The organism is Glutamicibacter uratoxydans (assembly GCF_006539925.1).
GTDB lineage: Bacteria > Actinomycetota > Actinomycetes > Actinomycetales > Micrococcaceae > Glutamicibacter > Glutamicibacter uratoxydans.
In genome coordinates, this window is sequence record NZ_BJNY01000009.1 from 1 (window position 1) to 111,114 (window position 111,114).

Here is a 111,114-nt window from a genome sequence, read left to right on the forward strand (position 1 = left end):
GTGTCCGCCGAAAAAATCCCGGAAACTCGACAGAGTTTCCGGGATTTTTCCATTCTCTGGGGGACGTTTCCGGCCCGGCACATTTTTTGGGGCCCACTACGGTGCTTCGCGGAACAAGAAAAGAAGGAACCCCGCAGCCTCTTTCGAAACTGCGGGGTTTGCAACGGCCGGTACCCAGTCCCCCAACTTGATACCGAAGACGAGAATCATCCCCATAATGATTGATGATCGGTCTACCGATTAATGCACCTTTGACGCTACATCTGAAAAGTTGATTCTTCAATATGTAACCTCACCTTGTCTACAAATTAGGTAGATAGTTTCAGGAAACCAAGTACCACCCAGGCTCTTGCGACACAGAATACGAAGGCTTCGAGAAAAAGCATTTCTCGAAGCCTTGCCTATTGGTTTATTTCACGCCTCGTTCAAAGTCATGGGCAATCTCCTTGACCTGAGTTTCAGCTTGCTTGATCTTCTCAGCGGCTTTGGCGTTCAAGATCTCGTTCTGCAGCTCATCGTCGCCAATGGGTCCGCTCAGCGGCGATTCCTGGTCCTTCTTCTCTTTGGACATCTCGGCCAGCTCCTTCCACGACCGCCCGGCTCAGATTGGTTCCTACACCGTAGGCGCAGTTAATCACGCAATCAATCATCCGCCGCAAACACCCATGAAGCTTTCAGATCCCGAGACGGAGGCCTAGTCGTTGCGGTTCACGAAAGAGCGGAGCATATTCTGCACGATATCCTCGGGCAGCGAGGTGTGGCGGACGATAATCGCCGACATTCCCTCCAAGTCGTTATCCGCGATGGCTTCAAAGAGCGCCTCGCGTTCGTCTTCGGGAAGATCGGCGGCGTCAAAACGGACCGGGCCGTCAGGTCCCTGGCCTTCGAAACGGAAATCGGCGACATTGCCGCTGGCGCTCTCGCCGGCCATCGGCGACGCTGCAATCATCCGTTCCAGGTCTTCCACCGGCAGCTCGGTGTAGCTGTGCAGGATCTGCGCAGCACCGGCGAAATTGGAATCGCGCAGCATGGAGAACAGCTGGTCGTATTCATTCGGGGGCAGCTGTTCGCTGGAGAATTCGCGCTGTTCACCGTCGATTTCAAAGGCCATCTTGAAGTGCGTGGCGCTTGGCTCTGATTCCGAGCCGAACTGGTCATGCCACTCGGAAGGGATAACCCACGAGTCCTCGGGCAGATCGGTGCTGTCCTTTTCTTCCTTGGACGCCTGCTCTTCCTGCTTGCCTGCGGCAGGCTCGTCCTGGGCGCTCTGCGCTTCGAGCTTGTCGCGCAGCGCCTGGATGTCTTCCTCGGAAACCGGAAGTTCCTTGACCGGTGCGGTCTGCGGGTATTTGTCCAAGCTGCGGATGGCGATCACACAGTCCTTGATGGGATCCCCGGTGACAGCCCTGAAATTCTGCACTGCCGCCATGACATCGCCCTTGGCAAGGTTGCGGTAAATCGCGTTGCGGGAAGCATCATCAAGCTTCGCGTTGGCCGCTTGGGCAGCCTCGCGGGTGACCGCCAGCGCAATCTGGGCAGAGTTCTTCTTGCGAAGCGCCTGCAACCCGAAATAACCCAGGGCAATCACTGCGATGACAACGACGAGCCAGATGATGAATTCCATACCTCCAGCGTACTTTGTTTAACTGAACATTCACCCAGCGATGCCCAAAGTGAAAGGCAAAACACCGGGTGCTCCGGCAATTCTCAAGGCACGGCCCGCCATGGCCAGCGACCAGCGTGAATCAGCGAGATCGTCGACCAGCATGATCGGCCCCGGAGCGTCGGCAAGAAGCTGCTCCAGCTGCGCTGGAATCTCGAAGAGATCCGCCACAGCGGCGACCCGGAAGGCCGAGTTTCCACCCGGCCCCTGCTGCGGCGGCATCCCCCGGTATTCAAGCTGCCCCAGGTAGCGCAGGCGTCCCACACTGGCCAGGCCCTGGGCCAGGGATGTCACCAGCTGCGGGCGGCGCGATGACGGCATGGCCACCACACCGACGGGGCGTTGCTCCCAATTCCATTCGGCCAGCACCTTCACGCAGGCGTCGAACATCGCCTTGTCGATCGGATTGTCCGCGGGATCAGCGAAAAGCTGGCGCAGCCGGTTGCCCCAGCCCAAATCCGTCAGGCGGGCCAGCGCGCGGCCGATGGACACCTGCTCATCCACCGGGATCTTGCCCTTGAGCGTATGCCCGAGCTTGTCCAGCCCCGAGGGGTAGAGCTTGCGCGGCTCGATGGGAACGCCCGCACGGACCAGAGCCGCCTGGGCGTTGTCCTTGGATTCCTGAGCGATGTGGTCGTCGAACCAGGCGCCGGCGCAGTTGTCGCAGCGCCCGCAGGGGGCTGACTTCGGGTCGTCCAAGGCCTTGGTCAAGAACTCCATGCGGCAGCCGCGGGTGTTCTCATAGTCGATCATCAGCCGCTGCTCATGCACGCGGCTTGCCGCCACCCGCTTGTAGCGCTCTGCGTCGTAGCTCCACGGCATGTCGGTGCGCATCCAGCCGCCGGCGACGCGTTCCACAGCGCCGTCCACGGCAAGCACCTTGAGCAGCAGCTCCAGCGGCGAGCGCCGCAGGTTGACGGCGCTTTCCAGGGCAGGGACGCTCATGGCCCCGTCGGCGGCTCCAAGCGCTTCCAAGACAGCGGTGGCGCGGACCTGGTCCGGCATGGAGCTGGTGGCGAAGTACTCCCAGATCTCCGCATCGTCGGGGCCCGGCAGCAGCAGCACGTCAGCGTTAATGCTGCCGCGGCCGGCGCGGCCCACCTGTTGGTAGTAGGCTACCGGGGAGCTCGGCGCGCCGATGTGGATAACGAAGCCCAGATCTGGCTTGTCGAAGCCCATGCCCAGGGCGCTGGTGGCGATCAGGGCCTTGACTTCGTTGTTCTTCAAGGCAGCTTCGAGGCGTTCGCGCTCTTCCAGGTCGGTGCGCCCGGTATAGGCCGCGACCTGGTGGCCTGCCTCGCGCAGCAGCCGGGCGATGTCCTCTGCCGCGGAGACCGTCAGCGTGTAGATGATGCCCGAGCCTTTGAAGTCCTCGATGTGGCTGAGCAGCCAGGCCAGCTGCATGCGCGGGGACGGCAGGCGCAGCACTCCCAGGCGCAGCGAGTCGCGGGCCAGCGTGCCGCGCAGGGTAAAGACCTCCTGGGTGCCTCCGGCCAGCTGTTCGGCCACATCTTGGACCACGCGGGAGTTGGCGGTGGCGGTGGTGGCGAGCACCGGCAGGTTCTGCGGCAGCTTGGCGATCAGGTCGCGGATGCGGCGGTAGTCGGGGCGGAAGTCGTGGCCCCAGTCGGAGATGCAGTGGGCTTCGTCGATCACCAGCAGACCCAGCCGGTTCAGCAACATGGGCAGCTGCTGTTCGCGGAAGGACGGGTTGTTCAGCCGCTCTGGGGACACCAGCAGCACGTCGATCTCATCGCGCTGCAGCTTGTCCAGTATTTCGCGCCATTCAAGGACGTTGGCCGAGTTGATGGCGGCTGCCCGCACGCCCGCGCGTTCCGCGGCCGCCACCTGGTCGCGCATCAGCGCCAGCAGCGGGGAGACGATCAGGGTGGGGCCGTAGCCCTGTTCGCGCAGCAGCAGCGAGGCGATGAAATACACCGCCGACTTGCCCCAGCCGGTGCGCTGCACCACCAGGGCGCGGCGGCGTTCGGCCACCAGGGCGCTGATCGCCTCGAACTGTCCGTCGTGGAACTGCGCTGCGGGGTTCTGCACCAAGGCGCGCAGCTTGTCCTGGGCGAGGGCCAGCAGTTCCGAGTGCATTGATCCGTCCATGCTCCCAGTATTTCAGCTGCCACCCACGAATTGCCGCCGCCTGGGCCCAAATGTGGACTCTGCGCGCAAATGTAAGGTATTTCCTACGTCGCGCAGGGGCCAGAACCCGGGCCCTTGGGCCTCCAGCCGGTAGGCTAATTGGTGTGAGCGAAGAAATTGATCTGAACCAGAGCTTCAAGGCCTACGACGTGCGCGGCATCGTCGGCGAGTCCTTGACCGCCGAAGCCGTGGAGGCCATCGGCGCCGCCTTTGTCGACGTGCTGTCCCTGGGCGGCGAAACCGTGCTGGTCGGCGGTGACATGCGCCCCTCCTCTGCCGAGTTCTCCGCGGCATTCGCGCGCGGCGCCACCTACCGCGGCGCCAACGTGGTGATGCTCGGCCAGATCTCCACCGACGAGCTGTACTTTGCCTCGGGCAAGCTGCAGGCGGCCGGCGTGGTGTTCACCGCCAGCCACAACCCTGCCCAGTACAACGGCATCAAGATGTCCAAGGCCGGGGCGCTGCCGATTTCCTCGGCCACCGGACTCTTCGACATCCGCGACCTGGCCCAGCAGTACCTGGACGAGGGCCTGCCGGTCTCCGGCGACACCCCGCAGGGATCTATCACCGAACGCGATGTGCTGGCGGACTACGCCGCCTACCTGCGCGAGCTGGTGGACCTGGCGAACATCCGCCCGCTGAAGATCGTGGTGGACGCCGGCAACGGCATGGGCGGGCTGACCACCCCTGCGGTGCTGGGCGACGCGGTGCTCGCGGGCCTGCCGCTGGACATTGTCCCGCTGTACTTCGAGCTGGACGGCACCTTCCCGAACCACCCGGCCAACCCGCTGGAGCCGGAAAACTTGAAGGACCTGCAGGCAGCCGTGCTGGAGCACGGCGCAGACCTGGGCCTAGCCTTCGACGGCGACGCGGACCGCTGCTTTGTGATCGACGAGCGCGGCCTGCCCCTGTCCCCATCGGCGATCACCGCACTGGTCGCGGTGCGCGAGATCGCCCGCGTGAAGGCCGAGGGTGAGGATTCCCCGGTGATCATCCACAACCTGATCACCTCCAAGGCGGTGCCGGAATTCGTCACCCGCGCCGGCGGAACCCCGGTGATGACCCGCGTGGGCCACTCCTTCATCAAGGCGGAGATGGCGACCCAGGGCGCAGTCTTCGGCGGCGAACACTCCGCGCACTACTACTTCCGCGACTTCTACAATGCCGACACCGGCATGCTTGCCGCGATGCACGTGCTCGCGGCCCTGGGCGGCCAGGACCTTCCGCTCTCGCAGCTGGGCGCCGAGTACGAGCCATACGTCGCCACCGGAGAGATCAACTCGGAGGTTGCTGACAAGGCTGGGGCCACCGCCCGCGTGCTGGAACACTTTGAGGGGCAGGACGTCGCAATCCTTACCATGGACGGCACCACGATCAGCGCGAACGACGGCAGCTGGTGGATCAACCTGCGCCCGTCGAACACCGAGCCATTCCTCCGCTTCAACGGCGAGGGCGCCACTGCCCAGATCATTGAACCAATCCGCGACGCTGTGCTGGCGATCGTGCGAGCCCAGCAGCCAACGGCCTAAGGAGCCATCATGAACTTTGAGACTCTCGATGAAGGCGTCAAGGACGCACTGAACAAGGTCCTGGGCACCGCCCTGGGCGTTGCCCGCGAACAGCTTGAGGAACAGGGCGTCTTCCTGCCCTTCGCCATCGGCCTGGAGCCGGCAGAAGGCAGCGATGAGGCGGAGCTGCGCCTGATCGCCGTGCCGCCGACGGACAACCCGGAGGATCCGGACGCGGACATCGACACCGAGGCCATGGTCGCCGATTTGATGCAGGTGCTCAACCAGCAGGGCGCCCATTTCCAGGCCATCGCCATCGCCTCGGACGTGCTTCTGCAGGAGAATGACAAGGACGCGATCCACGTCGTGGCAGAGCACAAGGTCGGCGCCGCGCTGGCCATCGTGCAGCCTTACCAGATGCCTGCCGAGCCGGGCGGCGAATGGCTGTTTGAGGATCCCGAAGCAGAATCCGCCGAAGCCCTCTGGGCCCCGGAGCAGGCCTAGCCCTCTCGCCTCCACCCGTAGACCGACGCCCTGTGCCACATTGAACGCACAGGGCGTCGTCGTACACTGGGCAGTATGAAACTCAGCGCCTTTGCCGATGTCTGCCTGCGGACCGTCATGGTGCTTGGCGCGCCCAATGCCGGCCAGCTGACCAGCAGGGAGATCGCCGAACTGGTTTCTGTGCCCTATAACCACGTGGCCAAGGCGGTGCTCGAGCTGCGCACCCTGGGATTGATCGACGTGGCGCGCGGGCGCAACGGCGGAGCCACCATCACCCAGGTGGGCTTGGACAGCTCGGTGGGCGAGCTGCTGCGCACCCTTGACCATCGCCAGGACGTGGTCGACTGCACCGACCATGACGCCAACGGCAACTGCCCGCTGGCCGGAGGCTGCCGCCTGCGCACCGCGCTGAGCGCGGCCCGCGAAGCCTTCTACCGTGCCCTGGATCCCCTGACGGTGCAGGAGATCTGCGAACAGTCTCCTGCAGTCACCCTGCTCCCCTTCCCCACGGTGCGCCGCAGCGCGTAATCTGCGTTACATGTAGACACCCTAGTCAAACGCGACTTTCAAAGTTCTTCAAAATTAACTTGCAATCCTTTTCTACGTAGCGTAGAACTTAAGTCATAAATCTTGCATCTCAGATGCAAGATAAAACTTCGCCTCTTCAAGGAGAACCCCACATGCTGTCCACACAGTCTCGCCCGGTCATCGAAGCAACCCTGCCGATCATCGCTGAACGCATCTCCAGCATCACCCCGAAGTTCTACCAGCGCCTTTTCACCGCGCACCCAGAACTTCTGGACGGCACCTTCTCCCGGTCCAACCAGAAGAACGGCACCCAGCAGCAGGCGCTGGCAGGTTCGATCGCAGTCTTCGCGACGCACCTGATCACCAACCCCGAGACCACCCCAGAGACCATGTTGGCCCGCATCGCCCACAAGCACACCTCGCTGGGCGTCGTCGAAGAGCAGTACCCGATCGTGTACGAACATCTCTTCGCCGCCATCGCCGAAGACCTGGGCGATGCACTGACCCCTGAAATCGCCGATGCCTGGACCGAGGTCTACTGGCTCATGGCCCATGCGCTGATCAAGATCGAAAAGGGCCTGTACTCACAGCAGGCCAACGCCACCGCCTACAGCCCCTGGAAGCTGGTCGAGCGCACCGAAACCGGTACCGATTCGGTGACCTTCAGCTTCGAGCCGGCCGACGACACCGCTGTCACCGTCGCGGCTCCGGGCCAGTTCGTCTCGGTCCGCATGCCAATGGCCGACGGCGTGCGCCAGGTCCGCCAGTTCACCCTGAGCAACGACATCGAGTCCACCACCCGCCGCACAGTCACCGTGAAGCTGGACGTGGACGGCGAGTTCACCCCGGTGCTGCACAACTCGCTGAAGGTCGGCGACGTCGTGGAGCTGTCCAACCCCTACGGCGACCTGGTGATCGACGAGGACGGCTCGCCGCTGGTCATCGCCACCGCAGGCATCGGCTGCACCCCGAGCGCCGCCGCGCTGCAGGTGCTGGCCGCTAAGAACTCCACCCGCAAGATCACCGTGCTGCACGCAGACCAGGAATTCTCCGCCTGGCCGCTGCGCGAGCAGATGCTTGCTTCCATCGATGCGCTGCCGCAGGCAAGCATCAGCACCTGGTTCGAGCGCGGCGAACTGCCAGAAGGCCTGGACGCCAAGGCCGGCTACATGGACCTGACCGACTCGCTGACCGAAGACAGCCAGGTCTACCTGTGCGGCCCGCTGCCGTTCATGCACGCTGTACGCTCCCAGGCGCTGGCCGCCGGCATTCCTGCCGACCGCATCCACTACGAGGTCTTCGGACCCGACGTATGGCTGGCCGCCTAATTCTCGCAGCGGCCCTGTAGGGGAAGAGGCCCGCAACCGGTTCATGGGGATCCGGTTGCGGGCCTCTTTCCTGCGCTGTGCGGCAGGCGCGCCGCCGCTACTCTGGGCGTTCGGCGGCGCCTGGCTGCTCTGGCTTTTCCGGAGCAGCAGAATCTTCTGCGCTGGGGCGCTTGTCCACGGGCGGCTTCTTGGACAGCGTGGCCTTCAAATCCAGCTTGTTCAGATCCAGCCTGCGCGGATCCAGCCGGTCCACCAGCCGCGCGGACTTGGGCTTGGCGGGATCCTGCGGGTCGACCTCTTCCAGGGTGCTTGCGTGGTCCTTGGCCGATGAATAGGTGGATGCTCCGTGCGGCTTGGGCGCCGCCGGGCGGGCCAGGATCTGGTGCAGCCCGCCGCTGGTGATCCACCGGCGCAGCACCGCGTTGAACAGCAAAGGATTTTCGATGTTCCACTGGTGGTGCATGCCCGGCACCAGGCGCAGCTTGGCCTGCGGCAGCGCCGCGGACAGCTGGGCAAATGACTTTGCCACGACCTTCGGCTCCTTGGCGCCGGCCAGGACCAGGATCGGGCCGGTGTAGCTGGACAGGTTGGCGGGCAGCGCCCCGGGGCCGATCTCATCCATGATCGCCCGCATGTTCTCCGCCTTGAGCTTGACCCCGTGCTCTGCGAAGAGCTCCCGCTCGTTCTCGACCATGCCGTAGGCCCCCGCCTGGAAGCGCCAGTACCATTCGCTGCCGATCAGCTTCAGCTGCATGCGCTGCATCGCCTTGGCAGTGGAGCTCAGCGAAGCGATCGGGGTGCCGGTGATCATGACCGATTCCACCAGCTCCGGGTGGCGGGCGGCCACATGCAGGGCGATGACGCCGCCCAGCGAGATGCCCACCAGGTGCACACCCCCGGAGGGGACTTCGTCGGCGATCAGCGCCGCCACGTCATCCGCCGCCGAGTCCAGGCCTTCCCACTGCTCCTCAAAGCGGGCGCCGAAGGCCGGAAGGTGCAGGGTCAGGATGTTGAAGTCGGCGAAGGCGAGCACCTGCGGGTCCCAGCTCCAGTTGCCCACGTTGCCGCCGTGCAGGAAGACCAGCGTCTGGGCCTTCTCGCGCGCCGCGTCGTCGCCGCGGGCGGGATGCACCTCGGGGTAGTCGGTGGCTTCCCGGGCCAGCTCCTCCTTGCCGGAAGCCTTCGGGTTCTGCTCTGGACTCATGGCAAATGCTCCAATACTGCGTCGAGCCATTCAAGTTCGGCCGCCTGCTGCCTGATCGCGTGGTCAAGGGTGGCAGCCATCAGGAAGCTGCGCCGATCCGCCGCGGCCCGCATGTCGATGCCTTCGCGCTGGGAGAGGTAGTCGTCCAAGACGTACTGGGTGTTCTTGCGGCGCTGCAGCAGTAGGCGTTCAATGTCTTCGCGCTCGAGCTCTGCGGCGAAGAAGACCTGCCCCATGAACGGGTCCCGTTCGGGAGACTGGGCGGCCCCGCCGGCCAGCCACTGGGCCAGCACTTCGCGCCCGGCCTCGGTGATGTGGTGCTCCTGCCGGTCCGGGTAGTTCGATTGCGCAACGGTGCGCACCGTCGCGTAGCCCTTGTCTACCAATTGCGCCAAGGTGCGGTAGATCTGCGCCTTGTCCGCGTTCCAGAAGTGGTTGATAGATGAGTCAAAGTGCTTCTTGAGTTCATAGCCCGTCATCGGCGACAGGCTTAACAATCCAAGAATCAATCGTGCCAAAACCATGGTTTCATCTTTTCACAGTTAGTTGATTTTGCACCCAACTGGCCATGGCCGGATCAAACTGTGCCCCGATTGTGATGTTGTTTCCCCGCGGTGCCAGCGGTCCGCTGGCCGGAGCCGACGCCGCTTGAAGCTCAAAGCAAACCTAGAATTGTCCTATGCCCCATATCTCCGAGCGTCCCCAGCTGACGCGACCGCTCTTTGCCCTGCTGGTGCTGCTGGGCACCACCGGCCCGCTGGCCGTGGACATGTATCTGCCGTCGTTCCCCGCAATGACCAAGGAATTCTCCTCCTCCGCCACCGGGATCCAGCTGACCCTGACAGCTTTTCTGCTGGGCCTCGCAGCGGGGCAGATCTTCTGGGGTGCGCTCTCCGACCGGCGGGGCCGTTCGGTTCCGCTGCGCTGGGGCACCGCGGTATTTGTGCTGGCTTCCATCGTCGCCGCGCTGGCGCCGACGCTGACCACCTTGATCATTGCCCGCGCCCTCCAGGGCCTGGGCGGTGCTGCCGGCGTGGTCATTTCCAAGGCGATTGTCGCCGATACGACCACCGGCGGACAGACCGCCCGGATCTTCTCGCTGATCATGACATTTACCGGCGTGGCACCGGCGGTGGCTCCGCTGCTCGGATCGGTGCTGGCCCAGATGGGCGGCTTCCGGGCAGTCATGTGGTTCATCGCCTTCTCCGGCGTGCTCATGGCCGCTGGAGTCTTCTGGGTCTACAAGGAGACCCTTCCCGCGGCGCGGCGTTCCTCGGGCAGCTTCATCTCTCCGCTGCTCCAAGCGCTGCGCAGGCCAAGGTTCGTCGGCTACATGTTCCAGTCAGGCTTCTCCTTCGGCGCGATGATGGCCTACGTTTCAGCTTCGCCGTTCCTCTACCAGAACGTCATGGGCCTCTCCCCTCAGGGCTTTGCCCTGTGCTTTGCAGTCAACTCGCTGGGATTGATTCTTGCTGGTTTCGTCTCCTCGAAGCTGGCGCTGAAGGTGCCGCTGCGCAAAACGATCATCGTTGCGCTGAGCGTCTTGCTTGGATCCGCGCTGGTCTTCGCGATACTGGTGCAGCTTGGTGTGCGCAGCATGGTGCTGGCGGTGCTGGTCTTCTTCATGGTCACCTCGCTGGGCTTCACGATGGGCAACACCACTGCCCTGGCGCTGGCTGAGGTTCGCAAGGTTTCCGGATCCGGATCGGCCCTGCTTGGCTGCTTCCAGTTCTTCATCGGCGCGCTGGCCACCCCGCTGGTGGGGTTGAGCGGCGAGGATTCCCCGGTGGCGTTCTCGCTGACGGCGCTGGCCAGTGCGGTGGTCGCCGTCGGCGCCTTGGTGTACACGGCAGAGCGCTTCCATAACAAGGCCGCCGCCTAAGCACAGCCAAGCAAAACGCTTAAACAAAGATCCTCGGGTCCTGCCCCTTCACGTGGAAGGGGCAGGACCCGAGGATCTTTTGCTAGAGGACTTAGGCGCTCAGGCGGGCCTTGAGGCCATCGAGCTCGGCACGCAGCGAAGCCGGCAGAGCCTCGCCGAACTTGGCGTACCACTCTTCGATGCTCTCGACCTCGGTCAGCCATTCGTCGGTGTTCACTGCAACAGCGGTTTCAACGTCTGCTGGGGTGAAGCCTTCCAGGCCGGTCAGATCCAGTGCCTCGCCGGTTGGAACGTAGCCGATGGCGGTTTCCTTGGCGTCTGCGGTGCCTTCGATGCGCTCGATAGCCCACTTCAGAACACGCGAGTTGTCGCCGAAGCCTGGCCAGGCGAAGCCGCCTTCTGGGGTGCGGCGGAACCAGTTGACCAGGAAGATCTTTGGCATCTGCTCTGGGTTGAGCTTGCCGGAGATCTGGTCCCAGTGGTTCAGGTAGTCGCCTGCGTTGTAGCCGATGAATGGCAGCATGGCCATTGGGTCGCGGCGCACCTGGCCGGTGGCGCCGGCGGCTGCAGCGGTGGTCTCGGAGGACAGGGTCGAGCCCATGAAGATGCCGTTGGTCCAGCTGCGGGCCTCAGTCACCAGCGGAATGGTGGTCTTGCGGCGGCCGCCGAAGAGGATGGCGTCGATCTTCACGCCGTTTGGCGAGTAGTAGTCCTGCGACAGCATGTCGACCTGGTCGATCGGGGTGCAGAAGCGGGAGTTCGGGTGTGCGGCGTTGGTGCCGGACTCTGGGGTCCAGTCGTTGCCCAGCCAGTCGGTCAGGTGTGCTGGGGCCTCGTCGGTCATGCCTTCCCACCACACGCCGCCTTCGTCGGTCAGCGCAACGTTGGTGAAGATGGAGTTGCCCTTGGTGATGGCGCGCATGGCGTTCGGGTTGGTCGACCAGCCGGTGCCTGGAGCGACGCCGAACAGGCCGTACTCTGGGTTCACGCCGCGCAGCTCGCCGTCCTTGCCGATGCGCATCCAGTTGATGTCATCGCCCAGGGTCTCGGCCTTCCAACCTTCGATGGTTGGGTCCAACAGTGCCAGGTTGGTCTTGCCGCAGGCCGATGGGAATGCTGCTGCAACGTGGTAGGACTTGTTCTGTGGGCTGGTCAGCTTCAGGATCAGCATGTGCTCTGCGAGCCATCCCTCGTCGCGGGCCATTGCCGAAGCGATGCGCAGGGAGTAGCACTTCTTGCCCAGCAGTGCGTTTCCGCCGTAGCCCGAACCGTAGGACATGATGGCGCGCTCTTCTGGGAAGTGAACGATCCACTTGTCTTCGTTGCATGGCCAGACAACGTCTTCCTGGCCTGGCTCCAGCGGTGCGCCAACGGAGTGCAGGGCTGGAACGAAGAATGCGTCCTCTGCTTCCATCTTGCGCAGTACTTCATTGCCGATCTTGGCCATGATGCGCATGGAAGCGACAACGTAGGCGGAGTCGGTGATCTCAACGCCGTAGGCTGGCTGTTCTGCATCTAGTGGACCCATGACGAATGGAATCACGTACATGGTGCGGCCGCGCATCGAACCGTCGAACAGGCCGTTCAGACGGGCCTTCATCTTTTCCGGGTCTTCCCAGTTATTGGTGAAGCCGGCATCCTTCTCATCCTTGGAGCAGATGAAGGTGCGTTCCTCAACGCGTGCAACGTCCTTTGGATCGGAGAATGCTGCGTAGGAATTAGGGAAATTTGGATCGGTCAGCTTGACCAGGGTGCCAGCTTCAACCAGCTCGGCACACAGGCGGTCGTTTTCTTCAGCTGATCCGTCAACCCAATAAACACGATCCGGCTTCGTCAGTGCGGCAACTTCCCCGACCCAGGCTGTCAACTTCACATGCGAAGTAGGCGCTGCGTCGATTACGTTCTGATCCGAGCTCGTGCTCATTATCCATTCCCTCCATTGGGCTGAACTTGCAATAAATCAAGGCTATGGGGTGTACCCCGCTTGCACCCTGTGACTCAAACCTCAAGCCAAAAACGAGCCGAAGATGAAATTGAAAAGATCCCCGGAATTCCGGGGGTTTGCCTTTTGAACACCATAAGTTAATGTGACGAAGGTCACGTATACCGGTACCCTTTCATACTTCTGTCACAACCCGAACACACCTCGACTTCAAGACTCAGCCAACCTCTATTCCGGCCGCCAGTACAACCACCTGGCACGATGACGCACACCCTTGCGCGAAGCACAGCCGCCAGCCTGGCCCCGCAAGCAACGCCATCCAGCATCGCAAGCATATAAAGGGAATATCCTGACTCAGCATGATCACCCGTCCAACTCAGGTCTTTCGAAGACCCCGGCAGAAGCAAGGGACGACTACGCAGAAGTGACCGACCCTTTCATGCACAAAGAGGCCGAGTTGCGAGCGCCTGAGAACGAATCGGCCACTCGATTTGCAAGATCCAAAAAGCACCCGTATAGTTATTCGAGGTTCGAGCAAACGAACCGCAACAAATGAATAAGCGCCCATAGCTCAGCTGGATAGAGCGTCTGTCTACGGAACAGAAGGCCAGGGGTTCGAATCCCTTTGGGCGCACCAAAGAAAATCCCACTCGAAAGAGTGGGATTTTTCGTTTATCCCGAAAGGCGTCGACATGGAACCACTCGAACTTCGCCCCAATATTGAGCTTCGACTGCTCCAGCCATCCGATGCAGGCAGGCTGGCCGAGGCTTACCTAGGTAATAAGGAACATCTTCGCCAGTGGGAGCCGATCAGGCCCGACGAATTCTTCACCCAGCAATGGCAGGAGCAGGATCTGAGAACGCGGAGCGAACTGAACGCCCAAGGACTCGCCTATCCCCTGGCACTTTTCAACCACGAGTCAATCATCGGCAGATTCACGCTCACCGGCATTACCCGCGGCCCGTTCCAGAACGCCAGCCTGGGCTAGTGGATGAACGCTGATTTCTGCGGGCGCGGACTTGCCACCGCAGCCGTTCAGGGAATCTGCCAGATGGCCGGAAGCCAGTGGGGGCTGCATCGCATCGAAGCATCGACCCTGCTCCGCAACACCGGCTCCCAGCGCGTCTTGCTCAACTCGGGCTTTGAGCTTATTGGCACCGCCCCGCGCTATTTGAAAATCGCAGGCAGCTGGCAGGACCACAACTTGTATCAGCGCATCCTGGACGACTAGCCAAAGTAGATATCGGCCGAAATCCAGCGCTTCACAACAAAGCAAATGTGAACCCGAGCACTTTTGGCCGTTTCGGTTTTTCTCGACGCAGAATCTCGTGTATTGTTATTCAAGTCGTCAAGGCGACAAACAAATGAATAAGCGCCCATAGCTCAGCTGGATAGAGCGTCTGTCTACGGAACAGAAGGTCAGGGGTTCGAATCCCTTTGGGCGCACCAATGTGAAGAGTCGAGACATCGTTGACAGATGAGTCGAGACATACTTTACAAAATTTGATCGGAATCCCTCGGCCAACGGCCGGGGGATTTCTGTTTATCTGGCCAGTAGTTTCGATCCGGATCAATTACGTGCCTGCTGAGGACTTCTGAGGTATCCAGATCCAGCACGGTGACTTCGATGGTGTCGATGAGCATCATCACTTTCTTTCTGCGATGGACCTTGCGTACCCCCTAAATGGCGCAGTTTTCCTTCATGTCTCAGGGTTACTTTGCCGTCCTTATCGATCCGATCGTAGCGGATGCGAAACTCGCGATTACGGGTCACCTCAATGAGGTCGGGACGTGCTTTGAGGGTGCGGTGGTACCACTGTTCTGGCGTGTCTCGATTCAGTGCCCGGTGCGGCCGCTGGGTGTTGTACACGTGCCGAAATTCGTCCAAGATCGCTTGCAGCTCTTCGATCGATTCCGCTGGCGGGCGGGCATTGACCCATAAATGCTCGGCCTGGTGGAAGCGTTCGATTTTTCCTTGGGTTTGCGGGTGATAAGGGCTACCGTTTTCTGGCGGATCCCGAGGGTGATGAGTAGTTTTTCGAACTTGTTCAGTCCTTTGAGCAGGCGGGTGGTGTAGACCAGTCCGTTGTCAGTCAGGGTGCTTTGTGGTGGACCATAGCGGTTGATGCACCAGGTGAAGCTGTCGATCACGATTTGCGTGGTGATTTCGTCGTGGACCGAAGCGTGCAGCAGGTAGCGTGAGTGGTCATCGATCCAATGCAGGATTTCGACTTTGCGCCCGGTGGCGAGGGTGGCTTCGGTGAAGTCTGATTGCCATGTTTCATTGGGTTGATCTGCTTGGAAGCGGTGAAGGCTGCTCTTGGGACGTTTTTTGGGTTGGGGTGTGATCAGGCCGTGCGCGTGCAGGATGCGGCGGATGGTGGAGTCTGAGGGCACGGGGCCCGCCATATTGCGCAGGTGGTACTGGATGGTCAGTGGGCCAGCGTCGAGCTCTGCTGCGGTGAGTTTGGTGCGGAGTTCAAGGATGAGCTCGACAGTTTTCTGGTCGGTAGCTCGTGGGTTGCTCAGTGGTCGGCGTGATTGGGGTTCCAGGGCTTGATCGCCGCCGGCGTCGTAGGCTTTGAGGAGTTGGTAGATGCGTTGGCGTGAGATTTTGTATTGGTGTGACGCGTTGGTGACGCTCATCCCGGCGTCGCGGATTTGGTGGACGATGACATGATTCTTGGACATGTATCAGTGTCAAGGATGACGCAGCTCATAGGTCAATGGGTGAGTGTCTAGGATGTCTGGACTCATGTGTCTAATATGTCGTGAATCTACACACCTTTGGGCGCACCAAAGAAAATCCCACTCGAAAGAGTGGGATTTTTTGCTTTAACAATCCAACAGCCGACAACAGGTTCCGGCTGGCAGCCGCCGGCCGGAACCTGTTTCTGCGATCCGCTACTTCTTGTCGAGCTGGAATCCGACGAGCACCGGATCATGGTCCGAGGAACGGTACTGGTCGGCATTGAACAGCTGGGTCACGTTGTAGTTGTACCGGCTGTATTCATAGGCGATGGATTCGGTCGCATTGATGTTCCAGATATCTTGTCCGGTAGCCTTCTTGGCCAGCGGCTGCGAAGCGAAAACATGGTCAAGCGAGCCGGTCAACCCCTTGAAGAGGTAGCTTCGCGAATCAGCCTGTGCACCCAGATCCGCATACCCGGCTTCCAGCAATACCTGGATAGGATCTTCCGCCGCATAGGAGTTGAAGTCGCCGGCAAGCACCACCTTGTCGGTATTGGCGGTCTTCTTCATGCCATCGGCAAACTGCACCAGCGCCTGGGCCTGCTGGACGCGGGCCTGGTTCCATGCGCCCTGGCCGTCACCCTTGTCGGCATTCGCCGAGCCGTCCTTCGGGTCCGAGCCCTTGGACTTGAAGTGGTTTGCCACAACGAGGAATCGAGTCTTCTGGTTGCCTCCCACGCGCTGGAACGCCTGTGCCAGGGGATCGCGGGCATTGTCGAAGGCCGGATCGTCAAGGATCACCGATTCATTAATCAGCTTGACCGCATCGGCGCGGTAGATCATCGCGGTGCGGATGACATCTTCATCTGCCGGAACGGCGCTCGGGCTTGGAACGTAGCTCCACTGCTTGCCGCCGGCGGCCGCGTTCAGCTCGTCAACCAGATGGGACAGCGCCGCGTCGCGGTCCTCGCCGAAGCGCGAAGAATTTTCGATTTCCTCCAAGACCACCACATCGGCTGCAAACTTGTTCAGCGCGCTGACGATCTTGGACTGCTGGCGTTCGAAGCTTGCGGCGTTCGCCGCGCCGCGGGCATCGCATCCGCCGCGGACGGTGACTGGGTTGCCTTGGCGGTCGTCGTAGTAGCTGCAGCCCTCAAGGTCTTCACCGGTGGTGGTGAAGTAGTTCAGGACATTGAAGCTGCCCACGCTCACGTTGCCGCCGACGTCTTGAGGCTTGTCATTGTCGATGCGCTCGAAGCTGGCGGGGATCTGGGCATCGTCGGCGCCGGTGATCTGGCCGGTTGGCTGCAGGCGCCACAGGTCGTAGCGGTAGTCCATGATGACCGGCGACGTGAACGACGCCTGCGCTCCGACGCTGACGCGGTGCTGCCCGTCGATATAGGGCAGCGGGGTCGAGGTGTTGGACTTGGTGCTGAAGTTCAGGGTGGCGCCGTCGTCAAGCACGATGGCGCGGCGCTCGTTCTCCGCAGCCAGCGCGGCGGCTTGGGCGCTGCCGGCCTTGAAAACGTCGGTCGGCTGGCGCAGCGTGCGTTCGCCCTCGATGATCTGGCTGGTTCCCTGGGCCAGGGTAATCTCGCCGTACTGGTTCAGCGAGTAGTTGTCCGCCACCGTGAATGACCCTTGAGGGTCGATGAGCATTGATTCGAAGCGTTCGCGCTGCTCATCGGTGTCAGGCAGCGTGATGGCCAGCGGCTTCACCGCTTCGGCAGGCTCGGCTAGCTCCTGGACCGAGGAAGCGCTGATCTGCGTCAGTCCGTAGTATTCCGAGACGGTGCCTGCCACCTGGAGATGCTGGCCCACGGCAACATCAGCCACCTGCTTGGGCGCGTAGATGAAGACGGCAGAGCTTCCCTGGTCGGAAATCTCTCCGCCGCTGCCTGCGGTCTGCAGGTAGAAGCCGCGCAGGCCGCCTTCTGCATAGGCCGCGGTGACGACGCCTTGGACCGTGACCTTCTTGCCCGCCAGGGGCGAGGTGTCCGAGGTGCCCTGGACTGCTTCGATGGCAGTGATGCCGGTGTCTGCCGCCTGTACTGGCGCCAAGCCGGACAGGCTCAATCCCGCCGCCAGTACGGCGGCGGCAAGAATGGACGTGCTACGTTTTTGCATGGATCTTCCTACGTCGGTGGGTGATGTACCGAATTCACCAGATGAAGTTGAACTCGCGGTGAACGCTGTGAAACTGCCTGGGTGGCCAGCTCATTAATGATCCAAGTCGATTAAGCGCTTTACGTCTATAGCGTGACGAAAAAGATATCTTGACTAATTGAACTGACCGGTCAGTTCAATTAGTCTGTAAAAGTGCTTGTTGCAGATTCCATCTCATTCCAGGGCCGCCATAGCGAACTGGTTCCCCCTACTTCCCTTTCCGTCGCGCCCGGAGAAATGCTGCTGATTGTCGGCGAACCGCAGATCGGCCGCACCGCGATGGCCTTGATGCTTTCAGGGCGCATGAAGCCGAAGTCGGGCACCGTCACCTGGAACGGGCATAGCAGCATGGGCAGGCTGCGCAAGGTCAGCGCAGTGGTGGATTCCCCGAATATCAACGAGCCCGAAGCCCACTTGAAGATCCGCGACATTGTCAGCGAAGATCTTTCGCTGATCCCTTCTCCTCCCTGGCGCAAGCCGAACCCCAAGAAGTGGATGCAGGACCACGGCTTCAGCGACATCGCGCACGAATGGACCGACGCCGTCGAGCCGGTGCGCATGACCGAAATGCTCACCCAGCTGGCGGCTGAAAACCGGCAGACCAAGCTGCTGGTCGTCGATTCGCCGGACCGGCACCAAGAAGACGACGAAGGATGGCTGCGCAACCTCGAGCGCTTCGCCCTTGACGAACGCCAGTTCGCCGTCATCGCGCTGGTTGGCCGCCCGCCAGCGGAATGGGAAGGCCCCATCATGTATTTGGGCGAGCAGGCGCAAGCCACGGAGCTGGACGAACAGCAGCCTGAAGAGGAACCGCAGACCACCAGCCAGCCGGCGCTGCCGCTGGCCGAGGAAACTGCCCAGGCACCGGCCCAAGAATCCGCTGCGGATATCGGCAATCAGGATGCTGAGCAGCCGGCGGCAGCCGAGCCGCTGGAAGAACAGCTGGACGCCGATCCCCAGGAGCCAGCCGTACAGGCCCCGGCAGCACAGGCACCTGCCGCATCGGCTGACGAAGCACCGGAAAGCGAAGCGCCCGCGGCGCCCGAAGCAAAGCCCGGTCCTGTTCCCGCGGCCTCCCCCGGAGCCGAAACTCAAACCTCACCCGAAGCTCAAGCCGACGCCGGCCTCCAGGCCGAGCCAGCCGCTGATGAAACTGCCGGCAAGGACGCTGGCACGCAGGCAGCAAGCACAGAAACCGCCGATCGAAGCGAACCGAAGGACTGAAGATGACGACCTTGCGTCTGGCTCTTTCAGAGCTCAAGCGCATGAGCCGCGGCACCCTGCCAAAGCTCGCGCTCATTGCCATTACCCTGGTGCCGCTGCTCTACGGCGCCCTGTACCTCTACGCCAACTGGGATCCCCAGTCCAACCTGAACAACGTCACCGCCGCAGTGGTCAACCTCGATGAAGGCGCCACCGTGGACAAGGAATTCAAGCAGGTCGGCAACGATGTGGTCGACTCCCTGGAGGAGGACGGCACCTTCGGCTGGGCCCACCTGGACACCAAGGCGGAGGCGGAAGATGCCGTGGCCAGCGGCAAGTACGCCTTCGCCCTGATCCTGCCCAAGGACTTCACCGCCGCGCTGACCTCGCCGGCGGAGCTCAAGGACGCCAAGCAGGCGAATATGGAGCTGCTGACCAATGACGCGAACAACTTCATGGTGGGCAATTTCGCCAAGACCCTGAGCAACGAGGTCCGCACCTCGGTGGCCAAGGAAGTGGGCACCGAAACAGCTTCCGGCATGATCGCCGGATTCGTCGAGATCCACGGCTCCATGGGCAAGGCCGCCGACGGCGCAGAACAGCTCTACGACGGCACCATCTCGCTGGGCGACGGCGTAGTCAGCCTGGCCGACGGCACCACCAAGCTGGTGGACGGCAGCGCTGACCTCTCCGACGGCGCTGGCCAGCTCAAGACCGGCACCTCGGAGCTCTCCAAGGGCCTGAATTCCCTGGTGGACGGCCAGAAGCAGCTCTCCAGCGGCGCAGACCAGCTGGCCAAGGGATCCAAAGACCTCTCAAAGGGCGCCGGGGACCTGTCCAAGGGTCTGAACACCCTTGAATCCAAGACCGCCACCCTGCCCAAGTCGGTCTCCCAGCTCAACGACGGCGCCAAGAGCGCCAAGGCCGCGGCGGACAAGCTGGCCGCCGGTTCCAAGCAGGTGGCCGACGGCAACGTGAAGCTCTCCAACACGGCAGACGACGCGATCGGCGTGATCGACAACCTGCAGGCAGATGCCGAGTCCCGCATGGACGAGGTCAAGACCGCCATGGATGAGAACCTGGACCAGCTCGTCGCCCAGGGAGTGCTGACCAAGGAGCAGGCCTCCGCCATCCGCAAGGACGTGAACAGCGCCGTCAAGAACTCCAGCGTCTCCAAGAGCGTGCAGGCCGAGGCAAAGAAGATCCGCAATGAACTGGGCACCGTCCAGTCAAGCCTGAACCAGCTGGCCGACGGCTCGGTGCAGGTAGCCGACGGCAACAAGCAGCTGGCAGCCGGCCTGGGAACCCTCTCCCAGGGCACCGGGCAGCTGAACGCTGCGGTGCCAGCGCTGCGCGAAGGCATCGTTGCGGCCGCAGACGGCGGCGGCAAGCTGGCCGACGGCTCCAAGACCCTGGCCTCCGGCGCTTCGACGCTGGCCGAGGGCCAGAAGGCCGCCCTGGACGGCGCCAAGCAGGCGGCCGCCGGCGCCAAGAAGCTTGACACCGGCGCTGGCGCACTGGTGGACGGCTCCGGCCAGCTGCACGACGGGCTGACCCAGCTGTCGGACGGCGTGGGCGAACTGTCCAAGGGCGCCGACAAGCTGCAGGACGGCTCCGGCGAGCTGTCCACCGGCCTGAAGGAGGGCGTGGACGAGGTCCCGTCGCCGGATAAGAAGACCAGCGAAAAGCTCTCCGACGTGATCGGCGACCCGGTGGCAGTCAACCAGGTCAAGCAGGCCGAGGCGCACGCCTACGGCGAAGGCCTTGCACCGTTCTTCATGACCCTGGCGACCTTCATCGGCATCCTGATCCTCACCCAGGTGATGCGCCCGATTACCAACCGCGCCCTGGCCTCCAACGGCGTGAACTGGAAGATCGCGATCGGCGGCTGGCTGCCCTTCGCCTTCCTGGCGATGATCCAGACCAGCCTGCTGTTCGCGGTGGTGCACTTCGGCCTGGGCCTGACCACCGCGCACCCATGGCTGACCTGGGGGCTGTTCCTGCTCGCGGCATTGTGCTTCAGCGCGCTGATCCAGGGCATCTACGCCCTGCTGGGCACCGCCGGCAAGTTCGTGGTGCTAGTGCTGATGGTGCTGCAGCTGGTCACCGCCGGCGGCACCTTCCCCTGGGAGACGCTGCCGCAGCCGCTGCACATCCTGCACCAGATCCTGCCGATGAGCTCCGTGGTGGATGCCATGCGCCACCTGATGTACGGGGCCGAGCTGTCGGTGCTCTCCAGCACCGGAGCCGTGCTGATCGGCTACACGCTGCTGGGTCTGCTCTTCAGCTTCCTGGCGGTGCGCAAGCACAAGGTCTGGAACCTCAAGTCCCTGCAGCCGGAGCTGGGAGAATGACAACGAATCCCAGCACCCGACCGCGGGTGCGCGCCACAGCCTCCAAGGAGCGCCTCTTCGAAGCCTCCATGCACCTGCTCGGATCCCGCTCCCCGGATGCGGTGTCGGTGGATGAGATCGCCGCCGCGGCCGGGGTGTCCAAGGGCACCGTGTACTACAACTTCGGGTCCAAGGAAGAGCTGGTCAGCCAGATCCTGTCCTTCGGCGCCCAGAAGCTGCTGAACGAGCTGGGCACTGCGGCGAAGGACGCCGACGCCTATGTGGCGCTCAAGCGCATGTGCGAAGTCGCCATGGACTTCGTGGCCACCTACCCGTCCTTCGCCCAGCTCTGGCTGCAGAACCAGCTCTGGGCCCAGCAGGACGAGCCGGGCCAGTTCCTCTCCCTGCACGCGCAGATCACCGACCTGATCATCCAGGTCTTCGACCGGCTGGTGGTGCTCGACGAGGCGGAGAAGCTGCCGCTGGCCGCCGCGCTCTTCGGGGCAGCCATGTTCACCTCGCGGCTGCGCACCGCGGGGCGCACGGCGCTGGGCCGCGACCAGACGGTGCTCGCGGTGATGAGCGCCGTGGACGGGATGCTGGCAACTCACCGCAGGGTCGGCTCCGCCTCCAGCTGAGCGTTGAACTCCCAGCTGGCGGTGGGCTCAAGACCCGGCAGCGCGCCGCGCGGGAAGCAGATGACGCCCGGGTAGTCCCGCAGCCTGCGCAGCAGCCGCTCATAGCGCCCTGCCGGGAGCTTGGCCGTCGTGCGGTCCACCACCAGTAGCGCCGGAGTGCCCAGTAGCGCCCTGGCTGTCAGCAGCGCAGCGCGCTGGCCGAAGTCCAGCGGCTCTCCCCCGCGGCGCAGCTGGGTCCGTCCGCCCTGCGGCAGCGACTCCAGATCCAGCCCGCACTGTGCCGCCAGCTTGGCCGCCGTGCGCTGCGAGGTAGAAGGGTGCCGGTAGCGCAGGGCGCGCAGCACCGGCCCGCGCTCCACCGCCATTGCTTCAAGCACCGCGCCGATCTTTGCGCGCCGCTCGGTTTCCGGCAGCGTGGAAGCCGGCACGCCATCGATCCTCAGCCGGCCGGCGCCGCCAGCCCCCGCGCACCCTGTGGCAAGCTGCGCCGCCAAGTCGGCTACTTCGCGCTCGGGGCCCACCAGTTCAACCCTGGACCCTGCAGTCCAGCAGGCCTGCGGCCAGAGCCCCGAGCCTCCAGGCAGCTGCTCCACCTGCACCCCATGGGCACCGGCGGCAGCCTCCTGCGACCCAGAAGCTGAGGCAGTTGCCTGCTCCTCGCTCCAGATCCGGCTCTGCTGCAGCAGCGGGGCAAGAATCCTGGCCCCTGCCTTGAAGTTCTGCCGGTACTCCACCGCCTTGCCCCATTCGCCAAGGGCCGCGGTGCAGATGCCCATCAGCGTCAAGGCTGTAGCGATCTGCGGGGCCGGAAGCTGCTGGTGCGCCGCGGCGGCGATCACCAGCACCGTGCCCAGCAGCGGCACCGCCAGTGCACAGGCGCGCAGGGCCGCCGCATAGCGGGCACGGGCAATGGCAGCTTGGATCATCGCCTCGGATTTCTGCTCGATCCTGCGCACCTCGCGCCCCACGCCACCTCCGGCCCGGATGGAGCCGGCGGCCAGCACGGTGTCTGCCAGGTGTCCTGCCAGTGCGCCGCGCTGCCTGCGCAGGCTGCGCGCGGTGCGGAAGGTGCCGGCGGCCAGCACCGCCAGCGCCGCCGCTTCAACCATCATGCTCAGCACCATCGCCCCGGCCAGCAGGGGGTTCAGCAGCCACAGCCCCAGGCCGCAGGCAAGCAGCAGCGGGGCCGCTGCCAGCAGCGGCACCAGCCCCTGGGTTACCCAGTTGCGGATCGAGGACAGGTCGTTGCTCGAGCGCGCCGCGGTGATGCCCACCGACGGGGCGCGTTCGCTGAGCAGCGCATGGGTCATCAACCCCACGCGCAGCTGCGCCACATAGTGCTGGCCCAGCTTCTCCGCCAGCACCCGCTCAGCGTACTTCGTGGCGAAGAAGCATCCGATCAGGGCCAGCAGCACCCACAGCAAGCCTGTGGCCAGCCCGGAGGCAAGCCTGCCCACCAGCCAGCCGATGGCCACCGAACACAGCCCGGCGGCCATGCCCAGCCCGATCAAGCCCAGCAGCATACCGCGGCGCCCATGGCCCGCCAGCTTTGGCAGGCTGGGCTGCGCCGGCTCAGTTGCCGCACCCATGCCTGGGCCCTAGGCCTGCGGCAGCAGGCTCAGCGCGGTGTCCGCCTCACACAGGTCATAGGTGCTGATGACCTGGGTGCGAAGCTGGCCTCGGGCCTCGCGCAGGGACAGCGGGGAGGCGGTCAGAATGCCGCTGACTGCTGCAAGATCCAGTCCCGCGTTCAGCAGGATCTGTTCACCTGCCACGGCGCCCAGCGCGTCCTGGGCGCTGAACAGCACCCTGTCGACGTACTGGTTGAAGATCGGATCGTTGAGCAGCCGTCCAGTTTCTCCCTGGAACAGGCCGTCGGCAATCTCGATGACCACTACCTGGGCGCCAGTGGCGCTCTGCTCCTGGATCATCGACACCAGCATCTGCCGGATGGTCTCGTACTCCAGGCGGTAGGTCGTGGGATATCCAAAGTCGGTAAAGTCTCGGACGCTGACGGCTCCAGCGTCTTCGAAGAGGTCCGGGTCGTTGCCTGCGCCGGTTCCGGTGGCCTTTCCGGCCGCGACGTCAAGGCCGGCGTTGGTCAGGCCATTGACAAGGCAGGCCAGGGTGGTGGTCTTTCCGGAGTTCATGGACGTGCCCAGCACCGCAATCACCGGCGGGCGCACCGAGCCCTGGGCCGCGGTCGCCTGGGCGGAAAGCTTCTCGATGGACAGCGGCGCATAGTCGCCCAGGTTCACCACCTGGTTGTTCCGCATCAGCAGCCCCAGCGGCGCAATCTGCGTGGCCTGGTCGATGGAGTCGTGCTGCTCTTCCACCGAACTGGCCAGACCGCCTCCGGCCGCCAGCTGGCAGGGGCCGAGGTCCTGCGGCACATGGGCCAGGAATTGGTCCGGCGCGTAGCGGTTGCCGTAGGCCACCATGATCTTCTGTCCCGGGAACATCCGCTGGCGCCGGGAATGCACCGACTGCAGCTTGGTGTGCTTGCCGAGTTCGACGACTCGGGCGATCACCACATCGCCTGCCTGCGGCACCATTCCAGGGGCTTTGACGATGCTGAATTCTTGCGGTGCTTCGCGCAGGGCAGCGTCAACGAAACGGGTGGTGTATGCGGTGCGCAGCCGCGAGACTGCCTTGGCGTCTAGGCGCTGAAAGAATGCTTCTTCATCAAACTGGGTGCGCGGAAATTCATTGGTGATGACTGCCATTGGTCATTTTCCTTAGGTGTGTGTCCTTGATGGACTAAACAGGATCTGCACGAATTCTGCCGGGCCTCGGCTCACCCCAGTCTCTCTTGACCGGCAGAAGACAGCAGCTGGCTTCCGGCACCCCAATGACTCTTGCCGGAAACTTTTGTCGGTTGACAATCACATAATAAGGCCTGAATCAGGGCCTTGGTACAACGAAATGCGTTATGTTGCAGTCCCTTGAGTCAAGATGCGAATACGGATGCGCCGTTTCGAGCACCGTGGTGCCCAGGGTGGGATAGTTCATCGCCAGCTCATAGACCGATTCTTCGTCCGACTGCGCGCTGGCAAGGCGCAGCGCCAGCTCCTGCAGCACCGGCTGGTGGCCGATGACCAGCAGCGTGCTGACCGTATCCGGCACCTCATTGATGATCGAACACAGTGCGGAGGTTCCTGCCGAATACATCCGGGAGTCGATGTAGGGAGTTGGCCCCTTCTCGCCCAGCTCGGACAGCACCCAGGCACAGGTTGAACGGGTGCGCAGCGCGTCGGAGCAGATGATGTAGTCCGGGATCAGGTTGTTTTCCACCAGCCAGGCCCCGGCTGCCGGCGCCTCGCGATTACCGCGGGCGGCCAGCGGCCGCTCATGATCGGCGACTCCCAGCGGGTAGTCGGCCTTTGCGTGGCGCATCAGGATCAGGCGGCGGGACTGGATCGGATTCATATCTCCAGCTTAAAGCAGTATCGGCAGCCAAACCCAAAGGTTTGGCTGCCGATACTGCAGCGCTGCGGTGATGCAGCTGAAGTTAGATCGAGTATTCCGGTGCGGCCCAGACGACTACTTCTGGGTGCTCGTAGAAGCGGTAGCCCTGGCCGCGCACGGTGCGCACGGTGTTGGCAAGGCGGCCCAGCTTGGAGCGCAGGCGGCGGATGTGCACGTCGATGGTGCGCTCGTTCGGCACTTCATCGGCATTGCGCCACAGGTTCTCCAGCAGTTCTTCACGGCCTACGGTGCGGGTGCCGTTCTCCACGAGGAAGTTCAGCAGCTCGAACTCCTTGAAGGTCAGGTTCAGGGTTTCGCCATCCAGGTAGACCTCGCGGCGCGACAGGTCAATCAGCACGCCGGAAGGGCGCGGGGTGTTTGGACGAGCCTCAGCGCGGGGGCGGCGCGACAGGGTTGGGTCGCCCAAAGCCTGGCGGACAACGTCAATAGGCTCGCCCTGGGCGCTGGTTGGAGCCAGCGCTACAGCCGCATGGGTCTGGGCCTGCGGCGACAGGGTAGCCAGGAATGCGCGCACCTGGGTAGCCAGCTTGCCGAGCGACGTGCCCTGCGCCTGGGCGGCGGTTTCGTCAAGACCTACATACAGCACGAAGCCGCGTGCCGAGGCGTCTGCGCTCTGCGCGCCTGCGGACTGGACGGGGGCAGCAGTCGGCTGATGCATGGATTCACGAGATTCATGAACGTTGGAAACCGCGCGCAGTGGGCGATAGCCCGCTGGGGCATAGTTGCCAGTAGCAGCACGCTGTGCTGCAGCTGCTCGGTTCTGAGCGTTGCGAATTGAAACGTGGACGTATCCGGATCCTGCCGACATAATGTTTTCCTCTAAATTTTGTGCGAAGGCCAAGTGATTTGGCGCTGATGCTTCGGGTTTTTCTTGCGCTGCTGGAGGCCTTCATCCACCGGCAGCAGTTGGGTTTCCCGTCAACGGCTAAAGGTCAATCAAATTTCCAAAGTTGAAAAATTCGACGCGTCACCGTTGACGCCGAGCATTCGACGACAGCCTGAAGGAACCATCAGCGTCCAATCGCCGGGGTGCCTTTTACTGCTCTGCGCCTTACTCACACATCTAGTTTCCTCGTAACATTGACAACTTGCAAGTAACAATGGGGGTCTATGTCCACAATGCGAGACAATAATGTCCAAACGTGACGCCCGACACTTTAGTCAATTCTCTACTATCTAAACGCTTAACTACTCAATATGCTCAGGCTCGATCGCGAAAAATATACATTCTGCCTAGAGGGTGCACTGATGTGAATATTCATACACCCAATACCAGTGCTCATAGTTCAAACATTCGCCATACCCAGCCCTTGACCAAATTAACCACTATCTGTTTGCAAATTTCCCGCATAAAATCGACATACGGACATAGCGTCTGCACAGGTAAAACATAAAGTCAGCCCAAGGCAATAGGAGAAGCTGTTAAACATGAACGATTCTCGATTTTCCCCAGCACAGCTGCCGCGCCTGACCCACCCTGACGGCACACCAATCAAGGTGCTCGTGGTTGACGACGAGCCATCGCTGGCAGAGCTAGTTGCCATGGGAACCCGCATGCTCGGGTGGGAAGCAACCATGGCTCACGACGGCCCCGAAGCAGTGGCAACTGCCCGCGCTTTGACTCCTGACGTACTCGTTCTGGACTGGATGCTTCCAGGCTTTGACGGCCCAGAAGTGCTGCGCAAAGTCCGCACCCATCTGCCCGAAGTTCCCGTCCTCTTCCTCACGGCAAAGGATGCTGTCGAAGACCGCATCGAAGGACTCGGAGCGGGCGCCGACGACTATGTCGCCAAGCCGTTCAGCCTTGAGGAGGTGCTGATTCGCCTGCACCGTCTGGTCGAACGCTCGGGCGCTACTACCGCCGATACCGCTGAACTTGTTGTCGGCGATTTGGTGCTGAATCTAGACTCCCATGACGTTTCGCGTGCCGGCCGCGAAATCCAGCTCACCGCCACCGAATTCGATTTGCTCTCCTACCTGATGAACAATGCACGCCGAGTCGTCTCCAAGTCGCAGATCCTGGACAATGTGTGGCACTACGACTTCGACGGGCAGGCGAATATCGTCGAGCTGTACATCTCCTACCTGCGCAAGAAGATCGACGTTGATGCAGAACCGATGATTCATACCGTGCGCGGTGTGGGATATGTGCTGAAGCCTGCTGCATGAGCATGTTCTCCTCAACCCCGAAGGTGAGCTCGCCGCATGCGCTGCAGCGCACGCTGATGATCATCTTGCTTACCTCGGTCACCGCAGTTTCAGTGCTGCTCGGGGTCCTCTACAACGCCGGCATGCGCCAGACGCTGATGGACCAGGTCGGCGAGCAGCTCAAGCTGACGACCGAACGCGCGCTGAATTATTCGGCAGACATCAGCAATGGGAAAATCCAGGCTCCCGGCCAGTCGGCAGGCACACTGACCGCACGCTTCGACCGCCTGGTGTTCTTCGGCGGTGTGCTGGACAAGAAGACTGGCGAGTTCAAGCAGCTGGGCCAGCAGGACGCCATCCCGATGGTGCAGCTGCCGGTCAGCGATGTGAGCACCCCGGGCAACTTCCACCCGCGCCGAGCCAAGCTGACCGTGGGCGACTACTATCTGGTCGCGGTCAAGGATTCAGGGTCCAACTCCGTGCTGGTCGTCGGCCTGCCGTTGGCGGATACCGACATGGCGCTGCGCGAAATGGCGTGGTTGACCCTGTTCATTGCAATGATCCTGATTGTCGGTGCAGGCCTGGCCGGCTCATGGCTGATCAGCAGGTCGCTGGCTCCGCTCAAGCGCGTGGCTATCGTTGCCACCTCGGTGGCCGATGCGGATCTTGATTCGGGCAAGGTGGAGCTGACCCAGCGGGTCAACGACAGCGATGCCACTCCGGGTACGGAAGTCGGCAATGTGGGCTATGCGCTGAACGCAATGATCGACAACGTCTCCACAGCATTGACCGTGCGCGAAAAGTCCCAAGCGCAGATGCGCCAATTCGTTGCCGATGCATCCCACGAGCTGCGCACGCCGCTGTCCTCGATCCGCGGCTACACCGAACTGATTGCCGCCACCGAGCATTTCTCCCCGGACGGCCAGCGTTCGGTGGAGCGGGTGCTTCAGCAGAGCAGCCGCATGAGCTCGCTGGTCGAGAACCTGCTGCTGCTGGCGCGCTTGGACGAGGCGAACTCCTTCCGCCGCGCCAAGCTGGATCTGGGACTGCTGACCGCCGACATCACCGAGGACTTCCGTGTCACAGCTGATGACCACATCTGGGAATTCGACTGCGAGGATCCGCAGACCTTCGTCAATGCCGATGCGTCCTCGCTGCGCCGGGTCATCACCAACCTGCTGGCCAACGCGCGCAAGCATACCACTCCGGGCAATACCGTCACCATGACAGTCAGCCAGGATCTGGACACCGACGAGGCAGTGCTGCGCGTGCACGACACCGGCGAAGGCATTGACCCCGAGTTCCTGCCGAAGGTCTTCGAACGGTTTACCAGAGCGGACAAGGCACGCTCCGGCTCTGATGGGACGACGGGGCTTGGCCTGCCGATTGCCAAGAGCATCGTCGAGGCCCACGGCGGTTCAATCAGCGTCGAGTCGTCGCCCGGCAACACCACTTTCGAAGTCAGGCTGCCGCTCTACGACGAGGCGCAGGCCGGGCAGGACACCGGCACTGCTGCATCGACCCAGCACACCACCGGGGCCTAGCCTCTGCCGGCTTCTGTTCAAAGCACGCACAAGGGCGGACAGTTCATGCGAACTGTCCGCCCTTGTGCGTGCTTCTTCGAAAAGCCCTGCGGGCCGATTAGGAAATCGGAGGCGGGGTCACACCGTACAGGCGGTCGCCTGCGTCGCCAAGGCCAGGAATGATGTAGGCCTTTTCGTTCAGCTTCTCGTCCAGCGAGGCAAGAACTACATGGACCTCGTCATTGTCGCCATGGGCCTTCTGCAGGCGCTCAACGCCCTCAGGCGCGGCGATCAGGCAGATGCAGGTCACCGATTCTGCCCCGCGGTCGAAGATGAACTTAATGGCCTCGGCCAGGGTGCCGCCGGTGGCCAGCATCGGATCAAGGATGAAGACCTGGCGGCCGGTCAGGTCATTCGGCACGCGGTCTGCGTAGGTGATGATGTCCAGGGTCTCTTCATTGCGGGCCATGCCCAGGAAGCCGACTTCAGCGGTCGGAACCAGGCGGGTCATGCCTTCGAGCATGCCAAGGCCAGCGCGCAGGATCGGGACGACCAGCGGGGTCGGCTTGGCGATGCTGGTGCCCATGGTGGTGGCTACCGGGGTGACGACCTCAACCTGTTCGGTCCGCACCTCTCGAGTTGCCTCGTAGGCCAGCAGGGTGACCAGCTCATCGGTCAGCTGGCGGAAGATCGAGGACGGGGTGTTCTTGTCTCGAAGAACCGAAACCTTATGTGCCACCAACGGGTGGTCGACTACCTGTACGCGCATGTCTAGAAATCTATCAGCACAGGCTTTGAATAGACGAGGGAATCCGCGCAATTTCCGGGCCTAGGCACTGATTAAGTGCCCAAGAAAACACCAAAGAGGCTGAACACGTAAGGTTAGAGAACTATGAACCGCGAACACGAAGCCTGGATGGACCTCGCCCTTGCCGAAGCCAGGGCGGCCCTCACAACAGATGACGTACCCATCGGGGCAGTGATCATCTCCCCCACCGGCGACGTTCTGTCCACCGGGCGCAACGAGCGCGAAGCCGTCAAAGACCCTACCGGCCATGCCGAAGTCATCGCCATCCGCAACGCTGTGACGGCGCTCGCCGCCCAGGGCCAGGACGACAGCTGGCGTTTGGAAGACTGCACGTTGGTAGTCACCTTGGAGCCATGCGCCATGTGTGCCGGAGCCATCGTGCTCTCGCGCATTCCGCGCTTGGTATTCGGCGCTTGGGATGAAAAGGCCGGGGCCTGCGGCTCGGTCTTCGACATTGTCCGCGAACCGCGGTTGAACCACTGGGTGGAAGTCTATCCGAGGGTCAAAGAACAGGAATGTGCGGAGATCTTGCAGGACTTCTTCCGTTCCAAACGCTGAGCAAAATGTGTTTCGAACCACTTAGCTTGAATTAACCGGTTCTCGTTTTGGTTTTCACCTGTGGTTCGTTATAGAGTTATCAGGTCTGGTGACGTGTCCGAGCGGCCGAAGGTGCAACACTCGAAATGTTGTGTACGGTAACCCCGTACCGTGGGTTCAAATCCCACCGTCACCGCGTAGAGCAACCCCGAGAATCATTGAATTCTCGGGGTTTTTCTTTACCCCGCAGGGTCCGCGTTGGCTGAGAAGCTTATTTTGATGGCGAGATTTTGGAGGCCTAGGAATCGATTCCTTGGCCATCATGAGACAAGGCAGGGGGAGAATAGATGAGCAAATCAACGACAAGCAGGTTGGTCACTGCGCCAACTTTTAGAAGACTAAGAGGCAGCTTCCTCTGCGAGGCTCGCTCTTGCTGAACCCATTGATAACCCCGCGCCACCGCAAGGTGGCACGAGACGAGTAAATCAATTGGTTCGTAAAAGCCACCTAGTCGAAAGTGTCAATAACTTCCCAAACTTCGAAAATGTACTCGATTTTGAGCGATTAAATCGCCTACACCTAGTCTTGCACAAGCTAGTCGGTTGGATTCATGGAAAACTTTAAGTTTTAATCAAGGGAATACCCAAGGAGATAGATTTGAAGAAGCCACTTTCCATACTCGCAATTGCCGCGCTGTCCCTTTCAGTTGCAGCTTGCAGCCCTAGCGAGAACACCAATCCAACCCCCGCGGTAGTTCCATCCCATGCATCCACAACATCTGGTTCTCCAACCGCTTCAACTACGGAATCGGCAAAACCATTAAGTGAATCAACTGCAACCAGCGCTGCGACCAAGGACATTCCTCCCACAGCCACACTAGCTTCAACACCTACACCGAAGGCTGCCGTCGTACCGACCCCGCAAAAAACGGCCAAACCGGCACCAAAGCAAACGGTCAAACCATCCCCAAAACCATCCGCCAAGCCAAAACCCAAGGCGAGTGCTAAACCAGTACCGAAGGTTGCACCCAAGGCAACAGCAAAGCCAAAACCGAAGCCAACAGCCAAGACAAATCCTGCACCGTCAAGAAAATCCACTCTAGGCACCGTTCGAGGTGGTGCTTTCTGTTCCGGCGCTGGTTCTAAAGGCGTATCGAGTGCAGGAAATACTTTGACCTGCAAAACTGCCAAAGATGGACGCCTACGCTGGATGCGATAACCAGCCGTTCGGATAGGTGAATTGTCCGCTAGGATTGTTGGCGGCGCCAACATTTCGATTCAAAATCGCGCTTAGATCGAGACAAAGTCGCGGAAGATTCCGGGCAAACATAGTGAAATCATTCCGTTATAGCCTCGTAATTTTTCGCCCTGGGAGTTTTTTAAACCCTACCGTCATCGCTAGGGAAAGCGACGGAATCTTAAAGTTTCTCCGCCGTCGGACGCTGGCTGGATGGGGCTTCTATTCTTTGCTCGGCTTCGCCGCAAGACAACTAATGCGGACAGCCACAGCGAACGAGCAAAGCAAAATCTGAGCTTGCGGACAATCGATCCCACATCACCCTACCGTCGATGAAAACAGGCGGCCGTTGCGCTTTAAGCAGCGGCCGCCTGTTCAATATGGATGAAGCGCTAGTCAGCGCATGGAATGTGGTTCGACTTCGAGTCGTACAGCTTGCCGTCCTGCACGTAGTCGCCTTCCTGCAGCTCGCCGAGCATCGCCGAGGAAATCCGCCGGTTGCTGGCCTCGGCCATCACCGATTGCGGTCGGTTTCCCTTGATCTTCAGGTGGTTGAACAGCAGGTTCAGCACGATGGCCATGATGGCCGAGGAGCTGATGCCAGAGTGGAAAATCGTGACGAACCAGCTGGGGAACTGGTCGTAGATGTTCGGAGCAACGATCGGGAACATCCCGAAGCCCAGCGCCGCGGCCACGATCACAAGGTTCATATTGCCCTCGTACTTCACTGTGGACAGGGTGCGGATGCCTGAAGCGGCCACGGTGCCGAAAAGCACGATGCCTGCGCCGCCGAGAACCGGGGTGGGGATCGCAGCCACGAAGCGTCCGAGCACCGGCAGCAGCCCGAGGATGACCAGGATTCCGCCGCCGGCCGTCACGACGAAGCGGCTCTTCACGCCGGTGATCGCCACCAAGCCCACGTTCTGCGCGAAAGCGCTCTGTGTGAAGGAGTTGAAGATCGGGGAGATGGCACTGGAGATCATGTCCGCGCGCAGGCCGTCGCCGACCCGCCGGGCATCAGTCTTGGTGCCAACGATCTCGCCGACCGCAATAATATCTGCCGAGGTCTCGGTCAGCGTCACCAGGATGACGATGACCATCGACAGGATTGCGGCTACCTGGAACTCCGGCATGCCAAAGGCGAAAGGCTGCGGGACGGCGAACACGGGGCCGTCCAGTACCTTGCTGAAGTCGGCCATTCCGGTAGCCGCTGCGATAATCGTTCCGACCACCATGGCCAGCAGGATCGACAGCCGGGACACCGCTGCCACGCCGACCTTGCTGAAGAGCACCACCAGCACCAGTGTGGCTCCTGCCAATGCCAGGTTCTGCACCGATCCATAGTCTTCGGACTTGGCGTTGCCTCCCATGGTCCAGCCGGCTGCGACCGGCATCAAGGTCAGGCCGATGGTGGTAATCACCGTTCCTGCCACCACCGGCGGGAAGAAGCGGATGATCCGCGAGAAGACCGGGGTGATCAGCAAGCCGATGATCGACGAGGCGATCACCGCGCCGAAGACGGTGGCGATGGAACCGCCGCCTTCAAGAATGGAAATCATGGTGGCAACACCGGCGAAGGAAACGCCCTGCACCAGAGGCAGCTGGGATCCAAAGAACGGAATGCCCACCGTCTGCAGCACGGTGGCAAGGCCGCCGACGAACAGGCAGGAAGCGATCAGCACGCCGATTTCGGCTTCGCCGAGGCCCGCTGCGGTGCCGATGATCAGCGGCGGGGCAATGATGCCGCCATACATCGTGAGCACATGCTGCAAGCCGAAGCCGATGTTCTGCGCCATGGGCAGGCGCTCATCCTCCGGCCGCTGGCCGCGCTTCTGCTGCGCAGCGGTGCTAATGCGTGAACTAGACATGATTTTCTTTCCTCCCTAGCTATGCGTACTGGCGGACCGGAGCATCAAGGTCAACCAGCGCCTTTGCATGTTTGGTATGGCGGTGGATCAGCTCTGGAAGATCCAAGCCTGGAATAGCTCCGTCGACAACACGCCACTGGCCCGCAACCATCACGCGGTCGGCCTTGTCTGCACCGCACAGCAGCAGTGCGGCAATCGGATCGTGGCTTCCCGAGAAGCGCAGCTCATCGGTGGTGAAGAAGGCGAGATCAGCCTGCATGCCCACCTCGATCTTTCCGATGTCGCTGCGGCCCAGCACCTTGGCCGAGCCTGCAGTAGCCCAGTTCAGCGCGCGCTGCACCGGCACATCAGCTCCATAGCGGAGGCGCTGCAGGTACAGTGCCTGGCGGACTTCAAGGATCATGTTCGATCCGTCGTTGGATGCCGAGCCGTCGACACCTAAGCCAACGGGGACGCCGGCAGCTTCAAGCTCCAGCACCCGGGCGATACCCGAGGCCAAGCGCATGTTGGACGTTGCGCAGTGGGCCACCGCAGTTCCCGCAGCGCCCAGTTGCTGGATTTCATCGGCGTTGAAGTGGATGCCGTGGCCCAGCCAGGTCTGCGGTCCCAGCCAGCCGACGCTGTCCAAATAGTCCAGCGGCCGCAGGCCGAAGCGTTCAAGGCAGAATTCTTCTTCATCCAGCGTCTCGGCCAGATGGGTATGCAGCCGTACGCCGTACTTTTCTGCCAGCTTCGCGCTTTCGCGCATGGCATCCGTCGTCACAGAAAACGGGGAACACGGCGCCAACGCAATTTGAATCGTGGCCCCTTCCTCGCTCTGGTGGTACTTCTCGATCAGGCGCTGGCTGTCGGCCAGGACCACATCGAGGTCCTGCACCGTGGACTGCGGAGGAAGCCCGCCGTCCTTCTCCCCTAGGGTCATCGAGCCCCGGGTGAGTGTGGCGCGCATGCCGAAGTCGCGCACCGCGGCCACCTCGATATCGATTGACTCGTCCATGCCTTCGGGGAACAGGTAGTGGTGATCGGCCGCCGTGGTGCAGCCCGACAGCAGGAGCTCCGCCAAAGCCACACGCACTGCTGCATCTAAGGCATCTGGAGTCAGCCGCGCCCACACCTTGTAGAGATTCTGCAGCCACGGGAACAGCGGCGCATTGGCTGCCGGCCCCCATGCGCGGGTGAGCGTTTGGTAGAAGTGGTGGTGGGTGTTGACCAGGCCCGGGGTGATCACATGCTTGCTGGCGTCGAATACCTGGGTGTACGCGGTGGTCGGCACAGCCCCTGTAGGGACGAGTTCAACAATCTTGTTGCCTTGAACGACAATGCCATTGGCGGCGTCGGTGGAGCTGAGGATTCCTTGCGGATTCTTGATCCACAGGGCAGTAATGTTCGGCACGGCCGACATTCCTTTCGTTGACAAAAATGAAATGCCAGCTCAGTTATGCCTGTCTGCTGATCCAGGGCGCCTGCGCGCACCTAGGACACTATCAGTGACCTGCATCACTAAACAAGGTTTTTAGAATTAAAATCTTGCAATGCGAAATTTACTGTCGAGCAAAGTCCTTTGTTCAATAATCTGCGTATGGATGCAGATAAGAAGATATGCGGATTAGAGCCGGATGGGCAGTACGTTGAACTTGCGGTGGAAGTCTTCGGGCTGCTTGCAGACGCTACGCGCGTACGCATCATCTTGGCGCTGCGCAGAGGCGCAGAACTCTCGGTGAACCACTTGGCAGAAATCGTCGGGAAGTCGCCGGCCGCAGTTTCGCAGCATCTAGCCAAGCTCCGCATGGCCCGCATCGTGTCCACCCGCCAGGAAGGGCAAAAAGTCTTCTACAAGCTGGAGAACGAGCACGCCTCGCAGCTTGTCAGCGATGCCATCTTCCAGGCAGAACATTCACTGGGCGGAACTCCGCGCCACCACCACAAAGACCGAGGCCAAGCATGACGCAGCATCATCACGACCATGATCACGGGCACCACGCTCATGGGCACGGCCACGACCATGACCACGGTCATTCGCACCCCACAGGAATCAAGGGCTTCCTCTATGGAATCTTCGTCCCGCATTCGCATGACGCCGCCGACTCGATCGACGACGCCATGGAAGCCCACTCAGAAGGCATCCGCGCGCTGAAAATCAGCCTGGTTATCATGCTCGCTACGACGGCAGTCCAGGCATTCATCGTCGCATTCTCCGGTTCTGTCGCGCTCTTAGCCGACACCATCCACAATCTTTCCGATGCGCTGACAGCGGTGCCCTTGTGGATCGCTTTTGTCCTTTCGCGGCGTGCAGCGACCAAAAAATATACCTATGGCTTCAACCGCGCAGAAGATCTCGCCGGCCTGTTCATCGTCCTGATGATTGCGCTCTCGGCGGTCATCGCGGCCTGGGAAGCGATCACCCGGATCATCGATCCGAAGCCCATGGAAAATATTGGCTGGGTCATCGCCGCCGGCATTGTTGGATTTTTTGGGCAACGAGGCAGTTGCCATGTATCGCATCCGGGTTGGAAGGAAAATCGGTTCGGCCGCGCTGGTCGCCGACGGCGTTCATGCCCGCACCGACGGATTCACTTCACTGGCAGCGGTGATCGGCGCGGCAGGCGTCCTGCTGGGATTCCCGTTGGCAGATCCGATTATTGGACTGCTCATCTCGGCGATGATCGCTGTACTGCTGGTGGGCACGGTTAAGTCGGTGGGCCGCCGGCTGATGGACGGCATCGAACCAGAACTGGTCGAACGGGCAGAGCATGCACTTGAACACCTGCCAGAGATCGCTGAAGTCCAGCAGGTTCGCCTTCGCTGGATGGGCCACCGGCTGCATGGCGATGCCGTCGTGATCGCTGATGCGTCGACCGCAGAGCAGGCCGATCAGGTGGCCCTCGCCGCTGAAGCTTCCGTCAAAAAGCATCTGCCGAATGTTGACGACATGACCATTCGAGTTCGCCCTTCAGCATCGGTTGGTCCAGGTGCCGGGTCGGGATCTTCAGATATTCTTAGGACACCCGAACAGCACGGCTGATCGAAGAACTGCAGTCCACGTCGAAAGGCCGCAATCCATGAGCGTTGAGCCTGGAATCTACGAACACTTCAAAGGGCAGCGCTACGAAGTCCTTGCCGTTGGCAAACACAGCGAGACCGAGGAAGCGCTCGTTTTCTATCGCACGCTTTATGGCGACTACAGCTTTTGGGCACGCCCACTGGAAATGTTTGAAGAAAATGTCGAGCGCGAGGATTACAGCGGCCCACGGTTCCGGCGCATCGCGTAGCACCACACGATACTCTGCAAGAAAGGAATGCTATGGACGCCGATCTTGATTTCACAGTCGAAAAGCTGATCCATGCACCGGTGCCCGCGGTTTGGGACGCGTGGACGAGCCCTTCCTCATTTGCCCAATGGTGGATTCCCAAACCCTATCTTTGCCGCGTCGAGCATTTCGAGGTATCTTCCGGCGGAGGCTTCATTACCAACATGAGCGAGGATGGCAAGGTTTACAGCCCGCACATGGATGCCGCGTTCCTGATTGTCGAGCAGGAGAAGAAGATCGTTTTCACCAACGCCGTCGACAGTGCACTGCGGCCCGCTGCGCCCCAGCCGGTGGCTGTCACCGGCGAGGTAAGCCTCGAAGCGCACCCAGAAGGAACGCTCTATCGAATCACTGCAAGGCACGGCAACAAGGAAGCCCACCGGCTCCATCTAGAACTAGGGCTGGTGGAAGGATGGACCTTGGTCACCGAACAGCTGGCCGAACTGGTCGAGCGGCGGCCAGCCAGCACAGAGCACTAGTCGATTTCGTACTCTTCGATCTGCACCCCGAGCATGAAGAATGCCCGTAAGCGAAAAATTTTCTCTTACGGGCACCCTCTTTAGATACAACTTCCCAAAACGAACACCGGTGGGGTTTCCATACGTTCCCTACATCATGACGGCATAGCTAGCCATTCTGGCTTGGCTTGCTATAGGTTCCCTTGGGATAAATTCGACCGTGTTCAAGAGTATTGATAATCTCCCGACTCGTCTGCGTGTTGCAGTTCACCATTGCCCAGTGCAGGTGAGGCCCAGTGACATTTCCCGTAGCTCCCGAGTATCCAATAATCTGTCCCCTGGATACGTACTGCCCTCGGTCGATAATTGTTCGACTCAAATGTGCGTATTGAGCACACTTGTTATCACCGTGGTCAACAAGAATTTGGATGCCCGCGCCACTCGTAACCCAGCCTTCGAAGTACACCCGCCCAGAAGCAGATGCACGAATTGGAGTTCCCGTATTCATTGCGAAATCAACTGCCGTCTTGTTGTAGGCATCATTGTGGGAGAACGAATCTTGCGGTGATTGCGTGATCTTGTACTGCGCTCCCTTGGTAAAAGGGAGCCGGTAACCGGGATCAGTGTAGACATCAGCTACAGCAGTCAAAGTGAATGAACGACTCTTAGCGCCAGCCCCACAATCCCAAATAAGTGCGGCGGCTCCATCCCAAGTTGAGGTGTTGCCACCCTGAATATCTAGGCACTTGTTGGTATTGTGACGCGGTCGAAACTGTACATCCCGAAGTGAACCTGTCGGCGAGTAAACCAGGTACTGCGAATCTCGGGATGACCATCCTTGGGCTCCCCAAATTTGAAGTTTGACCCCGTTCTGGTTTATCTCGTTCCCCGAGAGATCCCACTGGTTCGTCCCTGCCACCTTGGACTCGACGCGATAAAAAGCGCCCCTGTGGCTTGTAGCTCCCAACTTGATGAACCGGAACTGTTGAGCTGCTGAGCCGTTTGCCGTCCACTGTCTAATTTTTGTACCTGAAGTCGTACTTCCACCGGCAACGTCAAGCACCTTACCGCTGTGATTCGCGCGAATGGTGTACCACTTCTGCGTGCTCAGCCCGGGAACGGTTGCCCCGCATTCAGCGATACCGGAAGGTGCAGAAGTCTGGTTGCTCGTGAAATCGGCTCCGTTGACATACCAGCCGTTAGAAGCTCGGTACCAGAGGTCGCTCGTAAGTTTGTAATCATTGCTGTAGATCTTCTGCCCACGCACCCAACACCGAACTGTTATTCTCGTCCCGGTGCCAACAGTGCCCATGACAGGAAGATTCTTTCCTCCAGCACTCAGTGCAGGTTCTACAAACCACTGAGCAGGACCAAGTCGAACTGTTAGTGTGCTATCCGCTTGGGCTGCAGGAACGACGCCAACTAACATTGCTAGTGCTAAAAACACGGCCAAAATTGTAGCTAGAAACCGCTTCATGCCCATTCCTTTCTTCGTCGTTGAAGATTCGTAAGGACGAAGATATCAATAGCGCAGAATTAAAACAGTAGAATCTTTTTAGAAAAACCTAACAAAAAATAAAGATCTTGATGACTAGTGCATTTATAAAATGTTCCAGTTAGAGCGTATGCCACAAAGTTGACACCAGTGAATCTAAATTAGTATTTGGTTCAAGTGGCGCCATTAAACCAAACACAGGCGAATTCGCAACGATAGGCGATCCAATAAATTAAGAACGAATCACCACGGATGCCTATAACTTCTCAGCACCCAAACTCACGAAACTCGAGCGCACTCATCAATGCATCTTAAAACCCGGTGCAGTCGCCCAATACTCAGCGCTGTATTATTCTCATAAATTCATCGCATGAATGACTCCGGGAAATGCAACCCCTCAAACAAGCGAGCTAAAGAAGGCCACTAGTCGATTTCGTGTTCTTGGATTTGCGTTTCGAGCATGGTGCCATTAATTTCCAAGTAGACCTGGCCTTCGGTCACGGAGAGTGAAACGTTATTGCGCCGGGTCAGTTCGCGCGCCGCGGCGTCGATGAATTTCGGATCGAAAGAGCGCACCAAAATATCCTGCGACTGGTGAATCGTCTTGCCCTTCCATGAAGCCAGCAGCCGCTGCGGGTCACGGTGGGTGTAGACAGCGGTTCGCTCGGCCTGCTTGCTGCCGAAGTGCAGGCGCTGGGCATCGGGAGCACCGACTTCAATCCAGGTAGTAATCAATCCGGTGAGATCCTTGATGAGCACTGCCGGCTCATCGTCAGAGGACACGCCTCCGGCAGCGAAATTAATGCCTTCATCATATTCAAGGCAATAGGCCAAGACCCTCGTCACCATGTAGGCATCGGTTTCTGAGGGGTGCTGGGCTACCCGCAGCGACAGTTCTTCATAGACGCCCCGGTCCATGTCCGAAAGCTGGATTTCAAAGGTAAACATCGTTGCGCCAATTGCCATAAGCACAATTTTACCGGCTGGTCACAGCTCCTCCGGCTCAGCACGAAGGGACATCAACATCAGGGCCATCGACAAAAGAGCGGCCAGCGTCGCCAGCACGCCCATGAGGACATTGGGAATCGAGAAGGCTAGCACCGCAACAACAGCGAAGAGGGGCATCCCAAGCAAGCTGATCTTCTTCATGCTCCAAGGCTATGCAAGCAACACTTGTTTATCAAGAAGTTGGCGGAACAACACGCAAGCCATCTAGCCAGGGCAAGAATAATGCAATTGAATCCGGCATGAATTCTTGTGGAACTTCACGGATCCTCGCCAAAAGCTCCTCGACGCTGGTCCACTGCCCCTGGAGAACTTCAGATTCCTGCAGTATCGGTTGTTTTGTGGTCACTGTCCAGTAGCGGAATGCGTGGTAGCTGGTGTGCTCGTCGCTGTATTCCCCATCGGGCAGCCGATGCAGGGCGCTGTCGATGCCAAGTTCTTCAGCCAGTTCCCGCTGGGCCGATTCATCGGGTATTTCACCGGCCTGGATGACTCCCCCGGCGGTGAAATCCCACCGTCCGGGATAGACGTCCTTAATCCAGGTGCGCTGGTGGATGAAAATTTGTGCATCTTTGTTGAAGACAACGATCCCCGTGGCGCCGTGGTGAAGGTTTTCTGCCCTCACGCGCGAACGCGGGGCCCGGCCGATGGCCTGGCCCCGCGAATCGAAAAGTGCTGCAATTTCTTCCATACCTGGAAGCTACATTCCTCCGCGGCCCTTTGTACCGCGCAACATGCCGGCAACCACCAGGGCAAAGGTGCCCACGATCACCAGGAACCAGAGCCCCAAGGCGTAGGAGTTGGTTTCAGCATGATAGGTAGCGCCCATGACCAGTGGCGGGAAGTAGCCGCCGAGGCCGCCGGCCGCTGCCACCACGCCGGATACCGCACCCACCTTCTCAGGAGGAGTCGAAGGGCCGATCCAAGCGAAGACGGCGCCCATGCCAAGGCCCATTGCCGAAGCCATCAAGATGAAGGTGATGCCGGTGAGGATGCCCTCTGCCGGCTGCTGGCCCACCGCGTAGGCCAGGGAGACGATGCCTGCCAGCGAGATCAGCGCGATGATCTTCGGGCCGAACTTGTCGGCCAGCACACCGCCGATTGGGCGGGCGATCACGGCCGCCACAGCGAACAGCGCGGTTCGCGTACCAGCGCCGACCGGGTCGACCTGGTCGGGGTAGATGGTCACGAGGTACTTGGGCAGGAAGGTCGAGAACGCCACGAATCCGCCGAAGACGATGCCGTAGAGGAATGACATTTCCCAGGTGATCGGCAGCTTCAGGGTCCCCAAGACCTTCGGAATCAGCGGCTGCTTGTTCGGCTTCCACACAGGCGATTCGCGCATGAAGAACCACACCAGAACCGCCATGAGAATCAGCAGGCCGGCGATAAACAAGTGGGTGCCGAAGTAGCCGAAGCCGCGCAGCAGACGAGGGGTTTCAAAAGCCGAAATCGCTGTGCCAATCATGCCCATACCGAAGATGCCGTTGGCCAGACCACGGCGGTGAGGCTCAAACCAGGCGCTGGAGAACGGGACGCCGACGGCGAAGATCGTGCCTGCGATGCCCAACAGGGTTCCAGCGACAATCAGCAGCGGATAGCTCTTGATGGATCCGGCGAGCGCTACCAGCATCACCGCCGGCACGCTGGCCAGCAGGACAATGGTGAACATCTTGCGGGCGCCCATGCGGTCTGTGAGTGCGCCGGTAAAGATGCGTCCGAGTGCGCCGACTAAGACCGGAGCGGCAAGCATGAGCGAGATCTGGCCCTCGGAAAGGTTCATGCCTTCTGAGTAATACTTCTGGATTGGGGCGATGAGCATCCACGCCCAGAATCCAACGGCACTGGCAAGTGTTGCGAGCAGCACCTGCGGAAGCTGTCCCCGAAGCGCGGGGCTAGTATCGGTTTTGGTCGATGAGTCTTTTTCACTCATTCGGAACCCCTCCAGAGGGTCGTGTGGTTGGTGGTGATCGATCTGCTTCTACTGAGCACCATAAGCGCTAACTCTCGTACTTGCTAGTGTCCTGTCAGACATTTTCCCAAGTAAACCGGTGATGGTTGACACCTGAACATATGTGCAGGGCACTTGAAACTTCACGGGCAAAGGACGAGGCTAGAGGCAACCAGTCACAGTTAGGGAGACCCGGCATGACCGATCGGCCAAACCACACACAACCGGCCACAGATGGACCTCTTGCCAATTCGTTGCTTTCACTGGGCAAATTCTTGCGTCCCGGCGAAACAAGTGACGATCTTCGCGCAATGTTCCTTTCAGGAGGGCGCAAGGGCGACGTTTTCTACCGTGATCGATGGTCACACGACAAGGTCGTGCGCTCCACCCACGGTGTGAACTGCACCGGATCCTGCTCTTGGAAGGTGTACGTCAAGGACGGCATCATCACTTGGGAAACACAGCAGACCGACTACCCTTCCGTAGGTCCTGATTCCCCCGAATACGAACCGCGCGGCTGCCCCCGCGGCGCCGCATTCAGCTGGTACACCTATTCGCCGACCCGCGTGCGCTACCCGTACATCCGCGACGTGCTCGCCCAGATGTACCGCAGCGCCAAGGCTGAATACAGCGATCCCGTCGAGGCCTGGGCCTCGATCGTCGAGGATCCGGTGAAGGCCAAGCGCTACAAGAAGGCCCGCGGCAAGGGCGGACTGCTGCGTACTACTTGGGACGAGGCAATGGAAATCGCCGCTGCCGCTCAGGTCTATGCGATCAAGAAGTACGGCCCGGACCGGATCGCCGGCTTCTCCCCCATCCCTGCAATGTCCATGGTGTCGCACGGTGCTGGTTCACGCTATATGAACCTCATCGGCGGCACCATGTTGTCTTTCTACGACTGGTACGCCGACCTTCCGGTGGCCAGCCCGCAGGTCTTCGGCGACCAGACCGACGTGCCGGAATCAGCAGACTGGTTCAACTCGCAGTATCTGATCATGTGGGGCTCCAACGTCCCTGTCACCCGTACCCCTGACGCCCACTTCATGGCCGAGGCCCGCTACCGCGGCACCAAGGTGGTCACGGTCTCGCCGGACTACACGGACAACACCAAGTTCGCCGACGAATGGGTGGCACTGCAGCCAGGCACCGACGCGGCGCTGGGTCTTGCCATGGGACACGTGATCCTCAAGGAACACTACGTCGACAAGCGCACGGCACCTTTCGAGGAGTACATGCGCCGCTACACCGACTCCCCGTTCCTGGTGGAGATCGACGAGGCCACCGGCACCCCGGTCCCGGGAAAGTTCCTCACCGCGGCGGACCTGGGCCTGGACGATAAAGAAAACGCCAACTTCAAGCCCGCCCTGCTGGATGTCAACGGCACTGCCCGGGTGCCGCGCGGCACCCTGGGACACCGCTTCTCCGCCAAGGACAAGGGCCTGTGGAACCTGGACCTGGGAGACATCACCCCGGCGCTGTCGGTCATGGACCTGAACAGCTGGGACGGGACCAGCGCAGAAATCAGCCTTCCGCGCTTCGACCTGGCCCCTGAAGTCGGCCAGGAGCATGCAGGCGGTTCGGGCGTGGTCACCCGCGGCGTACCGGTAGTTGAGATCGCCGGCAAGAAGCTGACCACGGTCTTCGATTTGATGCTTGCCCAGTACGCGGTGGGCCGCGAGGGACTGCCCGGCCAATGGCCTGAAGGCTTCATGGACGCTTCCACCCCCGGCACCCCTGCCTGGCAGGAAGAGCACACCGGCGTCCCGCCGGAGCAGGCCATCCGCATCGCCCGGGAATTCGCGGACACCGCGGAGAAATCCGGCGGCAAGGCGATGATCTTGATGGGCGCGGGCACCAACCACTGGTTCCACTCGGACACCATCTACCGCACCTTCTTGGCGCTGACCATGATGACCGGCTGCCAGGGCGTCAACGGAGGCGGCTGGGCCCACTATGTGGGCCAGGAAAAGGTCCGCCCGATCACCGGCTACCAGCAGTACGCGGCCGCCGGCGACTGGAACCGCCCGCAGCGGCACACCATCGGCACCGCCTTCTGGTACCTTGCCACCGACCAGTGGCGCTATGACGGGCTGCCCGCCAATTCGCTGGCCTCCCCGCTGGCCAAGGGCCAGTTCGACGGGCGCACCACCGCCGACTGCCTGGTGGAATCCATCAAGCGCGGCTGGATGCCAAGCTACCCGACCTTCAACCGCAATCCGCTGGACCTGGTGGATGAGGCGGCAGCTGCCGGCAAGGAACCTGCAGCCCACGTGGTGGATTCGCTGAACGACGGGTCCTTGGCCTACGCCGCCGAAGATCCTGACGCGCCGGAGAACTTCCCGCGCGTGGTGCTGGTCTGGCGTGCGAATATCCTCGGCTCCTCCGGCAAGGGCAATGAGTACTTCCTCAAGCATCTGCTGGGCACCGATGCTTCGGTGCGTGCGCCGGAAGCAGGCCCGGGCCAGCGCCCGGTGGAGATGGAATGGCATGATGAAGCGCCGGAAGGCAAGCTCGACCTGCTGGCCACCGCCGACTTCCGCATGACCAGTACCACGTTGTTCTCCGACCTGGTGTTCCCGGCGGCCACCTGGTACGAGAAATACGACCTGTCATCCACCGACATGCACCCGTTCATCCACTCCTTCAACCCGGCGATCGCCCCTCCATGGCAGACCAAGACCGACTTCGACCTGTTCGGCCTGATGGCCAAACGCGTGGGCGAATATTCGGCCAAGCACCTGGGCGTGCGCAAGGACCTGGTGGCCACCCCGCTGCAGCACGACACCCCCGATGCCATGGCAACCATCAAGGGCCAGGTGCCGGACAACGCTCCGCTGGTCCCGGGGCTGACCATGCCCAAGCTGGCAGTGGTGGAACGCGACTACACCAAGCTCTACGAGCACTGGAGCACCCTAGGCCCGTTGACCGGAAAGCTGGGCATGGTGACCAAGGGCGTGAAGTACCAGGTGGAGCCCGAGATCCAGGCGCTGCGCCAGCGCAACGGCGCAACGCCTGACGGATCGGTCAAGCTGGATACCGACCAGAAGGCCTGCGAGATGATCCTCGCCTTCTCCGGCACCTCCAATGGCCGGCTTGCCACCGCAGGGTTCAAGCAGCTTGAAGAGCACACCGGCCAGAAGATGGCATTCCTCTCCGAGGAGCACGAGGGCTCGCGCATCAACTTCCACGATGTGCAGGTCCAGCCGCGCAGCGTCATCACCTCCCCTGAATGGTCAGGCTCGGAGCACGGCGGGCGGCGCTACACGGCGTTCGCCATCAACGTCGAGCACCTCAAGCCCTTCCACACGCTGACCGGGCGCATGCACTTCTACCTGGACCACGACTGGATGCAGGAACTGGGCGAGACGCTGCCGATCTACCGCCCGCCGCTGGATATGCACCGGCTGTTCGGCGACGCAAGGCTGGGCGAGGTGGGCTCCCACGAATCCGGCAACGCCGAGGTTTCGGTGCGCTACCTGACCCCGCACTCCAAGTGGTCAATCCACTCCGAGTACCAGGACAACCTGTTCATGCTCTCCCTGTCCCGCGGCGGCCCCACCATCTGGATGTCCCCGCAGGATGCGGCGAAGATCGGGGTCAAGGACAACGAGTGGATCGAGTCCTATAACCGCAACGGCGTGGTGGTTGCCCGCGCAATTGTCTCGCACCGCATGCCGGAGGGCACCGTGTACATGTACCACGCGAAGGACCGCACGGTGGATGTGCCGATCGCGGAGACCAGCGGCAAGCGCGGCGGCATCCACAACTCGCTGACCCGCATTTTGATGAAGCCAAGCCACCTGATTGGCGGCTACGGCCAGCTGGCCTGGGCTTTCAACTACCTTGGCCCCACCGGAAACCAACGCGACGAAGTCACCACAATTCGCCGCCGCAACCAGGAGGTGCAGTACCGATGAAAGTCATGGCACAGATGTCGATGGTGATGAACCTCGACAAATGCATCGGCTGCCACACCTGCTCGGTGACCTGCAAGCAGGCGTGGACCAACCGCTCCGGCGTGGAATACGTCTGGTTCAACAACGTGGAGACCCGGCCCGGCGTCGGCTACCCGCGCACCTATGAGGACCAGGAGAAGTGGCGCGGCGGCTGGACGCTGAACAAGCGCGGGCGGCTCAAGCTGCGCGACGGCGGGCGCCTGCACAAGCTTTCGCGGATCTTCTCCAACCCGAAGCTGCCCAAGATCCACGACTACTACGAGCCGTGGACCTACGACTACGACATGCTGCTGAACTCGCCCTCGGGCGAGCACACCCCGGTGGCCACCCCGAAGTCACTGCTGACCGGCAAGGACATGAAGATCTCCTGGTCCGCCAACTGGGACGACAACCTGGGCGGCTCGCTGGAGACCATGGCCCAGGACCCGCTGCTGGCAAAGATGAGCGAAGAGGTGAAGGCCGAGTACGAGCAGGCCTTCATGTTCTACCTGCCGCGCATCTGCGAGCACTGCCTGAACCCCTCCTGCGTCGCCTCCTGCCCCTCGGGCGCCATGTACAAGCGCCAAGAAGACGGCATTGTGCTGGTGGACCAGGACGCCTGCCGCGGCTGGCGCATGTGCATCTCCGGCTGCCCTTATAAGAAGGTCTACTTCAACCACCGCACCGGCAAGGCGGAGAAGTGCACATTCTGCTACCCGCGCATCGAGGTGGGCCTGCCCACGGTCTGCGCGGAAACCTGCGTGGGGCGCCTGCGCTACATCGGCCTGGTGCTCTACGATGCAGACGCCGTGGCTGCGGCCGCCAGCGTTGCCGACGAGCACGAGCTGCTCGATGCACAGCGCAATGTGCTGCTTGACCCGAATGACCCTGCGGTCATCGAGGCGGCCCGCGCCGGCGGCATCCCGGAGGACTGGATCGAGTCGGCGCAGGCCAGCCCGATCTGGCGGCTGATCCGCGAGTACAAGGTGGCATTGCCGCTGCATCCCGAATACCGCACCATGCCGATGGTCTGGTACATCCCGCCGCTGTCCCCGGTGGTGGACGTGGTGACGAACTCGGGCAATGACGGCGAGGATGCCAGCGTGCTCTTCGCGGCCATCGACAAGCTGCGCATCCCGATCGGCTACCTGGCCGAGCTGTTCAGCGCCGGAGACACCGCGCCGGTGGACCTGTCGCTGCGCAAGCTGGCGGCCATGCGCTCCTACATGCGAGGCATCTCGCTGGATAATGTGCGCGACGAGTCCATCGCCCAAGCGGTGGGCATGAGCGGCGCGCAGATGGAGGAGATGTACCGGCTGCTGGCCATCGCCAAGTACGAGGAGCGCTATGTGATCCCGCCGGCCCACGCCGAGCAGGCCCACGACCTGGAGGAAATGGGCTGTTCGCTGGACTTCGAGGGCGGGCCGGGCATGGGCGGAGCGGGCCCCTTCGGCTCCTCCTCCGGAGAACCGGTGCCGGTGGCCATCGAGAACTACAACTCCCTGAAGAGCCGCCAGACCGCAGACCGCCCGTCCACCCCGGGACGCGTGAACCTGCTGAACTGGGACGGCAACGGCAAGCCGCGGGGCCTGTTCCCGCCTGAGGAGGAGAAGTGATCATCCCCCGCCTGTTCAACAGGGTCACCCCGAAACGCCCGCTGCCAGGAACCCTGGAGCCGGTGAAGATGGGCAAGCCGCAGCGCGCCACGGTGCACATGATCGGCTCGCTGCTGCTTGACTACCCGGACAACGACTGGTTCGACCGCCTCGAAGCCATCGAGGCGCACCTTGGCGGCATCCCACCGCAGATCGCTGAACTTTTTGCCGGGTTCATCGACACGGCGCGGGCCACCGGCTCCACCGAGCTGCAGCGCCAGTACGTGGACACCTTCGATTTGAAGCGCAAGTGCAGCCTGTACCTGAGCTACTTCGCCACCGGGGACACCCGCAAGCGGGGCACCGCACTGGTCACCTTCATCGAGGCCTACCGCGCGGCCGGCTGGGACTTCTCAGCCGACGAGCTGCCCGACTACCTGCCTGCGGTGCTCGAGTTCTCCGCCAAGAGCGAGGATGAGATCGCCGAGGCGCTGCTGGCGGCCCACATCGAAGGCATCGAGGTGCTGCGCGCGGCGTTGGAGGCGATGCACAGCCCCTGGGCCGATCTGATCCGCACCATTACGCTGTCGCTGCCGCCGGTGGACGCCGAAACCCAGGAACGGGTCCTGGCGCTGGTCAGCGAAGGTCCTCCGACGGAAACCGTTGGACTGTCATTCCTTGGAAATCTTCCGCCATTCAGTCCTAGGGGGGACTCATGAGTACCGGATCGATCCTCTTATGGGTGGCGCTGCCCTATGCCTGCGCGGTGGTGTTCATCGTCGGGCATATCTGGCGCTACCGCTTCGACAAGTTCGGCTGGACCACCCGATCCAGCCAGACCTATGAGAACCGGCTGCTGCGCTGGGGTTCGCCGATGTTCCACATCGGCATCCTCATGGTCATCGCCGGGCATGTGGTGGGCCTGCTGATTCCGCGCGAATGGCTCTACGCCATCGGCATCGACGAGCACATGTACCACTTGGGCGCCACCTGGATGGGCACCGCCGCGGCGCTGCTGACCCTGGCTGGCCTGGCCATCCTGATCTACCGGCGCCGCACCGTCGGCCCGGTCTTCCTGGCCACCACCAAGATGGACAAGGTCATGTATGTGTTCCTTGGCCTGACGCTGGGCTTCGGCACCCTGGCCACGCTGGTCTACCAGGTTTTCGGCGGCGGCTATTCCTACCGCGAGTCGATCTCCCCGTGGATCCGGGAGATGATCATCTTCCAGCCCCATCCGGAGATGATGGCGGAAGTTCCGCTGTTCTTCCAGCTGCACATCATCACCGCGTGCCTGCTGTTTGCGCTGTGGCCGTTCACCCGGCTGGTCCACGTGTTCTCAGCCCCGGTGGGCTACCTGTTCCGCCCGTACATCGTCTACCGTTCGCGCGACGAGTCCGGCGCCGGCAACCGCCCGGTGCGCCGCGGCTGGGACCCGGTCTCCACCCCGCAGGAGCGCAAGAGCAGCAGCAGCCGCTGAGCAATCTGGCCCGCCGACGCCCCGGCCCGGGGCGGACGCGGGCCAGATCTGTATCCGCTGGCGGCGGCAGGCAATGCGGAAACCCTCCGCGTTGATCCGCTATGATTGTCGCTGTCAACGAGCCGAGCTCGGAAAGCTTAAACACCCCAGGGGGAATCATGGAGGACCAGGTGTCTCCCGGAATGTTCAGCTTGGCATCCTCGGACCCTGAAGGGCACCTGATCAACCCTGCTGGAATGGATGCTGAGGACCTCTCGCAGATCGATCAGATCATGCAGGAGCTCTCCCGCATGCGAGAGATAGAGCGCAAGATCATGCGCAGCACCCAGCGGTTCATGAAGCTGAACGAAACGGATATGCGGGCCATCCGCAAAGTGATCTCTTCAACCTATAACGGCAAGGCGGTGACGGCCGGCGACCTTGCCCGTTATCTCGGCATCTCCAGCGCGTCGGTGACCAAGATGCTGGACCGCCTGGAAGCAGGCAAGCATGTGGTGCGCAAGCCCCATCCCACCGATCGGCGTTCCCAGTGCGTTGAAGTGACTGAGGAAACCCACCAGGCCGCGCGGGAGCAGATCGGCCGCCATCATGCCCAGCGTTTCGAAGTCCTGCGTTCTTTCAGCCACAGCGAACGCGACGTGATCATCCGCTTCCTGGCCGGCACCTCGCAGGCCATGGAAACCAGCTTGGATTCTGCCGCACACATCGACGAGTCTTCGGACTCGGACAGCTAGTTCTGCTCAGTTTCTGCCTGGCGGATGATATTTCGCAGCATCCCGGTAAAAACCAGCCCGTGGAATGGGTAGACTGCCCACCAATAGCAGCGGCCCAGCAAGCCGCGGGGAAAGAATACGGCCCTTTGGACTAGCTCGGTTTTCCCCTCCGCGGATGTGGATATCTTGAATTCGAGCCATGCCTGGCCAGGCACTTTCATTTCAGCGCGAAGCCGCAACAGCGCGTTCGGCTCCAGCGCCTCCACCCTCCACCAGTCGACGACGTCTCCCAGAGAAAGCCTGCTGCGCGAACGCCGTCCCCTGCGCAGCCCGACTCCGCCGCCGATCTTGTCCATCAGCCCGCGCAGCTTCCACAGCTGCGGCCACGCGAAATAGCCGGTCTCCCCGCCGATTCTGTGCACCACCATGAACACCTGTTCTGCGCCGGCGGAAGTGGAGGCGCGGCGTTCATCGACGTAGGCGGTTCGGCCGGCCCATTGGGGATCCGATGGAAGCTCTTGGGCCGGGGCAGAAACCGGATGGGCAGTGGCCCAGCTCGTTTCGACCGCATCTGCAGCTATTTTCTCCAAGGCCAGGCGGACCGCCTGCGGGTAATCGGTCAGCCCCTTCTCGGGAGGACGGATCAGCCCGTCGATCTTCCGGTCGGAGACCACGCAGTCATGCTGCAGCGACTGTACCAGCGCGCGGGCAAGGTTCCTTGGCAGCGGGGTCACCAGGTTCACCCAATGGGAGGCAAGCCTGGGTGTCAGCACCGGAAGGGCCCAAACGCGCGGCTCCCGGATTCCAGCAGCTGTCGCATAGATTTTCATCAAGTCGGCGTAGCTGTAGGAGCGCGGCCCGCCGATGTCGAAGGTGCCCGCCGCTGGCTGGTCCAGCTGCGCGCAGCTTGCCAAATAGTACAGGGCGTCCCTGACGGCGATCGGCTGCACATGGTTTCGCACCCATCGGGGCGCAGGCATGACGGGAAGTACGTCGCTGAGGTGGCGGACCATTTCGAAACTCGCAGAACCTGAGCCAATGACCAGACCAGCCTGCAGGATCAAGGTCTTCGCAGTCTTGGCTTCGGAGAGGATCTCGCCCACCTTCACGCGTGATGCCAAATGCTCGCTGAGCTCGCCGTCAGGGTGCAGGCCCGAGAGGTACACCAGCTGGCTCACTGCTTCCTGTTCGGCAACCTCGGCTACTACGCGGGCGCAGCGTTCCTCTTCGGCAGCGAAATGGCCGCTGCCAGACATTGAATGCACTAGATAGTAGAGCAGGTGGGCGCCGTGGCACAGTTGGCGCACCGCGGCCGGGTCGGCGAGCTCCCCTTCGACCACCTCGACTAAAGCCCTCCATGGAACATCCCTTAAACGGTTTGCATCGCGAGTGAGCACACGAATCTGGTGTCCTTGCTCCAGAAGCAGCGGCACCAGCCTTCCTCCGATATAGCCGCTGGCACCAGTTACTGCAATAACACTCACTGTCGTCCCCTCCACGCACGCGCCGCGAGAAGAAGCGCGCCGACCGCCAGAATGGCTGCGGCGGCGAGGGCACTGGTTCCCACGAGATCTGACTGGTTGCTTCCATTCAAACGACTATGCCCGATCCAGCCTAGTCCCCAGGCCATAGCCAGGGCCGCTTCTGGATGACCCCCGCTTTTGCCGGTGGCGGCCAGCCCAATCACGACTGCAGCCGCAATCAGGACAACGGCTGCTGCTGGCGCCCACTGCCCCGAAGGGCCGACCCCCAGCGAGGCAAGCCACGCGGCAGTATTGGCAATGCTCGCAATCGACACCCAGCCCAGGTACACCCCAAAGGTGGTCCACATGATCCAATGCTCGGTTCGAGTCTGAGTCTGGTGCTTTCCCAGCTGTGTAATCAGCCAGGCCAACGAGAGCAGCAAGATAAAGATGACCGCCACGCTTGTTCCAAGCCAGCCGGCCTGAGCCACAAGAATCCACACCGCATTCAACAGCGCCGCTATTGATGCCGGAAGCCGGTATCGAGCAGCTGTTTCCGAGTGCCGGCCAGCAGGGGTTAGCTGGTACACCGCGTACACGATCAGCCCGCAGTAGACCAGGCTCCAGATCGAAAATGCTGGCGTCGATGGTGCAAGCAGCGTCGAGTTCGGGCCGAGATATCCGCCTGATGCCTGCTGTATGGGAGTTCCTCCAAGAGCGCCATTGCCGAAAAATGCTCCGACAATGGCAATTCCCATGGTTGCGGCTGTCATCAGTGCAGCCGGCCAACGGCTTGCGTTGATGCGTGAGGCTGTAATAGCCACGATCTATCTCCTTTGGCTCAAGCAGTGAATCTTGCGAAGGGGTCGACAAATTTTGATACTTAACCCATGATGTATCTAGATAAGCTAGATATCAACTAGGCGAGTGAATTTCCATGGTTACAGAATCGATAACCGATAGGCCCCTATGCAGCGACATCTTCAGGCACCTGCAAAGCCTCCTGCTCAGCTACTCGCTGCAGCAACATGAATTCGGCCAGCGCCTTGGACTGAACGATACAGATCTGGCCGCCGCCAACATCCTGCGCTTGCGGCGAACTCTCAGCGCCGGAGAACTCGCGCAAATGCTGGGGGTTTCCACCGCAGGGATCACCACCGTCCTCGACCGCCTTGAAGCCCGCGGATATGCCTGCCGCTCCAAGGACCCGGAAGACCGCAGGCGCACGCTCGTCGAACCCGGCCCGCTCTTCCCCGCTCTGCAAGGTCCGGGCACGTCGATTTACCGCTCGCTGCACCATTTTTATTTCTGCTTGGACGAACCTTCGCGGGACATTCTCCACGCGGCCATCGCACAGATGAATGCAGTGCTCGCCGATCGGAAAAGTTCCACTTCACCCGCCATGCAACCGCTGGAGCAGACATCATGACCCTCAATACCGCCTCAGATCAGCACGTGCAGGACTCGACGCGCAACGACAAACTGGGATTTGCCGACCAAGAAACGCTCCAGCATATCGTCGCACGGCTCCAATCCATCGCAGATGCCGCGCAGGCTCGGACTTCAGCGTACTCGTCACTCGGCTCCGAGCTCTGGGAGCGCATCGGCGAATTTCTGAGCACAGGGAAGTTGACTCGGCCGGCTCTGGTGCTTTTGGGCTACCGCTCTTTCGGCGGGCACATCAACTCCAGGGCGCTGGACCTGGCCTGCGCCTTCGAGCTTTTGCATACGGCGTTGATCATCCATGACGACATTATCGACCGAGATTTCATCCGCCGCGGACAGCCTACGCTCGCGGCGCACTACCGCGACATCGCCTTGGCCGCGGGCCGCAGCAGCTCAGATGCCGAACATGCAGGAAATTCCGCGGCATTGATAGCCGGCGATCTGCTCATCAATGAAGCAATAAAAATCGCAGCTCGCGCGGCATCAGGGCTGGAGAGCGAAGCGTCGGTTAATGCGTCTTTCGCGCTGGCCATCGAACAGGCCGGCGCCGGCGAGCTGGAGGATCTGATCTATTCCTTGAAGCCCCAGCCAGCCACCACAGGTCAGGTGCTGCGCATGGAAGAGCTGAAGACGGCAGGGTATTCCTTCCAGCTGCCCCTCCAGGCGGGAGCGCTCCTGGCAGGAGCCGCAGACGCCCAGGCCCAGACGCTGGGATCGATCGGCTGCCAGCTGGGAGTCGCCTATCAGGTAATCGATGACGTACTGGGAACTTTTGGCGACTCCGGGACCACCGGGAAACCGGTTGATTCGGATCTTCGCGAATTCAAAAGCACGGTGCTGCTTTCTTTGGCCGCCGAAGACCAGGAATTCAGCCAGCTGCTCGACGGCTACCGCCTCGGACAGGTACAGGCCGAAGAGATCCGCAGGGCCCTGGATGAGCTGGGCGCCGAGAAATTCGCACGCCAGCTGGCCCACCAGCTGTGTGCCAACGCCACCCGCTCGGCGGTCTTCCTGCGCCTGCCTGTCCGGGCACAGCACATGCTGCACGATTGCACTCGGATGATCCTCCAAAGGAGCTGGTGAAGATGGCTTCTGCCACCCATGCCACTACCGCACTGGACAGCTATTCGCGCACCGCCCAGCGCAGCGCACGCTTGGTGCTCGACGACTACTCGACATCGTTTTCCCTGGCCTGCAGGCTTCTGGACTCCACCAGCGCCGGTCATATCGCAGATATCTATGCGCTGGTTCGGCTGGCGGATGAAGTGGTCGACGGAGTCGCGCTGCAGGCAGGACTCGACAGCCAATCCGTCAGCGCCTGCCTCGATGAACTCCAAGAGGAAACAGCCCGAGCCTTGGAACGCGGATACAGCACAAATCTCGTAGTCCACGCCTTTGCTCTCACGGCCCGGGCCACTGGCATCACCGCCGAGCTCACCGACCCCTTTTTCGCTTCGATGAGGGCAGATCTGCTGATTACCGAGCATGATGCCCAGAGCCTGGAGAGGTACATCTACGGTTCGGCAGAAGTCATCGGCCTGATGTGCCTGCAGGTTTTCCGCGCCATGCCAAACGCCCCGACCCGTGGCGCAGCGCAGGCGGAACTTGCGGCGCGAAGCCTCGGCGCCGCTTTCCAGAAAGTCAACTTCCTGCGCGACCTCGCAGCCGACAGCCAACAACTGGGCCGGCGATACTTTCCAGGCATCAATCCGCAGACGCTGAGCGAAAGCGACAAATACCGGCTCATAGGAGAAATCCAGCGCGATCTTGCGGCCGCCCGGGCAGGCCTCCCGTTCCTGGCTCCGACAGCAGCCCGAGCAGTGAAGCTGGCCCATGACCTCTTCACAGCATTGACTCAGCAGCTGTCAGCTACTCCAGCACAGCAGCTACTTGACCGCCGCATCTCCGTGTCCAACGGGCGCAAAGCGCTGATCGCGGCCAAAGCCATTCTAGGAACCCAGCGGATTCGGAGAGCCCAATGAACTCGTCGCAACGCGTAGTAGTTATCGGGGCAGGTTTTTCAGGCCTCGCCAGCGCAGGCATACTGGCTGCCAGGGGACATCAGGTCACTGTGCTTGAACAACATCATCATCTTGGTGGACGTTCTGGTCGTCTTGAAAGAAGCGGCTACCGGTTCGACACGGGTCCATCCTGGTACCTGATGCCGGAAGTTTTCGAGCACTGGTTCATGCTCATGGGCTCATCGGTGCCCCAGTCCCTTGATCTGCGCGAGCTGGAAATAGGGTACCGGACATTCTTCGAAACCCGTTCGGCTCCGGTCGATATGGGACGAGGAGAGCACCTTCATGAGCTCTTCGAAAACTTGGAGGCCGGCAGCTCCGAAGCACTCCAGAGGTATCTGGCGGAGGCGGAATCAGACTACGATTTTGCGCTGCAGAAGTTCCTTTACGATGATTTCTCCACACCGCGTTTTCTCGCCGACAGGAAACTGCTGGGCCAAGCCCCGCGGCTGGCCAAGCTCCTGTCGAGATCGCTGCAGAGCCAGGTGGCAAAACATTTTAGCAGCCCCGAAATACGCCAGATTCTTGGATATCCAGCAGTGTTCCTCGGCACCAGCCCCGACCGGGCCCCGGCCCTCTACCAATTGATGAGTCATCTCGATCTGACCCAGGGCGTCAAGTATCCCATGGGCGGCTTCGCTGCAGTGGCCGACGCCATGGGCGCCTTGGCCGCCAATCACGGGGCCGATATCCGGCTCGGAGCCCGCGCACTCTCGATAGAAACAAGTTCTGGCGCTCGCCCTCGGGTTGCCGGAGTTCGCTGGACAGATTCCACCGGGGCCGAACAGTTCACTGCCGCCGACGCTGTCATTGGGGCGGCCGATGCCCAGCATCTGGATGCTGAACTGCTTCCGCCGAAGTTGCAAACGCACTCAGCGCGTAAATTCAGCCGCCGCGATCCCGGGCCCGGCGCTGTCCTCGTTTGTCTGGGCGTCAAAGGAGAGCTTCCCCAGCTGGAGCATCACAACTTGTTGTTCACCGCGGATTGGAAGGATAACTTTTCCCGGATAGCTGAAGGGCGTTCCCTGGCTCCGGAAACGAGCATCTACGTGTGCAAGCCCAGCGCGACCGACCCGAGCGTGGCACCGGCAGGAAACGAAAACTTGTTCATTCTAGTTCCGTCCCCTGCGCTGGTGCACTGGGGCTATGGCGGCCCCGATGGCACAGGGGATGCGCCCGTCGAGCAGGTCGCGGACGCTGCTATTGACCAGCTGGCCCGATGGACCGAGATCCCTGACCTGCGCAGCCGGATTGAGGTCCGGCAGAGTATCGGACCCGCTGACTTCGCCGCTCTCTATGGCGCATACCAAGGCGGCGCGCTGGGTCTCGCCCACACGCTGTCCCAAAGCGCCATGCTCCGCCCTTCAAACCGAAGCAGGCATGTCTCTGGCCTGTATTACGCTGGAGCAACCGTGCGCCCCGGAATTGGCGTGCCCATGTGTTTGATCAGCGGTGAGCTTGCAGCCAAGTCGGTTGAGGGAATCACCAGGCCAGGGCCGTTGGAGACGCCCAGTATTTTCGTTCGTCCGGAGGCGGCGCTATGACCTATCTGTCGATCCTTATTACACTAATCGGCTGCATGGTGCTGATTGATGCACGAGGCAGATTATTCTTCTTTCACCGCTGGGCCCGCGCCAGCATGTGCTTAATCCTGGGAACTGGACTCTTCATAGTGTGGGACGCTGCAGCCATTGGCCAAGGAGTATTTCTCCATTTGGATTCGCCGCTGATGACCGGCGTGATGGTTGGACCCCAATTCCCAGTGGAAGAAGTCTTTTTCCTCATTTTCCTCAACTATTCATCAATCATCTCAGTTCTCGGACTGGCCGAAGTCTGGAGCAAATTCAACAGGACGACAAGCAGGTCGGGGAATCAGAATGTTTCTTGAACTTGCAGCAATCTTCCTTTCGATTGCAGCCGTAGTGTTCCTTGCTGGATTGCGCAGGCGTGGAAGCCGCTGGCGGAGGGATTTGGCCTCCGCCGCTGTAGCCTTGTCCATCATGCTGGTGCTGACGGCCATCTTCGACAACCTGATGATCGCCGCGGGCCTCTTTGATTATGGCGAGCACACACTTTCTGGCCTGCGCATTGGGATGGCACCGGTTGAAGACTTTCTCTATGCCGCATGCGGTGTGCTGTTCATGTCGGGACTGTGGTGGCTCATGGCTGGGACGTCGTCGAAGCAGACGCCTAGCAAGCCAGAGAACAGGTAGGAAGAAATCATGTTTAGAGATCTTCTGGCCGCATCTCGGCCAATATCTTGGGTGAATACAGCGTACCCGTTTGCGGCCGCCTATGTGCTTGCCGGTGCTGGCATCGACTGGCTGTTTGCCGTGGGGACGTTCTTTTTCCTCGTTCCCTACAATCTCTTGATGTACGGGATCAACGATGTCTTCGACTATGAATCTGATCTTCGAAATCCACGCAAAGGTGGTGTCGAAGGCGCTTTGCTCGCTAAAGAGAGACATCAGATCCTACTGTGGTCCTCTCTGATTTGCACGCTGCCCTTCGCAGTGGTTCTACTGTGGGCAGGACACCTCCAAGCTAATATTGTGTTACTCATTTCCTTGGCTGCAGTCATTGCCTACAGCGCTCCGAAACTTCGCTTCAAGGAACGCCCCCTTCTAGATTCGATCACCAGCGCCACACACTTCGTTTCACCCGCGGTCTATGGCTGGGTCTTGGCAGGGGCGGCAATGACCGAGACTCAATGGGCGGTCTTCGGCTCTTTCATGCTGTGGGGCATGGCCAGCCATGCGCTGGGCGCCATTCAAGATATCGTTCCTGATCGCGAAGGCGGCATCAGTTCAATAGCCACAGCCATTTCGGCCCGTGGAACGATCTTGCTCGTGCTGGCAGCGTACATCTGTTCTGGTTTGCTGATTTACGCAGCACTGGATGGCGCCGCCCGGTGGACGGCCGTCTTGGCCCTGCCCTACATAGCCAATATCCTGCCCCATCTACAGGTAGAGGAGCACGATTCCGGAACTATCAACAAGGCCTGGAAGAGATTCCTCTGGATCAATTATCTCTGCGGATTCGCTCTGACGATGCTGCTGGTCTATCTTCTGCTGCTCCGCTAGCTTGGATCTAGGCGATGCAATTTCCGCATCTGCTCGTATGCTTCCAGCGCATCCTGACGCGAATCGCGCAGATCCACTATCGGATCACTTCCCAGCGGCGCAAAACGGCCCCGGTACACGCCCCGAGGGTCGAATTTCTTGCCCTGCAGTTCGGGATTGAAGATGCGAAAGAACGGTGCGGCATCTGCTCCAGAGCCCGCAACCCATTGCCAGTTCGCCGAATTTGAAGCCAAATCCGCGTCGACCAGAGTATCCCAAAACCACTCTTCGCCAACCTTCCAATGAACGCCGAGATTCTTGACGAGGAAACTTCCTGCAAGCATTCGGACCCTGTTATGCATCCATCCGATGTTCCATAGCTGCTTCATGCCAGCATCAACCATTGCATAGCCAGTTTCGCCTTGACTCCAGTGGGAGATGAACGAATCAATCTCCTTAGACTGGCCCTTCTCGGCCCAGCCATAGTCGTCAAACTCGGCCCGGAGATTCTTTTCGAGCATCTGCGGATTATGGAAAAGTAGATGCCAGCAGAACTCGCGCCATGCCAGTTGCCGCCTAAGTGCATAACAGCCCTGCGCTTTCTCAGGCTGAGTAGAGGCAACTTGCTCTAGCTCCGCCCACAGAACTGCCGGGCTCAGGTGCCCCCAGCGAAGCGCCGGCGACAAGGCGCTCGTCCCGTCGATATCTGGACGATCCCTCGCTTCAGGATATTGGCCGACTATTGAATCGATGAGCAGCGCTAGGCGATCGTCAACTGCATTTTCGCCAGGTTCCCATGTATCTTCTAAACCCCGCGCCCAATTGGGCGAATGTGGAAGCAGATTCCACGTCTCCAGATCTTCAGTAGCCGGTAGACTTCGCCCAGGATAGTCCTGCGCTTCGGGTGCTGGCAGCGGCTTGCGTATATTCAGTTCCAGTAGGCGATTGTAGAAAGGGGTAAATACCTTGTAGCCGGTCCCGCCGGCTGTCTGTACCTCCCATGGGTCCTTGAGCAGGGATCCGCAATAGCTCTGAACTTGGATCCCCCGTTCAGCCAAACGCCGCTTGACTTGCGCGTCGACCTTCATTTCCGAGGGCGAATAGCGGCGGTTCCATCTGACAGCTGAGATGGGGAGGTCGTTGATAAGTTCTTGAAGAACCTGTTCAGGATCACCCGATCGCAAAATCAGCGGGACACCGATTTCGCGCAACGAGGTCGCCATTGATTTCAGCGCATGGTGCAACCACCACTTTGCGGCGCCTCCAAGTTCACGGATGCCCGGTGACCGAGTATCAAGAATGTAGATGGCGAGTGCTTCGCCCTGCTTCATTCCCTCAAAGAGGGCTGGGTTATCCAAGGTTCGCAAATCGTCGCGAAGCCAGACCAGTTCTACTGGAGTTTCAAGTTTCATCAGACGAGACACTTCCTTTCCGCCGCTGGGCCGTCCTCGAGTTATCCGCTAACTTTTTCGCCACTCCGAACGGAGCCACCCGATTGATTTGAGTGCAGGCGCTGAGCCCAAGCCCGCATTATTTTATTTAGCTAGGCTAGCATTAAGCTAATCTAATGTAGACCGGTAGCTCGCTGCCCCAGCCCAAGGAGCGGTGGCAGAAAAATGTTCCTCAAACCCAAGGATGCGAAGTGCAAGCAGATTTATCACCTTTCGACGCGTTGGTACTGATGTCTTTCGGCGGTCCTGAGCAGGAGGAAGATGTATTGCCTTTCCTCCAAAACGTGACAGCAGGCCGAGGCATTCCTGACGAGCGGCTCAAAGAGGTTGGTGAACACTATTACCAATTCGGCGGACGCTCGCCGATCAACGAACAGAACCGTAGTTTGCTGGAAGCACTGAGTCGCGAGCTTGAAACCCGCGGAATCACGACCCCTCTGCTTTGGGGAAATCGCAATTGGAAGCCATTTCTGGCTGATGCGGTGCGCAGCGAGCATCAGCGGTCGGGAGCACGAAAATTCCTGGCCATCGATACTTCCGCCTACTCGTCGTATTCGTCATGCCGGCAGTACCGCGAAGACTTCGCAGCGGCGCAAACGCAGCTGCTTACAGAAGGTATCCACGTCGACTTTGAAAAAATACGCCAATACTATAACCATCCGGGATTTGCGCAGGCACAGCTTAGCTGCGTACGCGAAGCTCTGGAACAGTATCGTGCGGCAACAGGTTCGTTGGATCCCGATGACTACCGCGTACTGTACGTCACCCACTCCATCCCCAGTACGATGCAGGAGAACTCCGAACGCCACACCAATGGATACAGGGCGCAGCATGAAGAACTGATTGATTGGCTCAGCACTGAATTGGAGCCAGCCTATGGCCGGGTGGAAAGCGAACTGGTCTACTGTTCCCGTTCAGGGTCTCCCCATACGCCGTGGTTGGAGCCTGATATCAACGACCGCATGAAAGAGCTCTCCGAGAAAGGAGTAGGCGGAGTTGTCGTAGTTCCCATCGGCTTTGTTTCGGACCATATGGAAGTCAAATACGATCTTGACACCGAAGCGGCCCAAACCGCCAAAGATCTGCAAATGGATTTCGTGCGCGCCGCAACGGTGGGAATCCACCCGGAATTCGTTGCAGGCCTCATCGACCTGGCGGTGGAGAGGGCGGAACAGGTGCGGCAAGCCGCAGAAGAGATCAAGAAGCCGGTCGTGACTGGCACTTCCTTGTCCTCGGGCAGTGGCGCATGCTCGCGCAACTGCTGCGAGGGCAGCAGGCTGGTGCCGACACAGCCGAACTGGCCTGCTCCCTCGCGCTAAAAGAGATCACATGGAGGCGTAGCTGCTACGCCTCCTCGGGGTGCTCGTCGGCCCACCGGTGGGCGCGCTCGATCAGCACGGCTGCTTGTTCGGCCAGCTCGCCGTTGCCGCTGCCCACTGCCAGGCCCAGCAGGAAGGTGCTCAGCGGGGCGGCTGGACGGGCCACCTCGTGGGCCACATGCTTGGCGACATCCAGCACGACCTTGATGTCCACCTGTTCCGGGTCCAGCTCCAAGGTTTCGCTGGCCGCTTCAAGCCAGGCTTCCAATGCCTCCGGTGGCAGATACTGTCCCATGTTCTTCCTTTCACTCAGCCGGGCGCTGGCCAGCGCCTGCGGGGTATCGATATCGCTGCTGGTTTCATTGTCCACCGGCAGCCGTTCAAGTTTCAGCTCTCCCAGCACCCTGCGCACCGGGGCGTTGATGATGTCCGCCCCCAGCGAGGTGCACAGCTGACGCAGCCGCTGGCTACTGTAGATTCCCGCCAGCCACTGGGTCCTTCCGTCAGCATCCTGAAGGACCACCCCGTCGCCGGCGAGCGCCTCCTGAGTGAAGCCGGAAGCCACGGCGGAGGCCAGCTGGACCGGATGCTGCAGATCGCAGGCCAGGACCATGGTCCAGCCACTGCGCACCTCGCCGAGTCCGGCGGCAATAGCCGCCAACGGGCCGGCGAACTCGGGCTCTTCCCGCACCACCTCATCTGCCAGCGTGCCCGAGCTGTCGGGGCCCACCACCACCACGCGCCGCGCTCCGGCGCCGCGGGCGGCGGCCACTACCCGGTCCACCAGCCGCTGCCCGGAGAGCAGCAGCGCCGACTTGTCGATGCCGCCCAGCCGGGTGGCGCGTCCTCCGGCCAGGACGATGGCGTCGAATTCTACGGTGCTCATGGCTGCAGCCTGATGACTTCGACGCTGTCCCCGGGTTCCACGCGCTCTATTCCCTGGGGAATCAGCGCATAGCCCTGGGCAGAGCCGAAGCCGCCCACCGAGTGGGAGATCTGAGAGGCCTTCACCGCCGGAGCACAGCCGAAATTCTCGTCGAAGACCACCGGCAACACCTGCAGCCTGTCTGCCGGGGACTTCCAGCCGAGCACCGCTTGGCTGCGCAGCGCCGGGCGCGCCAGCTCGGCGGCGCCCTGCATGGCGCGCAGTGCGGGTCGGGCGAAGAGCTCGAAGCCCACTGCCGCGCTGACCGGGTTGCCCGGCAGTGCGAAGATCATCGCTCCGGCCTGCATCCGGCCGGCGCACTGCGGGGCGCCGGGGCGCAGGCGCACGCGCACCGACTGCACCCCGGGCTCATCGGCCAGCACCTGGCGCATCACGTCGTATTCGCCGGGGCCCACCCCGCCGGTGCTGATCACCGCGTCATGGGTCGACGCCAGCTCTGCAAGCACTTGGCGCACCGTCTCGGGCTCGTCCACGCAGTGCTTCACCGTGGCAGCAGTGATGCCGGATTCGACCAGCAGCCCTGAAATCAGCAGCGAGTTGGATTCGGGAATCTGCCCGCGGCCAAGGTCCTGGCCGGGAGCCTTCAGCTCGGCCCCGGTAACCAGCACCGCCACCTTGGGGCTGCGGCGCACGCTCAGTCTCACTGCTCCCGCGGCGGCGGCCGCAGAGAGCCGGGCGGCGGTCAGCTGTTCGCCGGCACGGGCCACCAGGGCCCCTGCATCGCGGTCTTCGCCGCGCATCCGCACATTTTTCCCCGCAGAAATTTCAACGTTGATCCTCGCCCGGTGCGCGTCAAAGCCATTGGTGTCTTCGACCTTCACTACAGCATCCGCGTCGGTGGGCAGTGGGGCGCCGGTCATGATGCGCACCGTCTGGCCCGGCAGCAGCCGCGGATCTTCCGAAGATCCGGCTGGCACGACGCCCACCACCTCAAGCTCTACCGGGGCGCCGAGGGTATCTAAGGAGCGCACCGCGTAGCCGTCCATGGCGGAGTTGGCCCACAGCGGCAGCGGATGCGCGGTATGGACGTCTTGGGCAAGATAGAGCCCGTGCAGGTGGGCGAAGCCGCCGGCCAGGTCATGGGCCTCGGGCTCGAATGCCGTGATCGCCGAAAGGATCCAATCGCGCTGTTCTTCGTAGCTGCGCAAGATGCTAGCTGCCATCAATGGCCTCCTTGATGCTGGTGGGATGCTGCGCGGGAAGAGTGGCTACCACCGCGCGCACGAATCGGCTGGCCGGCTGCGCAAACACCTGTTCCACTTCGCCATAGGCGATGACCTTGCCGCGCTCGATGACCATCAGGTCGTCGGCGAGCGCCTGGGTGTCTGCCGCGCTGTGCGAGACGACGATGGCTCCGGTGCCGCTGCGTTCAAGTTCCTCGCGCACCAGCTGGCGCATGTCCACTGCCGCTTCCACGTCCAGCGAGGCGAAGGGTTCGTCGATGAGCAGGAACTTCGGCTTGGCCGCCAGTGCCCGGGCCAGGGCGATGCGCTGGCGCTGGCCCCCGGAGAGGGCCGCAGGCTTGTGGTTCGCCACCTCGCCCAGGCCCAGCCGTTCAAGCCAGCGGCTGGCTGCCTGTTGGGCGTCCTGCTTGCTCATGCCGCCAGCGCGGGCGCCGAAGGCGATGTTGCGGGCGGCGTCTAGGTGCGGGAACAGGTGCGCTTCCTGGCCCAGCAGTCCCACCTGGCGGCGGTGCGGCGGCAGGTGGTGCCTGCCGGCGGCGAGCAGTGCGCCGTCCAGTTCGATGCGTCCCGCGTCCAGCTTTTCGATGCCGGCGATGACCTGCACGATAGTTGATTTGCCTGCGCCGCTGGGCCCCATAATGGCAAGGGTCCGCCCTGCCGGCACGGTGAACTTGGCCTGGACGGCAAAGGCGGAGCGGGCCACGCTCAGCTCGACGTCAAGACTCATTTCAGCGCTCCCGGCCGCCAGGCGCGGACGCAGACGAGGATGAGCACTGCGGTGCCCAGCAGCAGCAGCGACAGCGCAACTGCTGCATCCCGTCCTTCGCCCGCCCCGTTGAATGCCGTATAGATTGCCAGCGGCATGGTCTGGGTGATCCCCGGGGCATTGCCGGCGAAGAGCGCGGTGGCCCCGAATTCTCCAATGGCGCGGGCAAAGCACAGGATCACTCCGGCTGCCAGCCCTGGGGCCGCCATAGGCAGGGTGATGCGGGTGAGCACCGTCCAGCGTCCGGCGCCCAGGGTCGCCGCGGCCTGCTCGTACCCGAGCCCGGTGGAGCGCAGGGACCCTTCGACCGAGAGCACCAAGAAGGGCAGCGCCACGAAGCTCTGGGCAATGACCACCGCGGTGGTGGAGAAGGGCAGCGTGTAGCCGATCAGCGACTCGACCGCTTGTCCTACGGCGCTGGTGCGCCCAAAGAGGAAGAGCAGCGCGACGCCGCCGACCATGGGCGGCAGCACCAGCGGCACCGCGACGAGCACCCGCAGCAGCTGGGCCAGGCGCGGTCCGCTTCTCGCCATAAGCACCGCCAGCGGCACGCCGAGCACCACGCAGACCAGGCAGGCGGCAGCTCCCGTGCGCAGCGAAAGCCACAGCGCATCCAGTGCTTCCTTGCTGGTGACGTCCTGCCAGAAGGTGCCCCAGCTGGCGCGGGCCACCAGGGCGATCAGCGGGAAGATCAGCAGCGCAATTCCCAGGACTGCCGGGGCGATGGTGAATCCTGGGGCGCGGACGCCGGTGTCGCTAGCCATGTGCAGAACTCGAAGCGGCGCCGAAGCCGTGGTCTTTCAGGATCTTCTGTCCTTCGTCGGAGAGGACGAAGTCGACAAATTCCTGGGCGCCTGGATTGTCGGTCAAAGCGGTGATGGGATAGGAGTTGACTACCTGGCCCGCCCCTTCGGGGACGATGGATTTCACCTTGTCTTCGCCGATCACGTCGGTGGCATAGACCAGGCCGGCGTCTGCTTCACCGGCGGCGACCTTCTGCAGCACCGCCGTGACATTCTGCTCCTGGCTGGCAGGCGTGACCTTGACGCCCTGGTTGTCCAAAAGTGTGGTGGATGCGGCCCCGCAGGGAACCTTTGGCGCGCACAGCACCGTGGTCGCCTTTGACAGGTCTGCCAGCGACTTCACATTGCCGGGATTGTTGGCGGGCACCGCGATCACCAGGGTATTGGTGGCGAAGACCTGCGGGTTCTTTCCCAGCCCCGCCGCGGTGACGGTAGCCATGTTCTTCTCATCGGCGGAGGCGAAGACGTCCACCTTGGCGCCTTCAACGATCTGGGTGGCCAAGGTAGAAGAACCGTCATAGGAAATGGTGGAGATTTTCGTCTCCGGGTGTTCGGCCTGGAACTTCTTGCCGATCTCGTCAAAGGATCGCTGCAGCGAGGCAGCTGCGGAGATGGTGATAGTATCCGCCGGCTGGGACTTCCCCGTGGAAGCTGTGTCCGAGGCAGTGCCAGCGCAGCCTGCAAGTGTCAGAGCAGCAGCAGCCACAACGGCGCAGGACCGCACAAGGTGCGAAGGGCGAATGCGCATTGAATCTCCTAGTGGGTTGCTTCACTTGCCATGCTACAGGCGCGTTTAGCTGGGACTGCCGATATGACCCGCTAATATATTACTTTCTGGGATGACGCGTTACTGTTAAAGCATGAACACGCAAAATGTGTCAGCCATCACCGATGCTCGACGCAGGCCATTGCACGACCTGCGCATTTCGGTCACGGACCGGTGCAACTTCCGCTGTGTGTACTGCATGCCCAAAGAAATCTTCGGGCGCGACTTCCAGTTCCGCGAGCGGTCCGAGCTGCTGACCTTTGAAGAGATTGAACGCCTGGCGCGCGTCTCCGTATCCCTTGGCGTGCACAAGCTGCGCATTACCGGCGGCGAGCCGCTGCTGCGCCGCGGCATCGTTGACCTCGTAGGCATGCTTTCTCAACTGAAAACCCCCGAGGGGCGCCCAGTTGACCTGGCCATGACCACCAATGGTTCGGCGCTGCCGCACCTTGCCCAGGATTTGATAGACGCCGGTCTTAAGCGCGTGACGATCTCCCTCGATTCGTTGGATGACGAACGCTTCAAGGCGATCAATGATGTGAACTTCCCGGTGTCCCGCGTGCTGAAGGCCATCGAGGTTGCCAGCGAAGTGGGCCTTGGCCCGGTCAAGATCAACACCGTGGTCAAGAAGGGCGTCAACGATGACGAGATCCTGACCCTTGCCGAGCATTTCCGCGGCACCGGACAGATCCTGCGCTTCATCGAGTACATGGATGTGGGCACGACCAACGGGTGGAAGCTCGACGAGGTGTTGCCTTCCACCGAGGTAGTTTCCATGATCAACGCGAAGTGGGAACTTGAACCGGTCACCAAGACTGAGCCCGGCGAAACTGCCAACCGCTGGCGGTACAAGGACGGCGGCGGCGAGATCGGCGTGATTTCCAGCGTCACCAACGCCTTCTGCGGCAACTGCTCGCGGGCCCGCGTCTCTGCCGAAGGACAGTTGTTCACCTGCCTCTTCGCCGGATCCGGTTTGGATCTGCGCGCCCTGATGCGCGACGGAGCCGACGACGAGAAGTTGGCCGAGGTACTTTCCGGGCACTGGCGCAAGCGCGATGACAACTACTCGGAGCTGCGTGCGGCGCTGACTCCAGGCAATCGCAAACGCATCGAGATGTCGTACATCGGCGGCTGACCGCGTCATTTATTCCTGATCGTCCTCAAACCAGCATTCTTCCGAGCCGGGCAGGCTTGGATGGTAGGGAACCTTGAACCATTGCGCCCAATTCTCTGGACGGTGCGGCCATTGTTCCACCAGCCACTTCGGAGGCTTGTTCGTGAAACCGAGGATCACGCTGCGTGCTTTCAGATCCCAGAATGAAGTCCCCACATCGAATAGCCGCACCCCGGTCAAATATAGGAGGTTGAAGGGCTGAATCTGCGACGCCTGCACGAGGCCCTTCACCGAGCTTGCCCAACGGATGCTGACATGTGGCGGCCAACCTCCGGCAGGCGCGTCGACGTGGAGGGTTCCCGCTTGGTCGATGTTCAGCTCATCCAGCCCTGAAACCTTGTCCCAAGCTTTCGGACAGATACATTTTTTCGTTCGGAAAAGGGTCAGCTGCTCAAGGTTGGCACGAATGTTGAGCAGTGTGTCCAGTGGCGAACTTTCAATGAACAGATCATTGAGTTTTGGAGCGCTGACCAAAACGTCGCTCACTTTTGGGTAATAGCCGACGATTAGCCGTCTCAGATCGAGCAATGAGGCATCTATCGGGCGGGACGCAAAGAGCTTCCCTTGAAGGTGCGCGAAAAGAAGTTTCAAATTGGTCAATGTTTCTAGGCCTGCCAAGTCAGCTGTGGCAAGCGTGCAGTCGTCGTACTCGTTGAGATCCAGGCTCAGCGCTCCAACGTCCGGGTGTGCGGCCCTGATTTCATCGATGAAGCTGCCGTTCTCCGGGACGCGCCGGATGCGGACATGGAGCACTTTCTCCTTGAGGCCGTCGCCAAGTGGCAGCGTCTCCTTTTGGACGTTCCAGATCAGGCCGGAAGCCGATTCGTTCCTGGTCGACATTGAAACCCCACATCTAATCGCACGCCAGCCGGACGAGGCAGTGACTTTGAATTATCACCTAATCCCCGCCCGGCGTGAAGAACATGACTTAGCCCATGGACTTGGCGCCATCCAGCGATTCACGGATGATGTCTGCGTGGCCCGCGTGCTGGGTGGTTTCGGCAATGATGTGAAGCAGGGTGCGGCGGTTGCTCCATTCGGTGTCGACGAACCATGGCGCCTTCGGCAGGTCGTGGCGTTCATCAAGATCGATCTCGGCCAGCATGGAATCCGTGAGGGCTGCGATGCGCTCATACTCAGCAAGCAGGCCTTCGAGGGTTTCTTCTGGTCCCATACGGAAAGCGTTGGCGAAGGCCTCAAGTGCTTCAGGTGGCATGTTGAAGAAGTCGACGCCGTCCCAGGACATGGCGCTGCGGCCCTGGATGATGAAGTCCTGCCACTGCTTCTCAACCTCGGACACATGCTTGATCAGGCCGCCAAGGGTCAGTTCGCTGTCGGTGGTGCGGATGCGGCCCTGGTCGTCGTTCAGGTCCCGGACGGTGAAGCGCAGGAAGTGGCGGGCGTTGGTCAATGCCTGGAACAGGTCGAAGCGTTCGCCGGTCAGTTCGGTGGTGGTTGGTGCCATCGTGGTGCTCATCGTTCTCTCCTCTGTTGAGCTGATGGAACAAGAGTAAAGTTCATAGGTGACAGTTTTTGTCCTAAATCGGAGAAGAATATTCTCATGAGCACGAGCCAACGATTCATACGGTTATTGTCGCTTCTGCAGACCCACCGGTATTGGGCCGGAGAGGAGCTGGCGCAGCGCTTGGACATCTCGCTGCGCACCCTGCGCCGCGATGGGGACCGCCTGCGGGACTTGGGCTATCCAGTCCAGGCCGAGCGCGGGGTGGGAGGCGGCTACCAGCTTGCCGCAGGCGCCGCACTGCCTCCGCTGGTGCTCGATGACCAGGAGGCAGTGGCTTTGGTGGTCGGGCTGCAGTCTGCAGTCAACCAGTCGGACAGCGTTCTGGCGGAGGCCAGCCTGCGGGCGCTGTCAAAGGTTATTCCGGTGCTACCGGGGAACCTGCGCAAGCAGGCCCAGGCGCTGGCAAGCTCAACGGTCGGCCTGGGGCCAGAAAGAACTTCTGAGCAGCTGGTCGATCCGCAGGTCCTAGTTGTTTTTGCCCAGGGGTGCAGGGACTTAGAACGCGTTGCCTTCGACTATGTTGACGCCCGCGGCAATGAAACCAGCAGGCGGGTGGAACCGGCCAAGCTGGTGCGTGTAGGGCAGCGCTACTATCTGGTGGCCTATGACCTGGACCGGCAGGACTGGCGCAGCTTCCGCGTCGACCGCGCAGCGAACGCCTCCGCGCGAGGCCTGCGCTTTGCAGCCCGGAGCATTCCCGGCAATGACGCAGCGGCATTTGTCCGCGCAGGCCTGCAGGGTGAACGAACCTATGAATTCAGCGCGCTCGTGCACGCCCCAGCGCAGCAGGTTGATGCGGCGGTGGGACGCTGGTTCAAGGTACAGGCGAATGACGGCGAAACCTGCACGGTATATGGAACCTCTGACGACCTGCGATGGGCGGCGTTTGCACTTGCACTGTGCGAAGCAAAAGTCAGCGACACGCATCCTTCTGAATTGCGAAATCTAGTCACGGCTTGGTCTTCGAACTTATCTCCAAGCTCCAAAAACTAAAGCGATTCCTGTTCTAGCTGTAATAGCAAACAAAATGCGGGCTCATATTGCCCAGCCACCATCCGTGGCAGATGGACCTACCCCGGTTTCAACCATAGTTTCGGCGATTCAAATCACCTAACCTAGACCCAGCATAGTTCACCAAAATTGAACTGCCATGACGATCCCCGAGACTCAGACACAAAAATACCTTGAGAATCAGAGATTTTTGATATAACCGGCTAAACTTATCGTATTTAAGATTAGTCAACCTAAAACGACTGCAGGGAAAAAATAATGACAAAATTTAATCGACCTACACTTCGAGTTGTGCAGAACAGCGATGAAGCCTTCAACGCATTTCAGACAAATTACAACAATATCGCAGAAGGTATGATTCCGACCGATTCATGGAATGATTTACGTTTACAAGTACCTCAAATTATTGAACAGAGTGTTCATGCAATTCAGCGGGAGTTAGACACAGGCGTTGATTTATGGGATGTTATCGAAGTCCTGCGGAGAATGATAGCACCAGCAGATCTAGGGGAACACAAGGAAAGCATCAATACAACCCTTCCCGCTATAGTTGAAGTTGTAGCCTTAATAGGTATTTCAATCGATCCGAAGGAAATCAATTTACCGCAGGAACAGATCGATGCAGGTCCATCGATACCAACCATCATCGATGCCGCAACACGAATTGTGACAACCGCGCAGTGGGTTGCCATAGCCTCTGTAAACGATAATCATCTTGGTCAAGCAGCCGAATTAACAGGACTTCTCCGGACTTTTGAAGTGTCCGTACGAGGACGGAACTATCTTTCAATTTCACGGAAAGTTCTTGATGAAATTTTCTCATCAGAAGCAATTGAGCAACTGGTCCGATCCAACGTGGGCTATACGCCATCAGATATTTCGCAGCTTTGGGAGGCGATCCAGAAGGAGCGTATTGAAACTCAAACACTCCTAGAAGAACGTATTGGTGAATTTATACAAATATCTTCTACGGGAGAACCTTTATCTGACGCGCAAATAACAGAAGCAAGAGAAGTTGTAGGCAAGCTTCTACTGGAACCCGGACAAGGAATTTCATTCAGTATTGATGAGATACTTTCTCATACCAATTTATCCACCTCTGTCATCACGTCAATACTGGAATCGTTTTCTATCGAAACAACTGGCTTGCGCGCGGTTGAAGCTTGCCAAAAATTTGTTCAAGGGGAAAATTTACTGGCAGGAAAAGGCATGCTGCGTCGGCAGGATCGCTACTTGCCGATTGGCGATCCGCTCCCGCACGACTTTATCCGCCCTCTTATTGAATCACGGTTGAAAACATCAAATAAGCCTTGGAACCGATACAGAAAACATCGTGACTCTTGGACTGAAAAAACTGCTGGTCAGTTACTCTCTAAATTACTTGGTATAAACAATCCAACCTACGAGTCTTTGGAGTACAGATTTCCTGAGTCAGATTCCCTGCCTTACGATCTTTCAAAAAATTCGACCAATTCACGAACAAACACTAAAGATACGGAAGCCGATGCTCTATTTATTATCGATGACATCGCTATTTGTGTTGAGGTGAAGGCTGGATCAATCACAGAAAAAGCTCGTGCAGGTAATGTTCAACGAGTTGAAGCTGATCTTCGAAAGACAATCGGCGAAGCTGCCAGTCAGGCAGAACGTCTAGAAGATCTTATATTGAAACATCAGGGTCTATGGACACCGGCCAACTGTTGGATTGATTTATCCGGAATTCGTGAAATCCATACCATAATTGTATGCCTTGACGATTGGGGACCGTTAGCAATTGCAACAGACGCTTTAGTTAGAGCCAATATCATTACGTCCCAGTCAATCCCGTGGCTCGTGTCAATTCATGATCTCTTCACGATCGCTACTTTCATGGATAGTCCCTCCGATTTCCTGACCTATCTACGGCGTCGCACTGACCCAGCGGCCTCTCGACTTTTACTTGCTGGCGATGAACTAGATCTAGTCATGTGGTTCATGGGTGGCGGACTATATTTTGTGCCCGATCCTTTTGAAGTACGCAAGAAGAACCCAACGATCCCGCGGCCGAGACAAGCACAAAGAGATGAATTCAAGAACAGCAATGTCCCGACTCAAGTATCGACGCATACAGATGCCCTCGACGCATGGATGTACTTTATCGAAGGTCAGACATCTATTGAAGCTGATCGTCCCAGACGCGATCATCAAAGGCACGTAGCCATGCTAATTCAGCATCTGGAAGACTCGAAAGAACGTGGGTGGCTCAGAACGGGTGCTGATCTCGCTGGCCTTGCGCACGAGGCTGAGCTCACTATCAGTGATTATATGATCCAACTAATGCATTCCACTCTGAAAGATGGCTGCTTTCACACTTCATTCATGAATTTTCCCGATTTAAGCGGAAATTTTGGCTTGTTTCTTGGAACTCTTCCTATTGGTGAAAGCATGGAGAAAGTCAAAATCGATATAAGGAAGTATGCGCAGCTCAAAAAGCACCAGCTTCACCTCGGCCGTTCCCTAGCAATTATCATCAATGTCAGCGGCCATATAGTCTGGAGCGAATATGACAACTCACTAAACGTGGATGCCCCTGAGCTGGACCGTGAGATCATCGAACGAAGACTCCTTAGTGCAAATCAAATGCAGGCACTAAATTCTATTGCTCCTAAGAATAAGAAACGCAAGAAGCGTCAAAAACGCAAACGCTAATAAATCGGTATAGATTTGCCCACTATATATTCTGTCCACGACTTAGGCCCTGTCGATGAAAATCACCGCCTCGGGCGAATGTGCTCCAAACGCATGCTTAATTGGAATCAATTTTCCGATCAGATTACTGGAAATAAAATCATAGAAGTCTTGGAAACACGCGTCACATTCTGATGCGAAGGTTCGAACGATCGGCCTATGTGCAAATTGTCCTTCTTCAGACAATTTAAATCTTCGCGGTTGAATAGCGACAATGCTCTTTGCGATATTAAAACCAATAAACGGCCTCATTATAAGATAGTGCGACCGGATCATTTCGATTCGATTCAAAGAATTGTCATCTTTTGAGATTGGCCGTGTTCTCGATGATGTGACTATAGCCAACGATCAAAGGGTTTAATCATCACATTCTTTTTGCAGACATGCACGGACAACCCCGACGTTACTAGAGCCCCACCCATTCGGAGCTGCCAGAGGTGAAGTGCTGGCGCTTCCAGATCGGCACCTCGGCTTTGATGCGCTCAACCAGGTTCTCAATCGCGTCGAAAGCTTCCTTGCGGTGCGCCGCAGCGCTGGCGGCTACCAATGCGGCATCGCCGATCGCCAGCGGGCCGACGCGGTGGACGGCCGAAAGCTTAAGCCCGGTGCGGGCTTCTTCCTCCGCAATGATGTTCTCCAGGAACTTCTGCGCCTCGGGATGGTGCGAATAGTCGAGGGCATCCACCGACTGTCCGCCATCGTGATTGCGGATGATCCCGTGGAACATCACTACCGCGCCAGCGGTGTCGCTCTGCACGGCGGCGCGGACCGCCTCCTCATCGATCGGCTGGTCGGTGATCAGTGCGTAGCTCAATTCATTCCTCTTTTCGAGATGGTCAGTTCAGGGGCAAGCGCCGCAACAGCGGGCACTCCCCCGGGCACATAGGTGGTTTTGACGCCGCGGCGGGCCAAGAGCTGTGCGGCGCGGATGGCCCGCGGACCCTTGGCGCAGTAGATCGTCAGGGTTTGCGGCAGCTGCGGCAGGTCTTGGCCTGCATCGATGGCGGCCTCCAGTTGCGGCAGCGGCAGGAAGATGGAGCCCGGGATGCTCAGTTCATCTCGTTCGTCCTGGTTGCGCACGTCCAAAAGCACCGGAGGATCATCCGAGCGCAGGGCGGCCACGAGGTCTTCGGGGACCAGCTGTTCCGGTTCCGGGAGAGAACCGGCGCAGAACAACTCGTAATCGATCAATTCGGTAATCGGCTCGGCACTGGGGTCGCGGGAGAATTCGAGTGTGCGGGTGCTGGCGGCCAGCGCGTCATAGACCAGGACCTTGCCCACCAGCGGGGTGCCGATGCCGGTGATCAGCTTCATCGCCTCGGTGGCAAGCAGCGAGCCAATGGTGCCGCACAACCCCGGAAGCACACCTCCGGCGGCGCAGTCCGGGATGGTGCCCGGAGCCGGGGGCACAGGGAACAGGTCGCGGTAGCCAGGGCCGTGTTCATGCCATGCCACCGATACCTGGCCATGGTGTTGCAAGATGGAGCCCCAGATCAGCGGAATGCCGGTCAGCTGGGCCGCGTCGTTGCTCAGGTAGCGGGTGGGGAAGTTGTCGCTGCCGTCGATCACCAGATCGTACTGGCTGAAGATCTGAAGTGCATTGCTCGAATCCACGCGCAGGGTGTGCTCGATGATGTTCACGCCGGGATCCAGAGCCCGCGCGGCGGCCGCGAGAGACGCGGTCTTTGCCATGCCGATGCGTTCGGTGGTGTGGGTGACCTGGCGGTGCAGGTTGGACAATTCCACCACGTCGTCGTCGATGATGCCGATCGTGCCGACCCCGGAGCCTACAAGGTAGGGAATGCTGGCACTGCCCAGTCCGCCGGCGCCGAGAACCAGCACCCGCGCGGCGGCCAAGCGGCGCTGCGACTCAAGCCCGAATCCGGGCAGCGCAAGCTGGCGCTGGGCCCTGGCCAGCTGCTGGTCGCTGAGCGCCTCCGCCGGCGCAACCAGCGGCTCGAAAACGCGTTCACTCATAGTCTGAATCCTACGCGTCAAGCCTTCGAAGGCGATAGCATGAAGCCATGTCGCAGATTACACTACGCTACTTCGCTGCCGCGGCGGCCGCAGCAGGAACCGAAGAGGAATCCTGGCCGCGCCCCGAAACGCTGGCCCAGCTGCGTACTTCACTGGCCGATGCCTATGGCCCAGACATGGCGGCAGTATTACGCGCCGGAAGCTTCCTGATCAACGGCGTCGTCCGCAAAGACGACGGAGCCCTGGGCAGCGACGACTCGCTGACCGTCGACGTCCTGCCGCCTTTCGCCGGAGGATAAGCACGTGGCCTGCACCCTGGAAAACCACCGCCGCGAGGTCAGCGGCCTGCTGGCGGAGAAGTTCGCGTCGCTGCCTGCACAGGTGCTGCCGGTGGCTTCCGCACAGCTGCTAGGCAGGATCACCGCAGCGGATCTTTCTGCCGCGCTGCCCATTCCCGCGTTCACCAATTCCCAGATGGACGGCTATGCCGCGCGCTCGGCAGACCTGGCCCAGGCCAGCGAACAGCATCCGGTGAGCCTGCCCCTGGGGCTGACCGCCGCCGCTGGCGACCCGCAGATCACCCTTGAACCCGGCACCGTCAGCCCGGTGATGACCGGGGCCATGATTCCGCTCGGCGCCGATACGGTGATTCCGGTGGAGCACAGCGTCGAGGGCGCCTTCGGCACCCTGGTCCGCGCCGGCGAAGGAACACCGTCCGGCAAGGCAACGTTTACCGCGCCAGGACCAGTAGGACGCTTCATCCGCCCTGCAGGCCAAGACCTCGCCGCCGGGGCGTTGGTGGCAGCCGCGGGCACTCGCCTGACCCCGACGATGATCGGTGCGATGGCAGCCAGCGGCATCACCGACGTTCCTGTAGTGTCCCAGCCGCGGGTGCTGGTGTGCACCACGGGCAATGAGCTGGGAGATTCGGAGCGCTCGGGCTTGGGCGCCGGGCAGATACCCGATGCCAATTCCCCCATGCTCGCAGCCGTGCTGCGCGGATATGGGGCGCTGGTAGACACCGAACGCTTCCCCGACGATGTTTCCGCCTTGCATGATGCGCTGCTGAAGACTGCTGCAGATTTTGACCTGATCATCACCGTGGGCGGGATCAGCGCCGGCGCCTACGAAGTAGTCAAGGACACCTTGGCTCCGATGGGCGCAGACTTCCATTCGGTGGCAATGCAGCCCGGAGGCCCCCAGGGCCTCGGCTCCATCGGATCCACCCCGGTGCTCTGCTTCCCCGGAAATCCGGTCAGCTCGTTCCTGTCCCTTGAATTGTTCCTTGCGCCGGTGCTGCGTGCAGTAGCTGGAATGCCGGAGCCCCTGCCCGAGCGTGCAGAACTTGCCCAGAGCGTAGCTTCACCGGCAAACAAGCATCAGGTGCGCCGTGCCATGCTGCAGGACGGAAAAATCCACGTTCTGGATCCCGGTTCGCATATGGTGCATGACTTGGCCCGGGCCGATGCCCTGGTCCACATTCCGGTGGGCACGGAAGAACTTGCCGCCGGATCAATGATCGAATTTTGGAGAATGCATGTCTGAGAAGCTCACCCACCTGCGTGAAGACGGCAGCGCCCACATGGTCGACGTCAGCGACAAGGCGGTGACCAAGCGAGTTGCCACAGCACAGGCGGTATTCAACACCCGTGAAGATGTTGTGCCAATGCTCATGACCGGCAATCTGCCCAAGGGCGAAGCACTGGGCACCGCGCGCATTGCCGGCATCATGGCCGCCAAGCGCACCTGGGAACTGGTTCCGCTGTGCCACCCTCTGCCGATTTCAAAAGTGTCGGTGGACTTCACTGCCCAACAATCCTCGGTCATCGTCACCGCCCAGGTCACGACCAAAGGAGTGACAGGTGTAGAGATGGAAGCCCTGACCGCGGCCAGCGTTGCCGCGCTGACCCTCTACGACATGGTCAAGGCCGTAGACAAGAGCGCTACCGTCACCGATATCCAGGTACTGGCGAAGTCAGGCGGCAAAAGCGGGGATTGGGAACGTGGCCAGTAGGAGCGCCTGCGTCATCGTCGCTTCCACCAGCGCAGCCGCTGGAACGGCACAGGACACCACCGGTCCGCGGATTGCCGCGTGGCTGGCCGAGCGCGGTTTTACCGTGACCGGTCCGGTGGTCGTGGCCGACGGGCAGCCGGTGCGCCGAGCCGTCGAGGCTGCCCTAGCCGCAGGGGCCGACCTCATCTTGAGCACGGGGGGCACAGGAGTCTCCCCCGATGACCAAACCCCGGAAATGATCCAGCCGCTGTTGGAGGTTGAGCTGCCTGGCATCATCGAGGCGATCCGCCGACGCGGCGAGGCAGCGACCGCAATGTCGATCATTACCCGCGGGGTGGCCGGCTTTGCCGGAAACACTTTGCTCGCAACCCTCCCCGGGTCCACCGGCGGAGTCAAGGACGGGCTGGCTGTCCTAGACCCGATCTGGGAGCATCTGCTCAATCAGCGCACCGGGCAGCAGGGACACGGCAAGCGCAGCTAGCTTCTCGGGAGCGGCGACACCCGCCCAATCTCATCCATACAGGCTGAAGCACTTCTTGCCTTCGGCTATTCCTTATTTCGCCATACAAAGAATGGATGACAATCGGGCGAAAGTTTCGCCAGAGCTCCCAACTGAATATATGGTTTCATCAAGTCACAGCCGATTTTCGCATTGAGAATCCCACGATCTTGGCGACCGCGTGTAATTCATTATTCAAGGAGCATCCTGGTGAAGAAAACTATTCTGGCAACCGTTGGGGTCGCCCTTGCCGCCGGGCTTGTTTCCTGCACGAATTCCGGGATCGGAGATAATCCCGCACCGAAGTTGAAGCAAGATCCTCAGTCCCAGCAAGCTTCCGCGTCCTGCGACCAGCCTCGTGCGGCACTCAAGAACAGCGCCACGGAATCTCCGAAGATTCTCAGAGTCGACAGGTTCCAAGACCCCCATAATTTCGACATTATTTTCGCGCAAGAAGCTAATTCTTCGCTGCGGTGGAGCCCGTCCCCCAACTGGGACAATATGAAAGAAGTCATGCGTGCGGTGAACGAAGTTTCACCTCAGAGTCTCGACGAGAGCGAGCATAGAGTCCCTGACTCAAGCACTCTCACGATTGAAAGCGGCAAGCAGTCGATTAATTATCTGAGCTATTTTGCTTCGACCCCGGCGACCTATGAATTCAGCGTCAGCTGTCTGAACGGTCCCGAAACCGAGTACAAGTTCACATACTCGACGTGGGGCCTAGATGAATCGGGACTTCTCGACTGTGACGTGAAATTGGAATTAGACGCTCCCAAAATCGCTGATGAGGTCATCAAAAAATACTGCTGACCAAATTTCTGTTCCACACTTACCGCAGCAGAAACAAGAGCCATCCAGTGCCCCTGTGCAAGATCAAATGTTGCTCCAGGCCGAGCTAGGCGCTCAAGCTAGCTAAGCAGACAGGTGTTCCCGACAGTCAAAAGCGGCGTGGCACCAGTGCCACGCCGCTTTGATATTTTCTGGTCGTTCTTAGGTCAAGAGATGATTGCGAACAACGTTGCAGCCACGCCGAAGCCAACGACCGACAGGACAGTCTCCAGCACAGTCCATGTCTTCAGGGTGTCTTTCACCGACATATTGAAGTACTTGGCGATGATCCAGAATCCGCCGTCATTGACGTGGCTGGCAATGATCGAACCGGAAGAAATTGCGATCACGATCAACGCCAACTGCGGCTGGCTGAAGTTTCCGGCCGCCAGCGTAGGGGCAAGAATTCCTGAGGTGGTCACAATAGCCACGGTGGCCGAGCCCTGGGCAATTCGCATACCGCAGGAAATGACATAGGCAGAAAGGATCAAAGGCAGGCCTGCCTGCGACAGAGAATCAGCCACTGCCTTGCCCACGCCGGTAGCTGCCAAGACTGCACCAAAGAATGCACCGGCGCCAACCACCAGAAGGATCATGCCTACAGGACGCAATGATTCGCTGGTGACAGTCGACAACTCCGCGGTAGTAATTCCGCGGCGTGTGCCCAGCAGCCACATGGCCAGCAATACAGCCAAGGTCAGTGCAATCGCCGGGTTGCCGGTGAAGACCAGCAGATTCTTGAGCCAGCCTTCCGGCAGCCACAAGTTGCCGAATGTCGCGCCGAGAATCAGCAGCATGGGCAGGCCGATGCTGACGAGCACAGTCCCCAAGGCAGGTGCTGGAAGTTCGCTGCCTTCCTTAGTATTGCGGCGGTGTTCACCGGGTACTTCGACCTGGACGCGGGCGCCAATCCAACGGCCCCAAAGAATGCCCGAGGCGAACCATGCAGGAATACCGCACGCGAGGCCCATGACGATAATCCAGCCCAGTGAAACGCCGAAGAATCCGGCGGCGGCTACTGGTCCGGGGTGCGGCGGAAGGAATGCGTGGGTCACTGAAAGACCTGCCAAGAGCGGCAGCGCATACAGCGCCAATGAACGGCCGCCGCGGATGGCGGCGACGTAGACCAGCGGGGCCAAAACGAAGATGCCGATATCGAAGAAGATCGGGATGCCCAGCAGGAAGCCGGTGACGCCCATGGCGATCGGAGTGCCCTTTTCGCCGAAGATCTTGATCAGTTTTTCCAGCAGCACCTGGGCGCCGCCGGAATGTTCGAGGATGGCACCGAGCACCGTGCCGAGGCCGATGATCAGCGTGATGTGCCCGAGAATTCCGGCAAAGCCCTTTTCTATCAGGGCATCGGAGGTTTTCACTGGTGTTCCCACCAAGTCGGTCAGTGAAACACCGCCGACCAACGCGACAAGAACGCCGGAAATGACCAACGCGATAAACGGCTCGATCTTGGACTTGATGATCAATGTCAGCAGCAGAGCAATGCCCACAGCGGCCAGCAAAAGCAGGCCGAGTGTATCGTGTCTGAGCCATTCGAGGAATGTGGCCACGGTGCCACCTCTTTTCTTAGCTGAGGATTATGAGAGTGATGCGGTGAATTTCTTGGCGCGTTCGGTGATTTCGTCCCAGCCGCCTTCAGCGACCAGTGCCGGCGGGACGACGGAGGTGCCGCAGCAGACTGCCAAGGCGCCTGCCTTGAGGAACTCGGCGGCGTTCTGCTCGTTAATGCCCCCCGAAGGCAGCAGCTTGAGCTCCGGGAACGGGCCCAGCAGGTCCTTGAGGTAGCCCGGCCCCACATGGCGTGCTGGGAAGATCTTGACGATCTCGCTGCCGAGGTCCACCGCCTGAGCCACTTCGGTGGGAGTCAACGCGCCGAGGCTGAAGGGGACGCCGCGCTCGCGCGCCACCTTGGCCACTTCCGGACGCAGTCCAGGGGTCACGAGAAACTGGGCGCCGGCATCCAGCGCGGATTCGGCTTGAGCCGCGGTGAGCACGGTGCCGACGCCGACCATCACCCCGTGGTCCTGAGAAGTCTCGACGACCCGGCGGATGTGCTCCAGCACATTGGGGGTGGTGAAGGTCAGTTCCAGGGTGCGAATGCCTCCGCGGCCGAGGGCCGAGGCCAGTTGAGCAGCGTCGGAAATGCTCTCGGCACGCACCACTGCAAGGGTTCGGTCGGCTGCAAGCAGCTGGTTCAGGTTCATGGTCATTGAGCTTGGGTTCCTTCGTTTGTGCGGCGCAGGGCGCGTCCGGCCCGCGCACCGGTGGGTTGGCCGTCGCGCAGCGCCGCGACTCCGTTGACATATACGGCATGGATGCCGAGGGCTGGCTGCTTGGGGTTCTCGAACGTGGCTGCTGCCGCCACAGTGTTCGGATCGAAGAGCACCAGATCTGCTGCATAGCCTTCGCGGATCTCTCCGCGCGCCACCAGCTTCAACCGCTTGGCGGGCCTGCCCGTCAGATGGTGGATTGTTTCCTCTAGGCTCATCACCCCGAGTTCCCGGCTGTAGCGTCCGAGATACTGCGGGAAGGTTCCCCAGGCGCGAGGGTGCGGTTTGGCGCCGTGCAGGAGCCCGTCCGAGCCTCCCGTATGGGCACGGTGCACCATGATGGCCTGCACATTTTCTTCATGCCCCACATGCTGGAGGATGCCGGTGCCCAAGCGGTCGGCGATCAGAATTGAGCAGAACAGCTCAAAGGGGTCTCGGCCTTCCGTGCGTGCAATCTCCTCGATGGTTCGCCCGATGTAGTTCTCCAGTTCTGGATTCTGCACCGATGAAATCTCAAGGGTTTCCCATTCTGCGGTGACGCCGTGGCAGCCGTCCGAACCGGTGACCTCCAGTGCGTAGCGGATCTTCTCGCGCTGTTCGGGGTCGGCCAGGCGGGCCAGGGTCTCATCCACCGAACCGGCCGAGGACCAGCTGGGCAGGACGGCGGAGAGCGTGGTCGAGCCGGGCAGGTAGGGGTAGGTGTCAAGGGTGATGTCCACGCCTTCGGCCAGCGCTTGGTCGATTAGTTCAAGCAGCTCAGGGGCCCTGCCCTTGTTCTCGGCGAAGTTCATGGTGGCATGTGCCAGGTGCAGCGCGCAGCCGGAGCTGCGCGAAAGCTCAATCATTTCTGCATAGGCCTGCAGCGCACCCTTGCCATAGGAGCGGTGGTGCGGGTCGTAGAAGCCGCCGTGTACACCGACTTCGGCGCATAGTTCGCCTAATTCGGCGGTGCTGGCGTACATCCCCGGGGTGTAGGTCAGCCCGCTGGACATGCCCACGGCTCCCTGTTCCATGCCTTCGGCGATGACCTGGCGCATTGCCTGGATCTGTTCGGCGCTGGCCTCATCTTGCCCAAAGCCCATGACCAGAGCGCGGACGGTGCCCTGCGGGATCAGGTAGGCGGCGTTGGTGGCAATGCGCTGGCCGTCCGCGTCGGGCGCGTCGAGCCGGTCGAGGTATTCGCCCACGGTGCGCCAGGAGAAGTCGAAGTCCTGCGGGTTGCCGTTCCAGCCGGCGATCTTTTCCCTGATCTGCGGCAGAATCTCGTCGTTGATCGGAGCGTAGGAGATGCCGTCCTGACCCAGAAGTTCGGTGGTGACGCCCTGGGTGATCTTGGGCAGGTGCGCCGGGGAGGTCAGCAGGTAGAGGTCCGAATGCGCGTGCATGTCGATGAACCCGGGGCTCAGGACCAGGGAGCTGGCGTCGATCTGTTCGCCGTCGGTGCTCAGCGTGCCGGCCGGCGCGATCTTCTGGATCTTCCCGCCACTGACCAGCACGTCGCCGGCGTAGCGCTCTGCCCCGGTGCCGTCGATGATGGTGGCATTGCTGAAAAGGGTTGCGCCGCTCATTAGAAGAACGTCCGAACGACGTTGACCAGGCGGGGGTTGCTCTGGCTGCAGGATTCGACCACCGGGATCATGACCCATTTATCCAGCGCGGTGCACGGGTGCGAGAGCCCCAGGCGGATGACGTCTCCCGGGTTCAGGCTCAGTTCCGGATCGAAGCGCAGGAACGCATGCTGGTCGTTGACGGCGGTGATGCTGGCGCCGGGCAGGTCCTTGAGCTCATCGCCGAGCTGGTGGGCGTAGCCCTGCGGCACCGGCATGCCCTCGTCGAATGGGAGGTCGCGCTTGCCTGCATCCAGCAGCGCCAGTCCGGGTTCCGGCTGGGAGACCACGCGGACCCAGGCGTGCATGCCTGCGCGCAGCGCCTGTTCTGAGTCCGGGTTACTGCGGCCCAACGGAGAAATGACGCGGTAGAAGCCGTCGTCGTGGATGATGTAGGCGCCCGAACGCAGCACTACCTGCACCTGCGGGTCTTCTGCGGTGGCTTCGCTACGCAGCTGGGCGAGCACCGAGGCGACCTCGTCGAAGTAGGCGCTGCCTCCGGCGGTGATGATGACCTCGTCCAGGCCGTAGAGCTTTTCCTCCAGAGCAGCGCGGTGCAGTTCGCCTACGCGGCGCAGGTACTGGCGAACGGTGTCAAGAGCCTGTTCATCGGTGGTGTGCGCCAGTGCGCCCTCGTAGCCGCCGACGCCGGCCAGCGCGAGCTGCGGCGCGGCGGCAACGGCGCGGGCTACTTCAAGGCCTTCGGCATCGGTGCGCGCGCCGGTGCGGCCACCCGGTGCTCCGAGCTCCGCAATCACCGGCAGGGTCACCGACGGGGTGGCGGCGAGGACCTCGGAGAGCAGCTGGACGGTGCGGACCGAGTCGACCCACGAGTAGATTTCGGCGCCCTTGGCGGTTTCGGCCGCGGCGAAGGCGATGGCCTGCGGGTCGGTCAAAGAATTGGCGATCATCACACGCTGCACCCCGAAGGCCCGCGCGGTGCGCAGCTGGTGGGCGTTGGCCAGGGTGATGCCCCAGGCGCCCAGGTCAAGCTGGCGCTTCCACAACTCGGGTGACATGGTTGTCTTTCCGTGCGGCGCCAGCGCTACGCCGTGCTTGCGGCACCAGCTGTCCAGCAGCTGCAGGTTGTGCTCCATGGCCGACTCGTCGAGGGTCAGCACGGGGGTCTGCAGGTTGTTCAGCCGTGGTTCCGAGGCAATGAATTCACGCACGCTGCGGCCGTGGTAGGACGCCGGGATGGCCTGATGCTGCCAGTCCAGGATCTGCCCGGACAGCTGCTCGACGCTGTGCACGTCAATCCGCTCGTTGCTCGTTGAACCCATTACCAAAACCCCTTCGTTGCGTATAACGCAATGATGATTGCAAATGTTGCTTCGTTATGTTTAGCATTGATCCAGCGATTCCGTCAACGCCTCTTCGAGACGTAGCTCACGGGTCGCGCAACGGTTTGTATCCAAGACTCCAACTCACGCAAGGACGTACCCGATGAGCGAGGTAATTTGCCTGGGCGAGACCATGGCCATGGTCACCCCTGCCAATGGTGCTCCCCTGCACCACGCCGAGCAGATGACCCTTGCTATGGGCGGCGCAGAGTCGAATGTTGCCCTTGGATTAGCTGCCATGGGCGTCACCACCTCCTGGGTGTCCCGGGTGGGCGCGGACGACTTTGGAACGCGCATCATCACCGAGTTGAAGGACTCGGGAGTCGATACCTCCCTGGTTGCCATTGACCCTAACCGCCCTACAGGCCTCTACGTCAAGGCCCCTGCGCATGATCAAAGCCCTGCCAAGGTGCTGTACTACCGCGCCGGCTCGGCGGCCAGCGCAATGAACCCCGAATTCATCCACACCGAACCGTTGGCCAGCGCCCTGCAGCAGGCGAAACTGATCCACCTATCCGGAATCACCGCCGCGCTTTCCGACAGCTGCGCCCGGATGATGCTCGAACTGACCACTGCGCCTTACGGCGGCACCGTGTGCTTCGATGTGAACTGGCGCGCTTCACTATGGAAGGACCGCGATCCAGCCCTGCTGCAGCAGCTTGCCAACCGTGCCGATGCCGTCATGGTCGGGATTGACGAGGCCGAGCTTGCCTTCGGAACCAGCGATGAGCAGCAGATCCGCAATCTGCTTCCAGATCCTTCGGTGCTGGTGTTGAAAAACGAATCCACCAGCGCCATTGCGTTGACCGAAGACGGCCGCTTCGAGGTTCCGTCGCTGAACGTCGACGTGGTGGAACCGGTGGGCGCCGGCGACTCATTTGCCGCAGGTTTCCTCTCCGGACTGCTGGAGGGGCTGAGCGTTCCACAAGCGCTGCGCCGCGGCCACCTGGCGGCAGCCTGCACCCTGACTGTCCGCGCTGACCGCGGGGATCTGCCTCCCAAGCACGTGATCGATCAGCTTCTGGATCTGGATGACCACCAGTGGTCGAATGTAGCCGTAGACGCCTCCGGCATTACTGTTCTAGGTGAACAGATCTACAGAAAAGGGGAATCGTGAGCGCAACGCTGAAGCGCGCTCTCGGGTTGCTCGACCTCGTCGCCATTGAACCTAAGAGCCTTGACGAACTTGCAGCAGACAGCCAAGTTCATAAAACCACTATCATGCGCCAACTGCACACACTGGAAGAATGCCGCTTTGTTGTACGCAACGACCAGGGCAAATACCAGCTGGGCTCCAAGCTCTTCGAGCTGTCCTCGCTGGCTTTGGAACAGCGCAATATCGTGCATGTGGCCCGCCCGCACCTCACGGCGCTGAACCGCTCCACTGGGCACACCGTGCACCTTGCGGCCTTCGAAGGCCCCGAGGTCGTCTACATCGACAAGCTTGAATCGCGCCATGCGGTGCGCATGTACTCGCGCATCGGCCTGACCGCCTCGCTGCACGCCACGGCGGTAGCCAAGGTGCTGCTCTGCGACCTGCCGATCGAACGGCAGGAGCACATTGCACAGTCGCTGAACTACCACCGGTACACGCAGAACACCCTGAGCAATGCGGATGACTTCCTCACCTCGCTGGACACCGTGCGCCGCCAGGGCTTCGCCTACGACGACCGCGAACACGAAGAATTCGTGCATTGCGTGGCGGCGCCCATCCGCGACGCTACCGGCCACGTGGTTGCGGCAGTATCCTGTTCCGTACCGGTGGTTCTGCTGAACAAAGAAGAGTTGCTGGCCCTGGTGCCAGACATCAAATCCGCCGCCGAGGCAATCTCCTCTGACCTCGGTTACGTATCCATTGAAAGGAACACCTTATGAGCAAGGAAATCGTACGTACCGACAACGCACCTGCCCCGGCACACACCTTTAGCCAGGGCGTCAAGAAGGGCGGCCTGTTCCAGGTTTCGGGCCAGGGCCCGATGGATCCAGCCACCAACCAGTACATCGGCGAGGGCGACGTGAAGGTTCAGACCCTGCGCACCCTGGAAAACATCAAGGCAATTCTGGAGGCCGGCGGCTCGTCGGTTGAGGATGTCATGATGTTCCGTGTCTACCTGACCAAGCGCGAACACTTCTCGGAAATGAACGACGCCTACGCCGAGTTCATCGAGGCCAACGTCCCCAGCGGCCAGCTTCCAAGCCGCACCACCGTCTTCGTCGACCTGCCGCACGAAGTGATGCTGGTCGAGATCGACGCACTGGCAGTGACCGCCTAAGTCTCGATACTTAGCTTCAAGGCAGCTTTCCACTACGGGAAGCTGCCTTGTTGGCTTTTGACGTCGCAACAAGCATCAAGCTGATGAGCAGCACATAGCCAAGACCGGTTAATCCCATGGCCCACGGCCACAGCCTGAAAATACAGAGCACCGCCACGCCGAGAAGTACCGCCCAGCCTGCCAGGCCCGCGCTCTTCACTGTTGCAGCGGCTGCTTCGTGGCCGGCAAGCCAGGCCTCGTCGCTGGCTTGGGTGTGCTTCGTTTTAATGCCTACCGCGTTATTCCGCGGCAACTTACCGCTAGCCATCGAGGTGGCCAGAAAGCTGCATACTGCGCTCAGAATCAGCAGTCCGCCGGCAAGGCTGAAAACCGAGATCGGATCCATCGGAAACTACTTGCGAGCCGCCAGCGCCTGCTCGACCTGTGCGGCCGCGGCGCGCAATTGGTCCAGAACCTGCTGAGCTGCTTCTAGCGGATCGGCCGGAGAGTTCGGCCCCACGCTCATCGACACGTTCATGGCTGCCACTACCGTGCCGTCGGGTGCATGCACCGGAACCGCTACTGAACGCAGTCCCACCGAAAGCTCCTGGTCGACCAGGGCGAAACCCTGCTGCGCTACCCGGGCCAGTTCCTCGCGAAGCTGCTGCGGATCAGTCATCGTGTTCGGCGCCAGCGGACCGTCAACTACCGCCAAGGAGCGCTGGACCAGTTCCTCATCTTGTCCCGCCAACAGCACGCGGCCCATTGACGTGTGGATGGCGGGGAATCTGGTGCCCACCGAGATGCCCACCCGCATGATCGAGCGGGTGTGCACTCGGGCGACATACATAATGTCGGTGCCTTCCAGCACCGCGGCGGAGGCTGATTCGTTCACCGTCGCAGACAGGCTCTCAAGCACCGGTTCGATCAGCTGAGGCAGGGTGGCGCTGGACAGATAGGCATAGCCCAACTGCAGCACCTTGCTGGTCAACTCGAAGTACTTGCCATCGGAGCGCACGTAGCCGAGCTCCTGCAAGGTGAGCAGGAATCGGCGTGCTGTGGCGCGGGAAAGGCTAGTGCGGGCTGCAACCTCGGAGAGCGTCATTGATGAGTTCTCAGCATCGAAGCTGCTGATCACCTGCAGGCCACGCGCCAGGGACTGAACCGAGGCAGTGCCGCTGCTTTGCTCGCTCATCAAACTTCCTTCACTTCACTGCAATAACAAGAGTCAGCGCCCTGCTAGGGGCGCTGACTCTAATCTACTTGACCTCGGTCAACTCAACGGGCACCTTGGCCGCCAGGTCGGCAAAACTGATGCCATGGGTCGAGCGGACGTAGACCTTTGCATCGCGCAGCTCGAAGACCGCCACTTCCGTGTAGATCCGCGAGACGCAGCCCAGGCCTGTCACCGGGTAGCTCAGGGTTTCAACCAGCTTCGATTCCCCGCCCTTGGTGAACAGGCTCATCATGACCCACGTCTGCTTGGCGCCGATGGCAAGATCCATCGCCCCGCCCACGGCAGGGATGGCGCCCTCCGCTCCGGTATGCCAGTTGGCAAGGTCGCCGGCCGCCGACACTTGGAAGGCGCCCAGCACGCACACGTCAAGGTGCCCGCCGCGCATCATGGCGAAGGAGTCTGCGTGGTGGAAGAAGGAAGCGCCGGGCAGTTCGGTTACCGGAATCTTGCCTGCATTGATCAGATCCTCGTCGACCTGGTCGCCTACTGCCACCGGGCCCATGCCGAGCATGCCGTTTTCGGTGTGCAGGGTGACCCCCTGCTCTGCGGTGAGGAAGTTTGACACATTGGTCGGCTGTCCGATGCCCAGATTGACGAAAGCGCCTGCTGGGATATCCGCCGCCACCAGCTGCGCCATTTCGTCGCGGGTCAGCTTCTGTTCGGTGTATGCGCTCATTACTGTGCACCTCCCAGTGCCACGAGGGTGTTGACGTAGATGCCAGGGGTGATGACATTTTCCGGGTCGATGCTGCCGACGGGAACAATGTCATCAACCTGGACGATTGCCTGCTTTGCCGCGGTGGCCATGATGGGCCCAAAGTTGCGGGCAGTCTTGCGGTACACCAGGTTGCCGTGGGCGTCCGCGCGCAGGGCCTTGATCAGTGCGAAGTCCGCATGGATCGGGCTTTCCAGCACATAGCCCCTGCCGTCGATGATGCGGGTTTCCTTGCCTTCAGCCAGCAGCGTGCCGTAGCCGGTGGGCGTGAAGAACCCGCCGATGCCGGCTCCTGCAGCGCGGATTCGCTCTGCCAGGTTGCCCTGCGGCACCAGTTCGAGCTCAATTTCTCCGGCGCGGTAGGCCTCGTCGAAATGCCAGGAATCCGACTGGCGGGGGAAGGAGCAGATGATCTTTGCGACCCGGCGCTCCTTGATCAGCAGCGCCAGGCCCGCATCAGCCTGGCCGGCGTTGTTGTTCACCACCGTCAGGTCGCTCGCCCCGCCCTCAAGCAGCGCGTCGATCAGCTCCATCGGCTGTCCGGCGTTGCCGAACCCGCCGATCAGAACCGTCGATCCATCGGTGATATTTGCTACGGCCTGCGCGGCCGAGGCGGCAATACGAGGTGCCATGATGAGGGCCTCTCCTACTTGGTCGAGTTGACGTTTTCCAGTACTACGGCGAGCCCCTGGCCCACGCCGATGCAGATCGCGGCGACGCCGAAGCGCTCGCCGGATTCCTGCAGGCGGCGGGCGAGGGTGCCCAGGATGCGCAGGCCCGAAGCGCCCAGCGGGTGGCCGATGGCGATCGCACCGCCCCAGGCGTTGACGATGGATTCGTCGATGTCCCAGGCCCGGATGCAGGCCAGCGACTGGGCGGCGAAGGCCTCGTTCAGCTCCACCGCGGCAATGTCGCTCCACTGCAGCCCTGCCTTGGCCAGCGCCTTGTTGGCGGCGTCCACCGGGGCAAAGCCGAAGAACTGGGGGTCGAGGGCGAAGGCGCCGTTGGAGACAATGCGGGCGATCGGGGCTGCGCCGAGCAGCTCGCCGCCGCGTTCGGAGCCGATGAAGGCCGCCGAGGCGCCGTCGTTCATCGGCGAAGCATTGCCTGCGGTGACCGTCGCGTTCTCTCCGATGCGGAAGACTGTGCGCAGCTTGCCCAGCACCTCTGGGGTGGAATCGGGGCGGATAGTTTCATCCCGGGTCACTTCCACTGCCCGCTTGGAGGCCGGCGGCACCGAAACCACGAGGTTCTCATACTTGCCGGCGTCCCAGGCGGCGGCCGCCTGCTGGTGCGAGCGGGCGGAGAAGGCATCCTGGTCTTCCCGGCTGATCTCGTAGCGTTCGCGCAGCTGTTCGGTGGCCTCGCCCAGGGAGACCGTCCATTCGCCCGGCATGGCCGGGTTGACCAGGCGCCAGCCCAGGGTGGTGTTGGCAAGTTCCAGGTTGCTCATCGGGAAGGCGCGCTCGGTCTTGGGCAGCACCCATGGAGCGCGGCTCATCGATTCGACGCCGCCGACCAGCACCAGGTCCGAATCCCCCACTGCCACCTGGCGCGAAGCCGCGATGGCGGCGTCCAGGGAGGAGCCGCAGAGGCGGTTCATGGTGGTGCCGGGCAGCGAGGTCGGCAGGCCTGCCAACAGGGTGGCCATGCGGGCGACGTTGCGGTTTTCCTCGCCTGCGCCGTTGGCGTTGCCGAAGATCGATTCATCAATCGAGTTCACGTCCAGCGCATCGTGGCGGGCCACCAGTTCGCGGACCACATGTGCGGCCAGGTCGTCGGGACGGTGCCCCGACAGCGAGCCGCCGATCTTTCCGAAAGGTGTGCGGATTGCGTCGTAGAGAAAAGCCTGCTGCATGTTTCACTGCTCCATCACTGCTAAAAGTTCACACTGTGAACTTAAGTTCATAAAATGAACAATACAGCCGAAGCCTGCTCCGTTCAAGACCTCCACGTCAATCAGCAAAAGATTTGTTCGCATCTTGAACAGTTGTTCATTAAGTGAATCTCGAGATAGTATCTCACATCACATGACTTGCATCACCGCAGAAGCGGCGGCCTCAGCGAAGGGACCAACGGCATTGAGCACAGCAGCCAGTGAATCAACAAAGTTCAAGATCGGAGGGTGGATCGCCACCCTGTGCTTCTTGATCGTCGTCTTCGAGGGCTATGACATCGTCGCCCTCGGCGCAACCATTCCGGTACTCACCGCGCCGGACGTCGGCGGCTTCTCGGTCGCCGAAATGAACTGGGTCAACACGTTTTCGCTGATCGGCGTCGGCGTGGGCGCAGCGGTCATGGGCCGGCTGGCAGACCGCTATGGACGCCGCCGACCGCTGCTGCTCGCAGTCCTGGTCTTCTCGATCTTCACCCTTGCCTTCCCACTGATGCCCAATGCCTTCCTGATGAGCCTGGTGCGCTTCATTGCCGGACTTGGCCTAGGCGGCTGCATGCCCGTAGCGCTGGCGCTGATGCAGGAGAACGCCCCTGTTGGCCGCCGCGCACTTGCCAACAACCTGCCGATGGTCGGCTACCACCTCGGCGCGGTGCTCGCTTCGCTGGCCGGCAAGGCCGCCGGCATCCACTGGTGGTCGCTGTACTACCTCGGCGGCGGCATGGGCTTGGCGCTGCTGGTGGTCCTGTGGTTCAAGCTGCCCGACAGCGAAGTCACCCCGGCGGCGGAGCGCAGCTCCATCGCCGACGTCCTCAAGTCGAAGTACCTGCGCAGCTCCATCGGCCTGTGGATCGCTGCCTTCATGGGGCTGGTGCTGGTCTACGGCCTGAATGCCTGGCTGCCAAAGATCATGAGCGCCGCCGGATACCCTGTGGCCGACTCCTTGACCATGCTGTTCGTCCTGAACCTGGGCGCCATTGCAGGCCTGTTCATCAGCGCCTACGCCGCGGATTCCAAGGGCATCAAGCTGGTGTCGATCCTCTGGTTCGCAGCCTCGGCGGCCTTCCTGCTGCTGCTTGCGGTTCCCTTCGGAAGCCAGGTGCTGCTCACCGCGGTCCTGTTCGTCACCGGCGTCTTCGTCTTCAGCGCTCAGTGCCTCATGTACGTCTACGCGGGCCACGTCTACCCCCGCGACATGGTGGCCACCGGCATTGGACTGGCCTCCGGCGTTGGACGCTTCGGCGCGATCATCGGCCCGTACCTGACCGGCCTGATGGTTGCCGCCGGCACCGCGTACCCGGGAGCCTTCTTCTTCTATGCGGGCGCCGCCCTGATCGCCGTTGTGGTCATCGCCCAGATTCCGAAGCCGAAAGCCGCCTAGCCGTTCTTGGTTTGCTGCTCCTCCGCCCTGCACCTGCCGGTGCAGGGCGGAGGACATTTAAGCTTCGCATCGCACCGTGGAATAGAGTTTGATTCATGGCTAATTCGCCCAGTGGGGACTCGATGCTGGATCGCCTGGTGCGGATCCTCGACTCCTTCGATGCGCAGACCCCGTCGCTCAGCGTCAGTTCCCTCGCCCGGCGGGCCCAGATTCCCAAGGCGAGCATGTATAGGCTGCTCGACGATCTGGAAGGCCACGGGCTGCTGGCCAAAGACAAGAACGGCCAAGTATCGCTCGGCCTGCGCCTCTGGGAACTGGCCAACCGCAGCGCCGCCACCGTGGGCCTGCGCAAAGTAGCGCTGCCGTTCATGGAAGACATCAACCAGCTGCTGGGACAGAATACCCAGCTGTCCATGCTGCATGAGGATGAAGTCCTGATCATCGAGCGGCTTTCGCGCCCCGGCGCGGTGGTAAACCAGGCCAGTGTTGCCGGGCGCATGCCGGTGCACCGCACCTCCATGGGCATGGCGCTGCTGGCTTTCTCCCGCCCAGAGGTCATCCATGGGTTCTTGGAACGGCATCGCGATCTGATGAATGCGACGCATCCGCATTTCAGGGCTGAAATGGCTGAGATCCGGCGCAACGGCTTCGCCTCGATGGACGGCTATATCGATGTGGAATCGACCGGCGCAGCCGCGCCGATCCTTGACGACTCCGGCTACCAGCTGGCGGTGCTGTCGGTGGTTGTTCCCAGGGATTCAGGACTATTGCAGCCAGCCGCGATGGCATTACGCACCGCCTCGCGCGGCATCTCACGCGCATTGGGGTACTACCGCGAACGGTAGCACCCCAATGACATGCAGTTATCCGTACTGCTTGCGCAGGTCGGGCTTCCTGATTTTGCCGCTGGCAGTACGCGGGAACTCATCAACGAGGACCAGCGAACGCGGGATCTTATAGCGGGCGATCTTGCCGTCGAGGAATTCCATCAGCTGCTCTGCACTGAGCGTTGTCCCCTCTTTGAGGATCACGACAGCACGCGGCACTTCTCCCCACTTCTCATCCGGGATGCCGATCACGGCGACGGAGTCGACATTGGGAAGCTCCATGATCTTCTGTTCAACTTCGGCGGGGTAGATGTTTTCTCCGCCGGAGATGATCATGTCCTTGAGGCGGTCGGAGATGAACAAGAAGCCCTGCTCATCCACGAATCCCATATCCCCCGACCGAAGCCAGATCTCATCGAAGTAGGAGGAGGCTGTGGCCTCGGGCCGATGCCAGTATTCCTTGATCACGTTCGGTCCGCTGATCAAGATTTCCCCCACGCTTCCTACCGGCAGGTCTGCGCCTCGTTCATCGACAATGCGGATGTCAGTGAAGAAGTGTGGCAGCCCCGCAGAGCCCATCTTTTCCCGGCTCTGGTCCGCGAGCAGCACAGTTGCTCCGGGTGCTGTTTCTGTCATGCCGTAGCCGCCGCTGAAGCCCAGCCCGCGAGCTTCATAGGCTTCAAGCACCCGGCTGGGCACCGCCGAGCCGCCGCAGGTCAGCATCTGCAGCGAGCTGAGGTCGGTACCCTCCCACAGCTCATGCTCCGACAAAAGCTGGAAGGTCGTCGGGACGCCGGACAATGATGTGACGCCGTATTCTTCCACTGCGCGTAGCACTGCCGAAGGCTCGAACTTCTCCTGCAGGATCAGGGTTCCGCCCTTGAGCAGCATGGGCAGCGCCCCCATTCCCAGCGCCGAGGCGTGGAATAGCGGAGAGATCATCAAGCCGACTGACTTGCCGGTGATGTCGTAGTCGACAATAACGTTGTAGGAATTCCAGGTCATGTTCCCATGGGTCAAAACCGCGCCCTTGGGCTTTCCGGTAGTCCCCGAGGTGTAGAGGATGATCGCTGGATCATCCATCTCCACGGCTTCATCGCAATGCTCGGCGCTTGCCGCGGACAGGGTCCGCTCATAGCTTGAATCCGCTCCGCTGAGAGATGCAACCACCAGCAGCTCGCGCACCGGGGACTCCTGCAATGCCATGCGTGCGGGCTTCTCCAAATCTTCCACTGCAATGAGAAGCTCGGTGCCGGAATCGACCAAGGCGAAGTTCAGTTCCTGCGGAGCCAACCGGATGTTCAACGGGACGAAGATCGCACCCACCTGGCCGCAGGCAAAGAGGGTTTCCAGGAACGCAATGTGGTTGGCTCCAAGAAAAGCCACCCTCTGGCCCTTGCCGATCTTCTTCTCGCGAAGAACATTTGCCAGCCGGTCGATCCTTTCGGCCAGCTGCGCATAGGTCAGTGATGCCGATGAGTGGATGACGGCGCAGTGCTCGGCAGACTTGATGCGGCGGCGGTAAACCCAATCGCCGATTCCCTTATTGAGCATGGATTGTTCCTTAGCTTAGAAACTGAATTCTGGATCCAACGCGTTTAGGCGTAGAAGCGGTACAGGCCGCGGGAAACGACGGCAGGCTTCGGAGCGTTCTCCACCTCGATGACCTGGTCGGCGGCAATCTGGTAGCCGCCTGGCACCTCGGTGACCTCCGCGATGACCGCGCTCATGCGGATGCGGGAGCCTACCGGAACAGGAGCCGGGAAGCGGACCTTCTCCAGGCCGTAGTTGACCTTGGTGCGCACGCCTTCCACTTCGAAGAGCTCGGTCCAGAAGGCGATCTGCAGGCTTAAGGTCAGGTAGCCGTGGGCAATCGGCCCGCCGAAGGGGCCTTCCTTGGCCTTTTCAGGATCGGTGTGGATCCACTGGTGGTCGTCGGTGGCGTCCGCGAAGGTGTTGACCTGCTCCTGGGTGACGACCCGGTAGTCGCTGAAGCCCAGATCGGTGCCGGCGGCGGTAGCGAGGTCTGCGTAGTTGATGACGGTCTGTCCCATGGTGTGTTCCTTGAGTTAGTAGTGAATGAAAGTGTTTATTTGAAGGCGCTGATGCCGGTGGCAGCCCTGGCAACGATCAGGGCGTTGATTTCGTGGGTGCCCTCGTAGGAGTAGATGGCTTCGGCGTCCGCGTGGAAGCGGGCAACATCGTTCTCCAGAACAATGCCGTTGCCGCCGCAGACCTCGCGGGCCAGGGCGGCAGTTTCGCGCAGCATCCGTGCGGTGAACATCTTTGCCAGTGCCGAATTCTCGTCCTTGTAGATGCCCGACTCCTGCTGCTGGGTCAGTCGGGTCACCAGCGCCAATGATGCGGTGACATTGCCCAGCATGCGGGCCAGCTTCTCCTGGACCAGCTGGAAGCCGGCCAAGGGCTTGCCGAACTGGGTCCGCTGTGTGGTGTAGCGCAGCGCCGCTTCATAGGCACCAGCCATGGCGCCGGCGGCAATCCAGGCGACATCCGAACGCATAGTGCGCAGGCAGGCCGCCACATCTGCAAAGGAGTTGATCCGCTGCAGCCGGGCAGACTCGGGAACCCAGACATCCACGAGCTCAATGTCAGCGTTCTGCATGATCCGCAGGCTTGTTTTCCCGGTGATCTTGGTGATTTTCACACCCTGCGCGTCGGTGGGAACCAGGAAGCACTTGACCTGCTGGTCGGCCTGGTCCCGGGCAAAGAGCGCCAGCACATCAGCCTGCGATGCACCGCCGATCCAGCGCTTGGCCCCGTTGATCCTCCAGCCGGAAACTCCGCCTACTGATTCAGCCACAGCAGAAGCGGCAAGTCCGCCAGCGATATCCGAGCCGTGCTCGGGTTCGGTCAGCGCAAAGACTCCCTTGAGGCTGAAATCCGCGATCTTCGGATCCAGTTCACGGTGCTGTTCTTCGCTGCCGCCGAGCTTAACCACCGTCCGAAACAGCCCGGATTGGGCGTTGTAGAAGGTGGCCACCGAGGCGTCGAGCCGGGCGAGTTCGAAGTTCCGCAGTCCCTCGTAGAGACCTGTTGGCTTGATGCCTGCCTCTTTGAGCTCCGGCGGATCCATCAGCCGGGCTTCAATGAGCGGCGCGAGGATCTGTTCCGGGAATTCCCCGGCTTCCCAGGCGCCGTTCACATGAGGCTTGACTTGTGTCTGCAGCAGCTCGCGCAGCCCGCCGAGCACCTGCTGCTCGGACGGGGTGAGCAGGTTGAACGTTCCGTAGAGGTCGCTGGGCACTGGATGGCTCATGACCCGCGAACGCCCAGCACCCGCAGCGCATTGTCCTTCAGGATCTTGGGCCGCACCTCGTCCTTCAGTTCGAGCTGCTCGAAGGCGCCCAGCCACTTCTCTGGGGTGATCAGCGGAAAATCGGTGCCGAAGAGCAGCTTTGAGGACAGCACGTTGTTGCCCAGCTTCACCAGCGAGGCAGGGAAGTACTTGGGGCTCCACCCGGACAGGTCGATGAAGACGTTCGCCTTGTGGGTGGCGATCGAGTTCGCCTCTTCCTGCCAGGGCACCGAGGGGTGCGCCATGATGATTTTCAGCTGCGGGAAGTCCGCGGCCACGTCATCAAGCAGCAACGGGTTGGAGTAGCGCAGCTTGATGCCGCGCCCGCCGGGAAGCCCGGCTCCCATGCCGTTTTGCCCGGTGTGGAAGATACAGGGAAGCCACAACTCTTCCAGCGCCTTCCACAGCGGGTAGTACTGTTCATCGCTGGGGTCGAAGCCCTGCAGCGATGGATGGAATTTAAAGCCGCGCACCCCGAGCTCGGTGGCCTGGTAGACCGCATCATCGATGGCGGCCTGGCCGCGGCGCGGGTCTACCGAGCCGAAGGGAATGAGCACGTCGTTGTTCCGGGCGCAGCCGGCCACCAGGTCTTCGATGGAGTTCGGCTCGTGGTCCAGCGCGGTGCGCGCGTCCACGGTGAAGACCACCGCAGCCATGTTCCGCTCGCGGTACACCTGTGCGATGCGGTCGATGGACGGGGTGCGCTCCTGGGACTTGAAGTACGCCGCGGAAGCGTCGAACAGGTCCTGGGGCATGGCCTTGTGGCCGCATTCGTCCACTTCTAAGTGCACGTGCATGTCAATGGCCGCCACGGCGTCGAAGTCTACGCCCAGTTCATAACGGGTACTCATGGTGATTCCTTGGCCTAGCGGGCGATCTGGGCTTCGAGCTCGGCAGGCATCGGCGGGAACTTCTCTCCCACGCTCTGCTGGCTTGCGCCGAAGCGGTCTGCGAACTCCGCCTGCAGGGTGGCGAAATCCCAGCCGCCCTCATGGAATTCGGTGACCGCGGCTTCCGGGTGGGTCCAGATCTGCAGGCGGTCGCCACCCACGCCAATGGCCTGGCCGTTGACGGTGCCCGCCTCGTCGGTGGCCAGGTAGGCGATGATGCCTGCCACGTCATCCGCGGTGCCGAAGCCCAGGTCCTTGCGGTAGTAGTCGGGCATGGTCTCGCCCTTTTCCTCCGCGGCGACTGCTGGGCCGAAGAATGGCACGGTTTTGGTCATTTCGGTGGCGGCTACCGGGATGACGGCGTTGACGGTGACGCCTGCGCGCTTCATCTCCAGAGCCCAGGTGCGCACCATGCCCACGATGCCTGCCTTGGCGGCGGCGTAGTTGGTCTGGCCGAAGTTGCCGCGCTGGCCGGTGGGCGAGCCGATGGTGATGATGCGGCCTGCAACGCCGTTGTCCTTGAAGTAGGCGTAGGCTTCGCGCACGCAGGTGAAGGTGCCGCGCAGGTGGACGTTGATGACCAGGTCGAAGTCTTCGTCGGTCATCTTCAGCAGCGACTTGTCGCGCAGGATGCCGGCGTTGGTGACGAGGATGTCCAGGCGGCCGAAGTTTTCAATGGCGGCCGCAACCAGCGCCTTGGCGGTTTCGGTGCTTCCCACTGCCGCGGCGACGCCTGCCGCCTTGCCGCCCCGGGCGGTGATGCTGGCAACTGCCTCGTCCACGATGTTCTGGTCGATGTCATTGATGATTACGGCTGCGCCCCGCTTGGCCAGCTCCTGGGCGTAGCTCAGGCCGAGGCCGCGGCCGCTGCCGGTGACAATTGCAACTTTTGATGACAGTGACATGTGGGACTCCTTGAGCGTTTCTTGGCGTTCCCCGTTGATCGAGAATCTTGATCGTGGGAACCTTACCTATATACATAAAAACTTTAATACTTGAAAAAGTCAACGATTAAATTTCTTATCGATAGCGAAGGCTTCAATAATGGACCCCAAAAACTCAGCCTCAGACTCGGTGCAGCGCCTCGCCCAGGGTGAACTTGCCGGCGAGATAGACTTCCTCACCGCCCGCATCCGGTCCCAGGGAAGCTCCCGCGCCAACAGCCTGCTGGCGCCATTGGATCTCAAGGTGCGCTCCTACTCGGTACTCTCGCTGGCCTGCAGCGATCTTGCTCCTACCCAGCGCGAGGTGGCCGAGTTCCTTTCGCTGGACCCAAGCCAGATCGTCCCATTGGTAGACCAGCTTGAATCCCGCGGACTGGTTGAGCGCGTCACCGCACCACACGACCGCCGCACCAAGGTCATCGCCGGGACCAAAGAAGGCAAAAAGCTCTACCTCCAGGCGCGCAAGGCCACCGCCGAAGGCGAAGAAGCCTCGCTGGAAGCTTTGAGCTCCGAAGAACGCACCACGCTGCGCGAGCTGCTCACCCGCATCGCTTTTGGCGCGTAATTCTCCGGACTCAGCGCGGCAAGAGCACCTCGTACACGTCAACGCAGATCAGCCCGTCGAATTCTTGGGCGCGGCCCACGAAAACCGAGCGGTTCAGCCAGTCGTATTCCGCGGCAACCGTGCGGAAGACCGGAGTGGTTGCGAAGTACTCCCGCCCATCAGGGCGCGACTCATCAAAAACCCCAACGTTGTGCACATCGATGTAGCCGCCACCGTCAAGTGCGATGCCGTAGCGGGCTTCCACGCGCCAGGTTCCGTCTCCGCGGTCCACGCACCAGTCGCCGCCCACAGAAAGTTTTCCCTGCACGGCACCGGAAACACTGCCTCCGGTGATCGGGATAAAGTCCAGGGCCCCAGGAGCACGCCGGTCAATCGAAATTCCCGGCGCAACCTGCGCTTCGATGCGGAACCTGAACTCCAGCACGGGCGAAGCTGAAGCGTTGTTGTCAACATCGTTGATTTCACTCATGCAGACATCATAGGCCAGCGCCAGCGCGCGTCAACAGGAGGCAGCAGCAACCCTCAAAACTTCGGACGCATGAATATTCTCATTGAATGAGACTGGGACTGATTTGTGAGCCGCGCCACCGGCATGCTGTAGGAGATCAATAAGACCTCGTCCATGTTGACTGCCCGGCGCCTAGCCCGGCGATCTCCCACAACACATGGCGGCAAGCATTCAAGGAGTCCCATGGCGCAGGCACCTCGCATTCTCAAAACCAAGGTAGGCATCATCGGCGGCGGACCGGCCGGCCTGATGCTCTCCCACCTGCTCTCCAAGGTAGGAATCGAAAACATCGTGGTGGAGAAGAACGACCACGAAACCATCCGCAACACCCACCGCGCAGGAATCCTCGAAGCCCAGGCGGTCACAATGCTCACCGAATCAGGCGTCGACGGCCGGGTGCTGACCCACGGCGACGAGCACGCAGGCATCGACCTGCGCTTCAACGGCGAATCCCACCCGCTGGATTTCCGCGAGCTGGTGGACGCCACCGTCACCCTCTACGCACAGAACGAGGTATTCGTCGACCTGGCCGCGGCCCGCTCCCGCGACGGCGGCGATGTGCGCTTCAATTGCGAAGTCAACGAAATCCTGGACGTCGAAACCAGCACCCCGAAGTTCCGCTTCACCAACGCCGAAGGCGAACTCTTTGAAGTGCAGGCAGATGTGATCGTCGGCGCCGACGGCTCGCGCTCCTTCGCCCGCCGCCAGATGCCGGATGCCGTCAAGCAGGACTTCAAGGTCACCTACCCCTTCGCCTGGTTCGGCATCCTCACCGAAGCGCCCAAGTCAGCCCCCGAGCTGATCTACGCGAACTCACCGCACGGCTTCGCGCTGATCTCCCAGCGCAGCGAGACCGTGCAGCGCATGTACTTCCAGTGCGACCCGAACGAGAATGTGGATAACTGGAGCGAAGACCGCATCTGGAGCGAGCTGCAGAAGCGCGTAGACGGCCCCGATGGATTTGAGCTGAAGACCGGCCCGATCTTCGACAAGACGGTGCTCGGCTTCCGCTCCTTCGTGCGCCAGCCGCTGTCCCATGGGCGGATGTTCCTGATCGGCGACGCCGGCCATACCGTCCCGCCCACCGGCGCCAAGGGCCTGAACCTCGCCTTCGCCGAAGTCAAGGTGCTCTTCGAGGCACTCGATTCCTACTTCTCCACCGGCAGCGACAAGCTGCTCGGCGGCTATTCGGATCTGGCGCTCAAGCGGGTCTGGAAGGCGCAGAACTTCTTCTACTGGATGACCTCCATGCTGCACACCCCGGTGAACGCCGATCCGTTCATGGCCCAGCGCGCACTCGGAGAGCTGGATACCGTCACCTCATCGAGGTACGGCCAGCAGTACCTGGCCGAGTCCTACACCGGCTGGCCCCACGCCTAACAACTTGTGAAAGGAGCACCACCCATGAGCAACGAAGCATTCAACAACGCGCATGTTCTGGATCCGGCGGCATCTCAAGCCACCCAGGAGCAGATCACCGGTGAAATCACCGATATCCACGAGGCCTACCGCCAAGAGGTGCTGGCAGGCAAGAAAGCCGAAACCCAGCCGCGGGTGGACTTCGCCCCCTACCGTTCATCGCTGCTGCGCCACCCCACCAAGGACCTGCACCACACCGACCCGGAGACCATCGAGCTGCATTCCCCAGCCTTTGGCCAGAGGGACGTGCACGTACTCGAATCGGACCTGACCATCCAGCACAACGGCGAACCGATCGGCGAGCGCATCGTCGTGGCAGGCCGCGTGCTGGACGGCGACGGACGCCCGGTAGCCAACCAGCTGATCGAAATCTGGCAGGCTAACGCCGCCGGACGCTATGTGCACAAGCGCGACCAGCACCCGGCCCCGATCGACCCGAACTTCACCGGCGTGGGACGCGCCATCACCGGCCCGAACGGCGAATACTCCTTCACCACGATCAAGCCGGCCCCCTACCCGTGGAAGAACCACCACAACGCCTGGCGCCCGGCGCACATCCACTTCTCGCTGTTCGGCACCGACTTCACCCAGCGCATGATCACCCAGATGTACTTCCCGGGAGATCCGCTGTTTGCGCTGGACCCGATCTACCAGGCGATCACCGACCAAAAGGCGCGCGACGCTCTGGTCGCCACCTATGACCACAACCTGACAAGCCATGAATGGGCCACCGGCTACAACTGGGACATCGTGCTCACCGGGTCCAACCGCACCTGGATGGAGAACGAAGAGGAGGAGCACTAAATGAAGCAGGCACCTGAACTGAAGCTCACCCCTACCCCGGGGCAGACCATCGGCCCCTTCTACGGCTACGCGCTGCCCTTCGAGAAGGGCGGGGAGCTGGTTAACCAGGCCCACCCAGCGGCGGTGCGCCTTCACGGGGTGGTCTATGACGGCAACGGGGATGTCATCCCTGATTCGCTGCTTGAAATCTGGCAGGCCGACGAACACGGCAATGTGGTCTCGCGCGACGGCTCGCTGGTGCGCGACGGCTACACCTTCACCGGCTTCGGCCGCGTGCCGGTGGACAACGTCGGGCACTACACCTTCACCACTGTGAACCCCGGGCCCACTGAGGCGGGCAAGGCCCCGTTCATCATGCTGACCATCTTCGCCCGCGGCCTGCTCAACCGGCTGTTCACCCGCATCTACCTGCCGGAGGACACCGAGGCGCTGGCCAACGACCCGCTGCTGGCTTCCCTTCCGGAAGAGCGCAGGAAGACCCTGATCGCCACCCGTGAGGAAGACGGTTCGCTGCGCTTTGACGTGCACCTGCAGGGCGAGAAGGAAACCGTGTTCCTCTCCTACCCGCGCGAAAGCTAGGGTGAAGGCATGAGCGGTGTTGACTACGGGTTCCTGTCCCCCGTCTGGGCTGGCGGCACGTCGGCGCAGCTGGCCGGCGACGCGCAGTTTATCGAGGCGATGCTCGCCGTGGAGTTGGCATGGGTCCAGGTTCAGGCGGAGAACGGGCTGTGCTCCACGGAGGACTTCGGCGCGGTGCAGGCAGTGTGCGATATCCAACGCTATGACCTGAGCCAGCTTGCCGCCAAGACCCCCGACGGAGCCAACGCGCTGATCCCGCTGCTGGGCATGATGCGCTCCCTGCTGGCGGCCGACGGTGCCCCGGCGAGCGCCGGCACTGCCCTGCACCGCGGGGCTACCAGCCAGGACATCATCGACACCGCTCTCATGCTTTTGGCCACACGCAGCATGGATGCCATCTCCGCGCTGCTGCAGACCACTGCCCAGGGGCTGGCCCGGGTGGCCGCGGAGCACCGGGACACCGTGTGCATCGCCCGCTCGCTGACCCAGCATGCGCTGCCCACCACCTTCGGGTACAAGGCCGCCTGCTGGCTCACGGCCATCATGGCTGCGGCGAAACACCTTGACCAGGTCCGCGGCCAGCTGCCGCTGCAGTTCGGCGGAGCGGTAGGAACGCTGGCTTCCTTGGAGCAGCACCTTGCCTCACGCACCGAAACCGGCGCAACCACTGCCCAGCTCGCCAAGGAGCTTGCCGGACTGCTGAATCTGAAGAACCCATCCACCCCATGGCACAGCAACCGCCTGCCCATCCTCCAGGCAGGCTCCGCGCTGGGCTCAGCCATCGCCGCGCTGGGAACCTTCGGCGCCGATGTGCTCACCGCCTCCCGGCCGGAAATCGGGGAAATCACCGAACCCCGCGAGGCTGGCAAGGGCGGCAGCTCCGCCATGCCGCAGAAGCAGAACCCGGTGCACTCGGTGCTGCTGCGCAGCGCCGCGCTCAACGCCCCGGGGCACGTGGCAACCCTGTTCACCGCCGCCGGCACCGCGGTGGACGAACGCCCCGACGGCGCCTGGCACGCCGAATGGCCTGCCCTGCGCGAGCTGCTGCGCCTAGGCCTGGGCTCCAGCGAACACGCAGCCGTCCTGGCCACGGGAATGACCATCAATACCGAAGCGCTGACGCGCAACCTCAAGCTCGGCGGGGATGCAGTGCTCTCCGAACGTCTGGCCACGGTGCTGGCTCCAGTGATCGACGGCGGCAAGCCAGCCATCCAGAAGCTCGTGCTTGAATCCATCACCGAAGGCACCAGCCTGCGCCAATTGCTGCGCGCACAGCTCGATTCGCAGCAGGTCAGCGACGAACAGCTCACCGAGCTGCTGGATCCTGCCGGCTACCTTGGCTCGGCCCAGCGCTTCACCGACAACGTACTTGCCGAGTTCTCGGCGTGGAAGGAATCATGGCAGTCCCTGCGCTAACCCCATCCCTGCTGCACACCGATGCAGAGCTTCCAACACTGGTCCTCGGCCCCTCGCTGGGCACCGCTTCCTTGCAGCTATGGGGGCCCGCAGTCCCCTACCTCAAGGAGCACTTCCAGCTCATCGCCTGGGACCTTCCAGGACACGGAGAAAGCAAGGCCTCCACCGAAGAATTCAGCATGGGCGAGCTCGCCGACGGCGTGGTCGCCATGGTCGAGGCGCTGCAAACAGACGGCGTCATCAACGCCGCGCAGAAGCTCTACTACGCAGGCGTTTCCATCGGCGGAGCCACCGCCCTGCAGCTGGCCCACGACCACACTGGCACCTTCGCCGCACTGGCTCCCATCTGCACCGCCGCGAAAATCGGCACCCCCGAAGGCTGGATGGAACGCGCTGAACTGGTCGCCAAGGCCGGCACTCCCACCATGGTGGTCGGCTCCGCCCAGCGCTGGTTCGCCCCGGGATTCATCGAAAAGAACCCGGTCGTCTCCACCAACCTGCTGCATAACCTGCAGGATGCAGACCGATTCTCCTACGCCCATGCCTGCGGTGCGCTCGCCGGCTACGACCTGCGTGAAGACCTAGGCAGCATCAACGTCCCGCTGCTGGCCATCAACGGCGCGCAGGACCAGGTCTGCCCGCCGGCAGATGCACAGTTCGTTGCCGAGCATGCGCCGAATGCGCAGGCCGCCGTCATCGATACCGTGGCGCACCTTGCCCCGGCCGAAGACCCCACCGCCACCGCAGCACTTCTAGTAGATTTCTTCACCGCCCACTAGCAAAGGACTTTTGGACAATGACTGATTCCCAGCGCCATCCCGGAGATACCTATGATGCGGGCATGGAAGTACGCCGCGAGGTCCTTGGCAGCGAGCATGTAGACCGCGCCACCAGCACGTCGAATGACTTCACCGACGAGTTCCAGGAAATGATCACCCGCTATGCCTGGGGCACCATCTGGACCCGCGAAGGCCTGCCCCGCACCACCCGCAGCGCCATCACCCTTACCGCCATGATTGCCGGCGGCTACTGGGAAGAGCTTGAAATGCATGTGCACGCCGCTTTGCGCAATGGCATGACCCCCGATGAAATCAAAGAGGTCTTCCTGCAGAGCGCCATCTACTGCTCCGTACCTGCCGCCAATGTCGCCTTCAAGATCGGCAAGAAGGTGCTGGCCGAATACGAGGAACAGGCTTAGAGCCCGGACGAACGCACAGCTTGCCGCAGTGAGTGCAGCAAGGCCCAGGGAACGATACCGCTGGTGCGTGGATTGTTTTCCGAAGGATAGTTCTTGATGGTGAAGCTGTATTCACCGCTGGCGCCTCGGGCCCGGATCTGATGCTCGGTCAACACAGCTTGCGGGTCGCCCAGCAAGCGGACCGAGACAACGTCCCAGTCTTCCACTGCCAAGGCTACGGCCGCCGCAACATTCAGGGATTTGGGGAATTTCTGCGCAGCCTCGGCTGCGGTGCCTGCAAAAACTTCCATCGGTGCTTCAGCTGTTTCCAACTCGCGTCGTTGCACCTCATTCATCCATGGCTGGATGAGGGTTTGAGGAAGCTTCCGAGTGGTCACCTGGATTTCTTCGAATCCGCTGCCCATTTTCGCCCCGGCGCCGAGCAGGTCCAGGCCGCCAATGGCACCGGCGGTGAAAAGCAGCCGTCCTGGTCCTGCCTGGCGCAGCTTTGCTTCGAAGACTCGATCAGCCAAGGCACCCATCGAGCTGACCAGCAGGTCTACACCTGATTCGAGAACCTTCACCGCGTGCTCGCGCAATGCTTCCTGCCCAGCGCATTCAACAATGAGATCACAATGCTCGATCGCTTCATCGATGCTCAATTGCCGGTATGGAATGTCCGCGCGCTGATGCCTCACGACCACGCCGGCAAGCTCGGCTCCTGGGATTTTTCCCGCAGCGATCTGCTGCGCAACGACGGAACCAATGGCTCCACAGCCCAGGACGCCTACACGAAATTCGCTTCCGGAAGCCATGCCCAATCCCCTCCTCGAAGCTGCTGAACCACTACGCCAAGCTTAGGTGAATCACGAGGTATTCCGAAGCGACTAGGGTTTTTGAGCCTGCGCCTGTTCCAAGATGGTTTCCATCAGCACTTGTTCTGCCGCGGTGGCTGTGCGCATGGTCGAGCGAGCCAGCTGGATCTTCCATTGAAGCGGCACGGGAATACTCCAGATGCCTTCAGCCGAGCTCTGTTCCACTGTGGATGCTGGCAGGAACGCAACGCCTAATCCCTGCTGCACCAATTCCAAAGCAAAACCCAAAGAGGACACTTCTGTGCGCACACTGCGCTGCAGGCCAAGCGATGTGAAGGCGGCGTCAACGGTAGTGCGATTGCCCCAGCCCACAGGGAAGTCAATGTACTGCTCGTTTGCAAGCTCTTCCAGAGACACCCGCTTGCGCCCCCTGAGCCTATGCGCCTCGGGAATGACAAAAAGCATGGGCTCCGCATGTATCTGATGCAATTCAACGCCCGGAATCGTGGTTTCGTTGACTGAAAGCAGGGCCAGGTCCAAGGAACCGTCGAGCACCGCCGCCATCGAACTGCGCGTGCCCTGGACCGTCTGCCTCAGCTTGATGACGACTTCCGGGTATTCGCGGTGGATCTGTAGCAAGACCTGCGCCATATCCAAGGTGCCCAGATGAGATAAGGTTCCAAGTTCTACGGTTCCCCGGACCACTCCACGCACTGCGTCGACAGCGTCTCTCGCACTCTGAGTCCGGGCAATGATGGCCTGGGCGTGCGGCAGCAGCGCTTCCCCTGCAGGGGCAAGCCTGATCGTTCTCCCTTGCCGAATGAACAGCTCCGCCCCCAGGTCATGTTCCAGCTGTTTGATTCCAGCGGAGACGGCGGACTGCACCACGTGCAGGGACTGGGCGCCACGGGTAAAACTGAGCTCTTGAGCTACTGCAAGAAAATACTCAAGCTGGGTGAACTGCATAGAACAAGTATCATCAAAAGTGATGCTTTCTATCAAAAATCATCGTTGGATTTGATCATTTGATTCTCCGATACTGAATCCATGACCATCACTTCCGCACCATCGGCCCAGCAGGCCGATACCGCCCGTTTTACGCGCAGCTTCTGGATCGTTGCTTTTTCGTTCCTGACTTCCATGGCGTTCGCTACAGCGCCCGCCCCGCTCTATGTGATCTACCAAGAGCGCTCAAATTTCAGCGCATTCACCATCACTTTGATTTTTGCGGCTTATGCCTTGGGAGTGGTCGCCACGCTGTTCACAGTCGGGCACCTGTCTGACCGGGTGGGACGACGCAAGCTCATGCTTCCCTCAGTGGCATTGGTACTGGTTTCTGCTTTGATCTTCCTCTTCATTCCTACGCTGGCAGGCTTGCTGACCGCACGCTTCATTTCGGGGCTGGGCGTCGGAATGCTCACCGCGACGGCCACCGCCTATTTGATGGAACTGCATGTCAAAGCCAACCCGGGAACCGGCCTGCGCAAGGCAGAAATTACTGCGACGGCGGCGAATATTGGCGGCCTCGGAGTTGGGCCGCTGGTGTCCGGACTACTCGCCGAATATGCTCCTGCACCGTTGCAGCTTTCCTACGCGATCTTCACAATCCTGCTCCTGCTGGCATTGATGTTGCTCTTGAGCACCCCTGAAACCGTAGCTCCCGCGACCACCTGGAAGTACCGTCCGCAACGCGTCTCAGTGCCCCACCACGAGCGCGGAAGCATTGCCGCCGCCGCCATGATGGCCTTCGTTGCCTTTGCAATGTTTGGCCTGTTCACTTCGCTGGCGCCGGCGTTGATTCGCGGAACCTTGGGCATCAGCTCCCTGGCGGTTTCAGGCGCAGTTGCATTCCTTGTCTTCGCTTCGGCCGCACTGATGCAGGTCTTTTCTTCACGGTGGGCTTTGGCTACCCAGACACGTTGGGGTCTTTCGGCCCTAGCCATCGGATTAGTTCTTGTCACCGCCAGCATGCTACTTGCCTCGCTGCCGCTGCTGATCGTCGGCGGGCTCGTCGCAGGCTCCGGTTCGGGCATTGCGTTCAAGGCTGGCTTGGGAACTGCCATCCGCATCGCGCCGGCGGAACAGCGCGGAGAAGTCATTGCGGGTGTTTTCCTCGCAGGCTACTTGGGCATGTCAGTACCCGTCCTGTTGCTCGGTGCGCTGATGCTTTACATTTCCCTTGCGCCGGCAGTCCTGGCCTTCGGTTCGCTCATGCTCATCCTCTTGGCAGTAACAGCTGTCTTGGCGGCCCACAGCAGGCACTAGTTGCGCGGCCGGCTAAAACAGATACGTGAGGAGGTCTCGCATTCCTAGGCAACATCTGCGGATGATGTGGACTTTATGAAACGTGTGAAAAGTTGCTTACTCGCTAGCGGACGACTTCACCCACCTGTCGCAGCTTCCAGAGTCTTCGAGTTTCCAAGTTTGAAAATCGCCATGGCGTTTCACATCATCGGTAAACCAATAGGTTTCGTCTGGATTCCACCCGGCGATGAGGCTCGCAGCTTCATCGCTGACCTCCAGCAGTTCACCGGCAGCGGCTAAATACGCTGTCAGGCTCAAGTGCACCCCGTCGTAGTCTTCAGCCACCGCCTGCCAGTCAGGCTGGACCCAGCGCCCGTCGCGGCCCGTCGTCTCAAACCATGTTCCGCGGCGGCTGGCGCTGACTTCCGCCGGATACCGCAAGCAGAGATCGACCCAGTCTTCCGGCGCTTCAATGTGGAACACCGGCTTCACCAGCATTGGCTCAACACGCTGAACAGCCGCTTCCCGCCACCCGAATCCGTCTTCGACGCAGTAAAGCCCCACAGGTGCTTGATCATCAAAGGTTCCAAAACTGCGGAAAAGTCCTCCGGGAGGATTGGACCACCATTCGCCGCTCACCGCGTTTTTGACCGGCCCACGCAGATCTTCCTGGCTGCGGACTTCTGCTTCGTTGAGATCATGATTCCACTGGGAAAACTGTTCAGCCGCTGACACAAGTCCGGGATGCCATGTGTGTTCCGCACCCTCGCCGCGCCATTCGATCAGCCACTGGTTTTCCACCGCGGAGCGGTTCATCCACTCTTGCACAATTCCCGAATCTGAAACGTGGCGAGCAGCGGGCTCCAGCGCCTTGGTCAAAATTGGATCTGAGAAGAGCGTATCTTCGCCGTCTGGCGGCTGCCAGTACATGGCGTTGCCTACCGATTCATCGAGCGCTTCACGCAGTATGTGACTGGTCAGTTTAGGCAGCTCGACCTGGCCAACCAGCGCTGCAATGTTTTCCGGCTGCAATTCACTGGGCGGTTGCTCTGCGCTAACCCACGCCTCGTCCTCGGCTGATGAGCCAAACCGGGCAATACCATCGCCGCGGCGCTTCGCCACGCGGTACGCCGCGTCGAAAACCACCTGTCTCAGTTTCCAGATTTGTTCGCTCTCACCGGCCAGCAGCACATGCAGCAGAAACCTGCGTCCCCTGCGTCCAGAGATCAATGCTGTCGCTAAATCCATGGCAACCCCCATCTGTACAGTTCGAACGATCATACTTGTCCGGGCCCGGCTATACACTGTTTGCATGTCCAACTTCGAAGCTTCCCGAAGCCGACCCTGCCCACCCGGGCGGGGCGAGATTCGGGAAGGAATTAACATTGGCTCATTCACCTCATCGCAGGTTCAAGGGATGCACCCTCTGTAAGCCGCATCAGTGGCGCGGCCAGGGCAAAGCCCGCAGGGTCCCATTTCGCGTGAACCGCAGCATCGGCCGCAAGCGCCGCTGGACCAGGCGCGTAGAAGAAGACTAGAAAGATTGCTGGCGGCACCCAAAGCAACATGCTTTGGGTGCCGCCAGCTGCATGCCTAGGATGAACTATGCGCATTGCTCTGCTTGATGATTACCATGACATCGCCCGCTCGCTGGCCGACTTCGAGACCCTGGTTGAAGACCTCGACGCCGAACTGACGGTTTTCACCGACTACTTAGGCAGCGACGACGCAGCAGTGATCGATGCGCTGCAGCCTTTCGACGTCATCATTGCCATGCGCGAACGCACCCCGTTCCCCCGCCAGCGCCTTGAAGCCCTGCCCCAGCTGAAGCTGCTGGTCACCACCGGGCGGCGCAACGGATCCATCGATCTGGAGGCGGCCAAGGACCATGGCATCATCGTGAGCCACACCGGCTATCAGGCCGCCGATGCCGCCGAACATACCTGGGCGCTGATCCTCGCGGCGGCCCGCCGGCTGGACGTCGAGCTGTTCTCAGCCGCACGTCCGCTGGCCGATGAAAACCACTGGCAGAGCACCCTGGGCATGGGCCTGTCCGGCAAGACGCTGGGCATCTACGGGCTGGGAAACTTGGGATCCCGCGTAGCCAAGGTGGGCCTGGCCTTCGGAATGCGGGTCATCGCCTACAGCCAGAACCTCACCGCGGAGCGCGCCAAGGAAGTCGGCGTGGACAAGGTTTCCGAGCAGGAGCTCTTTGCCAGCAGCGACGTGCTGACTATCCACCTCAAGCTCTCCGAGCGCAGCACCGGCGTGGTGGGCGCCAAGCAGCTGTCGTGGATGAAGCCGGATGCCATCTTGGTCAATACCTCGCGCAGCAAGATCGTCCAGACCGATGCGCTGGTTAGCGCCCTGGAGAATGAACGCCTCTATCTTGCGGCCTTGGATGTCTTCGATGTGGAGCCGCTGCCTGCCTCAGACCGCATTGCACAGACCCGCGGCGTCATCGCCACCCCGCACATCGGCTATGTGACCGTGGAGCAGTTCCAGATCTTCTTCAACGATGCCGTGGCCGACATCCGCGCCTGGGCCAAGGGCAAGCCGGTGCGCGTGCTCAACCCATAGCAGTTGGCGGCACCTGCACGCCGCGCGGCCGGCGCCGCAGCGGTCTCGGGGCAAAGTAGTAGTGGGCGATCGCGACAATTGCCGCCCAGCCGGCGCCGATCAGCAGGCCCACGACAACGTCGGATACCCAGTGGTGCGCCATGTAGATGCGCGAGGCTCCCATCGCCAGCACAAAGAGCGCAGCCAGGCTGCCCAAAAGATAGGCATAGCGGCGAAGCCCGTAGACCACTGCGAGGTAGACGGCAATGCCGATCAGCGCGGCGGCATTCATGGTGTGGCCGCTGGGGAAGGAATACGAGCCCGGCGGCGCTGGGCCGCCGGGGACGCCAATGGGGCGCACCACATGCAGCGATGCCTTGAGCGTGATGGTGAGCAGCACGGATCCCGCGGCAGTCACCGCCACGGTGAGTAGCGGCCACAGGCTGCCTGCCACCCAGCAGAGCAGCGCACTGATGATCAGCATGGTGATCGTCATTCCAGGCGTGGATCCCCACCAGTAAAACGCTTGGGACACGCCCTGCCAAAAAGGATCCTGATGGGCAAGCACCCACCGGTTCACCGGCTGGTCGACGTCTTTGACCCAGCCTCCGATATGCAGCGACACCAGCATTCGACGGGTGAAGTAGAACAAAGCCACTATCAAGCCGAAAACAACCCACAGGGCCTGTTTGCCGCCCGTGGGCCTGTCGGGTCCAAAATACCAAGCAGATCGCATGTTCTCCATCGTAGTTCGCAGGCCGGGGAGTTATCTGCGCAAAAGCTATGCGGGAGAATAGGAACATGACGATCAAGGTACTGGCAGTTGGCAAGAAGCACGAGTCATGGGTAGACGAGGGAATCTCCCGCTACGAGAAGCGCCTGAAGAAGCCTTTCGACCTCTCCTGGCAGCTTCTTTCCCACTCTTCCAGGGAAAACGACGCCGCCCGCACCGAGGAATCTGCACGCATCCTCGGCAAGATCGACGACCGCGATTTCGTGGTACTGCTTGACGAACGGGGCAAGAACGTCGATTCGCCGACGCTTGCCAACACCTTGCGCACACCCATTGATTCTTCGCGCAATGTGGTGATCATCATCGGCGGAGCCTACGGCGTCGACCCGACGGTCCATGCCCGCGCCAACTTCACCTGGTCCCTGTCCAAGCTTGTTTTTCCGCACCAGCTGGTCCGGCTGATCCTCACCGAACAGCTCTACCGGGCCCAGGACATCCTCGCCGGCGGCAAGTACCACCACGTTTAAGCACCCTTGACTTTCCATTATGGAAAGACAAGACTTTCCGTAACGGAAAGTGAGGGAGAATGAGCCAGCAAGAACCAACGACCCCGACTAAGCACGATGCCGCTCAGATGCTTGCCGAAGCGCAGACTGCCTCCGAGAAGATGATTCGAAGCAGCGACTCTCCACGCGGTTTCACCACGTGCGCGGTGCTTCTGATCAGCGCACTGACAAGCATCAACGGCCTCGTTCAAGATCAGCTTCTGTATTCGCTGTTCGCATTGTTCATTCCGCTGCTTATTTGGCTTGCCTTCTTTCTGCGCAAACGCGCCAAGCAGCGGCCGATGCCAGGCAACTCCACAGCTTTTGGCTGCTATCTGCTAGTCATCATTCTTGCCACCATGTTCCTGCGGATGTGGGAGGCATCCACCTGGCTCGAAGCCGCTGGAAAGATGGTTGTCTGCTGCGCAGTCCTCGGATTCCTGGCCCATAAGATGCGCACTTCGATAACGCTGGAACGCGTTGAGGATGGCAATGGACAAACCCGCTGAACCTCGCTTTGACGCACTGATCCATGCTCCGCTGCGGCTGCGGATCTGTGCCAGCTTGGCGCCGGTCCAATGGGCAGAGTTCGCACACCTCAAAGAGAACTTGGATGTCGCCGATTCGGTGTTGAGCAAGCACCTGAAGCAGCTCACTGACGCCGGATACGTGGAGATAGAACGCTTCGCCAAGTTGGGCCGCAGCCATGTTCGCGTGTCATTGACCGCGAACGGGCGCACTGCCTACGTGCAGCATGTTGCAGCGCTGCGCGAAATCACGGGAGCCAGGTAGCAACCACTGTCGGATCAAGAACGTAGGATCAGATCTATGAGCGATGTCCTATCCCGGTTCGGTGCAGCCACCCGCAAGTGGTTCACTGATGTCTTCACCGAACCGACCACCGCTCAGATCGGTGCATGGACCTCCATTTCCGAAGGCAACCACACGCTGGTCATTGCCCCCACCGGTTCCGGCAAGACCCTCGCCTCCTTCCTCTGGGCACTTGACCGCCTGCACCACGCTGAACTCGACGCTCCCGCTCTGCCCGGTCTGGAAGAAGACAGCGACCACCCTGCAGGAAGCGGTACCAAGGTGCTCTACATTTCGCCGCTTAAAGCTTTGGGCGTGGACGTTGAACGCAACCTGCGCTCACCCTTGGCAGGCATCCGCTCCACCGCACATGAAATGGGGCTCTCCCAGCCCTCGGTCACAGTCGGGGTCCGTTCCGGAGACACGCCAGCGGCCGAACGCCGCCAGATCCTGAAGAACCCTCCGGACATCCTGATCACCACCCCGGAATCCCTGTACCTGATGCTCACCAGCCAGGCCCGCAAAACTTTGTCCCAGGTGCACACGGTGATCATCGACGAGGTCCATGCCATTGCCAACACCAAGCGCGGAACCCACCTTGCCCTGTCCCTGGAGCGGCTCGACGCGCTGCTGCCACAGCCCGCCCAGCGCATCGGCCTGTCCGCGACGGTGGAGCCGCCCGAAGAGGTAGCCCGCTTCCTGGCAGGCGCTGCACCGGTGAATATCGTGTGCCCGCAGTCCACCAAGCAATGGGAACTGCAGGTGCGAGTCCCGGTGGAAGACATGACGGACCTGCCCTCCGCCGCGGCCGCCCATGACTTAGGCCCGGGCTCCTCGCCTGCCGCCTCGGCGAGCATCTGGCCGCATGTTGAAAACCAGCTGGTGGATCTGGTGCTCGCCAACCACTCCACCATTATCTTCGCCAACTCCCGCCGGCTGGCCGAACGCCTGACCGGCAGGCTGAATGAAATCCACGCCGAGCGCGAGGGCTTCAGCGTAGAGAACCAGCTGAGCACCTCCCCCGCGGTGATGATGGCCCAAGCCGGCTCCACGGCTCCCGCCCATCCCGAAGCTCCGCTGCTGGCCCGAGCCCACCACGGCTCGGTGTCCAAGGACGCCCGCGCCCAGATTGAGGAAGACCTGAAGCTGGGCAAGCTGCGTGCGGTGGTGGCCACCAGCTCGCTGGAACTGGGCATCGACATGGGCCTGGTGGATCTGGTGATCCAGGTTGAGTCTCCCAACTCGGTCTCTTCGGGCTTGCAGCGTGTGGGCCGCGCTGGGCACCAGGTGGGTTCGGTCTCCCAGGGCATCTTCTTCCCCAAGCACCGCGCCGACCTGCTCTCCACCGCGCTGGTGGTCACCCGCATGCGCGAGGGCAAGATCGAGAAGATGGTCATCCCCTCCAACCCGCTGGATGTCTTGGCGCAGCAGACCCTGGCGGCGGTGGCCATGGAGGATCTTGAAGTCGAGGCCTGGTATGACACGGTGCGCCGGGCTGCCCCTTACCAGCAGTTGCCGCGCAGCGTGTACCTGGCAACCCTTGACATGATGGCGGGCAAATACCCTTCGGACGAGTTCGCCACCCTCAAGCCCCGGCTGATCTGGGACCGTGATGCGGGAGTGCTCAGCGCCCGCCCCGGCGCCCAGCGCCTGGCCGTCATCTCCGGCGGCACCATCCCGGACCGCGGGCTGTTCGGCGTCTTCCTCGCAGGATCGGAGGATGACAAGGCCCCCAAGCGCGTGGGCGAACTGGACGAAGAGATGGTCTACGAATCCCGCGTGGGCGACGTGTTCGCCCTGGGCGCCACCAGTTGGCGCATCGAAGACATCACCCACGACAGGGTGCTGGTCACCCCGGCCTTCGGCCAGCCCGGAAAGCTTCCCTTCTGGCATGGCGACGGGCTGGGCCGCCCCGTAGAGCTCGGTGCGGCGCTGGGCGAATTCACCACAGAGCTGCTGGCCGGCGAGCGCAGCGACTC

At 61.2% G+C, this 111,114-nt stretch carries 107 protein-coding genes, 3 tRNA genes and 2 pseudogenes (1 of these 112 only partly in view); 59 read left to right on the forward strand and 53 right to left on the reverse strand.

Going from position 1 to position 111,114, the window contains the following annotated elements; genetic code table 11:
• Positions 1-409 precede the first annotated feature (409 nt).
• From AUR04nite_RS17900 to AUR04nite_RS08615, 3 genes are all read right to left on the reverse strand, one after another.
• On the reverse strand, positions 410-571 hold the full coding sequence (locus AUR04nite_RS17900) for a hypothetical protein (protein ID WP_170184149.1): 162 nt from the start codon (positions 569-571) through the stop codon (positions 410-412).
• 123 nt (positions 572-694) lie between these two features.
• Complete coding sequence (locus tag AUR04nite_RS08610) at positions 695-1,624, reverse strand: hypothetical protein (protein ID WP_141364001.1); 930 nt, start codon at positions 1,622-1,624, stop codon at positions 695-697.
• A 30-nt stretch (positions 1,625-1,654) separates the two neighbouring features.
• Positions 1,655-3,775, reverse strand: a complete 2,121-nt coding sequence (locus AUR04nite_RS08615) for a RecQ family ATP-dependent DNA helicase (RefSeq protein ID WP_141364003.1) — start codon at positions 3,773-3,775, stop codon at positions 1,655-1,657.
• Between the two features lie 143 nt (positions 3,776-3,918).
• On the opposite strand from AUR04nite_RS08615, the gene AUR04nite_RS08620 reads away from it, so the two are divergent.
• From AUR04nite_RS08620 to AUR04nite_RS08635, 4 genes are all read left to right on the forward strand, one after another.
• Positions 3,919-5,343 (forward strand): phosphomannomutase/phosphoglucomutase, encoded by a 1,425-nt coding sequence (locus AUR04nite_RS08620; protein ID WP_141364005.1) that lies wholly within the window; start codon positions 3,919-3,921, stop codon positions 5,341-5,343.
• Positions 5,344-5,352: 9 nt separating this feature from the next.
• Positions 5,353-5,826, forward strand: a complete 474-nt coding sequence (locus tag AUR04nite_RS08625) for a hypothetical protein (RefSeq protein ID WP_141364007.1) — start codon at positions 5,353-5,355, stop codon at positions 5,824-5,826.
• 75 nt (positions 5,827-5,901) lie between these two features.
• Positions 5,902-6,354, forward strand: coding sequence for an RrF2 family transcriptional regulator (locus tag AUR04nite_RS08630; protein ID WP_141364009.1), 453 nt, complete (start codon positions 5,902-5,904; stop codon positions 6,352-6,354).
• Positions 6,355-6,506: 152 nt separating this feature from the next.
• On the forward strand, positions 6,507-7,682 hold the full coding sequence (locus AUR04nite_RS08635) for a globin domain-containing protein (RefSeq protein WP_141364011.1): 1,176 nt from the start codon (positions 6,507-6,509) through the stop codon (positions 7,680-7,682).
• Positions 7,683-7,779: 97 nt separating this feature from the next.
• Here AUR04nite_RS08635 and AUR04nite_RS08640 read toward each other — a convergent pair whose 3' ends face one another.
• Together AUR04nite_RS08640 and AUR04nite_RS08645 are read right to left on the reverse strand one after the other, a co-directional pair.
• On the reverse strand, positions 7,780-8,886 hold the full coding sequence (locus tag AUR04nite_RS08640; protein ID WP_170184150.1) for an alpha/beta fold hydrolase: 1,107 nt from the start codon (positions 8,884-8,886) through the stop codon (positions 7,780-7,782).
• Positions 8,883-9,410 carry a PadR family transcriptional regulator gene (locus tag AUR04nite_RS08645; protein WP_141364015.1) on the reverse strand — a complete coding sequence of 176 codons (528 nt, stop codon included), beginning with the start codon at positions 9,408-9,410 and terminating at the stop codon, positions 8,883-8,885. The genes AUR04nite_RS08640 and AUR04nite_RS08645 overlap by 4 nt, the downstream gene beginning before the upstream one ends.
• Positions 9,411-9,565: 155 nt before the next feature.
• Here AUR04nite_RS08645 and AUR04nite_RS08650 point away from each other — a divergent pair, with 155 nt between their 5' ends.
• Entirely contained in the window at positions 9,566-10,768 is a 1,203-nt protein-coding gene (locus AUR04nite_RS08650; RefSeq protein WP_141364017.1) for a multidrug effflux MFS transporter, read from the forward strand.
• A 91-nt stretch (positions 10,769-10,859) separates the two neighbouring features.
• Here the strand turns inward: AUR04nite_RS08650 and AUR04nite_RS08655 are convergent, their stop codons facing one another.
• Entirely contained in the window at positions 10,860-12,692 is a 1,833-nt protein-coding gene (locus tag AUR04nite_RS08655; protein WP_141364019.1) for a phosphoenolpyruvate carboxykinase (GTP), read from the reverse strand.
• Positions 12,693-13,270: 578 nt separating this feature from the next.
• Between AUR04nite_RS08655 and AUR04nite_RS08660 the strand changes: the two genes are divergently transcribed.
• The 4 genes from AUR04nite_RS08660 (at position 13,271) to AUR04nite_RS08675 (ending at position 14,160) form a co-directional block, all read left to right on the forward strand.
• A tRNA-Arg gene (locus AUR04nite_RS08660) sits at positions 13,271-13,347 on the forward strand.
• 55 nt (positions 13,348-13,402) lie between these two features.
• Entirely contained in the window at positions 13,403-13,699 is a 297-nt protein-coding gene (locus tag AUR04nite_RS18280; protein WP_141364021.1) for a GNAT family protein, read from the forward strand.
• Positions 13,700-13,702: 3 nt separating this feature from the next.
• Positions 13,703-13,942: a GNAT family N-acetyltransferase gene (locus AUR04nite_RS18285; protein WP_141364023.1), complete on the forward strand. Its 240-nt coding sequence runs from the start codon at positions 13,703-13,705 to the stop codon at positions 13,940-13,942.
• 141 nt (positions 13,943-14,083) lie between these two features.
• Positions 14,084-14,160, forward strand: a tRNA-Arg gene (locus AUR04nite_RS08675).
• Positions 14,161-14,281: 121 nt separating this feature from the next.
• On the opposite strand, the gene AUR04nite_RS18535 is transcribed toward AUR04nite_RS08675, so the two are convergent.
• The 3 genes and pseudogenes from AUR04nite_RS18535 to AUR04nite_RS08685 all read right to left on the reverse strand — a co-directional run bounded on the left by AUR04nite_RS18535 (position 14,282) and on the right by AUR04nite_RS08685 (position 17,529).
• Positions 14,282-14,680: an integrase core domain-containing protein gene (locus AUR04nite_RS18535; RefSeq protein ID WP_407646681.1), complete on the reverse strand. Its 399-nt coding sequence runs from the start codon at positions 14,678-14,680 to the stop codon at positions 14,282-14,284.
• A 44-nt stretch (positions 14,681-14,724) separates the two neighbouring features.
• A pseudogene (locus tag AUR04nite_RS08680) lies at positions 14,725-15,402 on the reverse strand (DDE-type integrase/transposase/recombinase); the annotation flags it as partial.
• A gap of 213 nt (positions 15,403-15,615) precedes the next feature.
• Positions 15,616-17,529 carry an ExeM/NucH family extracellular endonuclease gene (locus AUR04nite_RS08685; protein WP_141364025.1) on the reverse strand — a complete coding sequence of 638 codons (1,914 nt, stop codon included), beginning with the start codon at positions 17,527-17,529 and terminating at the stop codon, positions 15,616-15,618.
• Between the two features lie 192 nt (positions 17,530-17,721).
• Here AUR04nite_RS08685 and AUR04nite_RS08690 point away from each other — a divergent pair, with 192 nt between their 5' ends.
• Genes AUR04nite_RS08690 through AUR04nite_RS08700 form a run of 3 tightly spaced genes read left to right on the forward strand, consistent with a single transcriptional unit; the run spans position 17,722 to position 21,742 of the window.
• The gene (locus tag AUR04nite_RS08690; RefSeq protein ID WP_141364027.1) at positions 17,722-18,792 is read left to right on the forward strand and encodes an ATP-binding cassette domain-containing protein; all 1,071 of its coding nucleotides are present in this window, start codon (positions 17,722-17,724) and stop codon (positions 18,790-18,792) included.
• A 2-nt stretch (positions 18,793-18,794) separates the two neighbouring features.
• Positions 18,795-21,125, forward strand: coding sequence for a YhgE/Pip domain-containing protein (locus AUR04nite_RS08695; RefSeq protein ID WP_141364029.1), 2,331 nt, complete (start codon positions 18,795-18,797; stop codon positions 21,123-21,125).
• Positions 21,122-21,742, forward strand: coding sequence for a TetR/AcrR family transcriptional regulator (locus AUR04nite_RS08700; RefSeq protein ID WP_141364031.1), 621 nt, complete (start codon positions 21,122-21,124; stop codon positions 21,740-21,742). Before AUR04nite_RS08695 ends, AUR04nite_RS08700 begins: the two co-directional genes overlap by 4 nt.
• Here AUR04nite_RS08700 and AUR04nite_RS08705 read toward each other — a convergent pair.
• The 4 genes from AUR04nite_RS08705 to AUR04nite_RS08720 form a co-directional block, all read right to left on the reverse strand.
• Entirely contained in the window at positions 21,712-23,331 is a 1,620-nt protein-coding gene (locus AUR04nite_RS08705; RefSeq protein WP_141364033.1) for an ABC transporter transmembrane domain-containing protein, read from the reverse strand. The two genes, AUR04nite_RS08700 and AUR04nite_RS08705, sit on opposite strands and share 31 nt — an antisense overlap.
• A gap of 9 nt (positions 23,332-23,340) precedes the next feature.
• Positions 23,341-24,468, reverse strand: a complete 1,128-nt coding sequence (locus tag AUR04nite_RS08710; protein WP_141364035.1) for a P-loop NTPase family protein — start codon at positions 24,466-24,468, stop codon at positions 23,341-23,343.
• 178 nt (positions 24,469-24,646) lie between these two features.
• Positions 24,647-25,171: a SixA phosphatase family protein gene (locus tag AUR04nite_RS08715; protein WP_141364037.1), complete on the reverse strand. Its 525-nt coding sequence runs from the start codon at positions 25,169-25,171 to the stop codon at positions 24,647-24,649.
• 82 nt (positions 25,172-25,253) lie between these two features.
• Positions 25,254-26,039 (reverse strand): winged helix-turn-helix domain-containing protein, encoded by a 786-nt coding sequence (locus AUR04nite_RS08720; RefSeq protein WP_141364039.1) that lies wholly within the window; start codon positions 26,037-26,039, stop codon positions 25,254-25,256.
• A 620-nt stretch (positions 26,040-26,659) separates the two neighbouring features.
• Between AUR04nite_RS08720 and AUR04nite_RS08725 the strand changes: the two genes are divergently transcribed.
• Entirely contained in the window at positions 26,660-27,400 is a 741-nt protein-coding gene (locus AUR04nite_RS08725) for a response regulator transcription factor (protein ID WP_141364041.1), read from the forward strand.
• Positions 27,397-28,923, forward strand: coding sequence for a sensor histidine kinase (locus tag AUR04nite_RS08730; RefSeq protein ID WP_141364043.1), 1,527 nt, complete (start codon positions 27,397-27,399; stop codon positions 28,921-28,923). The genes AUR04nite_RS08725 and AUR04nite_RS08730 overlap by 4 nt, the downstream gene beginning before the upstream one ends.
• A gap of 97 nt (positions 28,924-29,020) precedes the next feature.
• Here AUR04nite_RS08730 and upp read toward each other — a convergent pair whose 3' ends face one another.
• A complete protein-coding gene (gene upp / locus AUR04nite_RS08735) occupies positions 29,021-29,671 on the reverse strand; it encodes a uracil phosphoribosyltransferase (RefSeq protein WP_141364045.1) in 651 nt (216 codons plus the stop codon).
• A 123-nt stretch (positions 29,672-29,794) separates the two neighbouring features.
• On the opposite strand from upp, the gene tadA reads away from it, so the two are divergent.
• Together tadA and AUR04nite_RS08745 are read left to right on the forward strand one after the other, a co-directional pair.
• Positions 29,795-30,268 (forward strand): tRNA adenosine(34) deaminase TadA, encoded by a 474-nt coding sequence (gene tadA / locus AUR04nite_RS08740; protein ID WP_141364047.1) that lies wholly within the window; start codon positions 29,795-29,797, stop codon positions 30,266-30,268.
• Positions 30,269-30,355: 87 nt separating this feature from the next.
• Positions 30,356-30,443: transfer RNA gene (locus tag AUR04nite_RS08745), tRNA-Ser, on the forward strand.
• A gap of 424 nt (positions 30,444-30,867) precedes the next feature.
• On the opposite strand, the gene AUR04nite_RS18030 is transcribed toward AUR04nite_RS08745, so the two are convergent.
• From AUR04nite_RS18030 to AUR04nite_RS08760, 3 genes are all read right to left on the reverse strand, one after another.
• The gene (locus AUR04nite_RS18030) at positions 30,868-31,437 is read right to left on the reverse strand and encodes a hypothetical protein (RefSeq protein ID WP_174787865.1); all 570 of its coding nucleotides are present in this window, start codon (positions 31,435-31,437) and stop codon (positions 30,868-30,870) included.
• Positions 31,438-31,875: 438 nt separating this feature from the next.
• Complete coding sequence (locus AUR04nite_RS08755; RefSeq protein ID WP_174787866.1) at positions 31,876-33,351, reverse strand: nucleobase:cation symporter-2 family protein; 1,476 nt, start codon at positions 33,349-33,351, stop codon at positions 31,876-31,878.
• A gap of 19 nt (positions 33,352-33,370) precedes the next feature.
• On the reverse strand, positions 33,371-34,753 hold the full coding sequence (locus AUR04nite_RS08760) for an 8-oxoguanine deaminase (RefSeq protein ID WP_218024670.1): 1,383 nt from the start codon (positions 34,751-34,753) through the stop codon (positions 33,371-33,373).
• A gap of 177 nt (positions 34,754-34,930) precedes the next feature.
• Here AUR04nite_RS08760 and AUR04nite_RS08765 point away from each other — a divergent pair, with 177 nt between their 5' ends.
• The 4 genes and pseudogenes from AUR04nite_RS08765 to AUR04nite_RS08780 all read left to right on the forward strand — a co-directional run bounded on the left by AUR04nite_RS08765 (position 34,931) and on the right by AUR04nite_RS08780 (position 37,138).
• A complete protein-coding gene (locus AUR04nite_RS08765) occupies positions 34,931-35,296 on the forward strand; it encodes an ArsR/SmtB family transcription factor (RefSeq protein WP_170184151.1) in 366 nt (121 codons plus the stop codon).
• A pseudogene (locus AUR04nite_RS08770) lies at positions 35,293-36,373 on the forward strand (cation diffusion facilitator family transporter). The gene AUR04nite_RS08765 and the pseudogene AUR04nite_RS08770 overlap by 4 nt, the downstream one beginning before the upstream one ends.
• A gap of 37 nt (positions 36,374-36,410) precedes the next feature.
• Positions 36,411-36,620: a DUF1653 domain-containing protein gene (locus tag AUR04nite_RS08775; RefSeq protein WP_141364053.1), complete on the forward strand. Its 210-nt coding sequence runs from the start codon at positions 36,411-36,413 to the stop codon at positions 36,618-36,620.
• A gap of 32 nt (positions 36,621-36,652) precedes the next feature.
• Entirely contained in the window at positions 36,653-37,138 is a 486-nt protein-coding gene (locus AUR04nite_RS08780; RefSeq protein WP_141364055.1) for an SRPBCC domain-containing protein, read from the forward strand.
• Positions 37,139-37,286: 148 nt separating this feature from the next.
• Here AUR04nite_RS08780 and AUR04nite_RS08785 read toward each other — a convergent pair whose 3' ends face one another.
• The 5 genes from AUR04nite_RS08785 to AUR04nite_RS08800 all read right to left on the reverse strand — a co-directional run bounded on the left by AUR04nite_RS08785 (position 37,287) and on the right by AUR04nite_RS08800 (position 41,550).
• A complete protein-coding gene (locus AUR04nite_RS08785) occupies positions 37,287-38,594 on the reverse strand; it encodes a peptidoglycan DD-metalloendopeptidase family protein (protein ID WP_170184152.1) in 1,308 nt (435 codons plus the stop codon).
• 441 nt (positions 38,595-39,035) lie between these two features.
• On the reverse strand, positions 39,036-39,578 hold the full coding sequence (locus AUR04nite_RS08790) for a YaeQ family protein (protein WP_141364059.1): 543 nt from the start codon (positions 39,576-39,578) through the stop codon (positions 39,036-39,038).
• 21 nt (positions 39,579-39,599) lie between these two features.
• Positions 39,600-39,761, reverse strand: a complete 162-nt coding sequence (locus AUR04nite_RS17905; RefSeq protein WP_170184153.1) for a hypothetical protein — start codon at positions 39,759-39,761, stop codon at positions 39,600-39,602.
• Between the two features lie 31 nt (positions 39,762-39,792).
• Positions 39,793-40,308, reverse strand: a complete 516-nt coding sequence (locus AUR04nite_RS08795; protein ID WP_141364061.1) for an NUDIX domain-containing protein — start codon at positions 40,306-40,308, stop codon at positions 39,793-39,795.
• A gap of 9 nt (positions 40,309-40,317) precedes the next feature.
• Complete coding sequence (locus AUR04nite_RS08800) at positions 40,318-41,550, reverse strand: nitrate/nitrite transporter (RefSeq protein ID WP_141364063.1); 1,233 nt, start codon at positions 41,548-41,550, stop codon at positions 40,318-40,320.
• Between the two features lie 215 nt (positions 41,551-41,765).
• Here AUR04nite_RS08800 and AUR04nite_RS08805 point away from each other — a divergent pair, with 215 nt between their 5' ends.
• From AUR04nite_RS08805 to AUR04nite_RS08825, 5 genes are all read left to right on the forward strand, one after another.
• The gene (locus AUR04nite_RS08805) at positions 41,766-45,485 is read left to right on the forward strand and encodes a nitrate reductase subunit alpha (RefSeq protein WP_141364065.1); all 3,720 of its coding nucleotides are present in this window, start codon (positions 41,766-41,768) and stop codon (positions 45,483-45,485) included.
• Positions 45,482-47,119 (forward strand): nitrate reductase subunit beta, encoded by a 1,638-nt coding sequence (gene narH / locus AUR04nite_RS08810; RefSeq protein ID WP_141364067.1) that lies wholly within the window; start codon positions 45,482-45,484, stop codon positions 47,117-47,119. The genes AUR04nite_RS08805 and narH overlap by 4 nt, the downstream gene beginning before the upstream one ends.
• Positions 47,116-47,817: a nitrate reductase molybdenum cofactor assembly chaperone gene (narJ, locus tag AUR04nite_RS08815; RefSeq protein ID WP_246055462.1), complete on the forward strand. Its 702-nt coding sequence runs from the start codon at positions 47,116-47,118 to the stop codon at positions 47,815-47,817. Before narH ends, narJ begins: the two co-directional genes overlap by 4 nt.
• Positions 47,814-48,578 (forward strand): respiratory nitrate reductase subunit gamma, encoded by a 765-nt coding sequence (narI, locus tag AUR04nite_RS08820; protein WP_141364069.1) that lies wholly within the window; start codon positions 47,814-47,816, stop codon positions 48,576-48,578. Before narJ ends, narI begins: the two co-directional genes overlap by 4 nt.
• 158 nt (positions 48,579-48,736) lie before the next feature.
• Positions 48,737-49,312, forward strand: a complete 576-nt coding sequence (locus tag AUR04nite_RS08825) for a MarR family winged helix-turn-helix transcriptional regulator (protein ID WP_141364071.1) — start codon at positions 48,737-48,739, stop codon at positions 49,310-49,312.
• On the opposite strand, the gene AUR04nite_RS08830 is transcribed toward AUR04nite_RS08825, so the two are convergent.
• Together AUR04nite_RS08830 and AUR04nite_RS08835 are read right to left on the reverse strand one after the other, a co-directional pair.
• Positions 49,309-50,775: an SDR family oxidoreductase gene (locus AUR04nite_RS08830; protein WP_141364073.1), complete on the reverse strand. Its 1,467-nt coding sequence runs from the start codon at positions 50,773-50,775 to the stop codon at positions 49,309-49,311. The genes AUR04nite_RS08825 and AUR04nite_RS08830 overlap by 4 nt on opposite strands.
• On the reverse strand, positions 50,772-51,578 hold the full coding sequence (locus tag AUR04nite_RS08835) for a tryptophan-rich sensory protein (protein WP_141364075.1): 807 nt from the start codon (positions 51,576-51,578) through the stop codon (positions 50,772-50,774). The genes AUR04nite_RS08830 and AUR04nite_RS08835 overlap by 4 nt, the downstream gene beginning before the upstream one ends.
• A gap of 113 nt (positions 51,579-51,691) precedes the next feature.
• Between AUR04nite_RS08835 and AUR04nite_RS08840 the strand changes: the two genes are divergently transcribed.
• Genes AUR04nite_RS08840 through AUR04nite_RS08870 form a run of 7 tightly spaced genes read left to right on the forward strand, consistent with a single transcriptional unit; the run spans position 51,692 to position 57,304 of the window.
• The gene (locus tag AUR04nite_RS08840) at positions 51,692-52,183 is read left to right on the forward strand and encodes a MarR family transcriptional regulator (protein WP_141364077.1); all 492 of its coding nucleotides are present in this window, start codon (positions 51,692-51,694) and stop codon (positions 52,181-52,183) included.
• Positions 52,180-53,283 carry a polyprenyl synthetase family protein gene (locus tag AUR04nite_RS08845; RefSeq protein WP_141364079.1) on the forward strand — a complete coding sequence of 368 codons (1,104 nt, stop codon included), beginning with the start codon at positions 52,180-52,182 and terminating at the stop codon, positions 53,281-53,283. Before AUR04nite_RS08840 ends, AUR04nite_RS08845 begins: the two co-directional genes overlap by 4 nt.
• A 2-nt stretch (positions 53,284-53,285) precedes the next feature.
• Entirely contained in the window at positions 53,286-54,182 is an 897-nt protein-coding gene (locus AUR04nite_RS08850) for a phytoene/squalene synthase family protein (RefSeq protein WP_141364081.1), read from the forward strand.
• Entirely contained in the window at positions 54,179-55,765 is a 1,587-nt protein-coding gene (gene crtI / locus AUR04nite_RS08855; RefSeq protein WP_141364083.1) for a phytoene desaturase family protein, read from the forward strand. Before AUR04nite_RS08850 ends, crtI begins: the two co-directional genes overlap by 4 nt.
• Positions 55,762-56,109, forward strand: a complete 348-nt coding sequence (locus tag AUR04nite_RS08860) for a lycopene cyclase domain-containing protein (RefSeq protein ID WP_141364085.1) — start codon at positions 55,762-55,764, stop codon at positions 56,107-56,109. The genes crtI and AUR04nite_RS08860 overlap by 4 nt, the downstream gene beginning before the upstream one ends.
• The gene (locus tag AUR04nite_RS08865; RefSeq protein ID WP_141364087.1) at positions 56,099-56,434 is read left to right on the forward strand and encodes a lycopene cyclase domain-containing protein; all 336 of its coding nucleotides are present in this window, start codon (positions 56,099-56,101) and stop codon (positions 56,432-56,434) included. Before AUR04nite_RS08860 ends, AUR04nite_RS08865 begins: the two co-directional genes overlap by 11 nt.
• 9 nt (positions 56,435-56,443) lie before the next feature.
• Entirely contained in the window at positions 56,444-57,304 is an 861-nt protein-coding gene (locus tag AUR04nite_RS08870) for a prenyltransferase (protein ID WP_141364089.1), read from the forward strand.
• Here AUR04nite_RS08870 and AUR04nite_RS08875 read toward each other — a convergent pair.
• Positions 57,301-58,695 (reverse strand): cryptochrome/photolyase family protein, encoded by a 1,395-nt coding sequence (locus AUR04nite_RS08875; protein ID WP_141364091.1) that lies wholly within the window; start codon positions 58,693-58,695, stop codon positions 57,301-57,303. The genes AUR04nite_RS08870 and AUR04nite_RS08875 overlap by 4 nt on opposite strands.
• Positions 58,696-58,925: 230 nt before the next feature.
• On the opposite strand from AUR04nite_RS08875, the gene AUR04nite_RS08880 reads away from it, so the two are divergent.
• The gene (locus AUR04nite_RS08880) at positions 58,926-60,053 is read left to right on the forward strand and encodes a ferrochelatase (RefSeq protein ID WP_246055463.1); all 1,128 of its coding nucleotides are present in this window, start codon (positions 58,926-58,928) and stop codon (positions 60,051-60,053) included.
• A gap of 25 nt (positions 60,054-60,078) precedes the next feature.
• Here the strand turns inward: AUR04nite_RS08880 and AUR04nite_RS08885 are convergent, their stop codons facing one another.
• From AUR04nite_RS08885 to modA, 5 genes are read right to left on the reverse strand one after another with little or no spacing between them, the layout of a single operon-like run.
• On the reverse strand, positions 60,079-60,939 hold the full coding sequence (locus AUR04nite_RS08885; RefSeq protein WP_141364093.1) for an NTP transferase domain-containing protein: 861 nt from the start codon (positions 60,937-60,939) through the stop codon (positions 60,079-60,081).
• On the reverse strand, positions 60,936-62,162 hold the full coding sequence (locus AUR04nite_RS08890; protein ID WP_141364095.1) for a molybdopterin molybdotransferase MoeA: 1,227 nt from the start codon (positions 62,160-62,162) through the stop codon (positions 60,936-60,938). Before AUR04nite_RS08890 ends, AUR04nite_RS08885 begins: the two co-directional genes overlap by 4 nt.
• A complete protein-coding gene (locus AUR04nite_RS08895) occupies positions 62,152-62,910 on the reverse strand; it encodes an ATP-binding cassette domain-containing protein (protein ID WP_141364097.1) in 759 nt (252 codons plus the stop codon). Before AUR04nite_RS08895 ends, AUR04nite_RS08890 begins: the two co-directional genes overlap by 11 nt.
• Entirely contained in the window at positions 62,907-63,713 is an 807-nt protein-coding gene (locus AUR04nite_RS08900; RefSeq protein WP_141364099.1) for an ABC transporter permease, read from the reverse strand. The genes AUR04nite_RS08895 and AUR04nite_RS08900 overlap by 4 nt, the downstream gene beginning before the upstream one ends.
• A complete protein-coding gene (gene modA, locus AUR04nite_RS08905; protein ID WP_141364101.1) occupies positions 63,706-64,500 on the reverse strand; it encodes a molybdate ABC transporter substrate-binding protein in 795 nt (264 codons plus the stop codon). The genes AUR04nite_RS08900 and modA overlap by 8 nt, the downstream gene beginning before the upstream one ends.
• A 112-nt stretch (positions 64,501-64,612) precedes the next feature.
• Between modA and moaA the strand changes: the two genes are divergently transcribed.
• Entirely contained in the window at positions 64,613-65,653 is a 1,041-nt protein-coding gene (moaA, locus tag AUR04nite_RS08910) for a GTP 3',8-cyclase MoaA (RefSeq protein ID WP_141364103.1), read from the forward strand.
• Between the two features lie 9 nt (positions 65,654-65,662).
• On the opposite strand, the gene AUR04nite_RS08915 is transcribed toward moaA, so the two are convergent.
• Complete coding sequence (locus tag AUR04nite_RS08915) at positions 65,663-66,532, reverse strand: hypothetical protein (RefSeq protein WP_141364105.1); 870 nt, start codon at positions 66,530-66,532, stop codon at positions 65,663-65,665.
• A gap of 88 nt (positions 66,533-66,620) precedes the next feature.
• Entirely contained in the window at positions 66,621-67,169 is a 549-nt protein-coding gene (locus AUR04nite_RS08920) for a DinB family protein (protein ID WP_141364107.1), read from the reverse strand.
• Positions 67,170-67,253: 84 nt separating this feature from the next.
• On the opposite strand from AUR04nite_RS08920, the gene AUR04nite_RS08925 reads away from it, so the two are divergent.
• The gene (locus tag AUR04nite_RS08925) at positions 67,254-68,210 is read left to right on the forward strand and encodes a helix-turn-helix transcriptional regulator (protein ID WP_141364110.1); all 957 of its coding nucleotides are present in this window, start codon (positions 67,254-67,256) and stop codon (positions 68,208-68,210) included.
• Positions 68,211-68,519: 309 nt separating this feature from the next.
• Positions 68,520-70,916, forward strand: coding sequence for a hypothetical protein (locus tag AUR04nite_RS08930; protein ID WP_141364112.1), 2,397 nt, complete (start codon positions 68,520-68,522; stop codon positions 70,914-70,916).
• Between the two features lie 445 nt (positions 70,917-71,361).
• Here AUR04nite_RS08930 and AUR04nite_RS08935 read toward each other — a convergent pair whose 3' ends face one another.
• Both AUR04nite_RS08935 and AUR04nite_RS08940 read right to left on the reverse strand, forming a co-directional pair.
• The gene (locus tag AUR04nite_RS08935; protein WP_141364114.1) at positions 71,362-71,769 is read right to left on the reverse strand and encodes a molybdenum cofactor biosynthesis protein MoaE; all 408 of its coding nucleotides are present in this window, start codon (positions 71,767-71,769) and stop codon (positions 71,362-71,364) included.
• A complete protein-coding gene (locus tag AUR04nite_RS08940; protein WP_141364116.1) occupies positions 71,766-72,932 on the reverse strand; it encodes a ThiF family adenylyltransferase in 1,167 nt (388 codons plus the stop codon). The genes AUR04nite_RS08935 and AUR04nite_RS08940 overlap by 4 nt, the downstream gene beginning before the upstream one ends.
• 47 nt (positions 72,933-72,979) lie before the next feature.
• Between AUR04nite_RS08940 and AUR04nite_RS08945 the strand changes: the two genes are divergently transcribed.
• The 5 genes from AUR04nite_RS08945 to AUR04nite_RS08965 all read left to right on the forward strand — a co-directional run bounded on the left by AUR04nite_RS08945 (position 72,980) and on the right by AUR04nite_RS08965 (position 76,255).
• A complete protein-coding gene (locus tag AUR04nite_RS08945; RefSeq protein ID WP_141364118.1) occupies positions 72,980-73,231 on the forward strand; it encodes a MoaD/ThiS family protein in 252 nt (83 codons plus the stop codon).
• A 4-nt stretch (positions 73,232-73,235) separates the two neighbouring features.
• A complete protein-coding gene (locus AUR04nite_RS08950; RefSeq protein WP_141364120.1) occupies positions 73,236-74,477 on the forward strand; it encodes a molybdopterin molybdotransferase MoeA in 1,242 nt (413 codons plus the stop codon).
• Complete coding sequence (gene moaC, locus AUR04nite_RS08955) at positions 74,470-74,946, forward strand: cyclic pyranopterin monophosphate synthase MoaC (RefSeq protein WP_141364122.1); 477 nt, start codon at positions 74,470-74,472, stop codon at positions 74,944-74,946. The genes AUR04nite_RS08950 and moaC overlap by 8 nt, the downstream gene beginning before the upstream one ends.
• Positions 74,936-75,427, forward strand: a complete 492-nt coding sequence (locus AUR04nite_RS08960; protein ID WP_141364124.1) for a MogA/MoaB family molybdenum cofactor biosynthesis protein — start codon at positions 74,936-74,938, stop codon at positions 75,425-75,427. Before moaC ends, AUR04nite_RS08960 begins: the two co-directional genes overlap by 11 nt.
• A 228-nt stretch (positions 75,428-75,655) precedes the next feature.
• Positions 75,656-76,255 (forward strand): hypothetical protein, encoded by a 600-nt coding sequence (locus AUR04nite_RS08965; RefSeq protein WP_141364126.1) that lies wholly within the window; start codon positions 75,656-75,658, stop codon positions 76,253-76,255.
• 185 nt (positions 76,256-76,440) lie between these two features.
• On the opposite strand, the gene AUR04nite_RS08970 is transcribed toward AUR04nite_RS08965, so the two are convergent.
• Genes AUR04nite_RS08970 through AUR04nite_RS08985 form a run of 4 tightly spaced genes read right to left on the reverse strand, consistent with a single transcriptional unit; the run spans position 76,441 to position 81,445 of the window.
• Positions 76,441-77,835 carry a GntP family permease gene (locus tag AUR04nite_RS08970; RefSeq protein WP_141364128.1) on the reverse strand — a complete coding sequence of 465 codons (1,395 nt, stop codon included), beginning with the start codon at positions 77,833-77,835 and terminating at the stop codon, positions 76,441-76,443.
• A gap of 27 nt (positions 77,836-77,862) precedes the next feature.
• Entirely contained in the window at positions 77,863-78,495 is a 633-nt protein-coding gene (locus AUR04nite_RS08975; RefSeq protein WP_218024667.1) for a bifunctional 4-hydroxy-2-oxoglutarate aldolase/2-dehydro-3-deoxy-phosphogluconate aldolase, read from the reverse strand.
• Positions 78,492-80,123 carry an N-acyl-D-amino-acid deacylase family protein gene (locus AUR04nite_RS08980; protein ID WP_141364130.1) on the reverse strand — a complete coding sequence of 544 codons (1,632 nt, stop codon included), beginning with the start codon at positions 80,121-80,123 and terminating at the stop codon, positions 78,492-78,494. Before AUR04nite_RS08980 ends, AUR04nite_RS08975 begins: the two co-directional genes overlap by 4 nt.
• Entirely contained in the window at positions 80,123-81,445 is a 1,323-nt protein-coding gene (locus AUR04nite_RS08985) for a type III PLP-dependent enzyme domain-containing protein (protein WP_141364132.1), read from the reverse strand. Before AUR04nite_RS08985 ends, AUR04nite_RS08980 begins: the two co-directional genes overlap by 1 nt.
• A gap of 163 nt (positions 81,446-81,608) precedes the next feature.
• Between AUR04nite_RS08985 and AUR04nite_RS08990 the strand changes: the two genes are divergently transcribed.
• The 3 genes from AUR04nite_RS08990 to AUR04nite_RS09000 are packed head-to-tail and all read left to right on the forward strand — an operon-like array spanning position 81,609 to position 83,778.
• Complete coding sequence (locus AUR04nite_RS08990; RefSeq protein WP_141364134.1) at positions 81,609-82,622, forward strand: sugar kinase; 1,014 nt, start codon at positions 81,609-81,611, stop codon at positions 82,620-82,622.
• Positions 82,619-83,380 (forward strand): IclR family transcriptional regulator, encoded by a 762-nt coding sequence (locus AUR04nite_RS08995; protein WP_141364136.1) that lies wholly within the window; start codon positions 82,619-82,621, stop codon positions 83,378-83,380. The genes AUR04nite_RS08990 and AUR04nite_RS08995 overlap by 4 nt, the downstream gene beginning before the upstream one ends.
• A complete protein-coding gene (locus AUR04nite_RS09000) occupies positions 83,377-83,778 on the forward strand; it encodes a RidA family protein (RefSeq protein ID WP_141364138.1) in 402 nt (133 codons plus the stop codon). Before AUR04nite_RS08995 ends, AUR04nite_RS09000 begins: the two co-directional genes overlap by 4 nt.
• Before the next feature lie 16 nt (positions 83,779-83,794).
• On the opposite strand, the gene AUR04nite_RS09005 is transcribed toward AUR04nite_RS09000, so the two are convergent.
• From AUR04nite_RS09005 to AUR04nite_RS09025, 5 genes are all read right to left on the reverse strand, one after another.
• Positions 83,795-84,163: an SdpI family protein gene (locus AUR04nite_RS09005; RefSeq protein ID WP_141364140.1), complete on the reverse strand. Its 369-nt coding sequence runs from the start codon at positions 84,161-84,163 to the stop codon at positions 83,795-83,797.
• A gap of 6 nt (positions 84,164-84,169) precedes the next feature.
• Positions 84,170-84,952 (reverse strand): IclR family transcriptional regulator domain-containing protein, encoded by a 783-nt coding sequence (locus tag AUR04nite_RS09010; protein ID WP_141364142.1) that lies wholly within the window; start codon positions 84,950-84,952, stop codon positions 84,170-84,172.
• A 64-nt stretch (positions 84,953-85,016) separates the two neighbouring features.
• Positions 85,017-85,670, reverse strand: a complete 654-nt coding sequence (locus AUR04nite_RS09015) for a 3-oxoacid CoA-transferase subunit B (RefSeq protein ID WP_141364144.1) — start codon at positions 85,668-85,670, stop codon at positions 85,017-85,019.
• Positions 85,670-86,341, reverse strand: a complete 672-nt coding sequence (locus AUR04nite_RS09020; RefSeq protein ID WP_141364146.1) for a 3-oxoacid CoA-transferase subunit A — start codon at positions 86,339-86,341, stop codon at positions 85,670-85,672. Before AUR04nite_RS09020 ends, AUR04nite_RS09015 begins: the two co-directional genes overlap by 1 nt.
• 14 nt (positions 86,342-86,355) lie before the next feature.
• Positions 86,356-87,567 carry a thiolase family protein gene (locus AUR04nite_RS09025; protein ID WP_141364148.1) on the reverse strand — a complete coding sequence of 404 codons (1,212 nt, stop codon included), beginning with the start codon at positions 87,565-87,567 and terminating at the stop codon, positions 86,356-86,358.
• A gap of 172 nt (positions 87,568-87,739) precedes the next feature.
• On the opposite strand from AUR04nite_RS09025, the gene AUR04nite_RS09030 reads away from it, so the two are divergent.
• Positions 87,740-88,984, forward strand: coding sequence for an MFS transporter (locus tag AUR04nite_RS09030; protein ID WP_141364150.1), 1,245 nt, complete (start codon positions 87,740-87,742; stop codon positions 88,982-88,984).
• A gap of 95 nt (positions 88,985-89,079) precedes the next feature.
• Complete coding sequence (locus AUR04nite_RS09035) at positions 89,080-89,829, forward strand: IclR family transcriptional regulator (RefSeq protein ID WP_141364152.1); 750 nt, start codon at positions 89,080-89,082, stop codon at positions 89,827-89,829.
• Between the two features lie 18 nt (positions 89,830-89,847).
• Here the strand turns inward: AUR04nite_RS09035 and AUR04nite_RS09040 are convergent, their stop codons facing one another.
• Genes AUR04nite_RS09040 through AUR04nite_RS09060 form a run of 5 tightly spaced genes read right to left on the reverse strand, consistent with a single transcriptional unit; the run spans position 89,848 to position 94,922 of the window.
• The gene (locus tag AUR04nite_RS09040) at positions 89,848-91,365 is read right to left on the reverse strand and encodes an acyl-CoA synthetase (protein ID WP_141364154.1); all 1,518 of its coding nucleotides are present in this window, start codon (positions 91,363-91,365) and stop codon (positions 89,848-89,850) included.
• A 44-nt stretch (positions 91,366-91,409) separates the two neighbouring features.
• Entirely contained in the window at positions 91,410-91,865 is a 456-nt protein-coding gene (locus AUR04nite_RS09045; protein ID WP_141364156.1) for a MaoC family dehydratase, read from the reverse strand.
• A 35-nt stretch (positions 91,866-91,900) separates the two neighbouring features.
• A complete protein-coding gene (locus AUR04nite_RS09050; RefSeq protein ID WP_141364158.1) occupies positions 91,901-93,088 on the reverse strand; it encodes an acyl-CoA dehydrogenase family protein in 1,188 nt (395 codons plus the stop codon).
• Entirely contained in the window at positions 93,085-93,978 is an 894-nt protein-coding gene (locus tag AUR04nite_RS09055) for an amidohydrolase family protein (RefSeq protein WP_141364160.1), read from the reverse strand. The genes AUR04nite_RS09050 and AUR04nite_RS09055 overlap by 4 nt, the downstream gene beginning before the upstream one ends.
• Before the next feature lie 14 nt (positions 93,979-93,992).
• Positions 93,993-94,922 carry an SDR family NAD(P)-dependent oxidoreductase gene (locus AUR04nite_RS09060; RefSeq protein WP_141364162.1) on the reverse strand — a complete coding sequence of 310 codons (930 nt, stop codon included), beginning with the start codon at positions 94,920-94,922 and terminating at the stop codon, positions 93,993-93,995.
• Positions 94,923-95,061: 139 nt separating this feature from the next.
• Here AUR04nite_RS09060 and AUR04nite_RS09065 point away from each other — a divergent pair, with 139 nt between their 5' ends.
• Entirely contained in the window at positions 95,062-95,526 is a 465-nt protein-coding gene (locus tag AUR04nite_RS09065) for a MarR family winged helix-turn-helix transcriptional regulator (protein WP_141364164.1), read from the forward strand.
• Positions 95,527-95,536: 10 nt separating this feature from the next.
• Here the strand turns inward: AUR04nite_RS09065 and AUR04nite_RS09070 are convergent, their stop codons facing one another.
• On the reverse strand, positions 95,537-95,995 hold the full coding sequence (locus AUR04nite_RS09070; protein WP_141364166.1) for a DUF3237 family protein: 459 nt from the start codon (positions 95,993-95,995) through the stop codon (positions 95,537-95,539).
• Positions 95,996-96,217: 222 nt separating this feature from the next.
• Between AUR04nite_RS09070 and AUR04nite_RS09075 the strand changes: the two genes are divergently transcribed.
• The 6 genes from AUR04nite_RS09075 to pcaC are packed head-to-tail and all read left to right on the forward strand — an operon-like array spanning position 96,218 to position 101,450.
• Positions 96,218-97,414 (forward strand): 4-hydroxybenzoate 3-monooxygenase, encoded by a 1,197-nt coding sequence (locus tag AUR04nite_RS09075; RefSeq protein WP_141364168.1) that lies wholly within the window; start codon positions 96,218-96,220, stop codon positions 97,412-97,414.
• 24 nt (positions 97,415-97,438) lie between these two features.
• A complete protein-coding gene (pcaH, locus tag AUR04nite_RS09080) occupies positions 97,439-98,257 on the forward strand; it encodes a protocatechuate 3,4-dioxygenase subunit beta (RefSeq protein WP_141364170.1) in 819 nt (272 codons plus the stop codon).
• Positions 98,258-98,836: a protocatechuate 3,4-dioxygenase subunit alpha gene (pcaG, locus tag AUR04nite_RS09085; RefSeq protein WP_141364172.1), complete on the forward strand. Its 579-nt coding sequence runs from the start codon at positions 98,258-98,260 to the stop codon at positions 98,834-98,836.
• A gap of 9 nt (positions 98,837-98,845) precedes the next feature.
• Entirely contained in the window at positions 98,846-100,252 is a 1,407-nt protein-coding gene (locus AUR04nite_RS09090) for a lyase family protein (RefSeq protein ID WP_141364174.1), read from the forward strand.
• Positions 100,234-101,031: an alpha/beta fold hydrolase gene (locus AUR04nite_RS09095; protein WP_141364176.1), complete on the forward strand. Its 798-nt coding sequence runs from the start codon at positions 100,234-100,236 to the stop codon at positions 101,029-101,031. The genes AUR04nite_RS09090 and AUR04nite_RS09095 overlap by 19 nt, the downstream gene beginning before the upstream one ends.
• 17 nt (positions 101,032-101,048) lie before the next feature.
• Positions 101,049-101,450 (forward strand): 4-carboxymuconolactone decarboxylase, encoded by a 402-nt coding sequence (gene pcaC / locus AUR04nite_RS09100; protein ID WP_141364178.1) that lies wholly within the window; start codon positions 101,049-101,051, stop codon positions 101,448-101,450.
• On the opposite strand, the gene AUR04nite_RS09105 is transcribed toward pcaC, so the two are convergent.
• Positions 101,447-102,244 carry an aspartate dehydrogenase domain-containing protein gene (locus tag AUR04nite_RS09105; RefSeq protein ID WP_141364180.1) on the reverse strand — a complete coding sequence of 266 codons (798 nt, stop codon included), beginning with the start codon at positions 102,242-102,244 and terminating at the stop codon, positions 101,447-101,449. The two genes, pcaC and AUR04nite_RS09105, sit on opposite strands and share 4 nt — an antisense overlap.
• Before the next feature lie 72 nt (positions 102,245-102,316).
• Entirely contained in the window at positions 102,317-103,210 is an 894-nt protein-coding gene (locus tag AUR04nite_RS09110; protein WP_141364183.1) for a LysR family transcriptional regulator, read from the reverse strand.
• Positions 103,211-103,291: 81 nt separating this feature from the next.
• On the opposite strand from AUR04nite_RS09110, the gene AUR04nite_RS09115 reads away from it, so the two are divergent.
• Entirely contained in the window at positions 103,292-104,509 is a 1,218-nt protein-coding gene (locus AUR04nite_RS09115; RefSeq protein ID WP_141364185.1) for an MFS transporter, read from the forward strand.
• 96 nt (positions 104,510-104,605) lie between these two features.
• Here AUR04nite_RS09115 and AUR04nite_RS09120 read toward each other — a convergent pair whose 3' ends face one another.
• The gene (locus tag AUR04nite_RS09120; protein WP_141364187.1) at positions 104,606-105,736 is read right to left on the reverse strand and encodes a hypothetical protein; all 1,131 of its coding nucleotides are present in this window, start codon (positions 105,734-105,736) and stop codon (positions 104,606-104,608) included.
• Between the two features lie 357 nt (positions 105,737-106,093).
• Between AUR04nite_RS09120 and AUR04nite_RS09125 the strand changes: the two genes are divergently transcribed.
• Positions 106,094-107,068, forward strand: a complete 975-nt coding sequence (locus AUR04nite_RS09125; RefSeq protein ID WP_141364189.1) for a D-2-hydroxyacid dehydrogenase family protein — start codon at positions 106,094-106,096, stop codon at positions 107,066-107,068.
• Here AUR04nite_RS09125 and AUR04nite_RS09130 read toward each other — a convergent pair.
• Positions 107,058-107,705: a phosphatase PAP2 family protein gene (locus tag AUR04nite_RS09130; protein ID WP_218024668.1), complete on the reverse strand. Its 648-nt coding sequence runs from the start codon at positions 107,703-107,705 to the stop codon at positions 107,058-107,060. The two genes, AUR04nite_RS09125 and AUR04nite_RS09130, sit on opposite strands and share 11 nt — an antisense overlap.
• Before the next feature lie 143 nt (positions 107,706-107,848).
• On the opposite strand from AUR04nite_RS09130, the gene AUR04nite_RS09135 reads away from it, so the two are divergent.
• The 4 genes in view from AUR04nite_RS09135 to AUR04nite_RS09150 are tightly spaced (at most 59 nt apart) and all read left to right on the forward strand, a layout consistent with a single transcriptional unit that may run on beyond the window.
• A complete protein-coding gene (locus tag AUR04nite_RS09135; RefSeq protein ID WP_141364193.1) occupies positions 107,849-108,307 on the forward strand; it encodes a 23S rRNA (pseudouridine(1915)-N(3))-methyltransferase RlmH in 459 nt (152 codons plus the stop codon).
• Positions 108,308-108,366: 59 nt separating this feature from the next.
• Positions 108,367-108,834: a hypothetical protein gene (locus tag AUR04nite_RS09140; RefSeq protein WP_141364195.1), complete on the forward strand. Its 468-nt coding sequence runs from the start codon at positions 108,367-108,369 to the stop codon at positions 108,832-108,834.
• Positions 108,818-109,117 carry a transcriptional regulator gene (locus AUR04nite_RS09145; protein ID WP_141364197.1) on the forward strand — a complete coding sequence of 100 codons (300 nt, stop codon included), beginning with the start codon at positions 108,818-108,820 and terminating at the stop codon, positions 109,115-109,117. The genes AUR04nite_RS09140 and AUR04nite_RS09145 overlap by 17 nt, the downstream gene beginning before the upstream one ends.
• Before the next feature lie 36 nt (positions 109,118-109,153).
• Positions 109,154-111,114 carry the start of an ATP-dependent helicase gene (locus AUR04nite_RS09150; RefSeq protein ID WP_141364199.1) on the forward strand. The gene runs 2,707 nt beyond the window's last position, so 1,961 of the gene's 4,668 nt are visible here — the first part of the coding sequence; it begins with the start codon at positions 109,154-109,156; the stop codon falls past the right edge of the window.

What these genes read in the sequence shown, in the direction of transcription:
- AUR04nite_RS17900 (WP_170184149.1), bottom strand. Translation starts at nt 571, where the DNA reads ATGTCCAAAGAGAAGAAGGACCAGGAATCGCCGCTGAGCGGACCCATT.
- AUR04nite_RS08610 (WP_141364001.1), bottom strand. Translation starts at nt 1,624, where the DNA reads ATGGAATTCATCATCTGGCTCGTCGTTGTCATCGCAGTGATTGCCCTG.
- AUR04nite_RS08615 (WP_141364003.1), bottom strand. Translation starts at nt 3,775, where the DNA reads ATGGACGGATCAATGCACTCGGAACTGCTGGCCCTCGCCCAGGACAAG.
- AUR04nite_RS08625 (WP_141364007.1), top strand. Translation starts at nt 5,353, where the DNA reads ATGAACTTTGAGACTCTCGATGAAGGCGTCAAGGACGCACTGAACAAG.
- AUR04nite_RS08630 (WP_141364009.1), top strand. Translation starts at nt 5,902, where the DNA reads ATGAAACTCAGCGCCTTTGCCGATGTCTGCCTGCGGACCGTCATGGTG.
- AUR04nite_RS08635 (WP_141364011.1), top strand. Translation starts at nt 6,507, where the DNA reads ATGCTGTCCACACAGTCTCGCCCGGTCATCGAAGCAACCCTGCCGATC.
- AUR04nite_RS08640 (WP_170184150.1), bottom strand. Translation starts at nt 8,886, where the DNA reads ATGAGTCCAGAGCAGAACCCGAAGGCTTCCGGCAAGGAGGAGCTGGCC.
- AUR04nite_RS08645 (WP_141364015.1), bottom strand. Translation starts at nt 9,410, where the DNA reads ATGGTTTTGGCACGATTGATTCTTGGATTGTTAAGCCTGTCGCCGATG.
- AUR04nite_RS08650 (WP_141364017.1), top strand. Translation starts at nt 9,566, where the DNA reads ATGCCCCATATCTCCGAGCGTCCCCAGCTGACGCGACCGCTCTTTGCC.
- AUR04nite_RS08655 (WP_141364019.1), bottom strand. Translation starts at nt 12,692, where the DNA reads ATGAGCACGAGCTCGGATCAGAACGTAATCGACGCAGCGCCTACTTCG.
- AUR04nite_RS18280 (WP_141364021.1), top strand. Translation starts at nt 13,403, where the DNA reads ATGGAACCACTCGAACTTCGCCCCAATATTGAGCTTCGACTGCTCCAG.
- AUR04nite_RS18285 (WP_141364023.1), top strand. Translation starts at nt 13,703, where the DNA reads ATGAACGCTGATTTCTGCGGGCGCGGACTTGCCACCGCAGCCGTTCAG.
- AUR04nite_RS08685 (WP_141364025.1), bottom strand. Translation starts at nt 17,529, where the DNA reads ATGCAAAAACGTAGCACGTCCATTCTTGCCGCCGCCGTACTGGCGGCG.
- AUR04nite_RS08695 (WP_141364029.1), top strand. Translation starts at nt 18,795, where the DNA reads ATGACGACCTTGCGTCTGGCTCTTTCAGAGCTCAAGCGCATGAGCCGC.
- AUR04nite_RS08700 (WP_141364031.1), top strand. Translation starts at nt 21,122, where the DNA reads ATGACAACGAATCCCAGCACCCGACCGCGGGTGCGCGCCACAGCCTCC.
- AUR04nite_RS08705 (WP_141364033.1), bottom strand. Translation starts at nt 23,331, where the DNA reads ATGGGTGCGGCAACTGAGCCGGCGCAGCCCAGCCTGCCAAAGCTGGCG.
- AUR04nite_RS08710 (WP_141364035.1), bottom strand. Translation starts at nt 24,468, where the DNA reads ATGGCAGTCATCACCAATGAATTTCCGCGCACCCAGTTTGATGAAGAA.
- AUR04nite_RS08715 (WP_141364037.1), bottom strand. Translation starts at nt 25,171, where the DNA reads ATGAATCCGATCCAGTCCCGCCGCCTGATCCTGATGCGCCACGCAAAG.
- AUR04nite_RS08720 (WP_141364039.1), bottom strand. Translation starts at nt 26,039, where the DNA reads ATGTCGGCAGGATCCGGATACGTCCACGTTTCAATTCGCAACGCTCAG.
- AUR04nite_RS08725 (WP_141364041.1), top strand. Translation starts at nt 26,660, where the DNA reads ATGAACGATTCTCGATTTTCCCCAGCACAGCTGCCGCGCCTGACCCAC.
- AUR04nite_RS08730 (WP_141364043.1), top strand. Translation starts at nt 27,397, where the DNA reads ATGAGCATGTTCTCCTCAACCCCGAAGGTGAGCTCGCCGCATGCGCTG.
- upp (WP_141364045.1), bottom strand. Translation starts at nt 29,671, where the DNA reads ATGCGCGTACAGGTAGTCGACCACCCGTTGGTGGCACATAAGGTTTCG.
- tadA (WP_141364047.1), top strand. Translation starts at nt 29,795, where the DNA reads ATGAACCGCGAACACGAAGCCTGGATGGACCTCGCCCTTGCCGAAGCC.
- AUR04nite_RS08755 (WP_174787866.1), bottom strand. Translation starts at nt 33,351, where the DNA reads ATGTCTAGTTCACGCATTAGCACCGCTGCGCAGCAGAAGCGCGGCCAG.
- AUR04nite_RS08760 (WP_218024670.1), bottom strand. Translation starts at nt 34,753, where the DNA reads ATGTCGGCCGTGCCGAACATTACTGCCCTGTGGATCAAGAATCCGCAA.
- AUR04nite_RS08765 (WP_170184151.1), top strand. Translation starts at nt 34,931, where the DNA reads ATGGATGCAGATAAGAAGATATGCGGATTAGAGCCGGATGGGCAGTAC.
- AUR04nite_RS08775 (WP_141364053.1), top strand. Translation starts at nt 36,411, where the DNA reads ATGAGCGTTGAGCCTGGAATCTACGAACACTTCAAAGGGCAGCGCTAC.
- AUR04nite_RS08780 (WP_141364055.1), top strand. Translation starts at nt 36,653, where the DNA reads ATGGACGCCGATCTTGATTTCACAGTCGAAAAGCTGATCCATGCACCG.
- AUR04nite_RS08785 (WP_170184152.1), bottom strand. Translation starts at nt 38,594, where the DNA reads ATGAAGCGGTTTCTAGCTACAATTTTGGCCGTGTTTTTAGCACTAGCA.
- AUR04nite_RS08790 (WP_141364059.1), bottom strand. Translation starts at nt 39,578, where the DNA reads ATGGCAATTGGCGCAACGATGTTTACCTTTGAAATCCAGCTTTCGGAC.
- AUR04nite_RS17905 (WP_170184153.1), bottom strand. Translation starts at nt 39,761, where the DNA reads ATGAAGAAGATCAGCTTGCTTGGGATGCCCCTCTTCGCTGTTGTTGCG.
- AUR04nite_RS08795 (WP_141364061.1), bottom strand. Translation starts at nt 40,308, where the DNA reads ATGGAAGAAATTGCAGCACTTTTCGATTCGCGGGGCCAGGCCATCGGC.
- AUR04nite_RS08800 (WP_141364063.1), bottom strand. Translation starts at nt 41,550, where the DNA reads ATGAGTGAAAAAGACTCATCGACCAAAACCGATACTAGCCCCGCGCTT.
- AUR04nite_RS08805 (WP_141364065.1), top strand. Translation starts at nt 41,766, where the DNA reads ATGACCGATCGGCCAAACCACACACAACCGGCCACAGATGGACCTCTT.
- narH (WP_141364067.1), top strand. Translation starts at nt 45,482, where the DNA reads ATGAAAGTCATGGCACAGATGTCGATGGTGATGAACCTCGACAAATGC.
- narI (WP_141364069.1), top strand. Translation starts at nt 47,814, where the DNA reads ATGAGTACCGGATCGATCCTCTTATGGGTGGCGCTGCCCTATGCCTGC.
- AUR04nite_RS08825 (WP_141364071.1), top strand. Translation starts at nt 48,737, where the DNA reads ATGGAGGACCAGGTGTCTCCCGGAATGTTCAGCTTGGCATCCTCGGAC.
- AUR04nite_RS08840 (WP_141364077.1), top strand. Translation starts at nt 51,692, where the DNA reads ATGGTTACAGAATCGATAACCGATAGGCCCCTATGCAGCGACATCTTC.
- AUR04nite_RS08845 (WP_141364079.1), top strand. Translation starts at nt 52,180, where the DNA reads ATGACCCTCAATACCGCCTCAGATCAGCACGTGCAGGACTCGACGCGC.
- AUR04nite_RS08850 (WP_141364081.1), top strand. Translation starts at nt 53,286, where the DNA reads ATGGCTTCTGCCACCCATGCCACTACCGCACTGGACAGCTATTCGCGC.
- crtI (WP_141364083.1), top strand. Translation starts at nt 54,179, where the DNA reads ATGAACTCGTCGCAACGCGTAGTAGTTATCGGGGCAGGTTTTTCAGGC.
- AUR04nite_RS08860 (WP_141364085.1), top strand. Translation starts at nt 55,762, where the DNA reads ATGACCTATCTGTCGATCCTTATTACACTAATCGGCTGCATGGTGCTG.
- AUR04nite_RS08865 (WP_141364087.1), top strand. Translation starts at nt 56,099, where the DNA reads ATGTTTCTTGAACTTGCAGCAATCTTCCTTTCGATTGCAGCCGTAGTG.
- AUR04nite_RS08870 (WP_141364089.1), top strand. Translation starts at nt 56,444, where the DNA reads ATGTTTAGAGATCTTCTGGCCGCATCTCGGCCAATATCTTGGGTGAAT.
- AUR04nite_RS08875 (WP_141364091.1), bottom strand. Translation starts at nt 58,695, where the DNA reads ATGAAACTTGAAACTCCAGTAGAACTGGTCTGGCTTCGCGACGATTTG.
- AUR04nite_RS08885 (WP_141364093.1), bottom strand. Translation starts at nt 60,939, where the DNA reads ATGAGCACCGTAGAATTCGACGCCATCGTCCTGGCCGGAGGACGCGCC.
- AUR04nite_RS08890 (WP_141364095.1), bottom strand. Translation starts at nt 62,162, where the DNA reads ATGGCAGCTAGCATCTTGCGCAGCTACGAAGAACAGCGCGATTGGATC.
- AUR04nite_RS08895 (WP_141364097.1), bottom strand. Translation starts at nt 62,910, where the DNA reads ATGAGTCTTGACGTCGAGCTGAGCGTGGCCCGCTCCGCCTTTGCCGTC.
- AUR04nite_RS08900 (WP_141364099.1), bottom strand. Translation starts at nt 63,713, where the DNA reads ATGGCTAGCGACACCGGCGTCCGCGCCCCAGGATTCACCATCGCCCCG.
- modA (WP_141364101.1), bottom strand. Translation starts at nt 64,500, where the DNA reads ATGCGCATTCGCCCTTCGCACCTTGTGCGGTCCTGCGCCGTTGTGGCT.
- moaA (WP_141364103.1), top strand. Translation starts at nt 64,613, where the DNA reads ATGAACACGCAAAATGTGTCAGCCATCACCGATGCTCGACGCAGGCCA.
- AUR04nite_RS08915 (WP_141364105.1), bottom strand. Translation starts at nt 66,532, where the DNA reads ATGTCGACCAGGAACGAATCGGCTTCCGGCCTGATCTGGAACGTCCAA.
- AUR04nite_RS08920 (WP_141364107.1), bottom strand. Translation starts at nt 67,169, where the DNA reads ATGAGCACCACGATGGCACCAACCACCACCGAACTGACCGGCGAACGC.
- AUR04nite_RS08925 (WP_141364110.1), top strand. Translation starts at nt 67,254, where the DNA reads ATGAGCACGAGCCAACGATTCATACGGTTATTGTCGCTTCTGCAGACC.
- AUR04nite_RS08940 (WP_141364116.1), bottom strand. Translation starts at nt 72,932, where the DNA reads ATGAGTGAACGCGTTTTCGAGCCGCTGGTTGCGCCGGCGGAGGCGCTC.
- AUR04nite_RS08945 (WP_141364118.1), top strand. Translation starts at nt 72,980, where the DNA reads ATGTCGCAGATTACACTACGCTACTTCGCTGCCGCGGCGGCCGCAGCA.
- moaC (WP_141364122.1), top strand. Translation starts at nt 74,470, where the DNA reads ATGTCTGAGAAGCTCACCCACCTGCGTGAAGACGGCAGCGCCCACATG.
- AUR04nite_RS08975 (WP_218024667.1), bottom strand. Translation starts at nt 78,495, where the DNA reads ATGACCATGAACCTGAACCAGCTGCTTGCAGCCGACCGAACCCTTGCA.
- AUR04nite_RS08980 (WP_141364130.1), bottom strand. Translation starts at nt 80,123, where the DNA reads ATGAGCGGCGCAACCCTTTTCAGCAATGCCACCATCATCGACGGCACC.
- AUR04nite_RS08985 (WP_141364132.1), bottom strand. Translation starts at nt 81,445, where the DNA reads ATGGGTTCAACGAGCAACGAGCGGATTGACGTGCACAGCGTCGAGCAG.
- AUR04nite_RS08990 (WP_141364134.1), top strand. Translation starts at nt 81,609, where the DNA reads ATGAGCGAGGTAATTTGCCTGGGCGAGACCATGGCCATGGTCACCCCT.
- AUR04nite_RS09000 (WP_141364138.1), top strand. Translation starts at nt 83,377, where the DNA reads ATGAGCAAGGAAATCGTACGTACCGACAACGCACCTGCCCCGGCACAC.
- AUR04nite_RS09005 (WP_141364140.1), bottom strand. Translation starts at nt 84,163, where the DNA reads ATGGATCCGATCTCGGTTTTCAGCCTTGCCGGCGGACTGCTGATTCTG.
- AUR04nite_RS09010 (WP_141364142.1), bottom strand. Translation starts at nt 84,952, where the DNA reads ATGAGCGAGCAAAGCAGCGGCACTGCCTCGGTTCAGTCCCTGGCGCGT.
- AUR04nite_RS09015 (WP_141364144.1), bottom strand. Translation starts at nt 85,670, where the DNA reads ATGAGCGCATACACCGAACAGAAGCTGACCCGCGACGAAATGGCGCAG.
- AUR04nite_RS09020 (WP_141364146.1), bottom strand. Translation starts at nt 86,341, where the DNA reads ATGGCACCTCGTATTGCCGCCTCGGCCGCGCAGGCCGTAGCAAATATC.
- AUR04nite_RS09025 (WP_141364148.1), bottom strand. Translation starts at nt 87,567, where the DNA reads ATGCAGCAGGCTTTTCTCTACGACGCAATCCGCACACCTTTCGGAAAG.
- AUR04nite_RS09030 (WP_141364150.1), top strand. Translation starts at nt 87,740, where the DNA reads ATGACTTGCATCACCGCAGAAGCGGCGGCCTCAGCGAAGGGACCAACG.
- AUR04nite_RS09035 (WP_141364152.1), top strand. Translation starts at nt 89,080, where the DNA reads ATGGCTAATTCGCCCAGTGGGGACTCGATGCTGGATCGCCTGGTGCGG.
- AUR04nite_RS09040 (WP_141364154.1), bottom strand. Translation starts at nt 91,365, where the DNA reads ATGCTCAATAAGGGAATCGGCGATTGGGTTTACCGCCGCCGCATCAAG.
- AUR04nite_RS09045 (WP_141364156.1), bottom strand. Translation starts at nt 91,865, where the DNA reads ATGGGACAGACCGTCATCAACTACGCAGACCTCGCTACCGCCGCCGGC.
- AUR04nite_RS09050 (WP_141364158.1), bottom strand. Translation starts at nt 93,088, where the DNA reads ATGAGCCATCCAGTGCCCAGCGACCTCTACGGAACGTTCAACCTGCTC.
- AUR04nite_RS09055 (WP_141364160.1), bottom strand. Translation starts at nt 93,978, where the DNA reads ATGAGTACCCGTTATGAACTGGGCGTAGACTTCGACGCCGTGGCGGCC.
- AUR04nite_RS09060 (WP_141364162.1), bottom strand. Translation starts at nt 94,922, where the DNA reads ATGTCACTGTCATCAAAAGTTGCAATTGTCACCGGCAGCGGCCGCGGC.
- AUR04nite_RS09065 (WP_141364164.1), top strand. Translation starts at nt 95,062, where the DNA reads ATGGACCCCAAAAACTCAGCCTCAGACTCGGTGCAGCGCCTCGCCCAG.
- AUR04nite_RS09070 (WP_141364166.1), bottom strand. Translation starts at nt 95,995, where the DNA reads ATGAGTGAAATCAACGATGTTGACAACAACGCTTCAGCTTCGCCCGTG.
- AUR04nite_RS09075 (WP_141364168.1), top strand. Translation starts at nt 96,218, where the DNA reads ATGGCGCAGGCACCTCGCATTCTCAAAACCAAGGTAGGCATCATCGGC.
- pcaH (WP_141364170.1), top strand. Translation starts at nt 97,439, where the DNA reads ATGAGCAACGAAGCATTCAACAACGCGCATGTTCTGGATCCGGCGGCA.
- pcaG (WP_141364172.1), top strand. Translation starts at nt 98,258, where the DNA reads ATGAAGCAGGCACCTGAACTGAAGCTCACCCCTACCCCGGGGCAGACC.
- AUR04nite_RS09090 (WP_141364174.1), top strand. Translation starts at nt 98,846, where the DNA reads ATGAGCGGTGTTGACTACGGGTTCCTGTCCCCCGTCTGGGCTGGCGGC.
- AUR04nite_RS09095 (WP_141364176.1), top strand. Translation starts at nt 100,234, where the DNA reads ATGGCAGTCCCTGCGCTAACCCCATCCCTGCTGCACACCGATGCAGAG.
- pcaC (WP_141364178.1), top strand. Translation starts at nt 101,049, where the DNA reads ATGACTGATTCCCAGCGCCATCCCGGAGATACCTATGATGCGGGCATG.
- AUR04nite_RS09105 (WP_141364180.1), bottom strand. Translation starts at nt 102,244, where the DNA reads ATGGCTTCCGGAAGCGAATTTCGTGTAGGCGTCCTGGGCTGTGGAGCC.
- AUR04nite_RS09110 (WP_141364183.1), bottom strand. Translation starts at nt 103,210, where the DNA reads ATGCAGTTCACCCAGCTTGAGTATTTTCTTGCAGTAGCTCAAGAGCTC.
- AUR04nite_RS09115 (WP_141364185.1), top strand. Translation starts at nt 103,292, where the DNA reads ATGACCATCACTTCCGCACCATCGGCCCAGCAGGCCGATACCGCCCGT.
- AUR04nite_RS09120 (WP_141364187.1), bottom strand. Translation starts at nt 105,736, where the DNA reads ATGGATTTAGCGACAGCATTGATCTCTGGACGCAGGGGACGCAGGTTT.
- AUR04nite_RS09125 (WP_141364189.1), top strand. Translation starts at nt 106,094, where the DNA reads ATGCGCATTGCTCTGCTTGATGATTACCATGACATCGCCCGCTCGCTG.
- AUR04nite_RS09135 (WP_141364193.1), top strand. Translation starts at nt 107,849, where the DNA reads ATGACGATCAAGGTACTGGCAGTTGGCAAGAAGCACGAGTCATGGGTA.
- AUR04nite_RS09140 (WP_141364195.1), top strand. Translation starts at nt 108,367, where the DNA reads ATGAGCCAGCAAGAACCAACGACCCCGACTAAGCACGATGCCGCTCAG.
- AUR04nite_RS09145 (WP_141364197.1), top strand. Translation starts at nt 108,818, where the DNA reads ATGGACAAACCCGCTGAACCTCGCTTTGACGCACTGATCCATGCTCCG.